General features: G+C 72.4%; 114 protein-coding genes, 6 pseudogenes and 1 riboswitch (2 of these 121 running past the window's edge). Of the genes and pseudogenes, 51 read left to right on the forward strand and 69 right to left on the reverse strand.

What is annotated here, in order from left to right; genetic code table 11:
• Positions 1–117: the final stretch of a uracil-DNA glycosylase gene (ung, locus tag ACX25U_RS30725; RefSeq protein ID WP_454384838.1), read on the forward strand. The gene continues 567 nt to the left of window position 1, outside the view; 117 of the gene's 684 nt are visible here — the last part of the coding sequence; the start codon falls outside the window, past its left edge; it ends in the stop codon at positions 115–117.
• Between the two features lie 82 nt (positions 118–199).
• The gene (locus tag ACX25U_RS30730; protein WP_454384840.1) at positions 200–718 is read left to right on the forward strand and encodes a hypothetical protein; all 519 of its coding nucleotides are present in this window, start codon (positions 200–202) and stop codon (positions 716–718) included.
• 28 nt (positions 719–746) lie between these two features.
• Here ACX25U_RS30730 and ACX25U_RS30735 read toward each other — a convergent pair whose 3' ends face one another.
• The 3 genes from ACX25U_RS30735 to ACX25U_RS30745 form a co-directional block, all read right to left on the reverse strand.
• Positions 747–1214: a hypothetical protein gene (locus tag ACX25U_RS30735; protein ID WP_454384841.1), complete on the reverse strand. Its 468-nt coding sequence runs from the start codon at positions 1212–1214 to the stop codon at positions 747–749.
• A gap of 125 nt (positions 1215–1339) precedes the next feature.
• Complete coding sequence (locus ACX25U_RS30740) at positions 1340–1852, reverse strand: DinB family protein (RefSeq protein ID WP_454384842.1); 513 nt, start codon at positions 1850–1852, stop codon at positions 1340–1342.
• Between the two features lie 29 nt (positions 1853–1881).
• Positions 1882–2490, reverse strand: coding sequence for a TetR/AcrR family transcriptional regulator (locus ACX25U_RS30745; RefSeq protein WP_454384843.1), 609 nt, complete (start codon positions 2488–2490; stop codon positions 1882–1884).
• 107 nt (positions 2491–2597) lie between these two features.
• On the opposite strand from ACX25U_RS30745, the gene ACX25U_RS30750 reads away from it, so the two are divergent.
• Entirely contained in the window at positions 2598–3815 is a 1218-nt protein-coding gene (locus ACX25U_RS30750) for an FAD-dependent oxidoreductase (RefSeq protein ID WP_454384845.1), read from the forward strand.
• A 10-nt stretch (positions 3816–3825) separates the two neighbouring features.
• Positions 3826–4740 carry a Gfo/Idh/MocA family protein gene (locus tag ACX25U_RS30755; RefSeq protein ID WP_454384847.1) on the forward strand — a complete coding sequence of 305 codons (915 nt, stop codon included), beginning with the start codon at positions 3826–3828 and terminating at the stop codon, positions 4738–4740.
• On the opposite strand, the gene lnt is transcribed toward ACX25U_RS30755, so the two are convergent.
• On the reverse strand, positions 4658–6232 hold the full coding sequence (lnt, locus tag ACX25U_RS30760) for an apolipoprotein N-acyltransferase (RefSeq protein WP_454384849.1): 1575 nt from the start codon (positions 6230–6232) through the stop codon (positions 4658–4660). The genes ACX25U_RS30755 and lnt overlap by 83 nt on opposite strands.
• A gap of 160 nt (positions 6233–6392) precedes the next feature.
• On the opposite strand from lnt, the pseudogene ACX25U_RS30765 reads away from it, so the two are divergent.
• The 4 genes and pseudogenes from ACX25U_RS30765 to ACX25U_RS30780 form a co-directional block, all read left to right on the forward strand.
• Positions 6393–6557 (forward strand): annotated as a pseudogene (locus tag ACX25U_RS30765) (DUF4291 family protein); the annotation flags it as partial.
• A gap of 225 nt (positions 6558–6782) precedes the next feature.
• The gene (locus ACX25U_RS30770) at positions 6783–7634 is read left to right on the forward strand and encodes a phosphotransferase enzyme family protein (protein WP_454384851.1); all 852 of its coding nucleotides are present in this window, start codon (positions 6783–6785) and stop codon (positions 7632–7634) included.
• A complete protein-coding gene (locus ACX25U_RS30775; RefSeq protein WP_454394592.1) occupies positions 7631–8245 on the forward strand; it encodes a DUF4291 domain-containing protein in 615 nt (204 codons plus the stop codon). The genes ACX25U_RS30770 and ACX25U_RS30775 overlap by 4 nt, the downstream gene beginning before the upstream one ends.
• 45 nt (positions 8246–8290) lie before the next feature.
• Positions 8291–9031: an SDR family NAD(P)-dependent oxidoreductase gene (locus tag ACX25U_RS30780; RefSeq protein WP_454384853.1), complete on the forward strand. Its 741-nt coding sequence runs from the start codon at positions 8291–8293 to the stop codon at positions 9029–9031.
• Positions 9032–9052: 21 nt separating this feature from the next.
• Here ACX25U_RS30780 and ACX25U_RS30785 read toward each other — a convergent pair whose 3' ends face one another.
• On the reverse strand, positions 9053–9232 hold the full coding sequence (locus ACX25U_RS30785; protein ID WP_454384855.1) for a hypothetical protein: 180 nt from the start codon (positions 9230–9232) through the stop codon (positions 9053–9055).
• A gap of 33 nt (positions 9233–9265) precedes the next feature.
• Complete coding sequence (locus ACX25U_RS30790; RefSeq protein ID WP_454384857.1) at positions 9266–10006, reverse strand: TVP38/TMEM64 family protein; 741 nt, start codon at positions 10004–10006, stop codon at positions 9266–9268.
• Between the two features lie 308 nt (positions 10007–10314).
• On the opposite strand from ACX25U_RS30790, the gene tuf reads away from it, so the two are divergent.
• Complete coding sequence (gene tuf / locus ACX25U_RS30795; protein ID WP_454384858.1) at positions 10315–11496, forward strand: elongation factor Tu; 1182 nt, start codon at positions 10315–10317, stop codon at positions 11494–11496.
• 43 nt (positions 11497–11539) lie between these two features.
• On the forward strand, positions 11540–12385 hold the full coding sequence (locus tag ACX25U_RS30800; protein ID WP_454384859.1) for a spermidine synthase: 846 nt from the start codon (positions 11540–11542) through the stop codon (positions 12383–12385).
• Positions 12386–12433: 48 nt separating this feature from the next.
• Here the strand turns inward: ACX25U_RS30800 and ACX25U_RS30805 are convergent, their stop codons facing one another.
• On the reverse strand, positions 12434–13447 hold the full coding sequence (locus ACX25U_RS30805; protein ID WP_454384860.1) for a hypothetical protein: 1014 nt from the start codon (positions 13445–13447) through the stop codon (positions 12434–12436).
• 130 nt (positions 13448–13577) lie between these two features.
• Between ACX25U_RS30805 and ACX25U_RS30810 the strand changes: the two genes are divergently transcribed.
• The 3 genes from ACX25U_RS30810 to ACX25U_RS30820 all read left to right on the forward strand — a co-directional run bounded on the left by ACX25U_RS30810 (position 13578) and on the right by ACX25U_RS30820 (position 16349).
• Positions 13578–14030 (forward strand): DUF4442 domain-containing protein, encoded by a 453-nt coding sequence (locus ACX25U_RS30810; RefSeq protein WP_454384862.1) that lies wholly within the window; start codon positions 13578–13580, stop codon positions 14028–14030.
• Between the two features lie 278 nt (positions 14031–14308).
• Entirely contained in the window at positions 14309–15622 is a 1314-nt protein-coding gene (locus tag ACX25U_RS30815; RefSeq protein WP_454384863.1) for a hydrolase, read from the forward strand.
• A gap of 67 nt (positions 15623–15689) precedes the next feature.
• Positions 15690–16349, forward strand: coding sequence for a DedA family protein (locus ACX25U_RS30820; RefSeq protein ID WP_454384865.1), 660 nt, complete (start codon positions 15690–15692; stop codon positions 16347–16349).
• A gap of 48 nt (positions 16350–16397) precedes the next feature.
• On the opposite strand, the gene ACX25U_RS30825 is transcribed toward ACX25U_RS30820, so the two are convergent.
• Positions 16398–16925, reverse strand: a complete 528-nt coding sequence (locus ACX25U_RS30825) for a gamma carbonic anhydrase family protein (protein WP_454384867.1) — start codon at positions 16923–16925, stop codon at positions 16398–16400.
• Positions 16926–17005: 80 nt separating this feature from the next.
• On the opposite strand from ACX25U_RS30825, the gene ACX25U_RS30830 reads away from it, so the two are divergent.
• A complete protein-coding gene (locus ACX25U_RS30830) occupies positions 17006–17836 on the forward strand; it encodes a DapH/DapD/GlmU-related protein (protein WP_454394594.1) in 831 nt (276 codons plus the stop codon).
• Positions 17837–17863: 27 nt separating this feature from the next.
• Here the strand turns inward: ACX25U_RS30830 and ACX25U_RS30835 are convergent, their stop codons facing one another.
• Positions 17864–18721: an EamA family transporter gene (locus ACX25U_RS30835; RefSeq protein WP_454384868.1), complete on the reverse strand. Its 858-nt coding sequence runs from the start codon at positions 18719–18721 to the stop codon at positions 17864–17866.
• Positions 18722–18814: 93 nt separating this feature from the next.
• Between ACX25U_RS30835 and ACX25U_RS30840 the strand changes: the two genes are divergently transcribed.
• Positions 18815–19387, forward strand: coding sequence for a helix-turn-helix domain-containing protein (locus tag ACX25U_RS30840; protein WP_454384869.1), 573 nt, complete (start codon positions 18815–18817; stop codon positions 19385–19387).
• Between the two features lie 43 nt (positions 19388–19430).
• Positions 19431–19985, forward strand: coding sequence for a YbaK/EbsC family protein (locus tag ACX25U_RS30845; RefSeq protein ID WP_454384871.1), 555 nt, complete (start codon positions 19431–19433; stop codon positions 19983–19985).
• A 10-nt stretch (positions 19986–19995) separates the two neighbouring features.
• Here ACX25U_RS30845 and ACX25U_RS30850 read toward each other — a convergent pair whose 3' ends face one another.
• Positions 19996–20403: a CoA-binding protein gene (locus ACX25U_RS30850; protein ID WP_454384873.1), complete on the reverse strand. Its 408-nt coding sequence runs from the start codon at positions 20401–20403 to the stop codon at positions 19996–19998.
• Between the two features lie 143 nt (positions 20404–20546).
• On the opposite strand from ACX25U_RS30850, the gene ACX25U_RS30855 reads away from it, so the two are divergent.
• From ACX25U_RS30855 to ACX25U_RS30875, 5 genes are all read left to right on the forward strand, one after another.
• On the forward strand, positions 20547–21317 hold the full coding sequence (locus ACX25U_RS30855; protein WP_454384875.1) for a hypothetical protein: 771 nt from the start codon (positions 20547–20549) through the stop codon (positions 21315–21317).
• Positions 21314–21856 (forward strand): SixA phosphatase family protein, encoded by a 543-nt coding sequence (locus ACX25U_RS30860; protein ID WP_454384877.1) that lies wholly within the window; start codon positions 21314–21316, stop codon positions 21854–21856. Before ACX25U_RS30855 ends, ACX25U_RS30860 begins: the two co-directional genes overlap by 4 nt.
• Positions 21857–21927: 71 nt before the next feature.
• Positions 21928–22554 (forward strand): YigZ family protein, encoded by a 627-nt coding sequence (locus ACX25U_RS30865; RefSeq protein WP_454384878.1) that lies wholly within the window; start codon positions 21928–21930, stop codon positions 22552–22554.
• Between the two features lie 107 nt (positions 22555–22661).
• On the forward strand, positions 22662–23825 hold the full coding sequence (locus ACX25U_RS30870) for an exonuclease SbcCD subunit D (protein ID WP_454384880.1): 1164 nt from the start codon (positions 22662–22664) through the stop codon (positions 23823–23825).
• A complete protein-coding gene (locus tag ACX25U_RS30875) occupies positions 23822–26815 on the forward strand; it encodes an AAA family ATPase (RefSeq protein WP_454384882.1) in 2994 nt (997 codons plus the stop codon). Before ACX25U_RS30870 ends, ACX25U_RS30875 begins: the two co-directional genes overlap by 4 nt.
• Positions 26816–26872: 57 nt before the next feature.
• Here ACX25U_RS30875 and ACX25U_RS30880 read toward each other — a convergent pair whose 3' ends face one another.
• Both ACX25U_RS30880 and ACX25U_RS30885 read right to left on the reverse strand, forming a co-directional pair.
• Positions 26873–28564 (reverse strand): DUF885 domain-containing protein, encoded by a 1692-nt coding sequence (locus tag ACX25U_RS30880; RefSeq protein WP_454384884.1) that lies wholly within the window; start codon positions 28562–28564, stop codon positions 26873–26875.
• A 64-nt stretch (positions 28565–28628) separates the two neighbouring features.
• Entirely contained in the window at positions 28629–29135 is a 507-nt protein-coding gene (locus tag ACX25U_RS30885) for an Lrp/AsnC family transcriptional regulator (RefSeq protein WP_454384886.1), read from the reverse strand.
• Positions 29136–29194: 59 nt separating this feature from the next.
• On the opposite strand from ACX25U_RS30885, the gene ACX25U_RS30890 reads away from it, so the two are divergent.
• Positions 29195–30412 (forward strand): trans-sulfuration enzyme family protein, encoded by a 1218-nt coding sequence (locus ACX25U_RS30890; RefSeq protein WP_454384888.1) that lies wholly within the window; start codon positions 29195–29197, stop codon positions 30410–30412.
• A 67-nt stretch (positions 30413–30479) separates the two neighbouring features.
• Here ACX25U_RS30890 and ACX25U_RS30895 read toward each other — a convergent pair whose 3' ends face one another.
• Both ACX25U_RS30895 and ACX25U_RS30900 read right to left on the reverse strand, forming a co-directional pair.
• Positions 30480–31931 carry an N-acetyltransferase family protein gene (locus tag ACX25U_RS30895; protein ID WP_454384890.1) on the reverse strand — a complete coding sequence of 484 codons (1452 nt, stop codon included), beginning with the start codon at positions 31929–31931 and terminating at the stop codon, positions 30480–30482.
• A 148-nt stretch (positions 31932–32079) separates the two neighbouring features.
• Positions 32080–32631, reverse strand: a complete 552-nt coding sequence (locus ACX25U_RS30900; RefSeq protein ID WP_454384892.1) for a DoxX family protein — start codon at positions 32629–32631, stop codon at positions 32080–32082.
• Between the two features lie 199 nt (positions 32632–32830).
• Between ACX25U_RS30900 and ACX25U_RS30905 the strand changes: the two genes are divergently transcribed.
• Positions 32831–33187 carry a hypothetical protein gene (locus tag ACX25U_RS30905; RefSeq protein WP_454384894.1) on the forward strand — a complete coding sequence of 119 codons (357 nt, stop codon included), beginning with the start codon at positions 32831–32833 and terminating at the stop codon, positions 33185–33187.
• 178 nt (positions 33188–33365) lie between these two features.
• On the opposite strand, the gene ACX25U_RS30910 is transcribed toward ACX25U_RS30905, so the two are convergent.
• Complete coding sequence (locus ACX25U_RS30910; RefSeq protein WP_454384896.1) at positions 33366–34196, reverse strand: alpha/beta fold hydrolase; 831 nt, start codon at positions 34194–34196, stop codon at positions 33366–33368.
• A gap of 171 nt (positions 34197–34367) precedes the next feature.
• Between ACX25U_RS30910 and ACX25U_RS30915 the strand changes: the two genes are divergently transcribed.
• Together ACX25U_RS30915 and ACX25U_RS30920 are read left to right on the forward strand one after the other, a co-directional pair.
• The gene (locus ACX25U_RS30915) at positions 34368–35252 is read left to right on the forward strand and encodes an RNA polymerase sigma-70 factor (RefSeq protein WP_454384898.1); all 885 of its coding nucleotides are present in this window, start codon (positions 34368–34370) and stop codon (positions 35250–35252) included.
• A gap of 259 nt (positions 35253–35511) precedes the next feature.
• Complete coding sequence (locus tag ACX25U_RS30920) at positions 35512–36273, forward strand: GntR family transcriptional regulator (protein ID WP_454384899.1); 762 nt, start codon at positions 35512–35514, stop codon at positions 36271–36273.
• Between the two features lie 16 nt (positions 36274–36289).
• Here the strand turns inward: ACX25U_RS30920 and ACX25U_RS30925 are convergent, their stop codons facing one another.
• The 20 genes and pseudogenes from ACX25U_RS30925 to ACX25U_RS31020 form a co-directional block, all read right to left on the reverse strand.
• Positions 36290–37447: an ROK family transcriptional regulator gene (locus tag ACX25U_RS30925; RefSeq protein WP_454384901.1), complete on the reverse strand. Its 1158-nt coding sequence runs from the start codon at positions 37445–37447 to the stop codon at positions 36290–36292.
• Entirely contained in the window at positions 37435–37608 is a 174-nt protein-coding gene (locus ACX25U_RS30930; RefSeq protein ID WP_454384903.1) for a hypothetical protein, read from the reverse strand. Before ACX25U_RS30930 ends, ACX25U_RS30925 begins: the two co-directional genes overlap by 13 nt.
• Before the next feature lie 54 nt (positions 37609–37662).
• Entirely contained in the window at positions 37663–38163 is a 501-nt protein-coding gene (mug, locus tag ACX25U_RS30935; RefSeq protein WP_454384904.1) for a G/U mismatch-specific DNA glycosylase, read from the reverse strand.
• A gap of 44 nt (positions 38164–38207) precedes the next feature.
• The gene (gene purB / locus ACX25U_RS30940; protein ID WP_454384905.1) at positions 38208–39650 is read right to left on the reverse strand and encodes an adenylosuccinate lyase; all 1443 of its coding nucleotides are present in this window, start codon (positions 39648–39650) and stop codon (positions 38208–38210) included.
• A gap of 69 nt (positions 39651–39719) precedes the next feature.
• Positions 39720–40526 carry an SGNH/GDSL hydrolase family protein gene (locus ACX25U_RS30945; RefSeq protein WP_454384907.1) on the reverse strand — a complete coding sequence of 269 codons (807 nt, stop codon included), beginning with the start codon at positions 40524–40526 and terminating at the stop codon, positions 39720–39722.
• 77 nt (positions 40527–40603) lie between these two features.
• Positions 40604–41617: a hemolysin family protein gene (locus ACX25U_RS30950; protein ID WP_454384909.1), complete on the reverse strand. Its 1014-nt coding sequence runs from the start codon at positions 41615–41617 to the stop codon at positions 40604–40606.
• Positions 41614–42975, reverse strand: a complete 1362-nt coding sequence (locus ACX25U_RS30955; RefSeq protein ID WP_454384911.1) for a hemolysin family protein — start codon at positions 42973–42975, stop codon at positions 41614–41616. Before ACX25U_RS30955 ends, ACX25U_RS30950 begins: the two co-directional genes overlap by 4 nt.
• Positions 42976–43127: 152 nt before the next feature.
• A pseudogene (locus ACX25U_RS30960) lies at positions 43128–43364 on the reverse strand (GNAT family N-acetyltransferase); the annotation flags it as partial.
• Between the two features lie 21 nt (positions 43365–43385).
• Positions 43386–43805 carry a GNAT family N-acetyltransferase gene (locus ACX25U_RS30965; RefSeq protein ID WP_454384912.1) on the reverse strand — a complete coding sequence of 140 codons (420 nt, stop codon included), beginning with the start codon at positions 43803–43805 and terminating at the stop codon, positions 43386–43388.
• 173 nt (positions 43806–43978) lie between these two features.
• Positions 43979–44512: a nucleoside-triphosphatase gene (locus tag ACX25U_RS30970; RefSeq protein WP_454384914.1), complete on the reverse strand. Its 534-nt coding sequence runs from the start codon at positions 44510–44512 to the stop codon at positions 43979–43981.
• A 595-nt stretch (positions 44513–45107) separates the two neighbouring features.
• Entirely contained in the window at positions 45108–45602 is a 495-nt protein-coding gene (locus tag ACX25U_RS30975; RefSeq protein WP_454384916.1) for a hypothetical protein, read from the reverse strand.
• 264 nt (positions 45603–45866) lie between these two features.
• The gene (locus ACX25U_RS30980) at positions 45867–46451 is read right to left on the reverse strand and encodes a hypothetical protein (protein WP_454384918.1); all 585 of its coding nucleotides are present in this window, start codon (positions 46449–46451) and stop codon (positions 45867–45869) included.
• A complete protein-coding gene (locus tag ACX25U_RS30985) occupies positions 46444–46998 on the reverse strand; it encodes a SigE family RNA polymerase sigma factor (RefSeq protein ID WP_454384919.1) in 555 nt (184 codons plus the stop codon). Before ACX25U_RS30985 ends, ACX25U_RS30980 begins: the two co-directional genes overlap by 8 nt.
• Positions 46999–47368: 370 nt before the next feature.
• Positions 47369–47692, reverse strand: coding sequence for a DUF5958 family protein (locus ACX25U_RS30990; protein ID WP_454384921.1), 324 nt, complete (start codon positions 47690–47692; stop codon positions 47369–47371).
• A gap of 63 nt (positions 47693–47755) precedes the next feature.
• Positions 47756–48997 carry a hypothetical protein gene (locus ACX25U_RS30995; protein WP_454384923.1) on the reverse strand — a complete coding sequence of 414 codons (1242 nt, stop codon included), beginning with the start codon at positions 48995–48997 and terminating at the stop codon, positions 47756–47758.
• Entirely contained in the window at positions 48982–49860 is an 879-nt protein-coding gene (locus ACX25U_RS31000) for a YwqG family protein (RefSeq protein ID WP_454384925.1), read from the reverse strand. The genes ACX25U_RS30995 and ACX25U_RS31000 overlap by 16 nt, the downstream gene beginning before the upstream one ends.
• A gap of 190 nt (positions 49861–50050) precedes the next feature.
• Positions 50051–50791, reverse strand: a complete 741-nt coding sequence (locus tag ACX25U_RS31005; protein WP_454384927.1) for a DUF6193 family natural product biosynthesis protein — start codon at positions 50789–50791, stop codon at positions 50051–50053.
• Positions 50792–50992: 201 nt separating this feature from the next.
• Positions 50993–51655, reverse strand: a complete 663-nt coding sequence (locus ACX25U_RS31010; protein ID WP_454384929.1) for a hypothetical protein — start codon at positions 51653–51655, stop codon at positions 50993–50995.
• The gene (locus tag ACX25U_RS31015) at positions 51655–52119 is read right to left on the reverse strand and encodes a DUF2199 domain-containing protein (RefSeq protein ID WP_454394596.1); all 465 of its coding nucleotides are present in this window, start codon (positions 52117–52119) and stop codon (positions 51655–51657) included. The genes ACX25U_RS31010 and ACX25U_RS31015 overlap by 1 nt, the downstream gene beginning before the upstream one ends.
• A 177-nt stretch (positions 52120–52296) precedes the next feature.
• A complete protein-coding gene (locus ACX25U_RS31020) occupies positions 52297–53298 on the reverse strand; it encodes a hypothetical protein (protein WP_454384930.1) in 1002 nt (333 codons plus the stop codon).
• Between the two features lie 642 nt (positions 53299–53940).
• On the opposite strand from ACX25U_RS31020, the gene ACX25U_RS31025 reads away from it, so the two are divergent.
• The 4 genes and pseudogenes from ACX25U_RS31025 (at position 53941) to ACX25U_RS31040 (ending at position 56120) form a co-directional block, all read left to right on the forward strand.
• Positions 53941–54147, forward strand: a complete 207-nt coding sequence (locus ACX25U_RS31025) for a hypothetical protein (RefSeq protein WP_454384931.1) — start codon at positions 53941–53943, stop codon at positions 54145–54147.
• Positions 54144–54979 (forward strand): annotated as a pseudogene (locus ACX25U_RS31030) (LLM class flavin-dependent oxidoreductase). Before ACX25U_RS31025 ends, ACX25U_RS31030 begins: the two are co-directional and overlap by 4 nt.
• A 36-nt stretch (positions 54980–55015) precedes the next feature.
• Complete coding sequence (locus ACX25U_RS31035; RefSeq protein ID WP_454384932.1) at positions 55016–55186, forward strand: hypothetical protein; 171 nt, start codon at positions 55016–55018, stop codon at positions 55184–55186.
• Between the two features lie 157 nt (positions 55187–55343).
• Positions 55344–56120 (forward strand): alpha/beta fold hydrolase, encoded by a 777-nt coding sequence (locus ACX25U_RS31040; RefSeq protein ID WP_454384933.1) that lies wholly within the window; start codon positions 55344–55346, stop codon positions 56118–56120.
• Between the two features lie 128 nt (positions 56121–56248).
• On the opposite strand, the pseudogene ACX25U_RS31045 reads toward ACX25U_RS31040, so the two are convergent.
• The 8 genes and pseudogenes from ACX25U_RS31045 to bioB form a co-directional block, all read right to left on the reverse strand.
• Positions 56249–56464, reverse strand: a pseudogene (locus ACX25U_RS31045) (GNAT family N-acetyltransferase); the annotation flags it as partial.
• Between the two features lie 63 nt (positions 56465–56527).
• A pseudogene (locus ACX25U_RS31050) lies at positions 56528–56980 on the reverse strand (LLM class oxidoreductase); the annotation flags it as partial.
• Positions 56981–57065: 85 nt separating this feature from the next.
• Complete coding sequence (locus ACX25U_RS31055) at positions 57066–59633, reverse strand: ABC transporter permease (RefSeq protein WP_454384934.1); 2568 nt, start codon at positions 59631–59633, stop codon at positions 57066–57068.
• A 5-nt stretch (positions 59634–59638) separates the two neighbouring features.
• On the reverse strand, positions 59639–60478 hold the full coding sequence (locus ACX25U_RS31060) for an ABC transporter ATP-binding protein (protein ID WP_454384935.1): 840 nt from the start codon (positions 60476–60478) through the stop codon (positions 59639–59641).
• Positions 60479–60661: 183 nt separating this feature from the next.
• Complete coding sequence (locus ACX25U_RS31065; protein ID WP_454384936.1) at positions 60662–61336, reverse strand: class I SAM-dependent methyltransferase; 675 nt, start codon at positions 61334–61336, stop codon at positions 60662–60664.
• Positions 61337–62121: 785 nt separating this feature from the next.
• Positions 62122–62850: a dethiobiotin synthase gene (gene bioD, locus ACX25U_RS31070; RefSeq protein WP_454384937.1), complete on the reverse strand. Its 729-nt coding sequence runs from the start codon at positions 62848–62850 to the stop codon at positions 62122–62124.
• Position 62851: 1 nt separating this feature from the next.
• Entirely contained in the window at positions 62852–64141 is a 1290-nt protein-coding gene (locus ACX25U_RS31075; RefSeq protein WP_454384938.1) for an adenosylmethionine--8-amino-7-oxononanoate transaminase, read from the reverse strand.
• A complete protein-coding gene (gene bioB, locus ACX25U_RS31080; protein ID WP_454384939.1) occupies positions 64134–65270 on the reverse strand; it encodes a biotin synthase BioB in 1137 nt (378 codons plus the stop codon). Before bioB ends, ACX25U_RS31075 begins: the two co-directional genes overlap by 8 nt.
• Before the next feature lie 170 nt (positions 65271–65440).
• On the opposite strand from bioB, the gene ACX25U_RS31085 reads away from it, so the two are divergent.
• Positions 65441–66568, forward strand: coding sequence for an 8-amino-7-oxononanoate synthase (locus ACX25U_RS31085; RefSeq protein WP_454384941.1), 1128 nt, complete (start codon positions 65441–65443; stop codon positions 66566–66568).
• Positions 66569–66621: 53 nt separating this feature from the next.
• Here ACX25U_RS31085 and ACX25U_RS31090 read toward each other — a convergent pair whose 3' ends face one another.
• Both ACX25U_RS31090 and ACX25U_RS31095 read right to left on the reverse strand, forming a co-directional pair.
• On the reverse strand, positions 66622–66852 hold the full coding sequence (locus ACX25U_RS31090; RefSeq protein WP_454384943.1) for a DUF397 domain-containing protein: 231 nt from the start codon (positions 66850–66852) through the stop codon (positions 66622–66624).
• Positions 66853–66886: 34 nt separating this feature from the next.
• The gene (locus tag ACX25U_RS31095) at positions 66887–67744 is read right to left on the reverse strand and encodes a helix-turn-helix domain-containing protein (protein ID WP_454384945.1); all 858 of its coding nucleotides are present in this window, start codon (positions 67742–67744) and stop codon (positions 66887–66889) included.
• A 225-nt stretch (positions 67745–67969) separates the two neighbouring features.
• On the opposite strand from ACX25U_RS31095, the gene ACX25U_RS31100 reads away from it, so the two are divergent.
• Positions 67970–68428: an ATP-binding protein gene (locus ACX25U_RS31100; protein ID WP_454384947.1), complete on the forward strand. Its 459-nt coding sequence runs from the start codon at positions 67970–67972 to the stop codon at positions 68426–68428.
• 59 nt (positions 68429–68487) lie between these two features.
• Here ACX25U_RS31100 and ACX25U_RS31105 read toward each other — a convergent pair whose 3' ends face one another.
• Positions 68488–68961 (reverse strand): C40 family peptidase, encoded by a 474-nt coding sequence (locus ACX25U_RS31105; protein ID WP_454384949.1) that lies wholly within the window; start codon positions 68959–68961, stop codon positions 68488–68490.
• A gap of 4 nt (positions 68962–68965) precedes the next feature.
• A riboswitch (cyclic di-AMP (ydaO/yuaA leader) is annotated at positions 68966–69168 on the reverse strand.
• 606 nt (positions 69169–69774) lie between these two features.
• Between ACX25U_RS31105 and ACX25U_RS31110 the strand changes: the two genes are divergently transcribed.
• A complete protein-coding gene (locus tag ACX25U_RS31110; RefSeq protein WP_454384951.1) occupies positions 69775–71373 on the forward strand; it encodes an alpha/beta hydrolase in 1599 nt (532 codons plus the stop codon).
• 72 nt (positions 71374–71445) lie between these two features.
• On the opposite strand, the gene ACX25U_RS31115 is transcribed toward ACX25U_RS31110, so the two are convergent.
• Positions 71446–72171 carry a lysophospholipid acyltransferase family protein gene (locus ACX25U_RS31115; protein WP_454384952.1) on the reverse strand — a complete coding sequence of 242 codons (726 nt, stop codon included), beginning with the start codon at positions 72169–72171 and terminating at the stop codon, positions 71446–71448.
• Positions 72172–72353: 182 nt separating this feature from the next.
• Here ACX25U_RS31115 and ACX25U_RS31120 point away from each other — a divergent pair, with 182 nt between their 5' ends.
• Complete coding sequence (locus ACX25U_RS31120) at positions 72354–72977, forward strand: DedA family protein (RefSeq protein ID WP_454384954.1); 624 nt, start codon at positions 72354–72356, stop codon at positions 72975–72977.
• Between the two features lie 80 nt (positions 72978–73057).
• The gene (locus tag ACX25U_RS31125; protein ID WP_454384956.1) at positions 73058–73561 is read left to right on the forward strand and encodes a DUF4396 domain-containing protein; all 504 of its coding nucleotides are present in this window, start codon (positions 73058–73060) and stop codon (positions 73559–73561) included.
• A 30-nt stretch (positions 73562–73591) separates the two neighbouring features.
• Here ACX25U_RS31125 and ACX25U_RS31130 read toward each other — a convergent pair whose 3' ends face one another.
• Complete coding sequence (locus ACX25U_RS31130; protein WP_454384958.1) at positions 73592–73897, reverse strand: hypothetical protein; 306 nt, start codon at positions 73895–73897, stop codon at positions 73592–73594.
• A gap of 236 nt (positions 73898–74133) precedes the next feature.
• Between ACX25U_RS31130 and ACX25U_RS31135 the strand changes: the two genes are divergently transcribed.
• Positions 74134–74553: a CBS domain-containing protein gene (locus ACX25U_RS31135; protein ID WP_454384960.1), complete on the forward strand. Its 420-nt coding sequence runs from the start codon at positions 74134–74136 to the stop codon at positions 74551–74553.
• A gap of 60 nt (positions 74554–74613) precedes the next feature.
• On the opposite strand, the gene rocD is transcribed toward ACX25U_RS31135, so the two are convergent.
• The 3 genes from rocD to ACX25U_RS31150 all read right to left on the reverse strand — a co-directional run bounded on the left by rocD (position 74614) and on the right by ACX25U_RS31150 (position 77278).
• A complete protein-coding gene (gene rocD, locus ACX25U_RS31140; RefSeq protein ID WP_454384962.1) occupies positions 74614–75834 on the reverse strand; it encodes an ornithine--oxo-acid transaminase in 1221 nt (406 codons plus the stop codon).
• Positions 75831–76652 (reverse strand): dimethylargininase, encoded by an 822-nt coding sequence (ddaH, locus tag ACX25U_RS31145; RefSeq protein WP_454384963.1) that lies wholly within the window; start codon positions 76650–76652, stop codon positions 75831–75833. The genes rocD and ddaH overlap by 4 nt, the downstream gene beginning before the upstream one ends.
• A 122-nt stretch (positions 76653–76774) precedes the next feature.
• Positions 76775–77278: an Lrp/AsnC family transcriptional regulator gene (locus ACX25U_RS31150; protein WP_454384965.1), complete on the reverse strand. Its 504-nt coding sequence runs from the start codon at positions 77276–77278 to the stop codon at positions 76775–76777.
• Between the two features lie 77 nt (positions 77279–77355).
• Here ACX25U_RS31150 and ACX25U_RS31155 point away from each other — a divergent pair, with 77 nt between their 5' ends.
• The 4 genes from ACX25U_RS31155 to ACX25U_RS31170 are packed head-to-tail and all read left to right on the forward strand — an operon-like array spanning position 77356 to position 81398.
• On the forward strand, positions 77356–78111 hold the full coding sequence (locus ACX25U_RS31155) for a LytR/AlgR family response regulator transcription factor (RefSeq protein WP_454384966.1): 756 nt from the start codon (positions 77356–77358) through the stop codon (positions 78109–78111).
• Between the two features lie 13 nt (positions 78112–78124).
• Positions 78125–78484, forward strand: a complete 360-nt coding sequence (locus ACX25U_RS31160) for a hypothetical protein (protein ID WP_454384968.1) — start codon at positions 78125–78127, stop codon at positions 78482–78484.
• Between the two features lie 5 nt (positions 78485–78489).
• Positions 78490–80202: a sodium/solute symporter gene (locus tag ACX25U_RS31165; protein WP_454384970.1), complete on the forward strand. Its 1713-nt coding sequence runs from the start codon at positions 78490–78492 to the stop codon at positions 80200–80202.
• Entirely contained in the window at positions 80199–81398 is a 1200-nt protein-coding gene (locus tag ACX25U_RS31170; protein WP_454384972.1) for a sensor histidine kinase, read from the forward strand. The genes ACX25U_RS31165 and ACX25U_RS31170 overlap by 4 nt, the downstream gene beginning before the upstream one ends.
• Before the next feature lie 4 nt (positions 81399–81402).
• Here ACX25U_RS31170 and ACX25U_RS31175 read toward each other — a convergent pair whose 3' ends face one another.
• The 5 genes from ACX25U_RS31175 to ACX25U_RS31195 form a co-directional block, all read right to left on the reverse strand.
• Positions 81403–81576 carry a hypothetical protein gene (locus ACX25U_RS31175; protein WP_454384973.1) on the reverse strand — a complete coding sequence of 58 codons (174 nt, stop codon included), beginning with the start codon at positions 81574–81576 and terminating at the stop codon, positions 81403–81405.
• 102 nt (positions 81577–81678) lie between these two features.
• A complete protein-coding gene (locus ACX25U_RS31180; protein ID WP_454384975.1) occupies positions 81679–82623 on the reverse strand; it encodes a cytochrome c oxidase assembly protein in 945 nt (314 codons plus the stop codon).
• Positions 82624–82758: 135 nt separating this feature from the next.
• Positions 82759–83784, reverse strand: a complete 1026-nt coding sequence (locus ACX25U_RS31185) for a 6-phosphofructokinase (protein WP_454384976.1) — start codon at positions 83782–83784, stop codon at positions 82759–82761.
• A 247-nt stretch (positions 83785–84031) separates the two neighbouring features.
• Positions 84032–84760: a type 1 glutamine amidotransferase gene (locus tag ACX25U_RS31190; protein WP_454384978.1), complete on the reverse strand. Its 729-nt coding sequence runs from the start codon at positions 84758–84760 to the stop codon at positions 84032–84034.
• 20 nt (positions 84761–84780) lie between these two features.
• Positions 84781–86019, reverse strand: coding sequence for a MurT ligase domain-containing protein (locus tag ACX25U_RS31195; RefSeq protein WP_454384980.1), 1239 nt, complete (start codon positions 86017–86019; stop codon positions 84781–84783).
• A gap of 150 nt (positions 86020–86169) precedes the next feature.
• Between ACX25U_RS31195 and def the strand changes: the two genes are divergently transcribed.
• Entirely contained in the window at positions 86170–86736 is a 567-nt protein-coding gene (gene def, locus ACX25U_RS31200) for a peptide deformylase (RefSeq protein WP_454384982.1), read from the forward strand.
• Here def and ACX25U_RS31205 read toward each other — a convergent pair.
• The gene (locus ACX25U_RS31205) at positions 86733–87377 is read right to left on the reverse strand and encodes a TetR family transcriptional regulator (RefSeq protein ID WP_454384984.1); all 645 of its coding nucleotides are present in this window, start codon (positions 87375–87377) and stop codon (positions 86733–86735) included. The genes def and ACX25U_RS31205 overlap by 4 nt on opposite strands.
• A 177-nt stretch (positions 87378–87554) precedes the next feature.
• Here ACX25U_RS31205 and ACX25U_RS31210 point away from each other — a divergent pair, with 177 nt between their 5' ends.
• The gene (locus tag ACX25U_RS31210) at positions 87555–88781 is read left to right on the forward strand and encodes an acyl-CoA dehydrogenase family protein (RefSeq protein ID WP_454384986.1); all 1227 of its coding nucleotides are present in this window, start codon (positions 87555–87557) and stop codon (positions 88779–88781) included.
• Between the two features lie 109 nt (positions 88782–88890).
• On the opposite strand, the gene ACX25U_RS31215 is transcribed toward ACX25U_RS31210, so the two are convergent.
• The 8 genes and pseudogenes from ACX25U_RS31215 to ACX25U_RS31250 all read right to left on the reverse strand — a co-directional run bounded on the left by ACX25U_RS31215 (position 88891) and on the right by ACX25U_RS31250 (position 96765).
• Positions 88891–89409 (reverse strand): cupin domain-containing protein, encoded by a 519-nt coding sequence (locus tag ACX25U_RS31215; protein ID WP_454384988.1) that lies wholly within the window; start codon positions 89407–89409, stop codon positions 88891–88893.
• Positions 89410–89416: 7 nt separating this feature from the next.
• Positions 89417–90631: a cytochrome P450 gene (locus tag ACX25U_RS31220; RefSeq protein ID WP_454384989.1), complete on the reverse strand. Its 1215-nt coding sequence runs from the start codon at positions 90629–90631 to the stop codon at positions 89417–89419.
• Positions 90628–91695, reverse strand: a pseudogene (locus ACX25U_RS31225) (type III polyketide synthase); the annotation flags it as partial. The pseudogene ACX25U_RS31225 and the gene ACX25U_RS31220, both read right to left, overlap by 4 nt.
• 321 nt (positions 91696–92016) lie before the next feature.
• Complete coding sequence (locus tag ACX25U_RS31230; protein ID WP_112465280.1) at positions 92017–92259, reverse strand: DUF6213 family protein; 243 nt, start codon at positions 92257–92259, stop codon at positions 92017–92019.
• A 25-nt stretch (positions 92260–92284) separates the two neighbouring features.
• Complete coding sequence (locus ACX25U_RS31235; RefSeq protein WP_454384991.1) at positions 92285–93670, reverse strand: NADP-dependent succinic semialdehyde dehydrogenase; 1386 nt, start codon at positions 93668–93670, stop codon at positions 92285–92287.
• Between the two features lie 76 nt (positions 93671–93746).
• Positions 93747–94220 carry an NUDIX domain-containing protein gene (locus ACX25U_RS31240; protein ID WP_454384993.1) on the reverse strand — a complete coding sequence of 158 codons (474 nt, stop codon included), beginning with the start codon at positions 94218–94220 and terminating at the stop codon, positions 93747–93749.
• On the reverse strand, positions 94217–95755 hold the full coding sequence (locus ACX25U_RS31245) for an ATP-dependent DNA ligase (protein WP_454384994.1): 1539 nt from the start codon (positions 95753–95755) through the stop codon (positions 94217–94219). Before ACX25U_RS31245 ends, ACX25U_RS31240 begins: the two co-directional genes overlap by 4 nt.
• Positions 95756–95784: 29 nt before the next feature.
• Positions 95785–96765, reverse strand: a complete 981-nt coding sequence (locus ACX25U_RS31250) for an NAD(P)/FAD-dependent oxidoreductase (RefSeq protein WP_454384996.1) — start codon at positions 96763–96765, stop codon at positions 95785–95787.
• A gap of 62 nt (positions 96766–96827) precedes the next feature.
• On the opposite strand from ACX25U_RS31250, the gene ACX25U_RS31255 reads away from it, so the two are divergent.
• The 5 genes from ACX25U_RS31255 (at position 96828) to ACX25U_RS31275 (ending at position 101121) form a co-directional block, all read left to right on the forward strand.
• On the forward strand, positions 96828–97421 hold the full coding sequence (locus ACX25U_RS31255; protein ID WP_454384998.1) for a helix-turn-helix domain-containing protein: 594 nt from the start codon (positions 96828–96830) through the stop codon (positions 97419–97421).
• 81 nt (positions 97422–97502) lie between these two features.
• Positions 97503–98480 carry an NADPH:quinone oxidoreductase family protein gene (locus ACX25U_RS31260; RefSeq protein ID WP_454385000.1) on the forward strand — a complete coding sequence of 326 codons (978 nt, stop codon included), beginning with the start codon at positions 97503–97505 and terminating at the stop codon, positions 98478–98480.
• Positions 98477–99724 carry an acyl-CoA dehydrogenase family protein gene (locus ACX25U_RS31265; protein WP_454385002.1) on the forward strand — a complete coding sequence of 416 codons (1248 nt, stop codon included), beginning with the start codon at positions 98477–98479 and terminating at the stop codon, positions 99722–99724. The genes ACX25U_RS31260 and ACX25U_RS31265 overlap by 4 nt, the downstream gene beginning before the upstream one ends.
• Positions 99721–100803, forward strand: a complete 1083-nt coding sequence (locus ACX25U_RS31270; protein WP_454385003.1) for an acyl-CoA dehydrogenase family protein — start codon at positions 99721–99723, stop codon at positions 100801–100803. The genes ACX25U_RS31265 and ACX25U_RS31270 overlap by 4 nt, the downstream gene beginning before the upstream one ends.
• Positions 100804–100926: 123 nt before the next feature.
• Positions 100927–101121 carry a hypothetical protein gene (locus ACX25U_RS31275; RefSeq protein ID WP_454385004.1) on the forward strand — a complete coding sequence of 65 codons (195 nt, stop codon included), beginning with the start codon at positions 100927–100929 and terminating at the stop codon, positions 101119–101121.
• Positions 101122–101141: 20 nt separating this feature from the next.
• On the opposite strand, the gene ACX25U_RS31280 is transcribed toward ACX25U_RS31275, so the two are convergent.
• Both ACX25U_RS31280 and ACX25U_RS31285 read right to left on the reverse strand, forming a co-directional pair.
• Complete coding sequence (locus ACX25U_RS31280) at positions 101142–101501, reverse strand: DUF779 domain-containing protein (RefSeq protein WP_454385005.1); 360 nt, start codon at positions 101499–101501, stop codon at positions 101142–101144.
• Positions 101502–101607: 106 nt separating this feature from the next.
• A complete protein-coding gene (locus ACX25U_RS31285; RefSeq protein ID WP_454385006.1) occupies positions 101608–103692 on the reverse strand; it encodes a SpoIIE family protein phosphatase in 2085 nt (694 codons plus the stop codon).
• A 242-nt stretch (positions 103693–103934) separates the two neighbouring features.
• Here ACX25U_RS31285 and ACX25U_RS31290 point away from each other — a divergent pair, with 242 nt between their 5' ends.
• On the forward strand, positions 103935–106610 hold the full coding sequence (locus tag ACX25U_RS31290) for a LuxR C-terminal-related transcriptional regulator (protein WP_454385008.1): 2676 nt from the start codon (positions 103935–103937) through the stop codon (positions 106608–106610).
• Positions 106611–106708: 98 nt separating this feature from the next.
• Complete coding sequence (locus ACX25U_RS31295) at positions 106709–106906, forward strand: hypothetical protein (RefSeq protein ID WP_454385009.1); 198 nt, start codon at positions 106709–106711, stop codon at positions 106904–106906.
• Between the two features lie 104 nt (positions 106907–107010).
• On the opposite strand, the gene ACX25U_RS31300 is transcribed toward ACX25U_RS31295, so the two are convergent.
• Positions 107011–107604, reverse strand: a complete 594-nt coding sequence (locus ACX25U_RS31300) for a potassium channel family protein (protein WP_454385010.1) — start codon at positions 107602–107604, stop codon at positions 107011–107013.
• 200 nt (positions 107605–107804) lie between these two features.
• On the opposite strand from ACX25U_RS31300, the gene ACX25U_RS31305 reads away from it, so the two are divergent.
• The 3 genes from ACX25U_RS31305 to ACX25U_RS31315 all read left to right on the forward strand — a co-directional run bounded on the left by ACX25U_RS31305 (position 107805) and on the right by ACX25U_RS31315 (position 109617).
• A complete protein-coding gene (locus ACX25U_RS31305; protein WP_454385011.1) occupies positions 107805–108467 on the forward strand; it encodes an HdeD family acid-resistance protein in 663 nt (220 codons plus the stop codon).
• A gap of 169 nt (positions 108468–108636) precedes the next feature.
• Complete coding sequence (locus tag ACX25U_RS31310; protein ID WP_454385013.1) at positions 108637–109134, forward strand: SHOCT domain-containing protein; 498 nt, start codon at positions 108637–108639, stop codon at positions 109132–109134.
• Positions 109135–109167: 33 nt separating this feature from the next.
• Positions 109168–109617 (forward strand): DUF7144 family membrane protein, encoded by a 450-nt coding sequence (locus ACX25U_RS31315; protein WP_454385014.1) that lies wholly within the window; start codon positions 109168–109170, stop codon positions 109615–109617.
• A 28-nt stretch (positions 109618–109645) separates the two neighbouring features.
• Here the strand turns inward: ACX25U_RS31315 and ACX25U_RS31320 are convergent, their stop codons facing one another.
• A protein-coding gene (locus ACX25U_RS31320; protein ID WP_454385016.1) for a YqjF family protein crosses the window boundary here: on the reverse strand, positions 109646–109923 show its end. The gene runs 448 nt beyond the window's last position; the window shows 278 of its 726 coding nt (coding positions 449–726); its start codon lies off the right edge, out of view — the gene reads right to left on this strand; its stop codon occupies positions 109646–109648.

Genomic DNA, 109923 nt, shown 5'->3' on the forward strand with positions numbered 1-109923 from the left:
CCGTCGCCGCTGTCGGCGAAGAAGTTCTTCGGTTCCCGCCCGTTCACGCAGATCAACGAGGCGGTGGCACGGCAGGGGCACGAGCCGATCGACTGGCGGATCCCGAACCTGGGGTGACGCGGGCGCGGGGGCGCGGTGATCGCCGGTGGCTGCCGTTAGCGTCGGAGGCGTCGGTCGGCGACAGGCTGGAGGACGCGCGGTGGTGGAGCGACAGGAGCAGGCGGCGTCGGACGCCGTGATGACGCGGATCGGGCAGGGCGTCATGCTGCATCACGCCGGGGACCGGGAGGAGGCCCGGGGCCGTTTCCTCGCCCTGTGGGCGGAGATCGGCGAGGACGGCGACCCGCTGCACCGCTGCACGCTGGCCCACTACATGGCCGACACCCAGGACGACCCCGCGGACGAGCTGGCCTGGGACCTCAGGGCCCTGTCGGCGGCCGAGGAACTCCACGACGACCGGCTCGCCGGGCACGAGGGCGCGCCGGCGGCCCGTGCCCTGTACCCGTCCCTCCACCTGAACCTCGCCGCCGACTACATGAAACTCGGCCACCGCGAGGCGGCCCGCACCCACCTGCGGCGGGCCCGCGGCGCGGCGGACGCCCTCGCCGACGACAGCTACGGCGACGGCGTCCGCGCGGCGATCCACCGGCTGGCGCTGCGGCTGGGGGAGGGCGGTTCGGGCGGGAGGACGGGGGGTCCACCCCGGCAGCGGTCGTAGGCCGGGCCTCTCGGGCCGTACGCCCGCCTCAACGGCCGTACGCCTGGCTGCAGATCCTCGCTTCCGGGCTGTCCGGCTTCCACCCGCCGTACTGCCTGCCGAGGGCGCACAGGTCCGCGGTCCGCGACGCCGGAACCTGGGTGCGCGGTGGCAGCGGCGGGTGCGGGTGACGCGGGGCCGGGTGCGAGGGGACGCGGCGGCCGGGGGAGCGGGGCGTCGGCGGGTTCTGCCGCTTCTCCGTCGGGGACGGTACGGCAGGGGCCCGGGTCCGCTCGGTCGGCTTCGGAGAAGGGGAGGAGCCGACGAGCTCCAGGGCCTCGCGGGCCGGGGCCTGGGCGGCCTGCCGGCCGGCGGTGCCGTCCGGGCGCGGGGCGGGAGGAAGGGCGGAGGCCGCCGACGCGACGGGGGCGGGTGGCCGCTGGACCGTGACACAGCCGGAAAGAGCCGTGACGGCCATGGTGACCAGGAGCGTTGCGGTGGTCGACGTACGATGCACCCGCGCCACTGTGCTGGGTCCGGGCCGCCGATACGCCGAAAACGGGCAAAGGAGGCCACGGACGGGTGATCTTGGGCCCCGTAAGGGGTGGGGACGGCGCCCGCGGCTGACGCCGACGGCCGGTCTCAGCCCCCGGTCGCTCCGTCGATGCGCTCCCGGATCAGATCGGCGTGGCCGTTGTGCCGGGCGTACTCCTCGATCATGTGGGTGTAGATCCACCGCAGGTTGAACGGCTCGTCGGTGAACCTGCTGCTCCCCTTCGACAGGTCGTCCAGGCCGAATCCGGCGGCGTTGCGGCGGGCGGTCTCGATCTCGGCCTGCCAGGTGGCGTACGCCTCCGCCCAGGTGTCGCCCTCGGTGACGTGGAAGTCGCCGTCCGGGTCCTGCTCGCTGTAGTAGATCGGTCCGGGGGCGTCTCCCACGAGCACCTTGCGGAACCAGCCGCGCTCCACCTCGGCCATGTGCCGCACCAGCCCCATCAGGGACAGCTCGGACGGCTCGGCGGACGCGGTCCGCAACTGTTCGTCGGTCAGGCCCTCGCACTTCCACGCCAGCGTCTGCCGGTGATAGTCCAACCAGCCTTCCAGCATGGCGCGTTCACCGGCGTTCTGGGCGGGCTCTCGTCGCTCGGTCGTCATGCCCCCGATCCTGGCCCACACCCTGCCCGTCACGCCATGGGTTTTCCGGCGCCGAACATCCCCTGCAGCAGCTCCCGCAGGTCGGCCCGCACCTCGTCCAGCTCCGGCACGCGCGCGTGGAAGGACCCCGCCACGCAGGAGTACATCAGCCCGTCCGCCCAGGCGACCAGGGACAGTACGTGCCGCTCGGGATCGCTGGAGCCCATCGCCGTGACCAGCGAGCCGAGCTGGTCGTGGAAGCGGGCTCCCGCCGCGTCGAAGTGGGCCCGCAGTTCCGGGCGGCGGGTGGCCTCCAGAGCCAGTTCGTAGCGGGCGAGGGTGAGGGCGCGGTTGAGGGTCAGCGCGCGGTGCGCGGCCAGCGCCAGTCCCTCCACCAGCGAGTCGAGACCGCCGGTGCGCGGGTCCGGCATCTCGTGCAGCGCCAGCACCCGCGCCTCCCGCTCGGCCAGCCGTCGTACCGCCAGCTCCAGCAGGGCCTGGCGGGTGCGGGCGACGTTCGACGTCGAACCCTGCGGCAGCCCGGCCGCCTCGTCGACCGCGCGGTGCGTCAGACCGCGCATCCCGCGCTCGGCGAGCAGGGCGAGGGCGGTGTCGGCGACGAGAACTGCGCGGGGGGCGCTCGCGGGGCGTGCGGACATGGAGATCAACCTACCGGTGGACTGCGTCGTAGTACGGCGCACTACATCCGTAGTATCGTCGAGCCATTGCCTCACTACAGGTGTAGTCTCATCGTGCAGGAGGAGCCATGCCCCAGCAGCCACGCGCCGTCGTCATCGGCGGCGGTATCGCAGGACTCGCCGCGGCCGCGGCCCTGTACCGGGCCGGCCGGCAGGTCACCGTGCTGGAACGGGCCCCCTCCCTGGAACCCGTCGGCGCGGCCATCTCGCTCTCCCCGAACGCCCTGCGCGCCCTGGACGTCCTCGGCATCGGCGACCGGATCCGTGACCTGGCCGCCTGGCAGGGCGACGGCGGACTGCGCACCCCGTCCGGCCGCTGGATCACCAGGACCGACGCCACCGCGGCGGCCGAGCGGTTCGGCGGCCCCCTCGTACTGCTGCACCGCACCACCCTGATCGACAGCCTGGCCGCCCTGCTTCCGCCCGGCGCCGTCCGGACGAGCGCCGCCGCGAGCCTCGTCGACCCCGGCGACGACCGCCGCCCGGCCCGCGTGTCCACTCCCGACGGCGAGCTGGAGGCCGACCTGGTGGTGGCCGCCGACGGCATCCACTCCGCCGCCCGCCGGACGCTGTTCCCCGGCCATCCCGGGCCCGTCTACGCGGGATTCACCACCTGGCGGGTCATGATTCCCGTGCCCGGCGCCGAGTTCGCCTCCCACGAGACCTGGGGCAGGGGGTGCCTGTGGGGCACGCATCCGCTCAAGGACGGTCGGGTCTACGCCTACGCCGCCGCCGTGACGCCCGCCGGACAGCGCGCCGACGACGAGAAGGCCGAACTCCTGCGTCGCTTCGGCGACTGGCACGACCCGATCCCCGCAGTTCTCGCCGCCGCCCGGCCCGAGGACGTGCTGCGCCACGACGTCCACCACATCGCCGAGCCGCTGCCCGCGTACCACCGCGGCCGGGTCGCTCTCCTCGGCGATGCCGCGCACGCCATGCCGCCGAACCTCGGACAGGGCGGCAACCAGGCCATCGAGGACGCCGTCGTCCTGGCCCTCCCCCACTCTCGCCTGCGCTCCAGCGGGGGGACCTCCATCGCGGACGACCTCGCCGCCTACACCGCGGCCCGGCTGCCCCGCACGACCGCGATCGCCCGGCAGGCCGTCCGGGCCGCGCGGCTCAACCTGATGCGCAACCGCGTCGGGATCGCCGTACGCGACACCGCGATCATCGCGCTGTCCAAGGCCTGCCCGGCGCTGTTGCTGCGCGGTTTCGACGGCATCGCCGACTGGCGGCCACCGCAGCGGCCGTATGCTGCCGTGCAGGCAGGCACAGGCGAGCGGTGAAGGAGTCCGTGTGAAGGTCGGCTGCGTCGGACTCGGCGACATCGCGCAGAAGGCGTATCTGCCGGTGCTCGGCACGTTGCCGGGGGTCGATCTGTACCTGCAGACCCGGACGCCCGCGACGCTCCGGCGGGTCGCCGACAGCCTGCACCTGCCCGCCGAGCGGCGCCACGCGGACCTGGACTCCCTCCTCGCCCAGGGACTCGACGCCGCCTTCGTGCACGCCCCCACCGCCGCCCACCCCGAGATCGTCGGCCGGCTGCTCGAGGCCGGCGTACCGACGTACGTCGACAAGCCGCTCGCCTACGAACTCGCCGACTCCGCGCGCCTGGTGGCGCTCGCCGAGGAGCGGAACGTTTCGCTCATGGTCGGGTTCAACCGGCGCCACGCGCCCGGGTACGTGCAGTGCGCCGACCATCCGCGCGAGCTGATCCTGATGCAGAAGAACCGCGTCGGGCTGCCCGAAGAACCCCGCACCATGATCCTCGACGACTTCATCCACGTCGTGGACACACTGCGGTTCCTGGTGCCCGGCCCGGTCGACGACGTGACCGTACGCGCGCGCGTACGGGACGGCCTGCTGCACCACGTCGTGCTTCAACTCGCCGGGGACGGGTTCACCGCGCTCGGCGTGATGAACCGGCTCAGCGGCTCGGCGGAGGAGATCCTCGAGGTCTCCGGGCAGGACACCAAGCGGCAGGTGGTCAACCTCGCCGAGACCGTCGACCACAAGGGCCAGCCGACCGTGCGGCGGCGCGGCGACTGGGTGCCGGTCGCCCGGCAGCGCGGTGTCGAGCAGGCCGTGCTGTCCTTCCTCGACGACGCCGTACGCGCCGGGAAGGTGCTCAGCGCACGTGACGCGCTCGAGACTCACGAACTGTGCGAGCGGGTGGTGCGGACGGTGCTGGAGCGCTCCGGCGCGGCCTGAACGCCCTGACGCCCTCCGTCACGCCCAGCGCGGCCAGCACCAGCAGCGCACCGTGCGCCGGCCAGTCGCCGAAGCGGACGTACAGGGTGATGCCGTGCGCGGTCGGCACGTCGTACACGCGCGTGGTGCTCGCGTCCGTGCCGAGCCAGTCGCCGACGCGCTGCCCGCTCGGGCCGTACACGGCGGACACCCCGGTCAGCGTGGCGTGCACCACGGGCCGGCCGGTCTCCGCGGCGCGCAGCGCGGCCAGCGACGCGTGCTGCTCGGGGGCCCAGCTCTGCTGGAAGGTCGAGGTCGACGACTGGGCGACCAGCACCCCGGCGCCGTCCTGCGCGAGGTGCCGGCTCATGTCCGGGAACGCCGTCTCGAAGCAGATCAACGGGCCGATGCGCAGGCCGTGACCGACGTTCATCACCACCTGCTCGGTGCCCCGCCTGCGGTCCACGCCCGCCGCCCTGCCGACCGAGGTCGCCCAGCCGAGCACGGAGCGGGCCGGTATGTACTCGCCGAAGGGGACGAGCCGCATCTTGTCGTAGCGTTCGCCGGTCGGGCCGTTCGGGCCGACCAGGACCGAGCTCTTGTAGATGCCGGGCCGGTCGGAGCGCCGGGCGTCCACGTTGACCAGGACATCGGCGCCGGTCGCCCGGGACAGGGCCGCGATCCGCCGCGCCAGGTCCGGCCGCTGGGCCAGGTCGAAGCCGACGCTGCTCTCGCCCCAGACGACCAGATCGACGTGCTGCCCCACCAGGCGGCGGGTCAACCGCTCCTCCAGGTCGAAGCGGCGCTGCCCGCTCTCGGTGCCGGCGACCGTGCCGGGCTGTACGACGGCGATGCGGACATGCCCGTCGACGTCCGGGCGGGGCGCCCATACCCACGCGGCGGAGGCCGCCGCGGCCGTGGCCACCAGCCCGGCCACCGCAGGCATCCGCGCCGCGCGCACCGCGACGAGCAGGGCGACCGCGACATTGACGGCCACCACCAGGAAGCTCAGCAGCCACACCCCGCCGACCGAGGCCAGTCGCAGCGCCGGGGCCACCTGCCACTGGCTGGAGCCGAGCATCCCCCACGGGCCGCCCAGCCCCTGCCAGGACCGGACCAGTTCGACCGCCAGCCAGCCCGACGGCAGCACGAGCAGGGCGGCCGCGGCCCGCCCCGGCGAGGGCACCCCCGCCAGGAACCGCCGCACCAGCCACCCCCAGGGCGCCCACAGCAGGCCCAGCAGGGCCGCGAGCACGACGGTGAACACATGCAGGTTGGGCAGCAGCCAGTGGTGCACGGCCAGCATGAACCCCAGCCCGCCGAACCAGCCGTCGTACGCCGCCCGCTTCCCGGTCGGCGCGGAGCGGACCAGCAGGATCCACGGGACCAGGGCGACGTAGGCGAACCACCACAGCGACGGGGCGGGAAAGGCGAACACGGGCTGCGCACCCGCCACCGCGGCCAGCGCCGAACGCCGCCACGGAGAGGCCACCCACCGGCCGAGCGTCTCCATACGGAGCCCTCCTACCCCCGGATGGCTCCAGTGTGCGCGCCGCGAAGGATCTCGCCCAGAGGACCTCGGGACCTGGACGTCGGCCTGCCGTGCGGCACAGCCAGGGGCGAGGCAGGATATTCGGTGGCCCGGACGGGGCATCGCCGCCGACCATGGCCGGGTGAATGATCAGTGCGTCGAGCCGGAGCCCAGGTTCCGGGTAAGAGCCCGCCACACCGAGTCGACGATCACCGTCTACCAGGCATACCGCCCGGAGATCGGCCGCCCCGCCGCCCGCGACGGCCGTTTCCCGTCCTCGTGGAAGCGTGACCGGATGACATGGATCATCAAGCCGCGTTCACAGCCGATTTCCGTGATCTTGTGCCGCGACCGGAATCGTTTGCGTGGTTTGACGGTTGTCGGCTGAGCAGCCGAAGGGGCAGATCGCCGATTCAGTCGCGCCCTGCGCCGTCGCGCCACCACGGCTCTCTATCGACAACTTGGTATGGTGCGCAGGTTGCACCGCTTGGAGAGTCATGGCAGCGCTCAAGGGGAGAGGGGCCAGGCGACGATGCAGGCGCCAGAGGTCCCGCGCGCGGTGGCCGCGGCCATGTCGACCGCCTCATCACTTGGCCTGACAGTCGACGACGCGATCGTTCTTCATGACTCGAACAAGCTCACTCTGCGTCTGCTGCCTTGTGACGTCCTGGCCCGGGTGGCACCCGTAGCGCATCAGGTCGCACAGTTCGAAGTCGAGCTTGCCCAGCGGCTCACCGAGTCCGGGTGCCCTGTGGCTGCTCTCGAGCCTCGAGTGGAACCACGCGTCCATGAGCGTGATGGCTTCGTGGTCACGCTATGGACCTACTACGAACCCGTGACACCTCGAGAGGTCTCACCAGCCGACTACGCCAATGCGCTCGAGCGGCTGCACGCCGGCATGCGCAAGCTCGATGTCCCGACGCCGCACTTCACGGATCGAGTCGAGCAGGCTCAACAACTCGTGGCGAACCGGGACCGCACTCCGGCGCTCGCCGACGCGGACCGGGAGCTGCTCGGCGGCACGTTACGAAGCCTGAGACGAGTGATCGGCGAGCGCGGCGGCGCCGAGCAGCTGCTGCACGGCGAGCCGCACCCGGGCAACGTGCTCACCACGAAGAACGGGCTGCTGTTCATAGACCTTGAGACGTGTTGCCGTGGGCCCGTCGAATTCGACCTCGCCCATGCGCCCGAAGAAGTCAGCGAGCACTATCCGGGTGTCAATCAAGACTTGCTGCACGAGTGCCGGATCCTCGTGCTGGCGATGATCACAACGTGGCGCTGGGATCGAAGCGACCAACTCCCAAATGGGCGCCAGCTGGGCACAGAGTGGCTCAGCCAGATCCGAGCAGCACTCGATCGCAACGGCCTGGATACCCATGGCTGATCGCGGACCTTCGAGTTCGTAGCCGGCTGGCTGTTGATGTGGGGATCTACCGTGATCCTGGTTTTGGCCGGTCGCGGGCGAGAACCAGTCGCACATGTCGACGGCTCGGTTACCGATTCTGCCTCCGTCCAGAAAAGGTTTGTGAGCGCGGCTTGACGTGGATCAAGCCGTCGTTCCTGTGGATGATGTACCGCTGCGGCTGGGGCACCAAGGAGGGGCAGGAGACCGTCCTGGCCGTCGAGATCGCCCGGGACGGCTTCGTGTGGGCGCTGCGCAACGCCTGCCTCTCGCACCATGTGCCGGAGTTGCACGGCTACCGGGCGGCCTGGCGGCGGCAGTTGAAGCGGGCGCCCGCGCGCGTGCAGTGGGACCCGGAGCGCGATCCGCACTTCAATCCCCTGCCGTACCGGTCCCTGCAGCTCGGTCTCGACGGGGAGGCGGCGGTGCGGTACGCGGAGGAGTGGATCGTCGGTATCGAGGACGTCACCCCGCTCGCCGCCGAGGTTCACGCGCTGGTCCGGTCGGGTGAGGTGGAGCGGGCGGCGGCGCTGCTGCCCGAGGAGCGGCCCTTCCCGCTCGACGACGAGGTGCTGGGGCATCTGCGGGCCTAGGGTGATCGCATACGGGTGTCGTCGCTCGGTGCAGCGGAGGTCCGCATGAAACGTCTCGTGACAGTGGTCACCGGCGGCAGCCGGGGGATCGGTGCCGCGGTCTGCCGGCGGCTGGCGACCGAGGGACACGACGTGGTGGTGGGGTACGTCGGTGACACCGAGGCCGCCGAGGCGGTGGCCGACGAGGTGCTGGAGGCCGGGGCGCGTGGGGTCACCGTACGGATGGACACCTCGGTGGAGGCGGACGTCGAGCGGCTGTTCGCCATGGCGGAGGAGCGGCTCGGGCCGGTGACCGGATTGGTGAACAACGCCGGGGTGAGCGGACCGCTGGGCCGGCTCGCCGACACCTGCACCGCCGACCTGCGGCGGGTGGTGGAGGTCAACCTGCTGGGGACACTGCTGTGTTCGCGTCGCGCCGCACAGCTCATGGCGCCCCGGAGGAACGGTGTGATCGTGAACGTGTCCTCCGCGGCCGCCACGCTCGGCAGTCCCGGGGAGTTCGTCCACTACGCCGCGACGAAGGCCGCCGTGGACGCCCTGACGCTGGGCCTGGCCAAGGAGCTCGGCCCGGACGGCATCCGCGTCAACGCGGTCGCGCCCGGCATGATCGACACCGACATGCACGCGGCGATGGGCGACCCGGACCGGGTCCGGCGTGCCGCCGGCACGATCCCGCTGGGCCGCCCCGGCCGGGCCGAGGAGATCGCCGCGGCCGTCGCATGGCTGATGTCACCGGACGCCTCCTACACAACGGGAGCGGTGCTGCGGGTGTCGGGCGGGCGCTAGGTGTATTGATCACGAGCGGCGTCAGGCCGCCTCGATGACCCGGTCGCGGATGGCAGCGGCCCACTCGACCACCAGCAACTCGTACTCCGCGCGCTCCTGGGCCGACAAGGACCCGCCGGAGCGCAACCACAGCGACCGGATCTGCTCGTTCAGCTCGGCAGCAGACCGCACGGAACCAGGGGCCACTGAATCGGGGGACATGGCCCAAGCCTAGGGGTAAGCACTGACTCTGCGCTACCGGACCGCTACAGCGGCCGTATCCCTCGGTGCCCTCGGGCGGCGCCGCAGGTGGTGGCGCTTGCGCCAGGCGATCGCCGTACCCAGCAGGGCCGGTACGGCGATGCAGGCCAGCGCGGCGAGGAAGGCCGGGGAGGTCGGTGCGGAGGCACGGGCGCCGGCGACGGCGTAGGCGGCGGTGTTCGGGACGGAGCCGAGGGCGGTGGCGAGGAGGAACGCGGACCAGCCCATGCGGGAGACGGCGGCGCAGTAGTTCGCCGCCCAGAACGGAACCCCGGGGAAGAGCCGGGCCGCCATCATCGAACGGAAGCCGTGCCGGCTGAGCTGCCCGTCCGCCGCCTTCAGCAGCCGGCCGCGCAGCAGCGGCCGTAGCGCGTCCTGGCCCAGGAGCCGGCCGAGGCCGAAGGCCACCCCGGCCCCCAGCACCGTGCCGCCCAGCGCCGCCGTCAGCCCCAGCTGGGAGCCGAACAGCGCGCCCGCGGCGAGGTTCAGCAGGGGTCGCGGCACGAACGCCACCGTGCACAGCCCGTACGCTACCGCGAACACCACCGCCGCGGCGGTCCCGCCGAGGTGCGGCGGCCAGCCGTGCGCCAGCAGTCTCTGCGGCTGGAAGAGCAGTACGGACACACCGGACGCCGCGAGCAGAACGAGCAGCAGGGACAGCCGCGACCAGGGCGACAGCAGCACTCTCGCGCAGACCGCGGAGGTGGCCCCGGAGCGGGTGGTGGCATCGAGCATCCGGTGACATTAACCGACGGATATGTGTGATCGCCGTATCGTCCGTCTCATGCCCGAACTCGCCCGCCGGGAAAATCATTCGACGCGGGCTGGCGGGTCGTAGAGGATCGACGTCATGTTCCGGCACGCCTTCGTCCTCGCAGCATCCGCGGTCGCGGATGCCCCGAAGGCTGCCGTCCTGGTCCTCCTGGCCACGGTCGACGGCGCCCGAAGCTGACCCTTCCCGGATCGTCCGGCGGACCCCGCAGGGGGAGGGTCGGCAAGTCCTCGGGGTCCCCGCTTCACCTACCAGGCTTTGAGGAACAGCCATGCCCAAGACGGCGTACGTGCGCACCAAACCGCATCTGAACATCGGCACCATGGGCCACGTCGACCACGGCAAGACCACGCTGACCGCCGCCATCACGAAGGTGCTGGCCGAGCGCGGCACCGGCACGTTCGTGCCGTTCGACCGCATCGACCGGGCCCCGGAGGAGGCCGCGCGCGGCATCACCATCAACATCGCGCACGTCGAGTACGAGACCGACACCCGGCATTACGCGCACGTGGACATGCCGGGCCACGCCGACTACGTCAAGAACATGGTCACCGGGGCGGCGCAGCTCGACGGGGCGATCCTCGTCGTGTCCGCGCTCGACGGGATCATGCCGCAGACCGCCGAACACGTGCTGCTCGCCCGGCAGGTGGGCGTCGACCACGTCGTCGTCGCGTTGAACAAGGCCGACGCCGTCGACGACGGTGAGGACGCAGTGCTCGTCGACCTCGTCGAACTGGAGGTCCGCGACCTGCTCACCGAGCACGGCTACGCCGGCGACGCGGTACCCGTCGTACGGGTCTCCGGGCTGAAGGCCCTGGAGGGCGACCCGCGGTGGACGGCGTCGATCGAGGCTCTGCTCGACGCGGTGGACACCTATGTGCCGATGCCCGAGCGGTACCTGGACGCGCCGTTCCTGCTGCCGGTGGAGAACGTGCTCACCATCACCGGCCGGGGAACCGTGGTGACGGGCGCGGTCGAACGCGGCACCGTCCGCGTCGGCGACCGGGTCGAGGTGCTCGGCGCCGACGTGGAGACGGTGGTCACCGGCCTGGAGACCTTCGGCAAGCCGATGGCTCAGGCGCAGGCCGGGGACAACGTGGCGCTGCTGCTGCGCGGTGTGCCGCGCGACGCGGTCCGCCGCGGCCATGTCGTCGCGGCGCCGGGCAGCGTGGCCCCGCGCCGGCGCTTCACCGCGCGGGTGTACGTCCTCTCGGCGCGCGAGGGCGGCCGTACGACACCGGTGTCCACCGGCTACCGGCCGCAGTTCTACATCCGCACGGCGGACGTGGTGGGCGACATCGACCTCGGTGAGGGGGCCGTCGCGCGGCCCGGCGACACGGTCACCATGACCGTGGAGCTCGGGCGCGAGGTGCCTCTGGAGCCGGGGCTCGGGTTCGCCGTCCGTGAGGGCGGGCGGACCGTCGGCGCGGGGACCGTGACCGCCGTCGAGTGAGGGGTGCCGCGCGAGCGGGGTGGCGGACCGGCACAATGGAGCCGTGACCGAGCCGATACCCGTGACCCGAGCCGTCGATCACGGGACCGCCAAGCTGATGCCCGACGTCGACCGCGAACGGGCCTGGCTGCTGACCGTGGACGGCGCGCCGCAGTCGTACGTCGATCTGGACGCGCCCGCCCACCTGGAGTTCGAGTACGCGCGGCGGCTCGGGCACGTCCTGGACACGGTTGCGGAGCCGGGGCGTCCGCTGGACGTGCTGCACCTCGGCGGGGGCGCCCTCACCCTGCCGCGCTACGTGGCCGCGACCCGCCCCGGCTCCCGGCAGGACGTCGTCGAGGCGGACCGCGCCCTGCTGGAACTGGTCGTCGACCGTCTCCCGCTCCCCGACGGCTCCGGCATCGCGCTGCACACCGCCGACGCCCGCGCCTGGCTGGAGGCTGCCCCGGACGACTCGGCGGACGTCCTGATCGCGGACGTCTTCGGGGGCTCCCGGGTCCCCGCCCACCTCACCTCCCTCGCCTACGCCCGCGAGGCGGAGCGCGTGCTGCGGACCGGCGGCGTCTATCTCGCCAACCTCCCCGACGGCGCGCCCTTCGCCTTCCTGCGCTCCCAACTCGCCACCTTCGCGGCGGTCTTCGAGGAGCTCGTGCTGATCGCCGAGCCGGCGATGCTGCGCGGCCGCCGCTTCGGGAACGCGGTGCTGACCGCCGCGCACCGCCCCCTCGACACGGCCGCCCTGACCCGGCTGACCGCCTCCGACGTCTTCCCCGCCCGAGTGGAACACGGCGCCGCCCTACGGGAGTTCATCGGCGCCGCCGAGCCGGTGGGGGACGAGGACGCCGTACCGTCGCCCGAGCCCCCGGACGGCGCGTTCGGCGTCGGCTGATCCGCCGCCCATGTCCACGCCCACGCCCACGTCCAGGTCCACGTCCGGTCAGCCGGTGGGTTTGCCGTGCAGCCGGACCGTGCTGAGGATCTGCATGATGGTCGCGGTGGGAACCTCCTCCTTGACGCCCTTGGCGCCGTAGAAGTTCCAGGAGACGAAGTCGCCGGCGGAGTTCTTGAAGCCGAAGGTGAGTGCCTTGCCGTCGCTCGCGCACTTGCCCTTCTGGGGCGTGTTGGTCGACCGGGCCCAGGCGATGCTGCCCTCGATGCCCGACTTGGTCGTGTACGGCTTGGCCTTCTCGTCGAACGAGAGGCTCTTCTTGTCGGGCTGGGTGTAGCCGCCGTAGACCCACCAGGCCACGGTGTTCACCGCCACCTCGTTGGTGTCCTTGGCGCCGTTGGCCCCCTTGGAGCCCACCGCGGCCAGTGACGTGTCCTCCGTGCGGCCGTCCTTGTCGTCGTCGGACGTGCACCACTTCGACTTGTACTTGGCCACCCCGGACATGATGGCGAGCGGCTTGCCGTCCTTGTCCTCGAAGCCGATGCTCAGACCCGGGGACTCGACCTCCCAGCCGGCCGGCACGTCGAAGGCTATGCCCCGCTTGGGGTTGACGACGACCTTCCAGCCGGGGATCGTCGGCTCCGCCGCCTCCGTGCCGCGGGGGTTGTCGTCCGACGCGGAGCCGGAGGCGCTCGGGTCGGTGGAGGCGCCGGTGGAGGCCGGGGCGGAGGGCGACTGGCCGGCCTTGGCGTCGGCCCTGTCGCTTTTGTCGTCCTTGTCTCCGCCGAGGACCAGGAAACCGGTCACGCCGGCGGTCACCACCACGGCTGTGGCGGCGATGATCGCGACGAGCTTCGTCCGGTTGCCGCCCCCGCCGTCGCCCTTCGGCGGCTGCAACCCGTCCATGGGTGCGGTCGCGCCCCACTGCGGCTGCTGGGCGTACGGGTTGGGCTGCTGGTAGCCGGGCTGCTGGTAAGGGTTCGGCTGTGGGTACCCCGGCTGCTGGTACGGGTTGTTCTGCGGGTTCTGCTCGCCCCCGGGCGGCTGCTGTCCTGGCCACATGGGCAGTAACCCTAGTGCCGCCGGGGACACGATTCGGTCACTGCCTTTTGTCAGGGACGTACCAGTGATGGGTGCGGGCGTCGGCCGCCGGCTCTGGCCAGAATCGGCTACTGGTGGGTAACATCTTTGTATGGGTGCAGACCAGATGTCGATCGGCGAGATGCTCGCCGCCACCGTGCCGATGGCCCGGACCTTGAACCTCGAGTTCCTCGAGGCCACCGCGGAGAAGGCGGTGGTGGCCCTGCCGGACCAGGGCGCCTACCGCAACCACGTGGGCGGGCCGCACGCCGGCGCGATGTTCACGCTCGGGGAGTCCGCCAGCGGCGCGATCGTGCTGGCCGCGTTCGGGGACCTGCTCTCGCGCGCGGTGCCGCTCGCGGTGCGGGCCGAGATCGCCTACAGGAAGCTGGCCATGGGTGCTGTCACCGCCACCGCGACCCTGGGCCGCCCGGCCGCCGACGTCGTCGCGGAACTCGACGCGGGGCAGCGGCCGGAGTTCCCGGTGACCATCGAGATCCGGCGTGCGGACGGGGCCGTCACCGGGGAGATGACGGTCGTCTGGACGCTGTGGCCCAACGGCTGAACGGCTCCAGGGCAAGGGGAGTGGTCCACGAGAAATGTGGGAGCACGCTGTGGGGGAGGAATTGAGGGTTTCTCGTGTTGTTCGGCCACCCATGCGCGCACGTTGACGGCCCTGCAGTCGGCATTCTTCGAATACGGGTGCGGATACTGACGGTAACCACCTTGCATTTCCCGCCTTTTGAGGCTGTGGTCTTTCGAACTGCTTGTTCGCTGTGAGCCGCGTGTGCGAAGGTGACGCCCATTCCATGTGCCGTCATGCGGCTGGAAGGAAATGGTGCAGTGCAGTCCCCCCACCTCCCACGCCCTCCCCACCCACCCCACTCCGGTACGACGCCGGGGGAGTCCGACCGCGGCCTCGTCGCCCGGCTGCGGGACCCCGAAGGCGGCCACCACGCCGTCGCGCCGCTGCTCGCCCGGCACTGGCGGGCGACCTACGACTACGCGGCCATCTGTCTTACCGCTCAGGGAAGTTCGGCCGCCATGGTGGCCACCGCCGCCTTCCGGCAGGTGCTGCGCCGGCCGGAAGGCGGCGCCCTGCGTCCGCAACTCCTCGTCGCCGCCCGCGAGGTGGTCCGGGAGTGGGCCGGCGACGAGACGGCATGCGCCGTACTGCCGGAACTCAGCAGACCCACGGGCGGCCGCGGGCTGCGCGCGGTGGCGTCCATGACGCCCCCGAAGCGGCAACTCGCCGACCGGGCTTTCCAGGCGCTTCCCGGGGCCTTCCAGTGCCTGCTCTGGCATACCGAGGTCGAGGCCGAACCCATAACCGTACCGGCCGGTCTGCTGGCCATTGACGCCGATACCGCGAAAGAAGCGCTGCGGCGGGCCCGGGAACAATTCCGGGCGGGCTGCGTACGCGCCCACCGGGAACTCGCGCCGACCAAGGAATGCCGCTTCTACAACCGTCTCCTCGACGCCCCCGTGCGCCGGGGCGGCGCGCTGCTGTCCGACGCCCAGCCTCATTCGCGGGCGTGCCCCCACTGCCGGCACGCCGCCGAACAGCTCAGTCACTTCGACGGCGGACTCGAGGTCCTGCTCACCGAGACGGTGCTCGGCTGGGGCGCCCGCCGCTATCTCGACTCCCGCCCGGCCCGCGCCCCGCGAAGGGCGTCGCACGAGCCGCCGTACGAGACGCGGCCCGACCCGTTGCACAGGTACCGCACGGCCCTGGCCCTGGGCGTCGGACTCACCACTCTGGCCCTGCTCGCCACCGTGCTCGTCGTCAAGGGCTGGACGGACGACCACGCCGTTCCCGGCCCTCGTGCCAACGGGGGAACGCACAGCACGGGCTCCGCCCGCCCGGGCGTCACCGACGAACCTTCGCCGGCCGTGTCCGCCGCCTTTGGGCCCCGGCCCTCGGAGGTGACCCACGGCCGCCCCGTGCAGGCGGGCGAGGCGGCCCCGGAGGCCGGCGAACCGTGCCGGGACGCCACCTCCCCGCAGCCGAGGTACGAGACGCGGGGCCACCGCGGCGGCTGCCTCACGGCCGGGCCGCACGTGCGGAAGCCCGTGGCGGGGCACATCGTCGGCGCCCTGGCCTCGGGAACGCACGTGCGATCCGTGGGTCCCCGTCCCGGAAGGCCGACCCGGTAGTCTTCCCGGGGGCGCTCTTCGCGGGCGCCCCGGGAAGACATGGACGCGAAACGGGGAGGAACCGGCGGTGCACGTCCAGGAGTGGCTCGAAACGGTACCCGCGGCCGCCGTCTACGCCGTGGTGGGCGTGATCATCGGTCTGGAGAGCCTGGGCATTCCGCTGCCCGGCGAGATCGTCCTGGTCTCCGCCGCCCTGCTGTCCTCCCAGCACTCGGGCATCAACCCCGTGATCCTCGGCATGTGCGCCACCATCGGCGCGGTCGTCGGCGACTCCATCGGCTACGCCATCGGCCGCAGGGGCGGCAGACCGCTGCTCGCCTGGCTGGGGAAGAAGTTCCCCAAGCACTTCGGCGAGGGACACATCGCCACCGCGGAACGGTCCTTCGAGAAGTGGGGCATGTGGGCGGTCTTCTTCGGCCGTTTCGTCGCCCTGCTGCGCATCTTCGCCGGCCCCCTCGCGGGTGTGCTGCGGATGCCGTACTGGAAGTTCTTCATCGCCAACGTCCTCGGCGGCATCTGCTGGGCGGGCGGCACCACGGCGGTCATCTACTACGTCGGTGTGGTGGCCGAGTCCTGGCTGAAGAAGTTCTCGTGGGTGGGCCTGGTGGCGGCCGTGCTCATCGGGCTCGGCTCGATGCTGATGCTCAAGCGCAAGGCGAAGAAGGCACAGGCCGAGCACCGCGCGCGCGAGACCGAGGAACCGGAACCCGTTCCCGCCGGGGAGTGAGCGGCGCGCCCCCAGGGTGTGCGTGGGGGCCGCGCCGGTGCGCAGGTCCTAGTCGTGCACCTCGCGGTGCGCCCTCGCGAGCTCCGCGTACAGGGTGCCGTTCAGCGTGATCCCCTGGCGCTCCTCCTCCGTCAGCTCCCGCCTGACCTTGGCGGGCACCCCCGCGACCAGTGACCCCGGCGGCACCCGCATGCCCTGCGGCACCAGTGCCTGCGCGGCCACCAGGGAACCCGCGCCGATCACCGCGCCGTTCAGCACCGTAGCGCCCATGCCGATCAGGCAGTCGTCCTCGACGGTCGCGCCGTGCACCACCGCGTTGTGCCCGATGGAGACGCGCTCGCCGACGCCGACCGGGAAGCCCGGGTCGGCGTGCAGGGTGCAGTTGTCCTGGACGTTGCTGCTCGCGCCGACGGCGATCCGCTCGACGTCGCCGCGCAGCACCGCGCCGTACCAGACGCTCGCGCCCGCGCCCAGTGACACGTCACCGATCACCGTGGCCGTGGGCGCCACGAACGCCTCCTCGTCCACCCGCGGCTCCCGGCCGCCGATGCCCGCGATCAGCGCCTTGTGCGTCATCCTCGTCCTACCTTTCACGGCATGGGTCCGACGGCACCGTACGTCATCCGGTGGGGCGAAGATCACAGGCGTTGCGGCTCATGGGGGCGGCCGGGCCTGAGTACGGTGAGCGGGTGCCCAAGCGCAAGAACACGTTCTCATCATGGCGGCGCCGCCTCGCCCAGCGTGCCGTCCACGCGGGCTGGGCCTGGGTACAGCGCACGGGCTCCGTCACGGCCGAGCACCCCGGACGCCTCCGCTTCGGCGCGATGGGAACAGGTACCAGGCTGGCCTTCCCGCTCGGCACGGTCTTCGGCGAGCCGTGGATCCACCTGGGCGCGCACTGCATCATCGGCGAGCAGGTCACGCTGACCGCCGGTCTGATGCCCGATCTCGACCTCGGCCCCGAGCCGATCCTGCGCATCGGCGACGGGGTGGTCCTCGGCCGCGGCAGTCACGTCATCGCCGACACCACGGTCACCATCGGCAGCGACTGCTACTTCGGGCCGTACGTCTACGTCACCTCCACCAACCACTCCTACGACGACCCGCACCAGCCCATCGGCAGGCAGTGGCCCCGGATGGAGCCGGTGGAGATCGGCCCGGGCTGTTGGATCGGCACCGGCGCGGTGATCCTGCCGGGGGCGCGGATCGGGCGGAACGTCGTGGTGGCGGCCGGTGCGGTGGTCCGCGGCGAGGTGCCCGACCACGCGGTGGTCGCCGGGGCGCCCGCCCGGGTCGTGCGCCGCTGGACGGCTGCCGAGGGCTGGCAGCCGCCGCTGAGGACTCCGGCTCCGGTGCCGATACCGGAGGGCGTCACTCCGGAGCAGTTGCTGGCACTGGCGGACCTGGACGAGGAGAGCGCGGCCCGCCTGGCCGAGTTGGACAGGGAGGGGGACTCCCGGCTTGCCGGGCTGGAGACCGAGGGCTGACCTGCCCATGGCCGCCCGGCCGCGTGCTCAGCCCGTCGCCAGCAGCAGCGTCCCCACCAGCGCCAGACCCGCTCCCGCCGCCTGCACCGCCCGCAGCCGTTCGCTGAGGAAGCCGCGGGCGGCCAGCGCGGTCACCACCGGGTAGAGGGAGGCGAGGACGGCGGCCACCATGATCGGACCGTGCTGGGCGGCGACCGAGTACGTGCCGTTGGCCGCCACGTCCGCGAGGCCGACGAAGCCCAGCGCGGGCAGCGTGCGCCAGGGGAGGCCGCCCTGCGGCAGTACGGCCCCGCCCCGCCGCGAGGAGACGTAGAGCGCGGTCCCGCCCACCGCCACGTTGGTGGCGCGCTGCACGAAGAGCGCGAGGAACAGACCGGTGACCGTGGTGGAGGCCTCGGCGATCAGCGCGAGCACCGTGCCGAAGCCGAGCGCCGCGATCAGCGTCAGCCAGATCGTCTGCCGCTGTACGGCGGCGCCCCCCAGCCGCGGCCCGCCCGCGAGCACCACACCGGTGACGGCGACCGCGATGCCCGCGACCTGCAGCAGCCCCGGCCGTTCGCCCAGCACCAGGCCGACCGAGAGGGGCACGGCCACGGCCAGTGAGGCGAGCGGCGAGACCACCCCCATCGGGCCCAGGGCGAGCGCCTTGTAGAAGCAGAGCATGGCGGCCGGCCCGATCAGCCCCGCGGCGAACGCGAACCACAGCCGCGGGCCGGCCTCGCTCCAGCCGCCGGTGGCGAGGACGATCACCCCCAGTACGGCCGCCGCGATGCTCTGGGAGACCACGACGACGGTCAGGGCCGGGCTGCGCCGCGTGAGCAGCCCGCCGCCGAAGTCGGCCAGGCCCCACAGGAGGCTGGTGACCAGGGCGAAGAGTGCTGTCACGGCGTACCTCGCAGTACAGTTCGGTGGACGATCGGGTGCAGCCCACCGTAGTACAGCGAAGTGAACTCTGTCATCCAGAATATTGGACGGAATGTGTCGGACCTCGAACTGCTGACCCAGTCCCTGGCGCGCAACGTCAAGCGCTGGCGCACCGAGCGCGGCTTCACCCTGGACACGCTCGCCGCGCGCGCGGGTGTGAGCCGCGGCATGCTCATCCAGATCGAGCAGGCCCGCACCAACCCCAGCCTCGGCACCGTCGTCAAGATCGGTGACGCGCTCGGCGTCAGCATCACCACCCTGCTCGACTACGAGCAGGGCCCGAGGGTCCGGATCGTCTCCGCCGACCAGGCCGTCCGTCTGTGGCACACCGACGCCGGCAGCTACAACCGGCTGCTCGCCGGGGCCGAGGCGCCCGGTCCGCTGGAGATGTGGGAGTGGCGCCTGATGCCCGGCGAGCACAGCCCGTCCGACCCGCATCCCGCCGGCACCGTCGAACTGGTGCACGTCACCGCGGGGGAGCTGACGCTCACGGTCGACACGGTGGAGTACCGGGTGCCGACGGGCGCCAGCGCCTCCTTCGAGGCCGCCACCCCGCACACGTACGCCAACGACGGCGCCGTACCGATGGACATGGTCATGGCGGTCTCGGTGCCGCCCGTGCACTGAGACGTCCGGCCGGGCCGTGCCGCGCGGCTGTTAGCGTGCGGTCATGCGCGCACCCATCGGGAACTTCGGCCAGGCCACCCCCGCCCCCGACTGCCTCGACCGGCTGACCCGCCCGGTCGCCGACGCCGTACGCCACTGGCGCGGCAGCGTCCCGGCCGACCAGATCCTCTACGTCGAGACCGACCCGCAGTGGGCCGACACCGCCGTCTTCGTCGAGCACTACGGCCAGGACCTGCTCGAGACGTCCGCGAACTGCGTGGTCGTGGCGGGCAGGCGCGGCGGAGAGACCCGGCTGGCCGCGTGCCTGGCGCTGTCCACCACGCGTGTCGACGTCAACGGCGTCGTACGCCGCCGGCTGGGCGCCCGCAAGGCCTCCTTCGCGCCGATGGACGTGGCCACGGGGGAGACCGGCATGGAGTACGGCGGCATCACCCCGCTCGGCCTGCCCGACGGCTGGCCCGTCCTGATCGACTCCGCCGTCGTCGACCTGCCGTACGTCCTCGTCGGCAGCGGCCGCCGCCGCGGCAAACTGCTCGTGCCGGGCAAGGCGTTCGCCGAACTGCCGGGAGCCGTGGTGCTGGAGGGGCTGGGGATCTGACCCCCGCGGATCAGCCCAGGCGGGGGATCTCGATGGCCGGGCAGCGGTCCATGACCATGTCGAGGCCCGCCGCCCGGGTGCGCTCGTAGGCGGCCTCGTCGACGACGCCGAGCTGGAACCAGACGGCCTTCGCACCCTTGGCGACCGCCTCGTCCGCGACCGGGCCGGCCAGGTCGCTGTTGACGAACACGTCGACCACGTCCACGTCGAACGGGATGTCCTCGAGGGCGGCGTAGCCCTGCTCGCCGTGCACCGTCTCCGCCTTGGGGTGGACCGGGACGACGCGCTTGCCGAAACGCCGCAGCACCTCGGCGACGCCGTACGCGGCCCGGCCGCGGTTCGACGACAGGCCCACGACGGCCCAGGTGTCACCGAGTTCGGTCAGGATCTTCCGGATCGTCGCCGCGTCGCCGTACACCTGGGGTCTCCTCGTCTGGGGGTGAGTCTCGGGGCAAGGGGTGCCGTCGGGGCAACATCGGCGGTCGCCCGGCGATTCCCGGGCGGGCTCGGGGGCTCGCGGGGGCGGGAATGAGGCCCAGTCCTGTCCGGAACGTGCCCCGCATGCCTGCGCGCGGCCGTCCGGCCGCTTACGCTCGGGCCGTGCTGCGCATCATCGACGCCCGAACCGGCGAGCCCGTGGAGGCCGCCCCCGCCCGCCGCGGCCTGACCCGTGTCGAGGCGCACGCGTCGGGCTTCGACGCCTCGGGCCTGCGCGTGCTGCTGGTCGCCGACGTCCTCGTCCGCGCCCTCGAGCTGAGCGGCACGCCCGTGTGGGCCATGCTGACCGGCGACCGGGAACAGGCGGAACTGCGGGCGGGCGCCACGGCCCTCGGCGTCCGGCCCTTCGAGGACAGCCGCGACCTGGGCGCCGCCCTCGGCGAGGCCCAGGTCCTCCACGTGGCCGCCGAGGGCGGTGCCGAGGCGTCCGGTGGCGTCCGGATCGCCGTCGCGCCCGTCGACGCGGCGGTGCCCGTCGTGCCCGCGGCCGCCGACGACCCCGCCGCCTGGCGCCTGGCCCTGCTCGCCCGTGGCCGCACCGTGCCGGTACGGCTCGACGCCGCCGCGCTGGACGAGGCCCGCCGGGCCCTCGCGCGCTGGCGCCGCGCGGTCGCCGACTGGGCGCGGCGGCCCTCGCGCCCGATCCCCGACGAGGTACGCGGCCGGCTGCGCGGCGCCTGGGAGGACGACCTGGACGTCCCGGCGGTCCTGCGGGTACTGGAGTGGGTGGGGACCCATCCGGACCTGGCGGACGGGGCGCGCTTCGAGACGTACGCGTACGCGGACCGGCTGCTCGGCCTCGACCTCACCCGCGACCTGGGAGGTACGGCGTGAACATCCGCGCGGGAGCCGGCCCGCTGCGCCGCCTGGTGGTCCTGCGCCATGCCAAGTCCGCCCGGCCCGAGGGCGTCGCCGACCACGACCGCCCGCTCGCGCCCCGCGGCCGTAGGGACGCGCCCGCGGCGGGGCGCGCGCTCGCCGAGGCCGACTGCCTGCCGGACCTCGCGCTGTGCTCCACCGCCCTGCGCGCCCGCCAGACCTGGGAGCTGGCCTCGGCCCAGTGGGGCACCCCGCCACCCGTGCGCTACGTCTCCGAGCTGTACGCCGCCGACGTCTTCGACCTGCTGGCGGCCGTGCGCAAGGCGCCGCCCGAGGTCGAGACGCTGCTGCTCGTCGGGCACAACCCGGGCCTGGAGGATCTGGTCCTGGAGCTGGCCGGGGACAGTCTGGACGACACGCTCGACCGGCTCCGCGTGAAGTTCCCGACCTCCGCGATCGCCGTCCTGTCCTGGCACGGCCTCACCTGGCGGTCGCTCACGCCCCGCGCCGCCCTCCTGACCGACTTCATGGTGCCGCGGGGCGCGAAGCACTGAAGGGGGGCGCGCCGGCGCCGGAGCCGTACCTCGGGCGGAGGTGCTCCGGCCGGTCCGCATAGGCTGGGCGAATGCAGGACGAGTACCGCACAGTCGCACGCGCGGGCGTGCACGAGACCGAGATCAACCGCTCCCGCTTCCTGTGCGCGCTCGCCCCGGCGGCCACCGAGCAGGAGGCCCAGGACTTCGTCGCCGCCGTCCGCAAGGAGCACGCGGACGCCACGCACAACTGCTGGGCCTACGTCATCGGCGCCGACGCCGGCGTCCAGAGGGCGAGCGACGACGGCGAACCCGGCGGCACCGCCGGCGTCCCCATGCTCCAGATGCTGCTGCGCCGCGACATGCGGTACGTCGTCGCCGTCGTCACCCGCTACTACGGCGGCATCAAGCTCGGCGCGGGCGGACTCATCCGGGCCTACGGCGGAGCCGTCGGCGAGGCCCTGGACGCGCTCGGCACCCGCACCCGCCGCAGGTTCCGCATCGCCACGGTGACCGTGGACCACCAGCGGGCCGGCAAGGTGCAGAACGACCTCAGGGCCACCGGCCGCGAGGTGCGCGACGTGCGCTACGGCGAGGCGGTCACCATCGAGATCGGCCTGCCGGACGCCGACGTGGACACCTTCCGGAGCTGGCTGGCGGACGCCACGGCCGGAACGGCCGGGTTCGAACTGGGCGGTGAAGCCTACGGAGATGCGTGACAGAACGGGCGTATTGGCGTCAATCAACCTGTACGGCGCCGTGCATGACGGTTGATACGGGAGTAACCGCCCGTGATGTCAGACCTGGCCGTTAGTCTTCGGGGATCATGAGGCTGCTGCACACTTCCGACTGGCATCTGGGCCGGGCGTTCCACCGGGTGAACATGCTCGGGGCCCAGGCCGAGTTCATCGGCCACCTCGTCACGACCGTGCGCGAACGCGACGTCGACGCGGTGGTGGTGTCGGGAGACGTGTACGACCGCGCGGTGCCCCCGCTGGCCGCGGTCGAGTTGTTCGACGACGCCCTGCACCGGCTCGCCGCCCTCGGTGTGCCCACGGTGATGATCTCCGGGAACCACGACTCGGCCCGCCGCCTGGGCGTCGGCGCGGGGCTGATCGACCGCGCGGGCATCCACCTGCGCACCGAGCCGTCGGCGTGCGGGGCCCCGGTGGTACTGGCGGACGCCCATGGCGACGTGGCCTTCTACGGCCTGCCCTACCTCGAACCGGCCCTGGTGAAGGACGAGTTCGGGGTCGACAGGGCGGGCCACGAGGCGGTGCTCGCCGCCGCCATGGACCGGGTCCGCGCCGACCTCGCCACACGTGCGCGTGGCACCCGTTCGGTCGTCCTCGCGCACGCCTTCGTCACCGGCGGCGAGGCCAGTGACAGCGAACGGGACATCACCGTCGGCGGGGTTGCGGCCGTCCCCGCGGGTGTCTTCGACGGCGTCGACTACGTCGCCCTGGGGCATCTGCACGGCTGCCAGGCCATCACCGAGCGTGTGCGCTACTCCGGATCCCCGCTGCCGTACTCCTTCTCGGAGGCCGGCCACCGCAAGAGCATGTGGCTCGTCGACCTCGGCGCCGACGGCCTCGCCGGCGCCGAACGGGTCGACTGCCCGGTCCCGCGCCCGCTGGCCCGGATCCGGGGCACGCTGGAGGACCTGCTCGCCGACCCGGACCTCGCCCGCCACTGCGACGCGTGGGTCGAGGCGACGCTCACCGACCCGGTCCGCCCGGCCGACCCCATGGCCCGCCTCACCGAGCGCTTCCCGCACACCCTCAGCCTCGTCTTCGACCCCGAACGCGCCCCCGACGACCCGGACGTCTCCTACGCCCGCCGCCTCGCCGGCCGCGACGACCGGCAGATCGCGGAGGACTTCGTGGCCCATGTGCGCGGCGCGGAACCCGACGAGCACGAACGGGCCGTGCTGCGCGAGGCGTTCGACGCGGTGCGCGCCGACGAGGCGGTGCGGGAGGTGGCGCGGTGAGGCTGCACCGGCTCGACATCACCGCCTTCGGGCCCTTCGGCGGCTCCCAGACCGTCGACTTCGACGCGCTGTCGGCCGCCGGGCTGTTCCTGCTGCACGGCCCGACCGGCGCCGGCAAGACCTCCGTGCTGGACGCCGTGTGCTACGCCCTGTACGGCTCGGTGCCCGGCGCCCGGCAGAGCGGGCAGGGAATCACCCTGCGCAGCGACCACGCCGCCGCGGACACCCGCACCCAGGTCACCCTCGACCTCACCGTCGCCGGACGCCGGCTGGAGATCACCCGGCAGCCGCCCTGGGAGCGCCCGAAGAAGCGCGGCACGGGCACGACGCTCGACAAGGCCCAGAGCCGGCTTCGCGAGTACGACGCGGCAGCCGGTGCCTGGAAGGACCTCAGCCGCTCCCACCAGGAGATCGGCGAGGAGATCACGCAGCTGCTCGGGATGAGCCGCGAGCAGTTCTGCCAGGTCGTGCTGTTGCCGCAGGGCGACTTCGCGCGCTTCCTGCGCGCCGACGCCGAGGCCCGCGGCAAGCTGCTCGGCCGGCTGTTCGACACCCGCCGTTTCGCCGAGGTCGAAAAGCGCCTCGCCGAGCGCAGACGGGCCACCGAGGCACAGGTGCGCGAGGGCGACGCCGCTCTGCTGGCGGACGCCCACCGCATGCAGCAGGCGGCGGGCGGGGCCATGGAGCTGCCGGAGCTCGCACCGGGCGATCCCGGGCTGACGCAGGCCGTCCTGACCGCGGCCGCCGTCGCCCGCAGCACCGCCCGTGAGCAGCTGACCGTCGCCCACTGCCGGCTCACGGCCGCCGAGTCCGCCCACGCCGCCGCCGAGCGGGCCCTGGACGAAGTACGCGAAGTGGCCCGGCTGCAGCGGCGGTTCGCCGAGGCACGGGAGCGCGCCGCGCGCCTGGAGGAGCGGGCCGACGTCCACCGGGAGACGCGGACACGGGTGGAGCGGGGACGCAAGGCCGAGACGGTGGCGCCGGCCCTGGAACTGCGCGAGGCCGCCGACGCCGAGCACCGCGGAGCGGCCGCCGCCGAGGCACGCGCGCGTGCGCTGCTCCCGGAGGACTTCGCCGACGCCGGCGCGGCCGGGCTCGCCGCCGCGGCCCGCCGGGCCGCCGAGGAGCTGGGCGGCCTGGAGTCGGCCCGCCGCGCCGAGCAGCGCCTGGCCGAGGTCGTCGCCGAACGCGCCGAGGTGGACCGGCGGGAGCGCGCCGACGACGACGTACTGCAGGACGCCGAAGGCTGGCTCGCCGGGTGGGAGACCACCCGGCCGGAGCTGCTCTCCCGTATCGACACCGCCCAGGAGGCCGCCACCCGGGCCGAGCAGCTCGCCGTACGGCGCGAACCCGCACGGCAGCGGCTCGCCGCCGCCCGGACGCGGGACGAGCTGACCGGGGCCACCGAGGAGGCGCGGCGGCGCGCGCTCGCCTCCGCCCAAGGCGCCGTGCACGCCAAGGACCACTGGCTGGAGTTGAAGGAACAGCGGCTCGACGGCATCGCCGCCGAACTCGCCGCGAACCTCACCGACGGCGAGCCCTGCGCCGTCTGCGGCGCCACCGAGCACCCCGCACCCGCGCGCAAGGTCGCCGGACACGTCGACCGCGAGGCGGAGGAGCGCGCCCTGGCCGCCTACCAGGCCGCCGACGAACAGCGCGCCGAGGACGAGCGCCGTCTCGGTGCCCTGCGCGAGGCCCTGGCCGCCGCCACCGCCGAGGCGGGCGACACATCCACCGCACAACTCGCCGAGGAAGAAGAGGAGTTGGAGGCGCTGCTCGAAAGGGCACGCCGGGACGCCTCCGCGCTGCACGCGGCACAGCAGGAGCTGCGCGCCGCCGAGGAGGAGCGCGAGCGGCGGCTCGCCGACCGCCGCCGGGCCGAGGTCCGCGCGGCCTCCCGGCTGACCCGCAGGGAGAGCCTGGACCGCGAGGAGGCCTCCCTGGAAGCGGAGTTGGCCGAGGCCAGGGGTGCCGCCGGCAGCGTTGCCGCGCGGGCCGCCCAACTGGAGCGCCGGGCCGCGCTGCTCACCGACGCCGCCGACGCCGCGCGCGCCGCCGAGGAGAGCGCCGAGCGGCTCAAGGAAGCCGACGGACGGCTCGCCGAGGCCGCCTTCCGGGCCGGCTTCGACACCCCGCAGGCCGCGGCCGCCGCCCTCCTCGGCGACGCCGCCCACCAGGAGCTGCGACGGCGCCTGGACGCCTGGCACACGGAGGAGGCCGCCGTACGGGCGGTCCTCGCCGAGGCCGACACCGCGGCCGCCGCCCAGCAGCCGCCCCCCGACCTCACCGCCGCGGAGACAGCCGCGGCCACCGCGGACCGGCGGCTGCGCGAGGCCGCCTCCGCGCGGGACGCCGCCGCCCGCCGCTGCGCCGAACTCGACCTGCTCTCCGCACGCGCCGCCACCGGCGTACGCCGGCTCGCGCCGCTGCGCGCGGAGTACGACCGCGTGGCCCGCCTCGCCGCTCTGACCGCGGGCACCTCCGCCGACAACGAGCGCAGGATGCGCCTGGAGTCCTACGTCCTCGCCGCCCGCCTGGAACAGGTGGCCGCCGCCGCGACCGTACGCCTGCGGCGCATGTCCTCCGGCCGCTACACCCTGGTCCACTCCGACGATCGGGCCGGACGCGGCCGCAGCGGCCTGGGACTGCACGTCGTCGACGCCTGGACGGGCCGCGAGCGGGACACGGCGACCCTGTCGGGCGGCGAGACGTTCTTCGCCTCGCTCGCGCTCGCCCTCGGTCTCGCGGACGTCGTCACGGACGAGGCCGGCGGCGTGCGCCTCGACACGCTCTTCATCGACGAGGGCTTCGGCAGCCTCGACGACCAGACCCTCGACGAGGTCCTCGACGTCCTCGACTCCCTGCGCGAACGCGACCGCAGCGTCGGCATCGTCAGCCACGTCCCCGACCTGCGGCGGCGCATCCACGCCCAGCTGGAGGTCGTCAAGGGCAGATCGGGGTCGGCCGTGCGGCAGCGCGGGGTGGGCTGACCCCTCGGGTGCGTGGAGGGCGGCCTGAGCGGCCCGGAAGCGGCCGCCCTCCGGGGCTCACAGCCGCGAGAGCTCGTCCACCAGGTCGTCCAGGCCCAGCGAACCCTGGGAGAGGGCCGCCATGTGCCAGGCCTTCGCGTCGAACGCGTCACCGTGGCGCTCCCGGGCCTTCTCACGGCCCAGCAGCCAGGCCCGCTCGCCCAGCTTGTAGCCGATCGCCTGCCCGGGCATCGACAGATAGCGGATCAGCTCGCTCTCCACGAAGTCCCGCGGGCGGCTGCTGTGCGCGGCGAAGAACTCCAGCGCCAGCCCCGGCGTCCAGCGCTCGCCCGGGTGGAACGGCGAGTCCGCCGGGATCTCCAGCTCCAGGTGCATGCCGATGTCGATGATCACGCGGACCGCCCGCATCATCTGTGCGTCCAGGTAGCCGAGCCGCCGCTCCGGGTCCGTGAGGAAGCCGAGCTCGTCCATCAGCCGCTCCGCGTACAGCGCCCAGCCCTCGGCGTTGGCGCTGACCCCGCCGACGGTGGCCTGGTAGCGCGAGAGGTCGTCCGCCACGTGCGCCCACTGGGCGAGCTGGAGGTGGTGGCCGGGGACGCCCTCGTGGTACCAGGTGGACACCAGGTCGTACACCGGGAAGCGGGTCTGTCCCATGGTCGGCAGCCAGGTCCGGCCCGGCCGCGAGAAGTCGGCGGACGGCGCCGTGTAGTACGGGGCCGCGGCGCCGCCGGGCGGCGCGATGCACGACTCCACCTTCCGCACCCGCTCGGCGAGTTCGAAGTGCGTGCCGTCCAGCGCCTCGATCGCCTCGTCCATCAGGCCCTGCAGCCAGGCGCGGACCTCCTCCACGCCCTCGATGTGCGTGCCGTTCTCATCGAGGTGCGCGAGTGCCGCCCACGGGGTCTCGGCGCCGGGCAGGATCTTCTCGGCCTCCTTCTTCATCTCGCCGAGCAGACGGTGGAACTCCGACCAGCCGTACGCGTACGCCTCGTCCAGGTCCAGGTCCGTGCCGTTGAAGTAGCGGGAGAAGCGGGCGTAGCGCTCGCGGCCGACCGTGTCCGGCGCGTCGCCGATCGTCGGCGCGTACGCGTCGCGCATCCAGTCCCGCAGCTCCACCACCGCCGCGGTCGCCGCGCGGGCGGCCTCGTCCAGCTCCGTGCGCAGGGCCTCGGGGCCCCCGGAGGCGAAGTCCTCGAACCAGCCGCGCCCCTGGCCGTCGGTGTCCGACCACTCGGTCAGCTGCTCGATGAAGGTGGCCGTCGGCTGCGGGCCGCCGTAGAGCTTGCGCTCCAGGCCGAGGGCGAGGGACTCGCGGTAGCCGCGCAGCGCGGCCGGCACGGCCCGCAGCCGCTCGGCGATCGCCGCCCAGTCCTCGTCCGTCCCGGTGGGGGTGAGCGTGAAGACCTCGCGCACCGAGTGCACCGGGCTGTGGATGTTGCTCACCACTCGCAGGCCCTCGTCGGCCTCGTGCACGGCGAGTTCGGCGGTGAGACGCTCGCGCAGCAGGCGCGCGCACCGGCGCTCGATGTCACTGTCCGCGCCGGGCTGCCGCTCGGCCTCCTCCAGCCGGGTCAGGGTGGTGCGCGCGAGGTCCGCGAGCGCCTGCTGCCCGGCGGGCGAGGTGTCAGGCAGCCTGCTGGAGCTCTCCTTCACGCCGAGATACGTACCAGTGATCGGGTCGAGGGCGATGAGTTCGTCGACGTAGGCGTCGGCGACCTGACGGGGCAGCGGGCTCTTGGTCTGTGACATGCGGACCATCCTCATACGGACAGGCGGCTCCCGTCAGCCCGGTATCGCGGGCTCCGGGCCGAATTCAGTCCGATTTCGCGGAGGGCGTGGCCGTCGCCGCGCCGGGTGGCAGCAGGGGGCCGCAGTCCCACTGCTGGAAGATCAGCCGGGTCTCCACCCGGGCCACCTCCCGCCGGGCGGTGAACTCGTCCAGGACCAGCCGCTGCAGATCGGCCATGTCGGCGACCGCGACATGGACCAGGTAGTCGTCCGGGCCGGTCAGGTGGAACACGGTCAGCGACTCCGGCAGGGCCCGGATCCGCTCCACGAACGGCCCCACCAGCTCCCGTCGGTGCGGCCTGACCTGTACCGACAGCAGGGCCTGCAGACCCCGGCCCAGCTTGGCGGGGTCGAGCCGCAGCCGATGGCCGAGGACCACCCCCGAGCGGCGCAGCCGGGTCACCCGGTCCAGGCAGGTCGACGGAGCGATGCCGACCTGCGCGGCGAGGTCGCGGTAGGTGGTCCGGGCGTCGTTCTGCAACAGCCGCAGCAGATGGAGATCCACCGGATCCAGTACGACAGATTCGGCCATGTGGCGAACGTAACACGGCAATCGGCCCCATGGCCCCGGCCCATGTTCACTCTTCCGACATGGACACGCCCCTGGATACCGCGAGCACGCCCGCGTACGGCGACGTACGCACCGCACCCAGAGCACTGGCCACCGAGGCCGTGCACGCCGGCCGTGACGACCTCGCCCGGCAGGGACTGCACGCCCCGCCGATCGACCTGTCCACCACCTACCCCTCCTACGACAGCCGCGCCGAGGCCGCCCGCATCGACGCCTTCGCCACCGACGGCGCCGAACTCGACGGCACTCCGGTCTACGGACGGCTCGGCAACCCGACCGTCGCCCGCTTCGAGACCGCGCTGGCCCGGCTGGAGGGCACCGAGGCCGCGGTCGCGTTCGCCAGCGGCATGGCCGCGCTCAGCGCGGTCCTCCTCGTCCGGTCCGCGATGGGCCTGCGGCACGTGGTCGCCGTACGCCCCCTGTACGGCTGCAGCGACCACCTGCTCACCGCCGGACTGCTCGGCACCGAGGTGACCTGGACCGACCCGGCCGGGGTCGCCGACGCGCTGCGCCCGGACACCGGCCTGGTCATGGTCGAGACGCCGGCGAACCCGACGCTGGCCGAGGTGGACCTGCGGGCCGTCGCCCATGCCTGCGGTTCCGTCCCGCTCCTCGTCGACAACACCTTCGCCACACCCGTGCTGCAGCGCCCGGCCGGGCAGGGCGCGCGCCTGGTGCTGCACAGCGCCACCAAGTACCTGGGCGGGCACGGTGACGTGATGGCCGGCGTGGTGGCCTGCGACGAGGAGCTGGCCGGGCGGCTGCGGCAGGTGCGGTTCGCCACCGGCGGGGTGCTGCATCCGCTGGCCGGATACCTGCTGCTGCGCGGCCTGTCCACGCTGCCGGTCCGGGTGCGGGCCGCCTCCGCCACCGCCGCGGAACTCGCCGCCCGCCTCGCGGACGACCCGCGTGTCGCCCGCGTGCACTACCCGTCGATCGGCGGCGCGATGGTCTCCTTCGAGGTGCACGGCGACCCGCACGCCGTCATCGGCGGCGTCGGTCTGATCACGCCGGCCGTGAGCCTCGGCAGCGTCGACACGCTGATCCAGCACCCTGCGTCCATCAGCCACCGCATCGTCGACTCGGACGACCGGCGGGGTGCCGGGGTCGGTGACCGGCTGCTGCGGATGTCGGTGGGCCTGGAGGACGTCGAGGACCTGTGGGCCGACCTGGACCGGGCGCTGGGGGAGCGGCCGGGGCCGTCGCCGGTGAAGGGCCTGCACGAGGCGATGAGCTGAGCGGAGCCGGAGAAGGGTGTGCGGCCCGGGGGAGCCGGGCCGCACACCCTTGGCACGGTCCCGTGGCTCAGTCCCGCAGGCGGGGCCCCTCGTACTCCTCGTGCCTGCCGGTGCCGTACGGCAGTCGGGAGGCCACCGGGGTGGCGTCCAGGCGGGCCGTGATGACCAGGGTGCCCTCCTCGATCTGGAAGTCGAGCGGGAGGTTGAGGCCGTGCATGGCGGCGACCATGCCGGTGTTGGACGACTGCGTCACGGCGTACACGCTCGCGCAGCCGGCCTCGACGGCCATGGTCACCAGCCGGCCCAGCAGTTCGGCGCCGATGCCGCGCCGCTGCCACTCGTCCTCGACGAGCAGCGCGACCTCCGTCTCGTCGCCGTCCCAGAGCAGATGGCCGAGGCCGATGATCCGTCCGGAGGCGGTCTGTGCGGCGAGGGTCCGTCCGAACCGCGGGCTGAGCAGGTGGTTGAGGTAGCGGTCGGCGTCGCCGACCGGCCCGTGGTAGCGCATGGCGAGGGTGCGCGGCGAGCAGCGCTCGTGCATCGCCCTGGCCGCCGCGAGGTCGTCCGTGTCGGCCCTGCGCACGGTGATCGCGTCGCCCTCGGGCAGCGTCAGCACGTCCTGGCCGCGCGGGATGCGCGCTCCGAGCCGGGCATCCAGCTCCACCAGCGCCCGAGCCCGTGCGAACTCGGTGGGTGTGAACGGCAGATACGGCCGCTCCGCGGTGATCGTTCCGCCTTCCGGCGCCCGCAGCCGCATCACCGTGTCCTCGAGGACGCCCTCGGCCGGCACCTCCTCGGGGCCACGGCCGCCGCCGACCGGCCTGGCCGGCAGCGAGCGGATGGTGCACCGCCCGAGCAACTGCCGCAGCGCCAGCGGAAGTTCCGCCGCGTCCAGCGCCGTGCGCGTGGCCAGGCCCAGGACTCGCGTCGGCGCGTCGACCAGGTCGTGCGCATCGGCCCGTTCGATCCACGTGTCGGTTCCGCCGGCCAGCGAGACCGCCCGGGTGATGCCGGACGCCTCGATCCCGCCGGGCGCGCGCAGCAGGAACTCGTCCACCGTGCCCTCGGCCAGCGGATGCGTCTGCAGGCTGAGGATGTCCACGTGGCGGGCGGCCAGCGCCGCGCACAGCGCGGCCAGTGAACCGGGCGTGTCCCGCACGGTCGTCCGCATCCGCCACAGCGCGCTGTCTCCCGGCGCCTCCCCGGGCGCCGCGGGGGCGGCGGACGGCCCGGCCTGCCGCCGCTCGGCGGCGGGCGGCCGGGCAACGGTATCGCCCCCGGGCGGTGCGTGACCGTGGCGCCGTGCCCACCAGATGTGGAAGGCCGCCGTCGCGACCAGCGCGAACGCCGCGATCACCAGCAGGGCCGGACCGTCCGGTCCGTGCCCGATCAGGTTCGCCACTCCGTCGGCCACGGCGACCGCCGTGAAGAGCGCGGCCAGTTCGACGACGTCCCGCCGCCAGTGGCGCACCGGACGACCGTGCCTCGCCCGCGTCATGTTCGACATGTCTCGAGTCATGCAATCACTGTGAAGGAACGGTGTTGCCTGACCGCGAACGCTTTGTGACTGATCGGTAAAGTGGCGTTCTGTCCTCTTTGGCGCGGAGTCGGACCGGTCGACGGCTCCCCGGCCCGAACGTGCGGCGCGGGGTGACGGGAGTTCCGCGTCAGTGTCGCAGCAGCAGCGTGACGCCGGCCACGACGGCACCGAGCGCGATCGCGGCCACGCCGTGGGCGACGCGGTGCGAGCGCAGCCGGGGCAGCAGCCGGTCCACGGCGATCCGGCCGGGGCCGGTCAGGGCGAGAGCCACCGCGGACAGGGCGATGAGGAGCTCGTACTCGACGCCCTCCGGGGCGAAGAAGCCGCCGCCCCACTTGACGGCGATGGCGTTGACCAGCGTGCCGGCGACGGCCGCGGCGGCGAGCGGGGTGAGCAGGCCGAGCGCGAGGCCGAGTCCGCCGAGGGTCTCGGTGAGCCCGGCCACGACGGCGAACGTCCTGGGTGAGGGGTAACCGACGGCGGCGAAGAACTGGCCGGTGCCGTCGATGCCGCCCCCGCCGAACCAGCCGAACAGCTTCTGGGTGCCGTGCGCGGCCATGGCCAGGCCGAGTGCGAGGCGCAGGACGAGCAGGCCGATGTCATAGGTGTGGGTGGGGGTGGCCGGAGCCTTCTCGGGCGCGGCGGCGGGGCGGGACAGGGTGGTGGCGGGGGTGGTCAAGGGGAGGACTCCTCGTGGGTTGGGTGGCAGGGGCCGTGCGACGCCGATGCCTGAACTTGAAGGTTCAAGTTAACTCACCACCCGCCATTGCTTCAACTTTCAAGTAGCCTGCCAAGGTCGACCGTGCGGTCCCGGGGCCACGGTGCCGCCCCGGCTCCCCGCCGATGCACAGGGGTCGGCTGCCGCCAAGTCACGGCCCATGTACCAGGAGTCGTCGCTCTGCGGGGGCGGGAGCGAGGGCGAGGTGTCGTTCGCCCGGCTCGTGGCGCATCTGCCGCAGGGCGCCACGGCGGCCTTCGTACGCGCTCCGCCGGCCGAGGGCGCCGGACGCACGTGGTTCGCCGACCGGGGCAACGGGCGCCCGCTGCCCGGTTCCGTCGCCGCGATCGTTCGGTGGCTGTCCGGCCGGCTCCACGCCGAGGCCGCGGAACGGCCTCGGTCCCGCTCCTCGGTCTCTCGCGCGGCACGGCCACGGCGGGCGGTCTGCCGCTCGCACTGGTTCGGTGCGGCGCGCGCGGAAACCGCGAGTGGCCGACTCGTCCCGGACTCCGGGTAACCGGCACACGTGTACGCCGACAGGGTGCGCACCGCGGCACGGGTCTTGGTCACGCGCGGGAGGAACCGCTCCTCGGGCCCGTGCCGCCCGGGCGGCGGGGTGATGAGGTGCCGGCCCGCGGCGATCCCGGGCGGCCGGGCGCCGGGGACCGCTGGTCCGGGCCGGAGGCAGGCGGCGGTCAGCGGCTGCCGTCGAGGATCACGCGGGCGACCAGCGCTGGGTCGTCGTTCATCGGGACGTGGCCGCAGCCGGGCAGCCGTACCAGGCGGGCCCGGGGGATGATCTGCTTGGCGCGCACTCCCTGACGGCGCACCAGCAGCCAGTCCTTGGTGCCCCAGGCCACCGTGACGGGGATGCCGGGGACGTCGTCGGTGAACTGGACGTCGACACCTGCCCGCAGGGTGTCCTCGAAGCTGGTGGCCCGCGCCAGGGCGAGTGTCTCGGCGACCACGGCCTCGGGTGAACGGCGGGTGGGCCGGGCGTAGATGGTGCTGGTCAGGGCGGCGCGGCCGGCCGCCGTGCGGGAGAGCCGCTCGACCAGCGGCAGCGGCATCCGCCGCGCGATGCCGCGCATCGTCTGCAGCACGCCGAACGCGTAACGCCGCTCGGCCTGGGTCCAGAACCCGGCCGGCGACAGGGCCGTGACGGACCGTACGAGCTTCTCGCGGCCCAGTTCCAGGGCCAGCAGGCCGCCCAGGGAGTTGCCCGCCGCATGGGGTCGTTCGATCTCCAGCGCCTCGCACAGGGCGCTCAGCGTGGCGTTCATCGTGGGCAGGTCGTGCCGCAGCCCGTCGGGCAGCGCGGGGGAGACACCGAAGCCCGGCAGGTCCACGGCGATCACCTCGCGCTCGGCGGCGAGCAGGTGGACCACCGGGTCCCAGGCCTGACGGTGATGCCCGATGCCGTGCAGCAGGAGCAGTGGCTCGCCGCTGCCCACGCGCGTGTAGGAGAGGGTCACGGTCCGCGGGCCGCGCGCAGAGGGGACCTTGAAGGAGGCGGTGGCGGACATGGGTGCTCCTCGTCGGGAATCGCTGGCGAACGACGGGTAGACAGCTTGTCAGCAATTGCTACCCGTGGGTAGCCCCTGAGGGGGTCCGGTCGGCCGTACCGTCCGCTTCGGCCGCCGCGACACAAGGCCGGGCGTCTGGACACGGCCGCAGGCGTCGGCTGGGATGGGGCCGTGACCACCGAAACGGGGACCGACGTATTCGAAGAACACCGGCCCGTCCTCATGGGCGTCGCCTACCGCATGCTCGGCCGGGTGGCCGACGCCGAGGACGTCCTCCAGGAGGCCTGGCTGCGCTGGTCCGGTGCCGACCGGAGCGCCGTGCGCGAGCCCCGCGGGTACCTGGTGCGCGTCACCACCCGCCTCGCCCTCGACCGGCTCCGCCAGATCAAGGCGCGCGGCGAGTCGTACGTCGGCCCCTGGCTGCCGGAACCGCTGGTCACCGACTTTGCCGAGACCGTCCCGGACGCGGCGGAGCGGGCCGTGCTCGCCGACTCCGTGTCGCTGGCCGTGCTGGTCGTCCTGGAGACGCTGTCGCCGCTGGAGCGCGCGGTGTTCGTCCTCAGGGAGGCCTTCGGCCACCCGTACGCGGAGATCGCCGCCCTGCTCGACCGCGGCGAGCCCGCGGTGCGCCAACTGGCAGGGCGGGCCCGCAGGCACGTGGAGGAACGGCGGCCCCGTTACGAGGCCGATCCCGCCCAGCGGCGCGACCTGACCGAGCGGTTCCTGGCCGCGGCGGCGGGCGGCGACCTGGAGGGGCTGATGTCGCTGCTCGCGCCGGACGCCCGGCTGGTGGGCGACAGCGGCGGCAAGTCCAAGGCGCCGCTGCGGGTCCTTCGGAGCGCCGGCAAGGTCGGCCGCTTCCTCGTCGGCGTGGCACGGACGGGCATCCCGGACCTGTCCGTGCGCTTCCTGGAAGTCAACGGAGGGCCCGCGGTGCTGGCCCTGTCCGGCGGCAAGCCCGACAGCGTCTTCCAGCTGGACGTCGCCGACGGGCGCGTCCAGGCCGTCTATATCATCCGAAACCCCGACAAACTGCAGACTCTGGCCGACGCCTGAGCCACCCGCCCCGGACCGTCCGTCCGACTGCCGCAGGCCCCCGCCCCCGCGACGGGGGTTTTGCCGTGACATCACGGACACACCCTGGCGCGAACGGCTTGTGAACGCCGTGCGACACGCGCCCGCGCGCCGCCCGAGGGATCGATGATTGGTCTTGACCAAGGGTGGGGGCCGTCCTAAGGTCGCAGATAAGTACAACAACCTTTAATAAACAAGGGCGCTAAAACGTCGGCGAACCACGGCGATCGCGGAGGACAGGGTGGGGACCACGCAGCTGGGATCGGTGCCGGAGCCGAAGTACTGGCATCTCAAGACCGTGCTCAGTGAGGCACTGGACTCCGAGTTCTCGGTGGGCGAGATCCTGCCCAACGAGCGGGAGCTCGCCGCCCGCTTCGGGGTGGCCCGCGCCACGCTCCGCCAGGCCCTGGAGCAGCTGGAGCTGGAGGGGCGGCTGCAGCGCCGCCGCGGCGTCGGTACGACCGTCGCGCCCCCACGCGTGGGCGTGGCCGTCGGCACCGAGCAGCACGACTGGCCCGGGACGGCCGGTGACGCCTGGCAGAGCGTGGACTGTGCGCACGCGGTCCCGCCCGCCGCGATCGCCGACGCCCTGGAGAGCGGCCGCGAGGAGGCCGTGCACGTCGTGCGCCGGTCGCGGACGAGCCACGGCCAGCAGGTCGCCGCCGAACTGCTCTACATTCCGGCCGCGTCCGTACCCGACCTGACCGCGATCGACGCACCGTCCGGACCCGCACGCGCGCGTGCCGTACTGCGCGAGCTGCAGCGCCTCGAGCTGGAGAACCAGGAGCGCTCCGTCGAGCTGGGCTCGGCCCGCGCGGAGGACGCCAAGGAGCTCGACCGGCTGCCCGGCGCGCCCGTCCTCGTCGTCACCACCCGCTTCGTCGCCCAGGGGCGCACCGCCGCGATCTCCGTCGCCACCTACCGCGCGGACACCTGCCGGCTGACCTTCGGGGACTCGGGCGGCGTGGAGATCCACCACGGGCCGGAGCGCCAGGCCTCCTGACGCCCCGGCACCGCTCTCAGCGGCGGGCCGTCACCGTGCCCTCCACCGCGAACAGCTGCTCCTCGACGTGGTCGAGGGCCAGCCGCAGCGCGCCCGTCGCCACGGCCGCCTCGCCGAGCACCGAGAGGGTCACCCGGGGCGGCCGCAGGCAGTAGCGGGCCAGCTCGCGCCGCAGCGGCTCCAGTACGCCGTCCAGACCGGCCGCCCAGCCGCCGACGACGACCAGTTCGGGGTCCAGGGCCAGCACGAGCGCCGCCACGTCGTGGACGAGCCGCTGGATGAAGCGGTCCACGGCCGCGCGGGCCCGCCGGTGGCCCTCGCGGGCCAGCGCGAAGACCCCGGCCACCGCCTGCTCGTCCAGGGGGTGCAGCGGCTGGTCCGTGGTGGACAGCAGCGTCTCGGGCGTCTCCCCCCGGCCCAGCAGGTGCAGCGCGCCGATCTCGCCGGCGGCCCCGCCGTACCCGCGGTGCAGCCGCCCGCCGATCAGCGAACCGGCGCCCGGGCTCAGCCCCGCCAGCACGAAGACCACGTCGTCGGACTCGGTGGCGGCGCCCTTCCAGTGCTCGGCGACCGCCGCGGCGTTCGCGTCGTTCTCCACGAGCACCGGGCACTTGAAGGAACGGCTGAGCCGTTCGCCCAGGTGCAGGCCCGTCCACCCGGGCAGCGCGGTGCCCAGCCGTACGGTGCCGTCCGCCTCCACGATGCCGGGCGTGCCGACCCCGACGGCCCGCAGCGAGCTGCGCGGGACGCCGGCCCGGCGCAGCAGTTCGGCGACCGCGCCGCGCAGCCGCTCAAGTCGCTCGTCCGCCTCGGCCGTCTCCTCCACGTCCTTGGCCTGGGCGCCCACCACGCGCCCGTCCAGGTCCGCCAGCAGCGCGGCCACCCGGTGCGCGCCGATCTCCAGACCCAGCAGATGTCCGGCCTCGGCCCGGAACCGGAACCGCCGCGCGGGCCGCCCCTGCCGCCGGGCGGCACCCTCCTCGGCGGCCTTCTCGACGACCAGCCCCGCCGCGATGAGGTCCTCCACGACGCCCTCGACCGTCGGCCGGGACAGTCCGGTCACCCGGGTGATCTCCGTGAGCGTCGCACAGTCCGTGGCACGCAGCGCGTGCAGCACCACCGCGGAGTTGATCCTTCGCAGCAGCGAGGGATCCCCGCCGGTCAGCCGCCCCACCGTCCGTCCTCCCAGCTCGTGCGCGTGTTGGGCGGATCGTACTCGGCACGGGCCGGGGCAGCGAGCGCCGGGACGGCCAGGCGCCCCCGGACCGGCGCCCGGTGGGCGGGCGGGTTTCTGACGCGCCGCCAGTTGTCGGTGGTGGCCGGTTCACTGGACACCGTGTCACGGACCGGGGGAGCGGCTCATCGAGCGCCGGGGCCCGCCGTGAGCCGCTACGACGCCTGAGCGGCCACCCTCAGCCGTGCGAACTCCTCCGCCATCGTCTCGGCCGTCCAGTGCGCGTTCAACCCGCTCGGATTGGGCAGCACCCACACGCGCGTGTCGCCGATCGTCCGTTCCTGCGGCCCCACTTGGGCCCTGCGGTCGCCGAACGCCGCCCGGTACGCGGTGACGCCGACCACGGCCAGCCACCCCGGCCGCAGCCGCGCCACCTTCAGCGCCAGCAGCCGCCCGCCCTCGCGGTACTCCTCGGGCGTCAGCTCCTCGGCCCGGGCCGTCGGCCGCGCCACGACGTTCGTGATGCCCAGCCCGTACGACAGCAACTCGCCCTGCTCCGACGGTTTCAGCAGCCTCGGGGTGAACCCCGACCGGTGCAGCACCGGCCAGAACCGGTTGCCCGGCCGGGCGAAGTGGTGGCCGGTCGCGGCCGACATCAGACCGGGGTTGATCCCGCAGAACAGCACGCGAAGGCCGTCCGCGACGACGTCCGGCACCGGACGGTCGCGAGCGGCCTCCAGTTCCGCCGGGGTGAAGCGGGTCAGAGGATCGCCCCCGGGGTGTAGGACGCGGCCTCCGGGCGCTGCTTCACGATCTCCTCGATCCGGCCCACGACCACGCCGACCTGGTCGGCCGCCGCTCCGGTGAAGGACAGCTTGTCCGCCATGAGCGCCTCCAGCCGCGCGCGGTCGAGCGGAAGGCGCTCGTCGGCGGCGAGCTTGTCGAGCAGGTCGTTGCGCTCGGCACCCTGCTCACGCATCGCCAGCGCGGTGGCCACCGCGTTCTCCTTGATCGCCTCGTGGGCGACCTCGCGGCCGACCCCGGCCCGCACCGCGCCCATGAGCACCTTGGTCGTGGCCAGGAACGGCAGATAGCGGTCCAGCTCGCGGGCGATCACCGCGGGGAAGGCACCGAACTCGTCGAGCACCGTCAGGAACGTCTCCAGCAGGCCGTCCAGCGCGAAGAACGCGTCCGGCAGCGCGACCCGGCGCACCACCGAGCAGGACACGTCGCCCTCGTTCCACTGGTCGCCGGCCAGCTCGCCGGTCATCGAGGCGTAGCCGCGCAGGATCACCATCAGGCCGTTGACGCGCTCGCAGGAGCGGGTGTTCATCTTGTGCGGCATCGCCGAGGAGCCGACCTGGCCCGGCTTGAAGCCCTCGGTGACCAGCTCGTGCCCGGCCATCAGCCGGATCGTCTTCGCCAGCGAGGAGGGCGCCGCCGCCAGCTGCACCAGCGCGGTGACGACCTCGTAGTCCAGCGACCGCGGGTAGACCTGGCCGACCGAGGTGAACGCCCGCGAGAAACCGAGGTGGTGGGCGATGCGCCGCTCCAGCTCCGCGAGCTTGGCCGCGTCGCCGCCGAGCAGGTCCAGCATGTCCTGGGCCGTGCCGACCGGGCCCTTGATGCCGCGCAGCGGGTAGCGGCCCAGCAGCTCCTCGACCCGCCCGTGGGCCACCAGCAGCTCGTCCGCCGCGGTCGCGAAACGCTTGCCGAGGGTGGTGGCCTGCGCGGCGACGTTGTGCGAGCGTCCGGCCATGACCAGCTCGCCGTACTCGGCGGCCAGCCTGCCCAGCCGGGCCAGGACGGCCACCGTGCGGTCCCGCATCAGCTCCAGCGAGAGCCGGATCTGCAGCTGCTCGACGTTCTCCGTCAGGTCGCGGGAGGTCATGCCCTTGTGCACGTGCTCGTGCCCGGCGAGGTCGTTGAACTCCTCGATCCGCGCCTTCACATCGTGCCGCGTGACCTTCTCGCGCTCCGCGATCGAGGCCAGGTCCACCTGGTCGAGGACCCGCTCGTAGTCGGCGATCGCCTCGTCCGGGACCTCGATGCCGAGGTCTTTCTGGGCCCGCAGCACGGCGAGCCAGAGCTGCCGCTCCAGCCTCACCTTCTGCTCGGGCGACCAGAGCGTGGCGAGCTCGGCGGAGGCGTAGCGTCCGGCGAGGACGTTCGGGATGCGGGGCTTGGCGGGCGCTGAAGTCACGTGTGTGGATTCTACTGGCGATTCGTGCAGGCCGGCGCAGTGGGGGTGTTTGTCGGAAGCTACGAGAGGCTATGACAGCTCCGCGTCGGCCGGTGGCCGCGCCACCTCCTCGTAGGGCAGCAGCTCGGGCCGCTTCGGCGGGCGGCCGTCGCCGGAGGAGCGGCCGGTCAGCCGCCGGCCCATCCAGGGCAGCAGGTGCTGCCGGGCGAAGCGGGCGTCCGCGACCCGGCGGGTGAGCCAGCCCGGCGGCACGGTCGCCGGCATGGGCGTACGCCACTCGGTGTCCTCCGGCTCGTGGCCGAGCGTCTGCCACACCGCCTCCGCGACCCGGCGGTGGCCCTCCGCCGTCAGGTGCAGCCGGTCCACGTCCCACAGCCGCGGGTCGCCCAGCGACGGCGCCCCGTACAGGTCGACGACGAGGGCGCCGTGCCGCTCGGCGAGCTCGTCGACGCAGGCGAACAGCTCCTCCATGCGCGGCCGGAAGCGCTCAAGGACGGGACCCTGCCGGCCGGGACTGCGCATCAGCACGAGCCGCTCGCACGACGGCGCCAGCCGCTCCACCGCCTCGGTCAGCAGACCCTTCACCCTGCCCATGTCGCACTTGGGTCGCAGTGTGTCGTTCAGGCCGCCCACCAGCGTCACCACGTCGGCCCGCATGGCCGCCGCCGCCTCCACCTGCTCGTCGACGATCTGCCCGATGAGCTTGCCCCGTACGGCGAGGTTGGCGTAGCGGAAACCGGGCGTGCGGGCGGCCATCCGCGCCGCGAGGAGGTCGGCCCAGCCCCGGTAGGAACCGTCGGGCAGCAGGTCCGACATGCCCTCGGTGAAGGAGTCGCCGACCGCGACCAGGCTGGAGTATGCGGGATTCGTCTGCATGGCGTGAGCGATCGTATCCCGGCACCCCACCGCCATACCAAGCGGTCGGTCGGCTCAGGGGCGTCCGGGCGTCCCGCTCAGACCGGCTGGCCGAACAGCTCCCGCAGCACGTCCTCCATCGTCACCAGGCCGGCCAGCCGTCCGTCCGCCCCCAGCACCGCCGCCAGGTGCGTACGGCTGCCCCGCATCGCGGTGAGCACGTCGTCCAGCGGTGTGCCCTCCCGTACCCGCGCGATGGGGCGCATGTCCCGCAGCCGGAACGGCACTTCGCGCGGCGAGGCGTCCAGGGCGTCCTTCACATGCAGGTAGCCGACGATCCGGCGCCCCTCGTCGACCACGGGGAAGCGGGAGAAGCCGGACTCGACCGACAGCTGCTCCAGCTGCTCCGGCGTGACGCCCAGGCTCGCGTACACCACGCGCTCCAGCGGAAGGACGACATCGCGCACCGGCCGGCTGCCCAGCTCCAGCGCGTCGTGCAGCCGCTCCTGCGCCCGGTCGTCGATGAGGCCGGCCTCACTGGCGTCCTTGACGATCTCGGCCAGCTCCGTGTCCGTGAAGGTCGCCGAGATCTCGTTCTTCGCCTCCACCCGCAACAGCTTGAGCAGGGTGTTCGCGAACGTGTTCACCGTGAAGATCACCGGACGCAGCGCCCGCGACAGCGCGACCAGCGGCGGCCCGAGCAGCAGCGCGCTGCGCACCGGCTCCGCGAGCGCGATGTTCTTCGGCACCATCTCGCCGAACAGCATGTGCAGATACGTCGCCAGGGTCAGCGCGATCACGAACGACACCGCGTGGCCCGCGCCCGCCGGCACGCCGACCGCGTGGAACACCGGCTCCAGCAGGTGCGCGATCGCGGGCTCGGCGACCACACCGAGGACCAGCGTGCACAGGGTGATGCCGAGCTGGGCGGCCGCCAGCAGCGCGGACACGTGCTCCAGGCCCCACAGCACGCTCTTGGCGCGCCGGTCGCCCTCCTCGGCGTACGGCTCGACCTGGCTGCGGCGCACCGAGATCAGCGCGAACTCGGCGCCCACGAAGAAGGCGTTGACGACCAGGGTCGCCAGACCGATCAGAATCTGTACGGTGGTCACCGGCCGGCCCTCTTCTCGTCGTGCCGCTGCGCGTGCTCCTCGCTCCGCCCGTCGTCGAGCGGAGCGTGCAGCAGCACGCGCGCGGCCCGGCGGCCGCTCGCGTCCACCACGTCCAGCCGCCACCCGCCGACCTGAACGACGTCGCCGGTCTCGGGGATCCGGCCGAGCTCGGTGGCGACGAGGCCGGCGAGCGTCTCGTACGGCCCCTCCGGCACCCGCAGCCCCACTCGCGCGAGCTGGTCCATGCGCGCGGAGCCGTCCGCCGAGTACAGGCCGCGTCCCTCCTCGTCGGCCCCGGCCGGGGCGAGGTCGGGCGTCTCGTGCGGGTCGTGCTCGTCGCGGACCTCGCCGACGACCTCCTCGACGATGTCCTCCAGCGTCGCCACCCCCGCGGTGCCGCCGTACTCGTCGATGACGACCGCCATCGTGCGCGTGCCGGACAGCCGGTCCAGCAGCCGGTCGACGGTCAGCGACTCGGGGACCAGCAGCGGCTCGCGCATGATCTCGGAGACACGCACGCGTGCGCGGCGCTCCGCGGGCAGCGCCAGCACGTCCTTGACGTGGGCGGTGCCGACGACCGAGTCGAGGCCGCCGCGGTAGACGGGGAAGCGGGACAGTCCGGTCGCCCGGGTCGCGTTCGCCACGTCCTCGCAGGTCGCCTGGGCGTCGAGGGCGACGACCTGGACGCGCGGGGTCATCACGTTCTCCGCGGTCAGGTCGGCGAGGTTGAGCGTCCGTACGAACAGCTCGGCGGTGTCCGCCTCCAGGGCGCCCTCCTTGGCGGAGTGCCGGGCCAGGGCGACGAGCTCCTGGGGGCCGCGCGCGGAGGCGAGCTCCTCGGCGGGCTCCACTCCGAGCCGGCGCACCACGTGGTTCGCCGTGTTGTTCAGGTGGGTGATGAAGGGGCGGAAGGCGGCGCTGAACCAGCGCTGCGGGTTGCCCACCCGCCGGGCCACCGCCAGCGGCGAGGAGATCGCCCAGTTCTTGGGCACCAGCTCGCCCACCACCATCAGGAACACCGTGGACAGGGCCGTGCCCAGGATCAGCGCCACCGAGGTCGCGGCGGACCGGGAGATGCCGAGCGCCTGGAGCGGACCCGCGATCAGCCGGGCGATCGACGGCTCGGCGAGCATACCGACCACCAGGTTGGTGACGGTGATCCCGAGCTGTGCCCCGGAGAGCTGGAACGTCAGATTCCGCACGGCTTTCAGGGCGCCCGCCGCGCCGCGCTCGCCGCGCTCGGCCGCCCGCTCCAGGGCGCCGCGACCGACGGTGGTCAGTGAGAACTCGGCCGCGACGAAGGCGCCGCAGGCGAGGCAGAGCGCCACCGCCACCAGCAGCAGGAGCACTTCGGTCATCGGGCCACCCCCGTCCCATGGTCGGACAGGGCAGGGACGGGCGCGCTGTGTCGCGCGCGGGGAGGCTCGCCCATGGGCGGACGCTCACAACCTTTCATACGGGACCGAGTGCTCCTCCAAGAGTAAAGGATGGGCAAAGAAGCGTTCGGGGGTCAGTCCGCGAGGGGCTTCACCCAGCGCCGCCAGCGCTCCTCGGGCGCGTAACCCGCCGCGCGCCAGGCGTGGTGCGCGGTCTCGTTGCGGGTGAGCACCATGGCGTCGCCGCGCCGCCCGCCGAGCCGTACGAACCTCTCCTCGGCCGCCGCCGGCAGGGCCGAGCCGATGCCCTGCCGCCGCCGGTCCGGGTGGACCGCCAGCCGGTACAGGTGACAGCGCCAGCCGTCGAATCCTGGCTGCTCACAAACGTCCGCCTACAGCGGTTTGACCCAGCGCCGCCAGTGGTCCTCGCGCTGGTAGCCGGCCGCGGCCCACGTGTGGTGGGCCTGTTCGTTGGCTTCCAGGACCATGGCGTCGACGCGTCGTCCGCCCAGGGCGGCGAAGCGTTGTTCCGCGGCTTCCAGCAGGGCGGTGGCGATGCCCTGCCGGCGGTGGTCGGGGTGTACGGCCAGTCGGTAGGCGGAGCATCGCCATCCGTCGAAGCCGGCTATGACGGTTCCGGTGAGCAGACCGTCGCGCTCTGCGAGGAGCAGGGCTTCGGGGTCTCGTGTGATGAGGCGGGCCACCCCGTCGTGGTCATCGCTGATGCTCGTTCCTTCCGCGGCGTCGCGCCAGAACCGCAGCACGGTATCGATGTCCGAGAGGGCGGCGCAGCGGATGCGAAGATCACTCATGGGGTGAGCCAAGCAGAGCGCCGCTCTGTCTGGCGAACGGTTTCCGTGCGAAGAATCGAGGGGCGGGCCTGGTCTCGGGTCTCCACAAGCCGCGAGCCCGCGGCCGAATCCTCATGTGCGTCTGCCCGGGCCCAGCTCCGACCCGCCCCGGGATCATGGGGCAGCGCTCTTGTTCATGGCCCTTCAAGCCGGGCTGCCAGATCCTCGGGCAGGGCATCCCGATTGGTACGGGTCACTTGGACGAGCGTGATGTCAGGGCGCTGCTTCAGGGCGTCGGTGCACGGGTCGCTGTGGGCGTGGACTGTTGCAACGACGTCGATGTCGGACTCGAACAGGCACCGGACCGTGTCCTGGAACGCGGTGCACGCCAGCTCCATACGCCCGAGCTCGTCGATGAGCACGAGATCTCCAGGAGCAGGATCCGCTGCAGCCGACCTGAGCGGCGGCAGCGCGAGCCGCTCCATGACGTCCAGATCGACGCCGTACCGGCCCACCCTTGGTGGACCCGGGAAGTCGACATGGGCGAGCACGGCTCGCAGACCGCCCTCCAGTGTCTCCAGCGCGAAACCGCTCCGGGTGCCGCCGTGCCGGATCTCCTCCGTGGTGAAGCCGACAGCCCTACGGGTGCGCAGGAGCGCGGCCAATCGGCGGACAATGGTCGTTTTGCCCGCGCCCGGGCGTCCCTCGAGCAGGATTCTCGTCGGCATCTCGTGCTCCATGTGGCCCTCGTACTGGTGGGCTCTCGTATTCGACTGTCGCCAGTTCCTCGTGGTGTCCAGCCTGTTGGTGACTGTGTGTGGTCTCCTGCGGCGTATCGGGCCCGGTGCCCTTCGGCCTGGCCGGCAAGTCGAGTCGTGGTGACGTGGTGCTCATGTTGTTCCTCTGATCGGCCACCCCACCTTGCCGCGCTGTGAGGATGAGCACCAGGACCACCACGCGGACGAGGGAGCGTCACAGGTGGAGTGGCCGTGTGAGGCATGCGGGCGCCCTGTGGCGCAGGCCGAGGGGATGACGACGGCTTCGGTGGTGCGGGCCCACGCCCGGCAGGCGAGGCACGACGAAGCGAGTGTGCGGCGTGTGATGCCCTCGGGCACAGTGCCGCGCTGGCGTACCGAAACCGAAAAGCCCGACCCTGCCAGCGGCCCCGTCTTCACCGCCCGCGCCGACTGCTCGTGTAGGCGATCCGGGCGGGCCCCGCTCGTCCGTCCCCCGCGTGGCGGATGGGCGGGGCCCCACGATACTGGCCAGCCGCCGCACATGCCCCCAGGCAGCAGCGGCTCGGTCAAAGCGCTCCCGGCTCACTCAGGAGGTGTACAGCGACTGCAACCTGGTCACCCGGCCCTTCCCGTCGAAGCTGAGGTCGTACCCCAGCCCCGAGCGGGAGGAGCTCGGCTCGGCCATCAGCCGGTTGACGAACTCGGTCTGGGAGTAGGGGTAGGGGTGGGAGTTGTCGCCCAGCGGGACCGACAGCAGCACCCGGGCGTCTGTGGCCATGAGCACCGTGGTGTAGGGCCCTTCACCGGGGATGATCAACCACGCCTCGTGCGGGCCCGTGGCGGCCACCTTCCGGGCCGTCCGCACTGACAGGTAGGTCCGTCCGCCGCTGATCCAGCCCTCGCGTATCTGCATGAACTGCTTGGTACCGGCCCAGCGTGTCGTGCCGGCCGGGGCGCTGCCCTCGCCGGGCGCGGCGGGCGCGGTCGTCGCGGTGGGCGGGGTCGTCGCAGTAGCCGGGTGCGTCGCGGTGGGCGGGGTCGTCGCAGTAGCCGGGACCGTCGCGGTGGGCGGGGTCGGCACGGCGGCCTGTCCGGACGCCGACGCTGAAGCCGTCACCGGTGTTGCCGGGGCAGCAACGTCCGCCTGCCCGCCGCCTCCCTTGCCGGTGCATGCGGTCAGGGCGAGAGCGGTCAGGGCGAGAGAGGTCAGGGAAAGGGTGCCGGTTCGGCGGCGAGAAGTGAGCACGGCAAGGTCCCATCGGATCAGATGCAGTCGGGATACATGAGCTCTACGCTCTGGCCCGCCTCTGGGTTGCACTTCGATGCCGTGAATGCGGCGGCGGCCTCAGTCGGTCTCCCGCAAGGATTCCACCCGGCCCTCGCTGTTGTAGTCGATCGCGAACATCCACCGCGGCCCGGCAGCCAGCCGGCTCACCAACTGGTCCAGCTGCATATCTGCAGGGGACCCGCCGGAGAGCCGCCGTGCTTCCACCAGCGTCCCCCGCGGCAGGGTCAGCGTGTGCACCACCCCCGTGGGCACCGCGGTCCCCCGGACGGTACGGAGTTGCTCGACGGTGACCCGCACCATGTCGCCCTGCGCCACCGCGCCGTACACGTAGCCCAGTTCACTGGTGTACTCCTCGCCCGGCGCGGGCGACGGCGGCACGAAGCCTGAAACGGTCGGCGCCGGCGCGATCGCGGCCGGCTCCGGCACCCGGGCGGCTCGGACCAGCGACAGACCGCCCACCACCAGAGCGGCGGCCAGCAGCGCGCCGCCGAACGCCACGGCCGCCCGTCGGCGGCGCATGCGCTGCTCACCACGGGCCCGCACCCGGTGCGCGGCGAGCGGCATCACCTGCTGCCGGCCCGACTCGGCGAGCCCGGCCAGGTTCCGCTCCAGACGCCGCTCCAGTTCTGTCCTGTCAGCCATGCCTCACCTCCGGCAGCCGGGTCGTCCGCAGATCGAGGTCCGTATCGGCCAGCAGGCGTGCCAGCGCGGCCCGACCGCGGTGCAGGTGCGCCTTGACCGTGCCGACGGGGCAACCGGTCTCGGCAGCCACCTGCTCCACCGGCAGGTCACACAGATGATGCAGCACCACGGCCCGCCGCTGCGCCTCGGGGATCCGCCGCAGTGCCTGGACCAGCAGCACGTGGTGCGGTTCCGGCGGCGGTACGGCGGCGGGTGGACCCTGCCGCCGGGCGAAGGCCAGCGCGGTGCGCGCCCGCCGCCACCGACTGACCGCCAGCCGCCAGGCCACCGTGCGCACCCACGCTTCGGGGGCACCGTTCAGGTCCAACTCGGACCAGCGTTCCCAGGCCCGGGCGAAGGCCTCCTGCACCACGTCCTGAGACTCAGCCAGGTCACCTGTCATCGCGTACAACTGGCCGACGAGCCGGCCGACGCTCGCGGTGTAGAAGGCGTCAAAATCACGCTCGTCCACACCACCGTCCGGCAAATTCTGTGGTGGTGGTCGCATACCCCTTCTCACGCTGAACGGTGGCTGCGCGGCTCCAGTGGAGTTTCCCCGTGATCCTGGACGACGGCCGGACTGTGGACGTTGCCGCTCGGTCGGCGCGGCGGCGCCGGACGCGATCGGCCCCCGCGGCCTGACGCAACTCCAACACGCCGCCGCCCTGTACGACGGCAAGCACTCCGGCCACGCGCACCCCGCCACTGCTGCGCACGCCGGCACGCCGTCCATCAACGGCCACAGGGCTGATAGGTCGGGCACGGCCGTGTGGGGGCGAGCATCATGAGCACTGCCAACCTGCCCGAGAGCGACTGGATCCGCTCCCCCAGAAAGCGCTCAACCGGGAAGTGGCCTTCAGGGGTGCGGTGCTGGGTTGTCAGGCGACGGACAGTCTGTGCCACCAGTGACTGCAGCCGCCGGAGCAGAAGCGCTCGCGGCGCCGCGCGTCGGCAATCGTGAGCACCGCGATCAGCAGCCTGAAAGCCTTGCGGCGTTCGTCGAGGGGCGCGAGACCGGCGATCTTTCCCAGTTGCTCGTCGATCCGTCCTCGTGAGATCAGCACTGCGGGCGTATGCGTCGGGCGCAGCCCGGCACGGCGGATGCTCTCCGGTGCGTCCTCGGCGACGGCTTCGCCTCCCTGTTCCTCGGGCGGCGCCGACCGGTGGTCGGGGTCCAGCTGTTTCGCTGCGTGCATGGGCATGGGCATGGGGTAGCGGGAGCGGTCGGACCAGGCGATGGTCTGGTGACACACGATTACGATGGATCACGCCTCCGCTGTGATACCTGGCCCCACGTCTTCGAGGACGAGGACTGGAAGGGTGGTCAGTCCCAGATTCTGAAGATCCACGTTCGGGCTGGCGGCCTTCTCGGCAACGCTGGGCAGCCAGGCGGCCAGCCGGTCCAGTGTCGATACCAAGCCTTCCCGGTCGTCACTGAGAAGTGCTGCCATAAGCGACACGACGTCGGCGCGGGAGCTGCCTGCCGGAGCCGGGAGCGTGGCCAACATCGACGGTGCGTGCTGGTCACGAGCCTTACAGACCGCCGTGAGGGCGGCGAGAGCGAATCGGACGGCATCGCTCTCGTCTTCCCAGCGGGACAGCAGCCTCGGCAGCTCGCTGACGATGGCACGCCGTGTCAGGTACTCAGCTGCGGATTCCTCCCAGGCGCCCCCGAGTGCTGTGACGCGGTCGGCCAAGGAGACTGCTGCCGCCGGCCCCGAGGCACCGAGCCGCAACAGGTCGCAGAGCAGAACCAAGCGGCTGCCGGGAGCGACGCTGTCGTCACAGACCAGCTCCGTGAGGAAGGGGACAGCCTCGACCGTGGTGTCGGTGCAGGTGCCTTGGTGGGCTACGGCATCCGCGAGATCGCCGAGGAACTCGCCAGTCGTCCCATAGGGCTCCCCGAACGCGAACTCCTCATCGAGCAACCACCCCACGGCATCCGGCGCATTCTCCGCACTGCCGTACAGGCGCTCTGCGGCCGCCACCACGGCCTGGACCACCGCTGCGGGCTCGCCGACTCCGTCACAGTTCCACGGCGGACCAGCCGGAGGTCGCGCGGGATTCTCGGGCAGAGGAACGGGAAGGGCGACCTCGGCGCCGAGCTGGTCATGGACCAGGCCATCCCTGGTGAAGACTGCTTCGAGAGTCGCAGCATGCCCCTCGCTGTGCCCCTGCTGAAAGCCGCCGTGGGCGCGGGCCACAGCGGCCACCCGAATTCGTTCGCCGCGGAAGAACGGCTCGAGAGCCAGGCGTTCGTACCCGCTGTAGACGGCCAGCGAGAAGACCTGCCACCACCCCTCCAGCTCCGGGTCCATCGACGGCTTGCCGTACCAGAAGCTCGCCGGAACGAACCGGAAGTGATCACAGACGCGCACTGCCGTCAGACGGTGCCTCATCCCGGCAAGCTCGGCCGCAGCAGCACGGGCAGCATCCTCACTCGGCAGGCTCAGCGTGTACTGGACTCCCCAGGCGGGAGGTGCGGCCGTCATCAGCCGCACTGCCACGTGAACATCACCCGCTCGAAGCGCCGCTCGGCCAAGTCCTCCGGGCGGATCAGCCAGTACAGCGCTCCGGCATCGCCCCACATCATGTCAGCGGCGTCCTCGCTGTCGAACTGGGCCAGAAGCACCCAGCGGCCCGCTTCCTCGGACAGCCGTGGGTCGCTCCAGGACACCTCGCCGTCCAGGACCGCCTGCGCGATTTCGATCTCCACCGGGTTCTGCACAGAGTGAGCATGGCCGCCGATCTGGTGCCCCACCTCGTGGTCGAACTCCCACAGCGCGTCCAGGAACTCCTGCGAGCAGACAGGGTGGTCGTACCGGTTCCCAAGCGGGGCACCTGGAGCGAAGGCGTCCCGCACGCGCGGATGCCAGGGCTCGGTCGCCGTCATCTCCACCCGGGCGGTCAACGGCACCACCGGGTACGGCTCGACTCCGGCAGGGGTCCCGCGCTCAGCCACCTTCTCGTCGGCGGCCACGTAGAGCACGCGGGCGCCCGCCCAGCTCTCCCGGTCCTCGGCCAGAACGAGAGCTTCCCCGTCGTCCAACTGTCCGTCGAAGTAGAAGAACAGCAGTGTTCCCGCATCGGGCAGATCGATGTCCAGCGCATCCGTCGGCAGGCGCGCGCAGTCGATTGAGGCGACGAAAGAGAGCGGCCCGTGCCCATCCCATACCGGCCACTCCGTGGTGAGCGGCAACGACGGGAGGCCGCCGAGCCGGCCGACGCCATCGTCAGGGCCGGCCGATGCCTCCAGACGCACACCAGGGCGAAGCAGAACGACCCACTTCTCGGCAATCTCCAGTGAAAGATGCTGCAAGGCGAGAGCCCGAAGGGCATCTCGAGAACCATGTGTCATGAGCCCGATCATCCACGGCGCCACCGACAGAGACCTCGGCAGCCCTCTCGCGGCACGCTCACCGGCTCAGCCCGCGGTCGTGGACCTCGAGACGACGGCCACACCCCCTCCCTCCCAGTGCCACCGCTCGGCATCCTGCCCACCAGAAGCAATGCCAGGTCTGTGCGGACGGCGGACGGCACGGCTCCGGTGCTGGGTGGAGTCATCCGCCGAATGCGATGGGGTCGAGGCCGGACGGCAGCCGGCGCACGGCCAGTGCAACGGCCTCGTGCGCTGTGGCGAACCGGCTGAGGTCTTCGCCGATGATGCCCTTGCCCACTCCGTATGTGCCGTCGCTGTTCGCGGTAAGGCACGGTCCCACGATGGTCAGGCGAGGGCGAGTGGTGGTCGAGAAGCGCAGCGCCCAGTGGCTCGTGAACGGATAAAGGGCGCGCAGGGCCGGCTCGGCGTGAGCCGCCTCGATCAGGTCTTGGTACGTCTCCTGCCAGGCGTACTCCAGTTCGCCTGCCTCCTGGCGCATGCTCTGCCACTCGGATTCCGTCAGGCGCGCGGGATCGTGGTCTGGTACCTCGAACCGGCCGGTCAGGTGCACGAAGGGCGCCGCCCGGCGGATGTCGCCCAGGGACGCCCCGTCGTGCCACGCCCGAACTGCCCTGGCAACCTCCGCCAGGTCGTCCGTCCTGCCATCGATCAGAGCCATGCGTTGGAACGGTTCCTCGCCACGGATCGACCACCGCCGTTCGTGCAACCATGCGCTGATATGCAGCGGCCCACGGTGCGGCAGAGTGCTCGCGACGGTCGCGTGGAGCAGCGGAGCGGAGCCGGGGGACGTGACGGGCACGGCGCCGAGACAGGCTTCCGCCTCGGCCCGGAGCGCTGTGGCGAGGCTGCCGCAGGCTGCAACGTCGGGGTACAGGACAGCGGGATCAGGAGAGGTTGGCACGGCTCCCGATTGTGCCCGGGCCACTGATGACCGGGGGCGAGCGGCCTCGATGGATCCGCCAGTCACAACAACGGCCCGCGGCCCCGCCGTGACTGGGTACCGTAGATGGCCCGTCTGGCCGACTGAACGCTCGCTTCCGTCCTTGCGCTGTAGTTGGCCCGTCCGGCCGAGCAGGTGCCGGGCGGCGGCGTCAGCAAGCGGTCAGCCGTCGCGAAGGCCCCACTCGTCGAGGCCGCCGTACACGTGAGCTTCAAGGCATCGAGGTGCGTCAAGGCCAACGGCCTCGCCGCGGTAGATGGCGATGAGCGAGTTCTGGCCGCGCCACCAGGTGTCGGTGATGCCCCGCACTTCAGGTATCGGCTCGCACCCATTCAGATCCAGGGACTCGACAGCATTTCCGGTGATCTTTGTGACTGTCTTTGCCCAGCGTCCCGCGTGGAAGGCCAGCGCCAACGATTCCACCCATCCGTCTGTGCCGGCATGCAAGGGTGTCCAGCGGTAGGCATCGATCCCGAACTCGCCTTCAGGCCCGATCATGAATCTGTAGGCCATGGACACCCGGCAGCTCCCAGCCGGGAACGACCAGCCCTCCGCGGCCGAGCCCTCGGGACAGCCGGCGCCCAGGATGCGCGGGCCGCCCTCGTAGAACGGGGCCGGCGGCAGGGCTAGGCCGCCCCAGCGGTCCTGGAAGGCCGAGGCCCGGTCGATCTCTGCAGCGGGGATCCCGTGCCCGAGCCATGCATCGCGGTGGTGCCGGATGCCCTGCCGGGGGGCACAGATACCGTGCACCTCGACGAAATTCCGGGCTCGTCGGCTCAGGCCAACTGGTGCGACGGGAATCGGCGATACGGAGGTGCCTGCCATCACCGCTGCTTGCTGCCGCCGGAGCGGAGCACGGCCGCGGCAATCTCCCGCACGCGGTCCAGGTCGATCCCCTTGCACTGCTCGAGTGCGAGGGGATGGCCGGTGGGCTCGAGCTCGACGTAGGGTCGCTCGCCGACCGGGCGGGTGTGGACGTTGGTCTTAAGGTTGAGGGTCGTGGGCGAATAGATCGGCAGGTCGGTGGTGAGCCAGCCGAAGTACGGCTTCTCGGACTCGCGGCCAGGGGTGTCCCACAGGTCCGCCGCGCGGGAGAAGTTCTCACGGCTGAGCGAGACCCAGACTCCCCAGGAGAACACTTCGTCGCTGCCGATGACCGGTATCTCGATCAAGCCCTTGACGAAGTAGTGCTGCCCGCGCACCACGCACTGGTCCGACGAGAGCAGGCAGTCGTCGGCGTCGGCGAAGGCCGGATCCCACATCGCCGGCGCCTCGGCTGTGTAGTTCATCGGCAACTCGTGGTGGTGCGCGCCGCAGCAAGAGCAGGTGAATCCGTGATCACTGATCATGCCGCCGAGCCCAGTGACGGGCTCGAGGCCACCGCGGCCGGGAGCCCATCAGCGCGATGAGGAGATTGCGCGGCTCGTGACTGGCCAACAAGAACGCTCAGGGGCCGCCTACAGCGCTCAGTCACAGGAGGGAGCGTCCATCAGGCTTTCCGGGTGCGGCGGTGAGGACGGCAGCGGGGCGCGCGACCAGCGGACGGGGTGGCCGTCGGGGCCGTCGGTGAGCCAGGAACCGTCGCCCAGGGGCACCAAATCGTACGGGTTGGCCGTCTCGACGGCGATCTCGCCGCTGAGCGTGCCCGTGCGTACGTCGATCAGGTGGTGGCGGAACCACTCCTCCTCGTCCTGGCCCTCACCGCCCAGAGTGACAACGGCCAGGTCCGGTGCCAGGTAGCCGCCGCTCCATTCGACGAAGGTCGCCTCCGGGTCGAACCCGAAGGCTTCGACGGGCAGGGTGAAGAGTACGTCCCCGCTGGGGTGGTGGTGGAAGGCGACGTCCGTCTGCCCGTGGTCGACGGTCATGAACTGCTGCCCGTCCGGCGCCAGGTCGATCAGACAGCGGTCCCACCACGGGTACGTCGCGAACTGCGCCTCGCCGTCGGCCCCGGCCGTACCCCGAAGAATGACGGAGCCGTCCTGGCCCTCACCGATGTCGAGGTAGATGCTGCCGTCCACGGCGTGCACGTGGTGGCTGGCGCCGTGCCCGACGGTCTCCAGCTCCCGGCGTGCGAGTACCGCCCCGCTGTCGGCGTCGTGCACGACCCACTGGTCTCCGCCCCCGCGTCCCGCCATCGCGTCCGGCCGGTAGACCCACACGGTCCGGCCGTCCTGAGACAGCGCGCAGCCAGGTCGGTGGCCATGGGGCCGGTCGGAGTGCGGCTCGAAGTTCGATGTCCACACCAGGTCACCGGCGCGCGTGAGGCAGACGACACGGTTCAGCGTCGTATACACGACTCGCTCCAGATCGGGCCGGACCGCCGATTCCACGACCTCGTCCCCGGGCCGCGGCCGGAACACCGCAGCGGGCTCCAGCACTCCGAGAACGCCAGAGTCCACCACGTAGGCACGGATCCACCCGTCGCGGTGGCGTGTGATCACCTTTGCATGCCGCACAGAAAGCATCCGCCGAGGCTAACGCCCAGACCAGGCCGGCTGAGAGCCGGTATCGGCGGGCGCGAAGCCCCCCAAGGCGGCCGCATCCAACGGAAAGGACCGATCCGCTTCCGAATGCGTTTGCTGAACGAAGCGCGCGCAGACCAACGGCGTTGACCCCATCAGCGGGAAGCGATCTTCAAGCACCTCTGTGCTGCCTGGTCAGCGCCGCTCGTGAACAGCCCCCGCTCGAAGTACAGCAACCGCATCTTTTGCTCCGGTCCGCCCCCGCCGCAGAGCAGTGGGAAGGTGCCGCCTTCACCCGTCGAGACTTGGCGGCTCACAAACATCCGGGAGTCCTGTCCGTGCTCACAGCGGCTTGACCCAGCGTCGCCAGTGGTCCTCGCGATGGTAACCAGACGCACGCCACGTGTGATTTCGAACGCGAGATCAACATGACCTGGAGCTGACCGAGGCGCGGGGGCTCCCACAACGGTGCCCCCGCCCGCTCGTCCGCAGATCGGCAAAGTGAACTGCATCACATCAGGCAAGGTTGGAATGCAACACACCACCCTTATCGTCGCGAACGTGGCGCCGCCGAAACACGCCTGCCCAATCACCAGGCGACGCCGGCCACACACGGTCTCTGCGGACACAAGGCACACCTTCGCGGTGGTCACCCTGGAGCAGCTTCAGCGCGCTCATATCGCCCAGCTCGGCCAGCTGCGGGAGGAGCCGCGCGGCCACTACGTGAGGATCTTCCGTGGCCCGCTGGACTGGGTGCGTCGGCGGCTGGGACACCGTTCGGTGCTGACCGCGCTGATCTGTCTGAACCCTCGGGAATTGAGCGGCGCCCAGGAGGCGGCGCGGGGTCGATGACGTCGACCAGGTTCTCGCCCGCATCGCCCCCGGACCGGCCGCCGGCAAACCGGGCGTTGGCGGCCTCACACGAACGGTCTCGGCCTCTCCCAACCGCGGGCCGCGGTCCGCGAGGGCTCGATCAGGTCGACGGTCTCACTTCGCCGTTCGGGTTTTCGCGGCGGCGTGCACGTGAGTCCGTCTCCACGACGAAGTGTTCGGGAGGGCCAAAGCTGATAGGCGTCAGGTTCCCCTCGCAGAAGCATCGGCTCGGATCGCGCAATGGTTCGCGATTAGGCCCTGCAGGCCTCCGACGCTGGCTTCTCCTACATCGTGGTGAACGACCACGTAGTGGGTGTGGACCCGGATTCGCGGCCCAACCACGGCGCCGGATTCCCGGACGGCGCACAACGGACCGCGGCAGCCTACTCGGTGAACACCGCGTTCCACGAGCCGCTGACGACCATATCGCCCACGTCTCGGCCCTCTGCCCGGAACTCGGCTTTTCGACCTGCGTACTGGTCTGTCCACAGCGGCAGACGACACTCGTCGCGAAGCAGGCCGCACAGGTCGACATCCTCACCGGTGGACGGTTGCGACTCGGGATCGGCGTGGGCTGGAACCCAGTCACGAGGCGATGGGGGCCGACTTCCGGACGCGCGGACGACGGATCGAGGAACAGGTGTCGATCTTCCGCGCGTTGTGGACCCGTCAGGTCGTCCACGGCGAGTTCGACCGTGTGGTCGGCGTGGTCCTCGTGCCACGGCCACCGCAGCAGCCGATCCCCGTGTGGATGGGCGGGTCGAGCGACATCGTGTTGGACCGCGTCGGCCGGATCGCCGACGGCTGGTAACACGGCCGCGAATTTGAGCCGGACGTCCCCAAGAAGATGGAGGCGATCGCCGCCGCAGCCGAGCGAGCCGGCCGCTCGGCCTCCGACATCGGACTGGCCCGGATCGCCAAGCTCGTGCGCCGCCGGTTCGGCGTCGACTACACCCAGGCCGGGCGGTTCTGCACACCCGTTGACTCCGACATTCACTCCGATAGCCCACTTTTGTGACCCGGTTGGAGTGCGTGGCCGTGCCTGCCGGTGCGGATGGATGAACACTCAGGTGCCGTAGGTCTCACGGAAAGCGAAAAACGGCATGGCAGCATTTCCAGTCCCCGCCTCACGGCGCCGAATACGTCGCGCACACCTCATGGCGGCCGGGTGCGCCATGACACTGTGCACGGCCCTGGCGGCACCTGTCACCGCCGACGGCGGCACGACCACGGCCAAACCCGCCATCGTGCTGGTGCACGGCGCGTTCGCGGACGCCTCCAGCTGGAACGGGGTCGTCGAACGGCTCGAACGCCGCGGCTACACCGTCATCGCCCCCGCCAACCCGCTGCGCGGGCTGTACAGCGACTCCGCCTACATCGCCTCCGCGCTGGACAGCATCAAGGGCCCGATCGTGCTGGCGGGTCACTCATACGGCGGCGCCGTGATCAGCTCGGCCGCCGAGGGCAACCCCCGGGTGAAGTCGCTGGTGTACGTGTCGGCACTGATGCCCGACGTGGGCGAGAGCGGAATGTCCCTGGGCGCCAGGTTCCCCAGCGAACTCGGCACCGCCACGAAGTCCATTCCCTACCGGGCCGGCGGCGTCAGCGGGACCGACCTCTACCTCAAGCCCGATAGGCTCCGTCAAGTCTTCGCCGCCGACCTGCCGGAAAGCACCACAAGGGTCATGGCGGTAACCCAACGGCCGGCGGCAACGACCGCGTTCTCGGAAAAGGCCAAGGTGGCCGCCTGGAAGCACATCCCGTCGTGGTTCCTCGTCGCGAAGCAGGACAAGACCATCAACCCCGAGCAGGAACGCTTCGAGGCGAAGCGAGCGGGTTCACACACGGTGGAGATCAATTCCTCCCACGTGGCCATGATCTCCCATCCCGAAGCGGTCACCGATCTCGTCCTTGAAGCCGCGACGGCGGCCGAGTCTTCGCCAGTGCGGTGAGGGGGCTTGACCCCGGGCCTTCCGCGCCCTGCTGCTGAAGCGGCCCGTCGATGCGTCGGCCCACTTCGGGTCGGCGCTCGCCCTCTGCCCGGATGGCTACGGTCTTCCGGGGGTCATCCTCGGGGAAGCAGGTGGCCCATCGACCCGTCGAAGCCCGCGATCACCGTGCCGGCCAGCTCGCCGTCCTGCTCCGCCAGCAACAGGGCCTCCGGATCACGGGCCACCAGCCGCGCCACCCCCTCCCGGTCGTCGCTGATGCTCGTGCCCTCCGCGGCCGTCTTCCATAAGGCCAGCACGATGTCGACAACGGCGGCGGTCGCTGGGCGTATGCGCAGATCGGTCATGTGGTGACCAGATCAGCGCACGGCCGCGCCCGCGGCGGAATTCCAGCATCCGGACGCCGGTGGCTACGCGCCCCGCAGTGCCCGCATCACCGGCGCGAACGCCTCCATGCACGGCTCCAGGACGGCCAGGTACGAGAAACCGGACCGCTCGCGCTGCGCGCGCACCCGCTCGACGATCTCCTCCAGAGTGCCGACCAGCACGACGGGCAGTACCAGCGCCTGGTCCAGGGTCAGTCGGGGCTGCCGCTCGCGCAGGGGCTGGAGCACGCGCGCGGGGTCGTCCGTGACGGTCACGACCTGGATGAGCAGGTTCAGCTCCGCGGGCTCCGCGCGATCCGCCGCGTACTCGCGGTACAGGGCGACCCGCTCATCCAGCTCCTCGGCGGTGAGCGGCACGAGCTGCCCCGTCGTGCTGTCCGGCACCGACCGGGCACCCGTGAACGCCGCGATGTCCGCGTGCTCGGCGGTCAGACGCAGCATCCGGTCGCCGCCCGCGCCACTCACCGGCGGGCGCGGGATTCATCATGTTGATCCCGAAGCGGAACGGGCGCGGCATGAACTCTCCTCGGCGGCAAGCGACTTGAGCACTGCCGCGATTCCATCACTCGTGCGCGATCGCCGCCAGCACATTCATGCGGGAGGCGCGCAGCGCGGGCAGCAGGGCGGCCACGACGCCCACGACCGCCGCGCCGATCACCACCGCGACGATCGTGCCCCAGGGGATCGCCAGCGTCCTGATGCCCTGCAGGGCCAGCACCCGCTGGGTGCACACCCCCCACACCAGCCCCAGCGCCAGCCCGAGGACCGCGCCGAAGACCGCGATCACCACGGACTCCAGCCGGATCATCCGCCGCAGCTGGCGCCGGGCCAGCCCGATGGCCCGCAGCAGGCCGATCTCCCGTGTCCGCTCCACCACCGACAGGGCGAGGGTGTTGACCACGCCGAGCACGGCGATGACGATGGCGAGCCCGAGCAGCGCGTACACGAGGTGGAGCAGCACCGCGATCTGGTCGTGGACCAGCTTCTTGTAGTCCGCCTGGTCGCGCACCTGCACATTGGGGTACGCGGCGAGGGCCTTCTCCAGGTGGGAGCGCAACTGGCCGGCGCCCGTGCCCGGGACCGCGTTCACGTACAGCGCCACGTCCGGGGTGCCGGGCACGTACTTCTCCACGGTGCCGATGCCGAAGTACATGCCGCCCTCGATGCCGAACCCCTCGGCCGCGTCCTGGTTGGTCAGCGCGCCCACGGTCAGCCGTGCCTGCCGTCCGCCCTGGAACTCGACGGGCAGTACGCTGCCGGGCCGCACCCCGTGCTTGTCGGCGAAGCCGACGTCCATGGCGATGTGCCCGTCGGCGAGCGCCGCCGCCGTGTCGCCGTGGACGTAGTTGACGTGGCCGACGGAGTCCAGCGCCTGGTCGTATCCGGAGGCGGTGGTCTCGACGCGCTTGCCGTCCGGCAGGGACACCGCGACCGCCGCGAACCGCTGCCGTACGACGGTGCCGACGCCGGGCGTGTCACGGACCTTGTCCGTGACCTCCGGTGGGAACGGCTGGAAGTTACGATTCTGCACGACGAAGTCGGCACCGAGCGTCTTCTCGATCTGGCGGTCGATGGACCGGTTCATGGAGGCGCTGGCCACCGACATCCCGCCGACCAGGGCCAGGCCCACCATCAGGGCGGCCGCGGTGGCACCGGTGCGGCGCGGGTTGCGCAAGGCGTTGCGCTGGCTCATCCGCCCGACGGGGCCGAACAGGGCCGGGAAGGCTCCGCCCAGCACCCGGATCAGCGGGCGCACCAGCAGCGGTCCCGCGAGGACGGTCGCGACCAGGGTGAGGACGACGCCGGCGCCCAGCAGCGAGACGGCGGTCGCGGTGCGGTGCGCGGCGGCGCAGCCCGCGAGCGCGGCCACGCCCGCCGCCCCCACCAGCGCACCCGCCACCGCGCGCACCCGCATCGGCCGCCCCACACCGGCGACCTCGGCGTCCGCCAGGGCCGCCATGGGCGACACGGCCGCGGCGCGGCGGGCCGGCAGGTAGGCCGCCGCGAAGGTGACGCCGACGCCCACGACGTACGCGGCGACGGGCGTGACCCAGCCGATGGCCATCTCCGTGGTGCTCAGGTTCATGCCGAAGGCGCTCAGGAGCCGGATCAGTCCGGCCGCCATGCCGATCCCGGCCGCCAGGCCCAGCGTGGAGCCGAACAGGCCGAGCAGCACCGCCTCGGTGAGCACCGAGCGGCGTACCTGCCGCCGGTCGGCGCCCAGGGCACGCAGCAGGCCCAGCTCACGGGTGCGCTGGGCGATCAGCATGGCGAAGGTGTTGACGATCAGGAAGACGCCGACGAGGACCGCGATCCCGGCGAATCCGAGCATGACGTACTTGATGATCCTGAGGAATCCGCCGAGGCTCGCGGCGGCGGACTCGGCCTGCTCGCCGGCGGTCTTCAGGTCGTAGGTGCCGGTGCCGATCGCCCGGCCGATACGGTGCTTGAGCTGGGCGTCGGTCACGCCCTTGGCCGCGTCGACCGAGACGCTCGTCGCACGGTCCGCGGAGCCGAGCAGCCTGGTCTGCGCGGTCGGCGTGTCCAGGAAGAGCAGGGCAGCGCCCGGGTTGGTGGTGGTGAACGTGGCGATGCCGACGACGCGCACCCGGAAGGTGCCCGGCTGGGCGTGCACGGTCAGCGTGTCGCCGATCCCCATGTCCGCGTGCCGGGCCGTGTCGGCGTCCAGCACGGCCTCGCCGTCGCCGTGCGGGGCGTGGCCCGAGGTCAGCCGGACCGGGCTGTGGTCGGTGACTTCCCAGTTGCGAACGGTGGTGGGGGCGTCGGTGGTCGGGCCGACCGGTTGATCGCGGCTGTTGACGACCACGGCGTTCTGGACGGCCACGTCCACGTGGGCCGCGGCCACGCCGTCGACCCCGGCCACTCGCTGGGCGAGAGAGGCGGGCACCGTCCGCACCACGCCGGTGGGCACGGCGGACTTCAGGTCCCGCCTGGGCCCCACCGTCACATCGGCGGAGGTGGAGGCGAAGAGCCGGTCGTAGGTGCGGGCGACGGTGTCGGAGAAGATCAGGCTGCCCGTGACGAAGGCCACGGACAGAATGACGGCCAGGGCGGAGAGCAGCAGCCGCCCCTTGTGGGCGAGGAAGCTGCGCAGGGTCGCCTTGAGCACTCCGGTCAGGCCTCCTCGACGGTGACGCCGTCCCCGTCGAATCCGTCGCGGACCACCTCCATGCCGAGGGGCTGCGGGCCTCCCCCGGCGAACAGGCGCATGCGCCCGAGCACCGCCTCCGCGGTCGGGTGCTCCATTTCGTCCACGATCCGCCCGTCGGCGAGGTAGAGCACCAGGTCGGAGTGGGCGGCGGCGCCCGGGTCGTGGGTCACCATGACGACGGTCTGCCCGAGACTGTCGACGGCGTCGCGCAGGAAGCCGAGCACCTCCAGGCCGGCCCGGGAGTCCAGGTTGCCGGTCGGTTCGTCGGCGAAGATCAGCTCGGGCCGGGAGGCCAGTGCCCGTGCGCAGGCCACGCGCTGCTGCTGGCCGCCGGAGAGCTGGGACGGCCGGTGCTCGAGCCGGTCCCTCAGCCCTAGCGTGTCGATGACCTCGTCCAGCCACTTCTCGTCGGGTTTCCGGCCGGCGATGTCCATGGGGAGGGTGATGTTCTCCAGCGCGTTGAGGGTGGGGATGAGGTTGAACGACTGGAACATGAAGCCGATCCGGTCCCGCCGCAGCCGGGTCAGCTCGCGGTCCTTCAGACCCGTGATCTCGGTGTCGCCGATCCAGACCTGACCGGCCGAGACGGTGTCGAGGCCCGCCAGGCAGTGCATGAGCGTGGACTTGCCGGAACCGGAGGGGCCCATGACCGCGGTGAAACGGCCGCGCGCGATGTCGACGTCCACCGAGTCCAGCGCGAGCACGGCGGTCTCGCCCGACCCGTACGCCTTGGTCAGCCCACGGGCGCGGGCCGCGATCCCGTCGGCCGACGCCTGGCCCGGCGCCGCAGCAGCTGTGGACACGACGGCCTCCCTGAGGGTACTTCGTCCGATACGTCCCGACTCGTGACTGCTTTGTGTCCCCCGCCGAGCGTAGTGTGAGCGGGCCCACAGCCGGTATCCCCCGTCGGGCCGAGCGCGGGCTCCACCCGGAGGTCGGGCTCCGGGCATCGGTGTAAGGGGCACCCTCCGGCACCCTCCGCCTGATCAGCCGCGGTCGGCGGAGACCGGACGCCAGGCGGTGCCCAGCGCGCAGTACGAGCTGGGCAGGACCGGTCCCTTCTCCGGCATCAGCATCCGGCGGTAGGGGCCGAGTTCGAAGCCGGCGTCCCGCAGGGCGGCGACCGGGTCGCGGGCCAGATGGCAGCCGCCGGCCAGCAGCGGCCACACCGTGCGGTCCAGGGCGCGCTGGGTGAGCGTCATCGCCCGGCCGCCGCCCCTGCCGTGCTCGAAGAACCGCACCTCGCCGCCCGGCCGCAGCACCCGCCGTGCCTCGGCGAGCGCGCGCGGCAGGTCGCGCACGCTGCACAGCACCAGCGAGAACACCACGGCGTCGAACGCCTCGCTCTTCACCGGCAGCGCCTCCGCACAGCCCGGCACCACGTCGACCGGGACCTCGGCGCGCAGGGCGGCCTCCACGGCCCGCCGCCGCAGCAGCCGCTCCGGCTCGATCGCGACGACCTCCGCGACGGTGCCCGGATAGTGCGCGAAGTTCAGCCCGTTCCCCGCGCCGATCTCGATCACCCGCCCGGACAGCCCGCCCAGCAGCCGCCGACGCACCCCGGCCATGCCCATCCTGCTCTCCGCGGCCACGCTGACCCGGGCGTAGTAACGGGCGAACAGCGGATGACGAACGGCGTCCCGCGCGGACCGCAACACCATGGCAACCTCCCGAACGGACAGGCTTACGGAGAGTGTCCCCCGCGTAAACCCCCGGCACGCACACGCGTGCCGGGCACCGTGCCGTCCTGGCTCGTCACCCGTACGCCGGACCGGGTGCCGCCCTGCCTTTCCTTGAGCCCGCTGGACTCGACGAGGGTCCGCCCGCCGCGGCCGGACGTTGTCCGGCTCGCCGAGCCGCCGGTCTGCCGCGGGTCCGTAGGCCGCGTGCGGGCCCGTGCGGACCGTTGCACGCGCGTCCGTGCCGGGCGCGATCCGGCCTCGCGCCCGGCCGGGACCTGCCGCCCGCGCGTGGGGCTGCGCACCGCCCCGGTCTGTCCGAGCCCGCGGAGGCTGTGTCCGGTCCCGGTCTGCCGCGGTCGTACCGGGGCTCGGCGAGCCACCGGTCCTGCAGCGGGTCGGTCCGCGCTGTGGGCCGCACGCGCGACGCACGTCCGCTCGGGGCGGGGCCTGTTCCGCCGACCGCGCAAATTGCGCGTGGGCACACAGTGGCCCTGGTGTGCGGGGTCGCCGGGGGCGACGCCTGTCACTCCGGCCGGGTGGGCCGTGTGCCTGTGCCTGGGTCGCCGGCAGCCCCCGGCGTGCATGCCTGTCGGGGCAGGCCCCGCCCTCCCGGCCGGCTCAGGCGCGCGCCCGCGCGTGGGGGACGCCGAGTACGGCGAGGGAACGGACCTCGCCCTCCAGACGGCGCGCGCCCGCGTGTGCGGACGCCGAGGGCCGGTGCCTCGCATGCCTGCCGGGAGCGGGCCCGGCAGGCGGTCCGCTGCCTATGCGAACGGTGGAGGTGCCTCCCGCGTCGTGAAGGACTCCGCGTCCCATCTGCCGTTCAGGCGAGGGGCCAGCCAGTCGGGGGCCGTTGCCCGGAAGGCGGCCGGGGGGAGGGTGCCGGCGCCCGTGGGGAGGGCGCCGAGGAGGGGGGCGGTGGCTGCCTCGGGGAGGTCGGTGACATTGCAGCGGGAGGCCAGGTCCGGGTGGGCCGGCCAGCTGCCGATCACCACGCCGAGCAGGTCCACGTCGCGGGAACGCAGTTCACGGGCCGTCAGTTCCGTTGTGTTCAGCGTGCCCAGGCCGGCCGAGGCCACCAGCAGGACCGGGGCGCGCAACAGCCGCGCCGCGTCCGCCAGTGTGCCGCCCGACTCGTCGAAGCGGACCAGCAGCCCGCCCGCGCCCTCCACCAGCACCAGGTCGTGCTCGGTGGCCAGCTTGGCGGCGGCCTCGGCCACCTCGTGCGGGCGCACCGGCGCCCGCCCCGCCCGCCGGGCCGCCGTGGCGGGCGCCAACGGCTCGGGGTAACGGGCCAGTTCACGTGCCGTCACCGGACCGGCCAGCCGCGCGACCTCCTCGGCGTCCCCGCGCTCGTCCGGCCGTACGCCCGTCTGCGCGGCCTTCAGCACGGCCACCGACCGTCCCGCCGCGACGGCCGCCGCGGCGACGGCGGCCGTGGTGACCGTCTTGCCGACCTCCGTGCCCGTGCCCGTGATCACCAGTACCGGCATCTCAACCCTCCCGCGCCGCCGCGCACACCGCGCGCGCGATCCGTGCCACATCCGCGTCACCGGTGACGTACGGCGGCATGGTGTACACCAGGTCCCGGAACGGCCGCAGCCACACGCCCTCGCGCACGGCCGCCCGCGTCGCCGCCGCCATGTCCACCGGATGGTCGAGCTGGACCACGCCGATGGCGCCCAGGACCCGTACGTCCCGCACCCCGGGCAGCTCCGCCGCCGGCGCCAGCCCGTCCCGCAGACCCGCCTCGATCCGCTTGACCTCCGCGAGCCAGTCCTGGCCGAGCAGCAGCCCGATCGACGCGCACGCCACGGCCGCCGCCAGCGGATTGCCCATGAACGTCGGCCCGTGCGCCAGCACCGGCACCTCGCCCCGCGAGATCCCGTCCGCCACCCGCGCCGTGCACAGCGTCGCCGCCATCGTCAGATAGCCGCCGGTCAGCGCCTTGCCCACGCACATCACATCCGGCGTCACGGCGGCGTGCTCCGCCGCGAACAGCGCGCCGGTGCGCCCGAACCCGGTCGCGATCTCGTCGAACACCAGCAGTACGTCGTGCTCGTCGCACACCTCGCGCAGCACCCGCAGATAGGCGGGGGAGTGGAACCGCATCCCGCCCGCGCCCTGCACCACCGGTTCCACGATCACGGCGGCCAGTTCGCCGGCGTGCCGTTCGACCATCTCCCGCAGATGCTCGGCGTACGACTCCTCGTACTCGGCCGGCGGCGCGTCCGCGAACACCTGGCGCGGCAGTACGCCGGTCCACAGCTCGTGCATCCCGCCCTCGGGGTCGCACACGGACATCGGCTGCCAGGTGTCGCCGTGGTAGCCGCCCCGCCAGGTCAGCAGCCGCCGCTTGTCCGGGCGGCCGAGCGAGCGCCAGTACTGCAGGCACATCTTGACCGCGACCTCGACCGACACCGAACCGGAGTCGGCGAGGAACACGTGCTCCAGGCCGTCCGGCGACATGTCGACAAGGAGCTTCGCGAGCCGGACGGCGGGCTCGTGCGTGAGCCCGCCGAACATCACGTGGCTCATCCGCGCCAGCTGCTCCCGCGCGGCCTCGTTGAGCACCGGGTGGTTGTAGCCGTGGATCGCCGCCCACCACGACGACATGCCGTCCACCAGTTCGCCCGAGCCGTCCGCGAGCCTGAGCCGCACCCCGCTCGCCGACTCCACGACGAGCGGGTCCTGACGGCCGGGCATGGGCCCGTACGGGTGCCACACGTGCCGCCGGTCGAGCTCCAACAGCTCGGCCACGCCCGGGCCGGACAGGTCAGGCATTGGGTGCGACGTCCGTTCCGGCGCCCCGGCGGCGTACGGCGACGAGGTCCGTGCGCGGCTCGTTCACCGAAGGGGCGGAGCCCGCGGAGGTTCCGCACACGCCACCCTCGTGACAGCCACCGGAGGTCCGGTGCTCCGGCAGCGTCACCTGGTCCGTGCCCTCCACCTCGAACCCGGCGTCCGCGATCATCTCCAGGTCGGCCCTGCCGGCCTGGCCCTCGCTGGTCAGGTAGTCGCCGAGGAAGATCGAGTTGGCCAGGTGCAGGGCGAGCGGCTGCATCGTACGCAGGTGCACCTCGCGGCCGCCCGCGATCCGCACCTCCACGTCCGGGCAGACGAACCGCACCATCGCCAGGATCCGCAGGCAGCGCTGCGGGGTCAGGTGCCACTCCTTGGCGAGCGGCGTTCCCTCGAACGGGATCAGGAAGTTCACCGGAACGGAGTCGGGGTCCAGCTCGCGCAGCGAGAAGACCACGTCGACCAGGTCCTCGTCGCTCTCGCCCATCCCCGCGATGAGCCCGGAGCAGGCGGACAGCCCGGCGGCGTGCGCCTTGTTCACCGTGTCCACCCGGTCGGCGTAGGTGTGGGTGGTGGTGATGTCGCCGTACGTCGACTCGGAGGTGTTGAGGTTGTGGTTGTAGGCGTCGGCCCCGGCCTCGCGCAGCCGCTCGGCCTGGCCGTCGGAGAGCAGCCCGAGACAGGCGCACACCTCGACGCCCTCGTTCTGCTCCTTGATGGCCTTGATGGTCTGAGAGACCCGGTCCACGTCACGGTCCGTCGGACCGCGCCCGCTCGCCACCAGGCAGACGCGCTTGGCGCCGCCGGCCAGCCCGGCCGCCGCGGCCTTGGAGGCGTCGTCGGGCCCCAGCCAGGTGTACTTGAGGATGTCGGCCTTCGAGCCGAGCCGCTGGGAGCAGTAGGAGCAGTCCTCGGGGCACAGACCGGACTTGAGGTTGACGAGATAGTTGAGTTTCACCCGCCGGCCGAACCAGTGGCGGCGCACCTTTCCGGCCGCGGCCACCACATCGAGCAGGTCGTCGTCGGAGGTGGCCAGCACGGCCAGAGCTTCCTCCCGGGTCGGCGACTCGCGCCGAAGCCCCTTCTCCACCAGCGTGTTCAGCAGGTCCATGGGAGTCGATCCTGTCCTACGTGTCCGTCCTGGGCCAAGGAGAGTCTGCACAAATGCGCAGGCGTTGACGTGTGGGTATTGCCACACCATGGACGGATGGTCCTGCGGATAGGGTCTTCGCACCGCCCGCTAGGGTCTGTGCACTGCCTACAAAAGCCCCCGGAGGACCCATGGCGTTCGGCTGGATCGAGGAGCAGGCTCAGGCGCGCCGGCGGGCCGGGCTCGTACGGACGCTGCGGCCCCGCCCGGCCGAGTCGCCGCTGCTGGACCTCGCGAGCAACGACTACCTGGGGCTGGCCCGCCACCCGGAGGTCACGGCGGGGGCCGCGGACGCGGCGCGCACCTGGGGCGGCGGCTCGACCGGCTCCCGGCTGGTCACCGGCACCACCGAGCTGCACGCCGAACTGGAGCGCGAGCTGGCCGGCTTCTGCGGATTCGAGGCGGCGCTGGTCTTCTCCTCCGGATACGCCGCCAACCTCGCCGCGGTCACCGCGCTCGCCCCGCACGGCTCGCTCGTCGTCTCCGACGCGGGCAACCACGCCTCGCTCATCGACGGCTGCCGGCTGGCCCGGGGCACCACGCAGGTCGTCGGGCACGCCGATCCGGAGGCCGTGCGCAAGGCGCTCGGCACCCACGAGGGCCCGGCGGTCCTCGTCTCCGACACGGTGTTCTCGGTCGACGGCGACGCCGCCCCGCTGGCGGAGCTCGCCGAGGCCTGCCGGGAGCACGGTGCCGGTCTCGTCGTCGACGACGCCCACGGGCTGGGCGTGCTGGGTGCCGGCGGCCGCGGCGCCGCGCACGCGGCGGGGCTGGCGGGCGCCGGCGACGTGGTCGTCACCGCCACGCTGTCGAAGTCGCTCGGCAGCCAGGGCGGAGCCGTCCTCGGGCCCGCACGGGTGGTCGACCACCTGGTCAACGCGGCCCGGACGTTCATCTTCGACACGGGCCTCGCCCCGGCGGCCGCGGGCGCGGCCCTGGCGGCGCTGAGGCTGCTGCGCCGCGAACCGGAGCGGGCGGCACGCGCGCGCGAGGTGGCGGACGAACTCCACGCGCGCCTGACCGCCGCGGGGCTGCACGCGGTACGCCCCGACGCCGCGGTGGTCTCGGTGCGCGCGCCGTCCCCGGAGGGGGCCGTGCGCTGGGCGGCCGACTGCCGTGCGGCCGGGCTGGCCGTGGGCTGCTTCCGTCCTCCTTCCGTGCCCGACGGCGTCTCACGGCTGCGGCTGACCGCCCGCGCGGACCTCTCCGGGGCGCAGATCGAACGCGCTGTACGGGTGATCGGCGAAACGCGACCATGAGTCGGCGTGACACGGCCGTGCGTCGCCGGATGCGGAATTGACCGGATCGTGCGTCAGAGGCCGTGCGCCGCGGCCGTGAAGCCCGCCCAGCTTTCGGGGGAGAAGAGCAGCGCCGGCCCGGCCGGGTCCTTGGAGTCGCGTACGGCGAGCAGCCCGGCCCAGGGCCCCGCGGCCGGCCGGGCCGTCTCGACGCAGTTGTTGGCTCCGGTGCTGTGGCTGCTGCGCAGCCAGCGCACGCCGTGCAGATCGGTGCTGGAAGGTACGTGCCGAGGCAGAGCGGACATGGTGCCTCCTTACGCGGTGAACGGTGGTGCGCCGTCAGGTGTCCCGGCGCATCCGGGCGATGAAGTCCAACGAGTCCTCGGGCGGAAGAGCGCGGCTCCGAAGAGTGTCGAAGGCCTCGGTGTAGGCCTCCAGGTCTTCTTTCCGTTCGAGGTGGAGGCTACTCGTCAAGTGGTCGATGACCACCACGTCAAGATCAGAAGTGTTCGAAAATGAGAAGATGACGAAAGACCCGGTCACGCCGATGTGCTCCCCGGCGGCGAACGGCATTACCTGGAGTCGTACTTGGGGCAGCCGCGCCGCCTCCGCCAGCCGCTCGAGCTGCCGTGTCATCACCTCGGGCCCGCCGACCTCCCGGCGCAGCACGGCCTCGTCCAGCACCGCGTCCAGCTCCAGCGGCGGGTGCGCGCGCAGCACGTCCTGGCGGGCCAGCCGCACCTCCACCAGCGCGTCCAGCCGGTCGCCGTCGAGCCCGTCCACGGCGGCCCGGGTGACTGCGCGCGCGTACTCGGGGGTCTGCAGCAGCCCGGGGACGACCGAGGTCTCCAGCGTGCGCATTCCGCTCGCCTGCGACTCCAGGCTGATGAAGTCCCGGTAGGCCGGTGGCAGTACGCCGCGGTAGGCGTGCCACCAGTGGTGCCGGCCGCCGTCGTCCGGTTCCGCCAACGCCAGCAGCAACTCGCGCAGTTGGGAGTCCCGGACGGCGTACGCGTCCAGGAGTAACCGCACATCGGCCGGTTTCACCCCGCTGGCGCCGGTCTCGATCCGGCTGACCTTCGACTGGTGCCAGCCCACCAGCCGGGCCGCCTGACCGCTGGTGAGACCCGCACCGGTGCGCAGCGCGCGCAGTTCGGCGCCCAGTTTCCGGCGGCGTACCGCGGGACCGTGCTGCATGGACTGCTCCTCACTCCTCCGAACGCTCCACCTGACCCGCTTCACATACGGTCTGCCGTCGCAGAGTTCACCGCATCGAGCGACAGATATATGCATATCTGGTGGATCGCCACGCGGGACCGGTGTGGTGATGGCAGTCTGGCGGCGAAGCACCAGTCCGGGACCGTACTCGAACCATCCGCTCCGTGTCGGACTGCGATCCCCTGGGAAAGGGCCGGCGTCGTCATGGCAGACCATCTGGAAGCATCCGTCACTCTGCCGAGCGATCCCGCCTCGGTCTCCGCGGCCCGCGGTTATGTGGTGAGCACCCTCGAGGAGTGGGGCCTGCCGCCGGACACGGACACCGCCGAGACCGTCCGGCTCATCGTCTCCGAGCTCGCCACCAACGCCGTACAGCACACCCTCGGGCAGTCCCCCACCTTCACGGTGGACCTCGCTCTCGTGCGTGACGAACACCTGCGGATCGGGGTGACCGACAGCCATCCGAGATTCCCGAAACGACTGCCGGCCGCCGTCCAGCAGGACAACGGCCGGGGCATGGTGATCATCCGGTGGCTCACCGCCGAGTGCGGCGGCAGGCTGACCGTGCGGCCGACCCGGGAGGGCGGCAAGACGGTCTGCATCGAGCTTCCGTGGACGGTCCCGGCCCGGCCGGTCACGGCCGCGGGGCGGCAGGAGCCGTAGCTCGTGCGGAGCCCGGGGCGGTGACGGCGCCTCAGGGCGCCGCCACCGCCCCGGGCGGGTCAGCGGACCCGGCCGTACCAGACGCTCTTCGTCCAGATCTTCTGCAGCTTCACCACGTCCCCGGTCTTCGGGGCGTGCCAGATCTTGCCCCCGCCGGCGTAGATGCCGACGTGGTAGACGTACGAGCCCGAGTGGAAGAACACCAGGTCCCCGGCCCTGCGGCTCTTCGCGGAGATGTGGCGGGTCTTGTTGTACTGCTGGTCCGCCGTGCGGGGCAGCCTCTTGCCCGCCTTCTTGAACGAGTACAGCGTGAGGCCGGAGCAGTCGAAGCTCCGCGGCCCGGTGGCGCCCCATCGGTAGGGGGAGCCCTTCTTGGACGCCGCGATATGAAGCGCCTTCGTGGCCGGTGTCGCGGCCGAGGCCTCGGAGGCCATGCCGGGAACCGCGATCGAGCCGCCCACGGCGGCCAGGGTCAGGGCCGAGGCCGTGCCGGCCCGGGCCATCAGTGACGGGACACGATTGAGCGTGGTCATGCGCAACCCTTCGTCAGCCGCCTGTGAAGGATGACCTGTCGGATTCGGGCTGGCGAAGTTGCCCGGCCGCGTTGTCGCGGCTTCACCCCAAGGGCTGCTCGGACCGGTCATGGCGTGACCGTTCCGGCGACCCGTCGTGCTTGGGTCCTCCACTCCTGCCGATCCACTTCCGTCGACCGGTCGTCCGGGCGGCGGCAGGATTCGGCGTCCGCCCGGACCGCCCCGCCGCGGTGGCGGGGGCTTGTCGTCGACACGGATCTTCACCTACGCATGTCCGAAAATCCCAACGGAATCGGGGATTTGTGTTGTTACTCACCACTCAGCCGTTCGGGTGGGCGCCCTTGCGCTCGAACGGCTGTCTCCCCCCACGGCGACTCCCGGACCAGCGCCGGAACAGCCCGTTCCGCCATCCGGGGAGGCAGGGCCGCGCAACCGGAAGGACCTCGGAAAAGGAGGGGAACCAACCCGAAAGGAGGTACGTCGTTTGGTCCGTTTCGACTCACGCCCACAGGGCTCGTTCTCACCGGCGGCGCGCGCCTGTGGGTGCGTCAGTTCACAGCATGAAGCGGCGAGCTGACGATCAGTAGGCCGACCGTGTCGAGGTGACGGGCGGTCATTTCCACCTCGGCCGGCAGCGGTGATGGCCCGGGTGACGGCATCGGGCGGCTCGCCTCGCGTCGGAATCCGCTCAGCGGGACTCGCCGCGCCGGTTATCGGATTGGCAAAGAAGGCCAGTGCCCCCTGTTCTCAAGGACCTCGCAGCCGCAAGGATCCCCCGTACCCAATTCGCAACGATGTACGGGGAGGTCCCACTTGAGGGACATGAGACCGAAGAACCGGGCGACGGCGCTCGGTTCGGCCGGCGCGCTGGTCACGGCGACCCTGATAGCCGGCGCCATGGCGACGCCCGCCGCCGCTGCGGAGAACCGCCACGGCCAGGACCGCGAGGCACGCGGCGCCGCGATCGCCGCCGAGCGCGCCGCCGAGGCCGGGATCGACTGGCAGGACTGCCCCGCCGACTGGGGGCTGGCCAAGCCCATCCAGTGCGGCTGGGTCTCGGTGCCGGTCGACTACGCCAAGCCGTACGGCAAGCAGATCAAGCTCGCCGTCGACCGCATCGGCAACACCGGCACCAAGCAGGAGCGCCAGGGCGCCCTCGTCTACAACCCGGGCGGACCGGGCGGCTCGGGCCTGCGCTTCCCGGCCCGGGTCACCTCCAAGAACCCCATCTGGGCCAACGTGGCGAAGGCCTACGACTTCGTCGGCTTCGACCCGCGCGGTGTCGGCCACTCGGCGCCCATCTCCTGCGTGGACCCGCAGGAGTTCGTCAAGGCGCCCAAGATGGACCCGGTGCCGGACTCCGAGGCCGACAAGCGCGTCCAGCGCAAGCTGGCCCGCGAGTACGCCGAGGGCTGCTACGAGCGCACCGGCCGTACGATGCTGCAGCAGATGACCACCGCGAACACCGTCCGCGACCTGGACGTCATCCGCGCCGCGCTCGGCGAGAAGAAGCTCAACTTCCTCGGCGTCTCCTACGGCACCTACCTCGGCGCCGTCTACGGCACGATGTACCCGGGCCACCTGCGCCGGATGGTCGTCGACAGCGTCGTCAACCCGGCGCGTGAGAACATCTGGTACCAGGCCAACCTGAACCAGGACACCGCCTTCGAGATCCGCTGGAAGGACTGGCAGGACTGGGTCGCCAAGAACGACGCCACCTTCCACCTGGGCACCACCCGCGCCGAGGTCCAGGACAAGTGGCTGACACTGCGCGCCACCGCCAAGAAGAACCCCGTCGGCGGGGTCGTCGGCCCGGCCGAGCTGATCTCCTTCTTCCAGAGCGCCCCGTACTACGACTCCGCGTGGGTGCCGGTGGCGACGGTGTTCAGCAAGTACGTCGCCGGTGACACCCAGGCGCTCATCGACGCGGCCGCCCCGGACATGTCCGACACCGCGGGCAACATCTCCTCGGAGAACGGCAACGCCGTCTACACGGCCGTGGAGTGCACCGACGCCAAGTGGCCCACCAGCTGGAAGAAGTGGGACCGGGACAACACGCGGCTGCACAGGACCGCGCCGTTCATGACCTGGGCCAACGCATGGATGAACCTGCCGTGCGCCACGTGGCCGGTCAAGCAGCAGACCCCGGTGAACGTCAAGACCGGCAAGGGCCTGCCGGAGGTGCTGATCGTGCAGTCCGCGCGGGACGCCGCCACCCCGTACGCCGGCGCCGTCGAACTGCACAAGCGCTTCAAGGGCTCCCGCCTGATCACCGAGAAGGACGCGGGCTCCCACGGAGTCACCGGCCTGGCCAACCCGTGCATCAACGACCGGGTGGACGCCTACCTGCTCACCGGCAAGCTGGACCGGGCGGACGTGACCTGCGCTCCGCACGCCACGCCGAAGCCGTAGTGGACGGTCGTACGTGACGAGGGGCGGCCGGGATTCCCGGCCGCCCCTTCTCCGCGTGCGGTGCCGTGGCGGTCAGCCGAGCGGTGAGCGCGGGAACCTGCGCTCCCTCTCACCCTTCGCCTCGGCCTGCTCCGCCTTGACCACCGCCGCGTACTGGTCGACGTACTCCTGCCCGGACAGCGACAGAATGGCGTACATGATCTCGTCCGTGACGGCGCGCAGGACCGCCTTCTCGTTCTCCAGCCCGGCGTAGCGGGAGAAGTCCAGGGGCTTGCCGAAGCGGATCGTGACCGGGTACATGTGCGGGACGACCCGGCCCGGCGGCTGGGCCTCGAAGGTGCCGATCATCGCGCACGGCACGACCGGCACCCCGGCCTCGAGCGCCATGACCGCGACACCGACCTTGCCCTTGTACAGACGGCCGTCGTGCGACCGGGTGCCCTCCGGGTAGATGCCGAGGAGCTCACCCTTGCGCAGCACCCCGAGCCCTTCCCGGATCGCGGCCTGCCCGGCCTCCTTGCCGGAGCGGTCGACCGGGATCTGCCCGGCGCTGCGGAAGAAGGCGGCGGTGAGCCGGCCCTTGAGGCCCGGTCCCGTGAAGTACTCGGCCTTCGCCAGGAAGGTGATACGCCGTTTGAGCATCGCGGGCATCAGGAAGTGGTCCGAGAACGACAGGTGGTTGCCCGCGACGATGGCCGGACCGGACGCCGGCACGTGCTCCAGCCCCTCCATCCGGGGCCGGAAGACCATTCTGAGCAGCGGTCCCAGCAGGACGTATTTGAGCAGGTAGTAGAACAAGGGGGCGCTCCTCACTCGTGCGGAACTGCTCAACCGCCGTGTTCTCGCAGGTCAGGGTGTATGCCGTGGGGGTGCCAGTGTAAGTGCGCACACCGTGGCGGGGAACTGCTTCCGGCCGTACGGCGGTGGCGCGATGCCGCGCCTGCCGAAAGCCGCCCACCCGGCGACGTACCGTGGTGGGCATGGCCCCTCCGCTTCCGGGTCCGCTGGCGCACCTGGCCCCGCTGCTGAGCCACTACGGCTACTGGGCCGTCGGCGGTGTGGTCCTGGTGGAGGACTTCGGGGTTCCCGCCCCGGGTGAGACGATCCTGATCGCGGCCGGGGTGTATGCCGGGGCCGGGCAGCTCAACGTGGTGGCCGTCGGCCTGATCGCGTTCCTCGCGGCGATCGTCGGGGACAACATCGGCTACCTCGTCGGCCGGTTCGGCGGACGGGCGTTCGTCCACCGCTGGGGGCGGTACGTCTTCCTGACGCCGAAGCGGTTCGAGGCGGCCGAGCGGTTCTTCTCCCGGCACGGCGGCAAGATCGTCACGGTGGCCCGCTTCATCGAGGGCCTGCGCCAGGCCAACGGCATCATCGCCGGCACCACGGGCATGCACTGGCTCCGCTTCCTCGCCTTCAACGCGCTCGGCGCCGCGCTGTGGGTGGGCCTGTGGGTGACCCTGGCCTACTTCGCGGGCGCACACATCAGCACGGTCTACGACGAGATCCGCCGCTACGAGGTCTACGTGCTCGTCGCACTCGGCCTCCTGGTCGCCGCCCTGATCGCCCGTCACCTGCTGCGCCGCAGGCACCGCGAGGACTGATGTCCGCGGAACCCGGGAATACCCCTAGGGGGTATTAATGTTCTGGTGCGTGAGGTCTTCATCCGCAGGGGAGAGCGACGATGACACACCCGGCACACGGACACGAGCACCACACGCACCACGCGCACCGGCATGAGCACCCTTCGCCGGGCGCCTCCTGGCGCGTGGCCGCACAGGCCACGCTGCACTGCCTCACCGGATGCGCCGTCGGTGAGGTGCTCGGCATGGTCGTCGGCACCGCGGCCGGCCTGCACAACGCGGCCACGGTCCTCATCTCCGTCGCGCTGGCCTTCGTCTTCGGCTACGCGCTGACCATGCGCGGGGTCCTGCGCGCCGGAGTCCCCGTCCGCCGGGCGGTCGGGGTCGCCCTGGCCGCCGACACCGTGTCCATCGCGGTGATGGAACTGATCGACAACACCGTGATGGTCGGCGTGCCCGGCGCCATGGACGCCGGCCTGTCCGACGCGCTGTTCTGGGTGTCGCTGGTTCTCTCCCTCGTGCTCGCCTTCGTGGTCACCGTCCCTGTCAACCGGTGGATGATCGACCGTGGCAAGGGGCACGCGGTCGTGCACATGTACCACTGACGCCGGTCGCGCGTGGTGCGGCCGTACCGGTCAGGGGCGGCCGTCCCGGCCCATGGGCTCGTTCAGCGGGCCGGTGTCCGGCCGGCCGCCGTAGCCGCGCGCGGTCCGGTGCGCGTGCCGGTGGCGTGTCGCGGCACCGGCCAGGAGGGCCGCGCCCAGACAGAAGATCAGGGCGAGGGCGAGACCGGCGCTGAAGGCCTCGAGCGTGTTCATCCTGGCGATGCCGTTGCCGAGCACCGACACCGTGTGCTCGGGGCCGCCGGACAGGTTGCCGGCGATGGCCAGAGCGGTGAAGGCGGCGGTCGCCGCGAGAAGGAGCAGACCGATGAGCAGCATGGAAGTCATCTCCTCAAGGAGTCCCGTCACCCGGCGGGTACCCCGCTCGTCACCGGGCAGGCGGGCAGGCGGGCAGGCGGGCAGGCGGGCGTCTCCTGGGGCGCGGGCGGAGGTCGCACGCGGACCGGATCGCGGCGCCGGTCACCAGGTGCGCCGCCGCTCCCATCGGGTACCCGGCGAGGGCGGCGCGGTGAACGGCACCGCGCAGACCGCAGGACCTGACGAAGGGAGGCGTCATGGCTCAGCACGTACGCGACATCATGACCAGCCGACTGGTGACGGTGGAGCCGCAGACCTCGGTGACGGCGGTCGCCCAGAAGATGCGCGACGAGGACATCGGCATCGTGCTGGTGACCGAGGGCGACGAGCTGCGCGGCCTGGTCAGCGACCGCGACCTGGTGATCCGCGCGCTGGCCGAAGGCGGTGACCAGGAGCAGCGGACCGTCGCCTCGGCGTGCAGCGGCGACATCTACACCGTGACCCCCGACGACGACCTGGACCGCGCGGTGCAGTTGATGCGGGAGCACTCCGTGCGCCGGGTGCCGGTCGTCGACCACGGTCACGCCGTGGGCATCGTCTCCCTCGGCGACCTGGCCATCGAGCGTGACCCGGGATCCGCCCTCGGTGACATCAGCGGGGCGGAGCCCAACCAGTAGGGCCGCGACGGCACCGACCGCTGGGGGCGCCCGCGCCGGCGCCCCCAGCCGTGCCGGCCGTCAGGCGGCCAGCACCTTCTCCAGGGAGGCCAGCGCGGAGCGCAGTTCGTCCTCGGTGATGGTCAGCGGCGGCGCCAGCCGGATCGTGGAGCCGTGGGTGTCCTTGACCAGGACGCCCTCCCGCATCAGACGCTCGCCGATCTCCCGCCCGGTGCCGATCGCCGGATCCACGTCGACGCCCGCCCACAGGCCGCGCGAGCGGAAGCCGACCACGCCCCGGCCGGCCAGCTCGGCCAGACCCTCGCGCAGCACCGCGCCCAGCTCCGCCGCCCGGCGCTGGAACTCGCCGGTCTCCAGCAGGCCGACCACCGCCGTGCCGACCGCGGCGGACAGCGGGTTGCCGCCGAACGTCGACCCGTGCTCACCCGGCCGCAGCACCCCGAGTACCTCCCGGCGCCCGACGACCGCGGACACCGGCACGATCCCGCCGCCCAGTGCCTTGCCCAGCAGCACGACGTCCGGCACCACGTCCTCGTGCTCGACGGCGAGCGTGCGCCCGGTGCGGCCGAGGCCCGACTGGATCTCGTCCGCCAGGAACAGACAGCCCGCGCGGCGGGTCAGCTCCCGCACCCCGGCGAGGTAGCCGTCATCCGGGATGATCACACCGGCCTCGCCCTGGATCGGCTCGATCAGCACCGCGGCCGTCGTCTCGTCGACCGCCGCCTGAAGCGCCGCCAGATCGTTGTACGGGACGATCCTGAAGCCCGGCGTGAACGGCCCGAAGCCCGAGCGTGCCGTCTCGTCCGTGGAGAAGCCGACGATCGTCGTCGTACGGCCGTGGAAGTTGTCCGCCGCGACCACGATCGTCGCCCGGCCGGCCGGGACGCCCTTGACCTCGTACGCCCACTTGCGGGCCACCTTGATGCCGCTCTCCACCGCCTCGGCGCCGGTGTTCATCGGCAGCACCATGTCCTGACCGGTCAGGGACGCCAGCCGCTCGGCGAACTCGGCGAGCCGGTCGTTGTGGAAGGCCCGCGAGGTCAGCGTCAGCCGGTCGAGCTGGCGGTGCGCGGCCTCGATCAGCGCGGGGTGGCGGTGGCCGAAGTTCAGGGCCGAGTAGCCGGCCAGCATGTCCAGGTAGCGGCGGCCCTCGACGTCCTCCACCCAGGTGCCCTCGGCGCGGGCGACGACCACGGGCAGCGGGTGGTAGTTGTGCGCGAGGACCGGCTCCTCGGCCCGGATCAGCTCGTCGGAGGTGCGGGTCCGTGCGGGTGCGGTCATGAGCGGATCTCCTGGGTGCAGCACTTGATGCCGCCGCCGGCCCTGTGGAACTCGGACAGGTCGACGGGGACGGGGACGTAGCCGCGGTCGGCGAGCTGTTCGGCGAGCGCCGTCGCTCCGGGCGAGATGAAGACGTGACGGCCGTCGCAGACGGAGTTCAGGCCGAAGGCCGTCGCGTCCTCGCGGGTGGCGAGCACCGCGTCCGGGTACAGCCGGGCGAGCACCTCGCGGCTGCCGGGCGAGAACGCCTCCGGGTAGTACGCGATGTTTCCCTCGCCCTCGTCGTCGAGGACGAACAGCGCGGTGTCCAGGTGGTAGAAGTACGGGTCCACCAGGGTCAGGCCGATCACCGGCACGCCCAGGTACTCCTGCGCCTCGCGGTGGGCCTCGCGGGTGGTGCGGAAACCGGCGCCGGCCAGGATCCAGCGGCCGGCCGGCACGAAGTCGCCCTCGCCTTCGCACACCGACTCGGGACGGTAGACGTCGTAGCCGGCCGACTTGAACCACGTGTCGTAGGGGAGGGACTCCGGGCGGCGCTCGGGCGCCTTGAACAGGGAGCCGAAGACGCGGCCGCCCACGACGACCGCCGCGTTGGCGGCGAAGACCATGTCCGGCAGGCCGGGCACGGGCTCCACGGTGTCGACGGTGTGGTCGTGGGCGCGGTAGACGCCGATCAGTTCATGCCACTGCGCCTGGGCCAGGGACACGTCCACGGGGACGTCCGGATGCATCCAGGGGTTGATCGCGTACTGCACGGCGAAGTGTCTGGGTTCGCAGACGAGGAAGCGCCGCCGGCGCGGCACACGGGATTCGGGCACAGAGGGGTCCCTCCGCTTCCTGGGTGTCGACTGGGGGTGACACAAAGGTAGGAAGCGGTGACGGCGGGCGACAAGAAACGAAAGCTGCGCGCATGAGCAGGAACGCTGCGTCTTTCCGCCGCTCAGCGCACGTCTGCTGCGTCCTGCGGGGCGGGCTGGCTGGCACCCGCCTCCGGGGCGTCCGGCAGCAGGTGCGAGAGGACCATCACGCTGATCGTCTTCCGGATGAACGGCTCGGTGCGGATCCGCTCCAGCACTTCCTCGAAGTGCTCCACGTCCCGCGCCCGCACGTGCAGCAGCGCGTCCGCTCCGCCGGTCACCGTCATCGCCGCCGTGATCTCCGGATGGTTGCGGACCACCTCGGCCAGCCGCCGCGGCGGGGCCGCGCCCTCGCAGTACACCTCGACGTACGCCTCCGTACGCCAGCCCAGCGCCGACGGCTTGACCGTGGCCGTGAACCCGGTGATCACACCCGTCTCGCGCAGCCGGTCCACACGGCGCTTGACGGCCGTCGCGGACAGGCCGACGGCCGCGCCGATCTCGGCGAAACTGCTGCGGGCGTTCGCCATCAGCGCGGTGAGGATCTTCCGGTCGAGTTCGTCGAACGGTGTCGGCCTGCTGTTCATGTCGGCACTGTATCCAGCGCAAACGTCCGCGCCCGGCCCGTGTCCAGGCATGCGGATCCCCCCTACACTCCACCTTCATGCTGCGTGCCCTGGCCGTCGACGACGAACGCCCCTCGCTCGAGGAACTGCTGTACCTGCTGAGCGCCGACCCCCGGATCGCCGGCGTGGAGGGCGCCGGCGACGCGACCGAGGCGCTGCGCCGCATCAACCGGGCCCTGCAGTCCGGCCCGGACGGGCCCGACGCGATCGACGTCGTCTTCCTCGACATCCACATGCCGGGCCTGGACGGCCTCGACCTGGCCCGGCTGCTCACCGGGTTCGCCGAGCCGCCGCTGATCGTGTTCGTCACCGCCCACGAGGACTTCGCCGTGCAGGCCTTCGATCTCAAGGCCGTCGACTACGTGCTCAAACCGGTCCGCAAGGAACGCCTCGCCGAGGCCGTCCGCCGCGCCGCCCAGCTGCGCGACGCCGCCCCGCGGATCCCCGTGAGCGAGCCCGACCCCGACCACCTGCCCGTCGAACTCGGCGGCGTCACCCGCTTCGTGGCCGTCGACGACATCACCCACGTCGAGGCGCAAGGAGACTACGCCCGGCTGCACACCGGCAAGGGCAGCCACCTCGTGCGCATCCCGTTGTCCACCCTGGAGGAGCGCTGGCGTGCCCGCGGCTTCGTCCGCATCCACCGCCGCCACCTGGTCGCCCTGCGCCACATCGGCGAACTCCGCCTGGACGCCGGCTCGGTGAGCGTCCTGGTCGGCACCGAGGAGCTCCAGGTCAGCCGTCGGCACGCGCGCGAACTGCGGGAGCTGCTGATGCGCCGGACCGCGCGCTAGGGGGACGTACGTCATGCCCCACGATCCCACCGAACGCCGTGTCGTCGTCACCGGCCCGCCCCGCCGCACCCGCAGGGCCCCGGGCCACTACCGCCCGCGCACCGAGATCGACGAGCAGACCACCCTCGGCCACACCTACGTCCGCTCCCTGATGCGCAGCCAACTGCGCGCCGGCCTCACGGTGTTCGCGGTGCTGGTGCTGCTCGTCGGCCCGCTGCCGCTGGTGTTCGCCGCCGCCCCCGACGCCCGCCGCCTGAAGTGGGCGGTGCTCGGCTTCGGCCTCTACGTCCCGCTGGTGCTGCTCGCCCGCTGGTACGTGCGCCGCGCCGAGCGCAACGAACGCGACTTCGTCCGCCTGGTGGGGGACCGCTGAACACCGTGAACTCCGCCTACACCGTCCCCGCCGTCGCCCTCGTCGTGGTGGCCACCGTGTTCGTCGGCGCGTTCGGCCTGCGCATCTCCCGCACCACCTCAGACTTCTACGTCGCCTCCCGCACCGTCGGACCGCGCCTGAACGCCGCCGCGATCAGCGGGGAGTACCTCTCCGCCGCCTCGTTCCTCGGCATAGCCGGCCTGGTGCTCGTCCAGGGCCCGGACATGCTGTGGTACCCGGTCGGCTACACGGCCGGCTATCTGGTCCTGCTGCTGTTCGTCGCCGCCCCGCTGCGCCGCTCCGGCGCCTACACGCTGCCCGACTTCGCCGAGGCCCGGCTCGCCTCCCAGGGCGTGCGGCGGCTCGCGGGCGCCTTCGTCGTCGGCGTCGGCTGGCTGTACCTGCTGCCCCAGCTGCAGGGTGCGGGGCTCACCCTGGCGGTGCTCACCGGGGCGCCCGACGCGCTCGGCGGAGTGATCGTCGCCGTCGTCGTGGTGGCCACGGTCGCCGCGGGCGGGATGCGCAGCATCACCTTCGTCCAGGCCTTCCAGTACTGGCTGAAGCTGACCGCGCTGCTCGTCCCCGCCCTCTTCCTCGTCCTCGCCTGGCAGCACGACGGCGCGCCCCGCCGTGCCTTCGACGAACCGGCCGCCTTCCGCGAGCAGCGCACCGTCCGCGTCGCCGACACCCTCGACCTCCGGCTGGAGCGCCCGCTCACCGTCACCGTGACCGGCACCGTCGACGGCCGCGCCCACCAGGAGAAGCAGGTGCGTCTGAGCGCGGGCACCCACCGCGTCGAACAGGACACCCGGCTCACCTTCGCGCGGGGCGCCCACGTCCCCGAGGCCACTCGCGGCAGCAACGGCGGCATGTCCACCTCACTCGCCTCCGGCCGCGAGGAACGCCCGCTGTACGCCACGTACGGGCTGATCCTCGCCACCTTCCTCGGCACCATGGGCCTGCCGCACGTCGTCGTCCGCTTCTACACCAGCCCGCACGGCGTCGCCGCCCGCCGCACCACCGTGGCCGTGCTCGGCCTGATCGGCGGCTTCTACCTGCTGCCGCCGGTGTACGGCGCCCTCGGCCGCCTCTACGCCCCCGAGCTCGCCCTCACCCGGAGCGCCGACGCCGCGGTGCTGCTGCTGCCCGACCGGGTGATCGGCGGCCTCGGCGGCGACCTGCTGGGCGCACTGGTCGCGGGCGGCGCCTTCGCCGCGTTCCTGTCCACCGCCTCCGGACTGACCATGGCGGTGGCCGGGGTGCTCACCCAGGACGTGCTGCCCTCGCGCGGGGTGCGGCACTTCCGGCTCGGCACGGTGCTCTCCATGGCCCCGCCGCTCGCCGCGAGCGTCCTGGTCGGCGGACTGCCGGTCGCCGACGCCGTCGGGCTCGCCTTCGCGGTGTCCGCGTCCTCCTTCTGCCCGCTGCTCGTCCTCGGCATATGGTGGCGGCGGCTCACCCCGCCCGGCGCGGCCGCCGGGATGCTGGCGGGCGGCGGCGGCGCGCTCGTCGCCGTCGCCGTGACCATGGCCGGCTTCCCCGGCACCGGACCGCTGCACGCACTGCTCGCCTGGCCCGCCCTGTGGTCGGTGCCGCTGGGCTTCCTCACCATGATGCTGGTGTCCCTGGCCACACCGGGCCGGGTACCGGCCGGCACCGCGGGCGTCCTGGCCCGCTTCCACCTGCCCGAGCAGCTGCACACGGAGGTGAAGGCATGAGCGGGTTCCTCGCCGGGTTCTGCGCCGCCGCGCTGCCGCTGCTCGCCGCCGGCTACTGGCTCGGCCGGCGCACCGCCCGGCCGCAGAGCCTCGGCGGGCTCGGCACCCCCGTCGAGCACGCCACCTTCCAGACCCTGCACGCCGCCTCGCTCGCCGCGCCTCCGCTGCGGGCCGGGCTGACGGAGGAGACCGCCCGCAAGTCGGCCCGCCGGCTGCGCTCCCTGCTCGGCACCGACGCCCTGTGCCTCACGGACGACACCCGGGTCCTCGCCTGGGACGGCGTCGGCGCACACCACCGCGGCGAGATCATGGAACGCCTCACCGGCCCCCTGGAGACCGGCCGCGGCGAGGCGTTCCGGCTCACCTGCCGGCTTCCGGACTGCCCGGTGCGCTGGGCCGTCGTCGCCCCGCTCACCGTCGACGACCGGGTGCACGGCGCCCTCGTCGCCTGCGCGCCCCGCGAGTCCGCCGTCCTGGTCCGCGCCGCGGCCGAGGTCGCCCGCTTCGTCTCCGTACAGCTGGAACTCGCGGACCTCGACCGCTCCCGCACCCGGCTCATCGAGGCCGAGATCAAGGCCCTGCGCGCCCAGATCTCCCCGCACTTCATCTTCAACTCGCTCGCGGTCATCGCCTCCTTCGTCCGCACCGACCCCGAGCGGGCCCGCGAGCTGCTGCTGGAGTTCGCCGACTTCACCCGCTACTCGTTCCGCAGGCACGGCGACTTCACCACGCTCGCCGACGAACTGCACGCCATGGAGCACTACCTGGCGCTGGTGCGGGCCCGCTTCGGCGACCGTCTCGCGGTCACCCTGCAGATCGCGCCCGAGGTGCTGCCCATCGCCCTGCCGTTCCTGTGCCTGCAGCCGCTGGTGGAGAACGCCGTCAAGCACGGTCTGGAGGGCAAGACCGGCACCTGCCACATCCGGATCACCGCACAGGACGCCGGAGCCGAGGCCCTGGTCGTCATCGAGGACGACGGTGCCGGCATGGACCCCGACCTGCTGCGCCGCATCCTGGCCGGCGAGGACAGCCCCTCCGGCGGCATCGGGCTGTCCAACGTCGACGACCGGCTCCGCCAGGTCTACGGCGACGACCACGGCCTGGTCATCGAGACCGCCCCGGGCGCGGGCATGAAGATCACCGCCCGGCTGCCGAAGTACCAGCCGGGCGTGCACTCGGCGGCACGGCTCACCTAGTGCCTCAGAGCCTGTCGCGGGTGACGATCATGCCCAGGGTGATCAGGCCCAGCACGACCCAGCCGAACCACAGCCAGCCGTTGCCGCCGAGCGCCACCGTGTAGGCCGTCACCGCGACGAGGGCGCCCACGGTGAGCACCCCCATCGCTCTCGTGGAACCGTCCGTGGAACCGGGCATCGCGGCACCCTCCTCGTGGTCGGCTGCCTCCATGGTGCCCCGGACCGCGGCGAAGCAGTACGGGGCAGCACGGGGCAGGGGTGCCGAGTGCGGGATGCCCGTTCAGTTTCCCTGGGCGTTCAGGGAGGCCAGATAGGCGTTGTAGGCCTCGAGCTCCTTGTCGCCGTCACGCTCCGCGGCGCGGTCCTTGCGCCGGGCCTGGCGCTGTTCGGAGCCGTACCACTGGAAGAGCAGGGCGAGCAGCACCAGTACGGAGGGGATCTCACTGAACGCCCAGGCGATGCCGCCGGCCGCGTTCTGGTCGGCCAGGGCGTCGATGCCGAGGGAGGCGGGCGGGTGCATGAAGGTCTCCACCATGGGCGCGGACGCCATCATCAGCGCGATGCCGAAGAACGCGTGGAACGGCATGCCCGCGAACAGCTGCAGCATCCGCATGAGGTAACCCGACCGGTTCGGGCCCGGGTCGACGCCCATGATCGGCCAGAAGAAGACCAGGCCCACCGCGAGGAAGTGCACCATCATCGCGACGTGCCCGACCTTCGACCCCATCAGGAAGTCGAAGAGCGGCGTGAAGTACAGCGCGTACAGGCTCGCGATGAACATCGGGATGGTGAAGAGGGGATGGGTGATGACCCGCATGTAGTGGCTGTGCAGCAGCATCAGCAGCAGCTCGCGCGGCCCCTTGCGGCCCTTGACCACCGGCAGCGCGCGCAGCGCCAGTGTGACCGGGGCGCCGAGCAGGATCAGGATCGGCGAGAGCATGCTGATGATCATGTGCTGGACCATGTGCACGCTGAACATGACCATGCCGTAGTCGTTCAGCCCGGTGCACATCACCAGACCCACGGTCAGCACACCGACGACGTACGCCACCGTCCGGCCCACCGGCCAGGAGTCGCCGCGCCGCCGCAGCCGCACCACGCCCCAGCCGTACAGCGCGAGCCCGAGCAGGCAGGCGACGAGAAAGAAGAGGTCCGCGGACCACTGAAGGCCGCGTTCCAGCGTGAACGGCGGCAGATCCATCATGCCGTGCCCGCTGTGATCCATCAGCCGGCTCCTGTTTCGTGGGGGTTGTGCGCTGTCTGTCCACAGCTGTCTGTCCGCACCCAGACTAGAGCCGCCCCCGGCCGCTCTTGCGGCCGGGGGCGGTTTGTGCTTACGCGTGTGTTCCGCGGGTGTGTCCTACAGGACATACTCCGCCTCGGCGTACCGCTCCGCCGGTACCGTCTTCAGGGACGCGACCGCCTCGGCGAGCGGCACCGTCACGATGTCCGTGCCGCGCAGCGCCGTCATCCGGCCGAACTCCCCGCGGTGCACGGCCTCCACGGCGTGCCAGCCGAACCGGGTGGCGAGCACGCGGTCGTACGCCGTCGGGGTGCCGCCGCGCTGGACGTGCCCGAGGATGACGGGCCGGGCCTCCTTGCCGAGCCGCTGCTCCAGCTCGACCGAGAGCTGCCGGGCGACGCCGGCGAACCGCTCGTGGCCGTAGATGTCCTTGCCGCCCTCGTCGAAGTCCATGGTGCCCGGCCTGGGCTTGGCGCCCTCCGCGGCCACCACGATCGCGAACCGCTTGCCCGCCGCGAAGCGCGCGCCGACCTTCTCCGACAGCTCCTCGATGTCGAAGGGGCGTTCGGGGACGACGATGGCGTGGGCGCCGGCCGCCATGCCGGACTGCAGCGCGATCCAGCCGGTGTGGCGGCCCATGACCTCCACGATCAGCACGCGTTGGTGGGACTCGGCGGTGGTCTTCAGCCGGTCCAGGGCCTCGGTGGCGACGGTCACGGCCGTGTCGAAGCCGAAGGTGACGTCCGTGACCGCGATGTCGTTGTCGATGGTCTTCGGCACGCCGACGATGGGCAGGCCGTTGTCCGACAGCAGCCGGGCCGCCTTGAGCGTGCCCTCGCCGCCGATCGGGATGATCGCGTCGAGTCCGAGCTCCTCGACGTGGCCCCTGGCCCGTTCCACCCCGTCCCGCAGGTGCTCGGGGCGGACCCGGGAGGACCCGAGGATGGTGCCGCCGCGGGCGAGGATGCCGCCCACCGCGTCGAGGTCGAGCTTGAGGTAGTCGCACTCCAGGAGGCCCTTCCAGCCGTCGCGGAAGCCGATGACCTCGTCGCCGTGGTCGACCACGGCACGGTGCACGACGGACCGGATGACGGCGTTCAGGCCGGGGCAGTCGCCGCCGGACGTGAGGACACCAATGCGCATAGCCCGAACAACCTTCTCCACGTGGGCACGGGACCGGACCGCGCTGTCCGGCTCGGTCCCCGCCACCCTAGCGGCACACGGGGGTGGGGCCGAACCGTCCGTCCGCCTGCTGGACGGGGCCGCTCACCTGTGCGGACGGCCCGTCAGACGGGCTGGTCGCGCCGTGCTGACGGGCCGGTGGACGCGCGGTGCGCCGGGGTGGCGGAAGAACCGTTCCCGCATGGGCGGACGCGCGAGCGCGGCAGGCCTACGCGGGCTGCTGCGCCGCCGCGATGCGCTCGTTGCGCAGGGCCTCGTACCAGTGGTCGTCGACCGGCGGGAGCGCGTTGACGTCGAGTGCCAGCTTCAGCAGCAGGTCCGCGATCAGCGGGTTGCGGGCCAGCACCGGACCGTGCATGTACGTGCCGAAGACGGTGTCGTTGTACGCGCCCTCCGTGCCGTCGCCGGTGCCGTTGCCCTTGCCGATCCGGACCTGGGCGAACGGGCGGGCGGTGGGGCCGAGGTGGGTGACGCCCTGGTGGTTCTCGAACCCGGTCAGCGAGGGCAGGCCGAGCCGCGGGTCGATGTCACCCAGCACGTCGCCGACGCACCGCTCGCCCTCGCCGCGCACCGACACCACGTCGAGCAGGCCCAGTCCCGGCTCGCGCTGCCCGAGGTCGTTGATGAACTCGTGGCCGAGGATCTGGTAGCCGGCGCAGACAGAGAAGACGATCGCGCCGTTCTCCACGGCCCGGGTCAGACCGCCGTCACGGCGCAGCCGCTCCGCCGCGAGCCGCTGCGGCCGGTCCTCGCCGCCACCGATCAGATAGATGTCGCCGGAGGTCGGGATCGGCTGGTCGCTGCGCACGTCCAGGCGGGCCACGTCCAGGCCGCGCTGCCGGGCCCGGCGCTCCACGACGAGCACGTTGCCCTGGTCGCCGTAGGTGCTCAGCAGGTCCGGGTAGATCCACACCAGCCGCAGTTGGTTGTCGCTCATGAAGTGCTCGTCCTCCGTGGTCAGTTGCCGACGCGGCGGCGCAGGTCCTGGAACGCGGTGTAGTTGGCGATGACCTCGATCCGGCCGGGCGGCGCCTGCTGGATGGCCTGGTCGAGGTCATCGCAGACCTGGAACTGCTGGTTCGCCACCTCCAGACGCACCGCGAGGTCCAGCTTCCGGTCGCCGAGCACGAAGAGCGGGTGGCCGGTCAGGCGGGTGTAGTCGACGTCCCACAGCCAGGAGGTGTCGGTGCCGTCGGCGCTGCGCGCGTTCACCGACAGGATGACGGGCGTGGGCGGCGGGTCGATCAGGGAGAAGGTCTCCAGCCAGCCGGCCGGGTTCTTCGCCAGCAGCAGCCGCAGGTCGCGGCCCTGGAACTGGACGACGTCGTAGCGGCCGGCGACCGCCTGCACCTGGTACATCCGCTCCAGGGCGACCTGCGGCGGCACCCCGAAGACGGCGGCGACGGCCGCGGAGGAGGCGGCGTTGGCCTTGTTGGCGCGGCCCGGCAGCTGCAGGTGGATCGGCCAGGCGGAGCCGTGCGGGTCGAGGACGTGGTCGCCGTTCAGCGCCCAGCTGGGGGCGGGCCGGCGGAAACCGCACTCGCCGCAGAACCAGTCGTCACCGGGGCGCTGCATCACACCGCCGCAGGACGGGCAGGACCAGGCGTCGTCCTTCCACATCTGCCCGGCGGCCACCCAGATCACATTGGGGGAGGAGGACGCGGCCCACACCACCAGCGGATCGTCGCAGTTGGCGACGATCACGGCCTTGGACCCGCTCAGGGCCTCGCGCCAGTTCTCGGCGAGCATCCGGGTCTCGCCGGCGCGGTCGAGCTGGTCGCGGGAGAGGTTGAGCAGCGCGATGCACTTGGGGGCGGTGTCCCGGGCCACGCCCGCCAGGTACTTCTCGTCGACCTCTATCACACCGAACTTGGCGTCCGAGCCGCCCGCCAGCGCCGAGGTGATGCCCGCGGGCATGTTGGCGCCGAGGGCGTTGGACACGACCGGGCCCGCGGCCCGCAGGGCCTCGGCGATGAGCCGGGTGGTCGTGGTCTTGCCGTTGGTCGCCGAGACCAGGATCACGTCCAGGTGCTGGGCGAGCCGGCCGAGCAGGTCGGGGTCGAGTTTGAGGGCCACCCGACCCCCGATCACCGAACCGCTGCCGCGACCCGCGGCACGCGATGCCGCGGCGACCGCCTTGCCCGCGGTCACGGCCAGCTTGGCCCGCGGCGTGAGCGGGTCCGAGTTGCCTGCCATCAGTCCTCGATCCTCCTTGCGTACGCGCCGCGCCTGAGTCATCCGGCAACGTGGTGGGGGCCTCAGCCTATCGAGACCCACCGGCGCTCCCGAATCCCGGCCCGCGCCTGCGCGGCGGGCACGGGCCGAGGGAACCGTACCCTTGCCGCCATGCGACACGGCTCGATACCCGGCGCCCGCGGACGCGTCCGGCCCCTCACCCTGCTCGGCGACCCCGTCCTCGACGCGCCCTGCGCCGAGGTCACCGACTTCGGCGCAGGGCTGTCCCGGCTGGTGGAGGACCTGTTCGCCACGATGTACGACGCACGGGGCGTGGGCCTGGCCGCCAATCAGGTGGGGGAGTCCCTGCGCGTTTTCGTGTACGACTGCCCGGACGACGAGGACGTGCGCCACCTGGGCCATGTGGTGAACCCGCGGCTGGTGGAGACGGACGGCGTGCGGGTCCGCGGCCCGGAGGGCTGTCTCTCCCTGCCGGGCCTGGAGGCGGGGACGGAGCGCTACGACCACGCGGTCGTCGAGGGTTTCACGGTGACCGGGGAGCCGGTCACCGTGCACGGGACGGGGTTCTTCGCCCGGTGCCTGCAGCACGAGTACGACCACCTTCAGGGGCGCCTGTACGTGGACCACCTCACGGGGTGGCGCAGACGCAAGGTGCTGAGACAGGCGGCGAGGGCGCCCTGGAGCCGTACGGACCGGAAAGGTACCGGGGAGTCCTAGAAGCCCGGGCCGCCCACCTTGTCCCCGGCCGCCGCCAGCCGGCCCCACAGCAGGTCCGCCAGGCTGCGTACCAGCTCCGCGCGGGAGCAGGGACGCTCGCCCAGCCACCAGTCACCGGCCGCGTGCATCATGCCGACGATGCCGTGCCCCCACACGCGGGCCAGCTGCTGGCTGCCCGGGCCGAGGTCCAGCCGCTCCTCTATGACCTGGGCCAGTTCCTCGCCCATGCGGCGCAGCAGCGGGGCGGAGTGCTTGCCGACGTCGAAGCCCTGGTCGCCGCCTTGACTGCCCTCCGACGGGTGCATCAGGAACCGGTAGACCTGCGGGCGCGCCTCGATGGCCGCGAGGTAGGTGTCCAGCGTGGCCTCCACCCGCTCGCGCCGGTCCGCGGGGGCGTCCACCGCGGCCCGCAGCGAGTCGAGCAGGGCGTCGGTGTGCCGCTTGGCGAGGGCGGCGTACAGCCCTCCCTTGTCGCCGAAGTGGCGGTAGAGGATCGGCTTGGTGATGCCGGCCTCGGCGGCGATGGCGTTCATCGACGCCTGCGGGCCGTCGCGCAGCACCACCCGGTCGGCGGCCTCCAGCAGTTCGCGCCGTCGGCGGTCGGCGGACCGTTGCTGATCGGTCCGCTGCGTGGTGTCCATGAGCTCTCCCCACCCGTGCTGGTTCGGTGACGCCTGCGCAAACTAACACTGACTTGTGCCCGATACATCGAACGGGCTGCCGAGGAGTCGTCGGAAGTCGGAAGTTGACTTCCTCTACTGATCGGTAACACAGTAGGGTTACCGTAAGTAACATGCATGTGCGCTGCTGGAGGGGACATGGCCGAGTTCACCATGGAGCTCAACGACGAACAGAAGGAGGTCCGGGACTGGCTGCACGGCTTCGCGGCCGACGTGATCCGGCCCGCGGCCGCCGAATGGGACGAGCGCGAGGAGACTCCCTGGCCGGTCATCCAGGAGGCAGCGAAGGTCGGCATCTACTCCCTCGACTTCTACGCCCAGCAGTACTTCGACTCCACCGGCCTCGGCATCCCCGTGGCCATGGAGGAGCTGTTCTGGGGCGACGCCGGTATCGCCCTGTCCATCGTCGGCACCGGACTGGCCGCGGTCGGCGTCCTCGCCAACGGCACCGAGGAGCAGATCGGCACCTGGATCCCGCAGATGTACGGCGACGCCGGCGACGTCAAGGTCGCCGCGTTCTGCTCCTCCGAGCCCGACGCCGGCTCCGACGTGGCCTCCATGCGCACCCGCGCGGTGTACGACGAGGCCAAGGACGAGTGGGTGATCAACGGCACCAAGACCTGGGCGACCAACGGCGGGATCGCCAACGTCCACGTGGTCGTCGCCTCCGTCGACCCCGAGCTGGGCTCCAAGGGCCACGCCTCCTTCATCGTCCCGCCGAACACGCCGGGGCTGTCCCAGGGCCAGAAGTTCAAGAAGCACGGCATCCGCGCCTCGCACACCGCCGAGGTGATCCTGGACAGCGTGCGCGTCCCCGGCTCCTGCCTGCTCGGTGGCAAGGAGAAGCTGGACGAGCGGCTGGCCCGGGCCCGGGAGAAGGCGAAGAGGAGCGGCGAGAGGGTGAAGAACGCGGCGATGGCCACGTTCGAGGCGTCCCGTCCCGCCGTCGGCGCCATGGCGGTGGGCACCGCCCGGGCCGCGTACGAGGTCGCCCTCGACTACGCGAAGACCCGCGAGCAGTTCGGCCGGCCGATCATCGACAACCAGGGCGTCGCCTTCCAGCTCGCCGACATGCGCACCCGGATCGACGCCGCCCGCCTGCTGGTCTGGCGCGCCTCCTGGATGGCGGTCAACGGCAGGCCGTTCACCGCCGCCGAGGGCTCGATGTCCAAGCTGTTCGCCAGCGAGACCGCGAAGAAGGTCACCGCCCAGGCGATCCAGATCCTGGGCGGCAACGGCTACACCCGGGAGTACCCGGTGGAGCGGATGCACCGCGACGCGGCGATCTACACCATTTTTGAGGGGACGAGTGAGATTCAGCGGTTGGTGATCTCGCGCACGATTTCGGGGATGCCGATCCGGTGAGCGCCGTAGGGATGTGGTTCGCCGCGGGCTGCGGGCCGTCTGCGGCTGGTCGCGCCCACACGGCGGAGCCGCATGTCGACAGGGCCCCGCGCCCCTTGGGCGGGGTCGCTCATCGGTGTTTCAGAGGTGTGAGTTGCTCGATGTCGTAGCGCTTGCGTAGTGCTTCTATCGCCTCGTGGTCCGGGGGGCCTGCGGTGCCCAGGATGTCGAGCAGTTCCTCGAAGTAGCGCTCGTGGTCCGGGGGCGGGGAGGCCTGGAAGAACATCTTCGCCGGGATGTCGGTCGGGTTGGCGAACGCGTGCGGGCAGCCCGGGGGTACGACGATGACCGTACCCGGGGTCGCCCGCACCACGCGGTTGCCGGAGCTGGACTCCCACCTCTGCCAGTGGTCGGGGGTCCGGATCCGCGGCTCGAAGGCGAGCACGTCCAGCTCGCCCTCGAGCACGTAGAACAACTCCTCGCTGCGCGTGTGCACATGGGCGCCCACGTCGAAGCCCGGCGGGACCTCCACCTCGAAGGTGGAGGTCACCCGCGAGTGCGAGCCGGTGACCTTGAACGTCACACGCTGGGCCGGCGTTTCGACGGTGCGCCCGTGGCCCGGCGGCACGAGCAGTCCCTCCGTGGTCATGGCGGGCTCACCACGTCACGGGCAGGGCCTCGGGCCCGCGGATCAACGCGCCCTTCCTGAAGGGCACCTGGTCCGCCGGCACCGCGAGCCTCAGCCCCGGCACCCGGTCCAGCAGGGCGTCGACCAGCAGCTCCGACTCCAGCCGGGCCAACTGGCCGCCCGGGCAGTGGTGCGGGCCGAAGCCGAACGCCACATGCGGGTTCGGGCTGCGCGAGAAGTCGATCGACTCGGGGTCCGGGAAGACGTCCGGGTCGCGGTTGGCGGCGAGGTACGACACGTGGACGGCGTCGCCGGCGCGAATCCGTACGCCCTTGATCTCCACATCCTCCAAGGCGATCCGGGACAGCCCGACCGCGTTGCGGTGCGGGATGCAGCGCAGCAGTTCGTCGATGGCCTGCGGGCGGATCTCCGGCTCGCGGCGCAGCCGTTCGGCCAGCTCGGGGCGGGTGAGCAGGATGTAGAACATCTGCCCGCTGTTGTGGGTGACCGCCTCGCCGCCGATCTGCAGGAGCACCGCGAGAGCCACGGCCTCCCGCAGGGTGATCTCCCGGCGCCCCACGGCCGCGCCGAGGAGTGAGGCGACGTCCTCACCGGTGCTCTCCACGCGCGCGTCGATGAGCTCGGTGAAGTACGCGCCCATCTCCTCCTTGGCCTGCTCGCTGACATCGGCACCGTGCGAGGAGGACAGGATCAGCCGGGTCCAGGTGTGCATGCCGTGCCGGTCGGCGGGCGGCACCCCCATCAGCTCGCAGATCACCGCGATCGGGAACGGGCCGAGCACCGTCCTTGTGAGGTCGGCGGGCGGGCCGTCCCGGAGGAGTTCGTCGACCAGTTCGTCCAGCATCCGCCGGGAATTCTCCCGTACCCGCTCGACACCGCGCGCGGTGAAGGCGGGAACGACCGAGCGGCGCAGCCGGGTGTGATCGGGCGGGTCCAGGAAGCCGACCGCGTCGCGGGTCGGCACGAAGTGCGGGGCCAGCCAGGTGACCTGACGGTCCATGACCGCCTCGCGGCTGAACCGGGGGTCGTCGGTGACCATCCGCACGTCGTCCATGCGGGTCACCAGCCATGCCCAGCCCTCGCCGTCGGGCATCTCGATGCGGGTGACCGGGCTCTCCTCCATCAGGCCGGCCAGGACCGGGTCGAAGTCGACGCCGGCCAGGTCGGGCGTGGGCCAGTGCCGCACCGGGGGCAGTGTCCCGGTGAGCGTCTCCTCGGTCATGCCCCGGCTCCGATCTGCCAGCTGCCGAGCGACATCTCGGCGGTGATGCCGGGGCCGAACCCGGCGAGCAGCCCGCGTGCCCGGTCCTCGGGGACGCCCTCGTCGAACAGCCGGCGCAGCGCGTCCAGGACGACGGCGCTGGCGATGTTGCCGTACTCGGTGAGCGTGGCCCGGCTGAACCGGAACGCGTGCGGCTCGACGTTCAGGAACTTGCTGAGGTCGTCCAGAATGCGGGGGCCGCCCGCGTGGATGACGTAGAAGTCCAGGTCGGACGCGTTCCAGCCGTGCAGCCCGGCCAGGTCCCGCAGGGCCGGGGCGAGCGGCTCCATGGTGGTGGGCACCCGTTTGTCCAGCAGGAAGTGGAAGCCGGTCTCCCGGACGTCGTACGCGATCCACTCCTCGGTCTTGGGTATCAGGTACGAGCCGTTGCGTTCCAGCCGGACGCCGGTGCCGCCGGTGCCGCGGACCACGGCGGCGGCGATGCCGTCGCCGAACAGGCCGTTGGAGAGCAGGGAGCCGACGCCGAGGTCGGTGGGCTGGTAGCACAGCGAGCAGAACTCGCAGGCCACGATGAGCGCGTTGGCGTCCGGGTAGGCCGTGCAGAAGTCGTGGGCCCGGTTGATCGCCGCGCCGCCGGCCGCACAGCCCAGCTGGGCTATGGGCAGCTGGCGGGTGGTCGAGTCGAAGTCCATCTCGTTGATCAGCCACGCCGTGAGCGAGGGCATCATGAAGCCCGTGCACGAGACGTAGATGATGACATCGATATCGGAGGGCAGGAGTTCGGCGTCGTCGAGCGCGCGCTGGATGACCGTGGGGACCCTGGCTTTGGCCTCCTGCTCGTAGAGCTTGTTGCGCTGCTCGAAGCCGGGATGCTTGAGGGTCTCCTCGATGGGTTGCACGATGTGCCGGGTACGCACGCCGGTGTTCTCGATCAGCCGGAGGGCCAGCGGGAGTTGCGGGTGGTCCGCGTGGCGGGAGCGTGCGAGCTCCAGCGTTTCCTCCATGGTGATCACGTGCTCTGGAACGGACACCGAAGGTCTGCACAAAGTCGCCATGAGCCGTGCCTGCTTTCGCCTTCCGGAAGGCCGGTAGCCCCCCGGTCAGAGGGTGGTGCACCCAGAAGGGTGGTCCATCCACGATCGCCCGAGAGGGCGATGATCTCTCGGTGGACTACTCCAATCCGGCGACGGCGAGTGAGCCCCACAAGCCCCTTGCACCACCGGCGAAGCGACGGCGGCGCCGCCCCGTCCAACCGGAAAACCGCTGGTCAGCCAGCACTTCATGGGTTGATCGGCCCGGCCTTCGGGCGGGCGCCCGACCGTGTGCGCCGCGTGACCTGCCCGCGCAACGGACCGGCAGCGCGTCCCGGGGGTGAGTTCCTCCGGTCAACCGGAAGGTGCCGCGCCGCTGCTGTGGGCGATGCAGGCCACGTCGATGCGGTCGGCCAGCTTGGCCAGTTCGATGGTCAGGGCGGCGACCGTGTCCTCGTCGAGACCCTCCTGGCCGGCCTCCACCAGACGCAGCCACCGGCCGCCGACCGTCCGCAGCAGCTTGCTCACGTCGGCCGCGGCCACCTGCAACGTGCCGCGGTCGTCGACGATCAGAGGCAGAGTCACTTCGCGGTTCACAAAGGGGATCGTAGCCGCGGAAGCCTCACGCTCCGTGCCATACGGTGGTGATGTTGCAGAACTCGCGGATTCCGTGCCCGGACAGCTCACGCCCGTACCCCGACCGCTTCACCCCGCCGAAGGGGAACGCCGGGTGCGAGGCGGTCATCCCGTTGATGTACACCCCGCCCGCCTCCAGGTCCCGAACGAGCCGGTCGACCTCGCTCTCGTCCCGCGTCCAGACGTTCGAACTCAGCCCGAACGGCGAGTCGTTGGCGATCAGCACGGCCTCGTCCAGGTCGTCCGCCCGGTACAGCGTGGCCACTGGTCCGAACGCCTCCTCGCGGTGGATGCGCATCTCGCGGGTGATGCCCGCCAGCACGGTCGGCGGGTAGTACCAGCCGGGCCGGTCGGGCCGTTCGCCACCGCACAGCACCTGCGCCCCGCTCCGCCTCGCGTCGTCGACCAGCTCCTCCAGATCCGCCCGGCCGCGCTCGCTGGACAGCGGCCCGACCTCGGTGTCCTCCTGCATCGGGTCGCCGATCCTCAGCGCCTTCATGCCGGCCACGAAACGCTCGGCGAAGGCGTCGTAGACGTCCGTGTGCACGATGAACCGCTTGGCGGCGATGCACGACTGCCCGGTGTTCTGCACCCGCGCGGTCACCGCGACCTCGGCGGCCCGGTCGAGGTCGGCCGACGGCATCACGATGAACGGGTCGCTGCCGCCCAGCTCCAGCACCGTCTTCTTGACCATCTCCCCGGCGGTGGACGCCACCGCCCGCCCCGCCGGCTCGCTGCCGGTCAGCGTGGCCGCCTTCACGCGCTCGTCGCGCAGGATGTCGTCGACCGCGCCGGAGCCGATGAGCAGGGTCTGGAAGCAGCCCTCGGTGAAGCCCGCCCGGTGGAACAGGTCCTCCAGGTACAGGGCGGTCTGCGGCACGTTGGAGGCGTGCTTGAGCAGGCCGACGTTGCCGGCCATCAGCGCGGGCGCCGCGAACCGGATCACCTGCCACAGCGGGAAGTTCCAGGGCATCACCGCCAGCACCGGGCCGAGCGGCCGGTAGCGCACCAGGGCGCGGGAGGCCCCGGAGTCCTTCACGTCGTCGGCGGCGGGCTCCTCGTCCGCGAGCAGTTCCTCGGCGTGCTCGGCGTACCAGCGCATCGCCTTGGCGCACTTCGCGGCCTCCGCGCGGGCCTGCTTGACCGGCTTGCCCATCTCCGTGGTCATGACGCGGCCGATCTCCTGCTGGTCCTCGTCGAGGAGGTCGGCGGCCTTGTTCATCAGCCGGGCCCGCTCCGCGAAGGTCGTCGTCCGGTACGTGCGGAACGTGGCCTGGGCGAGCTGGAGCCGGCGCTCGATCTCCTCCTCGCCCATGGCCTCGTACGTCTTGATCGTCTCGCCGTTGGCCGGGTTCACCGTGGCGATGGACATGGCTGACCTCCCCTGTGACGGGCTGTGCTTCGACCTTCGCGCGCCGCGGTGCCCGCCGCAACGCGTGAGGGCCTTCTCAGAGCGAGTGCTCAGCCAGTCGGTCGAGAAACGCGGTCTGGGCCTTGACGATCACCTCGCGTGCCCGGTCCAGGCCGAGCCACGCCACACGGTCGAGCTCCGGGAACTCCTGTGTCCGCCCGGACCGCGGCGGCCACTCCATCAGGAACGTGCCGGGGCTGATCGTCGCCGGGTCGAGGTCGGCCTCCACCGCCCAGGCGGTGACGGTCTTGCCGCTCGACTGCCGGACCTCGCCCAGCGGCACCGCCTCGCCGTCGGGCGGCTCCAGCCCCAGCTCCTCCCGGAACTCACGGCGGGCGGCCTCCCAGGCGGGCTCCCCGGGGTCGTACTCGCCCTTGGGCACGGTCCAGGCCCCCGCGTCGCGCCGGGCCCACAAGGGGCCGCCCATATGACCGAGCAGCACCTCCAGACCGTCGCCGGCGCGCCGGAACAGCAGCAGACCGGCGCTCCGCCTGCCCCGCCGGTCCGTCACGGCCCGACCTCCGGATGCGCGGCCAGCAGCGTCTCCACGGTGTCCGCCTCCTCGGGGCGCTTGTCCTCGCGGTACCGCACGACCCGGGCGAAGCGGAGGGTGACGCCCGCCGGGTAGCGGGTGGAGCGCTGCAGGCCGTCGTAGGCGATCTCGACGACGAGCTCCGGGCGTACGGTCACTCCCCACCCCTTCTCCTCGACGGCCAGCCGGCGCAGCCGCTCGGTCTGCCAGGCCAGCATCGCGTCCGTCATGCCCTTGAACGTCTTGCCCAGCATGGCGAAGCCGCCGTCGGCGGTGCGGGCGCCCAGGTGCAGGTTGGACAGCCTGCCGGCGCGGCGGCCGTGGCCCCACTCGGCGGCCAGGACCACCAGGTCCAGGGTGCGCACGGGCTTGACCTTCAGCCAGGACGCGCCGCGCCGGCCCGCGCTGTAGGGCGCGTCGAGGGCTTTGACGACGACACCCTCGTGGCCGCGTTCCAGCGTCCGGGCGAGGAACCGCTCCGCCTCGGCCACGTCGTCCGGCCCGGACACCACGGTGCGCCTGACCCGCATCGGCTCCGGGACCAGCCGGGCCAGCTCGGCGTGCCGCCCGGTCAGCGGCAGGTCGAGCAGATCGCGGTCGTCGACCGACAGCGCGTCGAAGAAGACGGGACAGACGGGGACCGCCTCGGCGGCCGTGGCCACGTCCACCCGTGAGCCGACGCGCCCGGCGGTCTCCTGGAACGACCGCGGCCGTCCGTCCGCCCCGAAGGAGATGACCTCGCCGTCCAGGACGAACCGCTCACCCGCCAACCCCAGGGCGGCCGCGATCACTTCGGGCAGCCGGTCGGTGATGTCGTCGAGCGTGCGGGTGTGGATCCGTACGGTGTCGCCGTCCCGGTGGAGCTGGACGCGGATGCCGTCCAGCTTCTCCTCGACGGCGCAGGCGCCCAGCTTGTCGACCGCCTCGGCCACCGAGGAGGCGCTGTGCGCCAGCATCGGAAGCACCGGGCGGCCGACGGTGAGCCGGAAGCGCTCCAGCGCCGGCGGGCCGTCCGCGAGCAGCGCCCGTGCCACCGTCCGCAGCGACCCGGCCAGCATCACCGCCCGCCGCACGTCCGCCGGCGGCGCGCCCGTCGCCCGGGCCAGTCCCTCCACGGCGATGGCGTCCAGCGCGCCCTGCCGGACCTCCCCGGTGAGCAGCCCCAGCAGGAACCGCTGCTCGCCCTCGGTGGCCGCGCCCATCAACTCGCCGACGATCCGCGACCGCTCCGCCTGCGATCCGGGCCCGGACACCTTGCCGAGCTCGCTCAGCCGGAGGTCCACCTCGCGCACGGTCAGGGAGGGCTCGGCGGCGGGCGGGACCCTGCGGCCCAGGACCTTCCACCCCACGCCCAGCCGCCCCTGCGGCGGCCTTCCCGCGAGATACGGGATGACGACCGGAACGTCGTCCGCCTCCGCCTCCCGGAACAACTCCGCGAGCAGGGCGATCTTCTTCGACCGCGCCGAGGTGGCCGCGACCTCCCGCGACACCTGAGCCAACCGGGCAAGCAGCATGCAGTCATGGTGCACCGGAGGACGGCGCCCTACACCCGGGTGGCGCTCCGCGCCGCGACGGCCGCGTCGAGGTCCGCGAACAGCAGCTCGCCGTTGATCGCCGCACCGGCCCGGTAGCCGCGGCTCGCCGCGTTGATCACCTGCTCGGCGAAGCCGCTCGCGTTCCCGGCGGCCCACAGGCCGGGCACGGTCGTCAGGCCGCGCTCGTCGGTCACCGGGTACGCTCCGAACGGTGTCTCGCGCAGCTCGGCGCCCAGCCGCCGCAGGAGACCGGTCCGCGGGACGGCGCGGGGCGAGACGAACAGCGCCTCGCGGGCGTGTGCCGTGCTGTCCGCGAGCCGGACCCCGGTCAGCCGGTCGGCCTCGACGAGCAGTTCCGCCACCCGGCCGGGCACCACGCGGACGCCGGCCGCCGCGAGCCTGCACAGGTCGTCGTCGGACAGCTCCGCCTCGGCGAGCTCGTGCAGGAAGAAGGTCACGTCCTTGGACCACTGGGTCACCATCAGCGCCTGGTGGACACTCAGTGGGCCGGTGGCGAGCACACCGAAGGCCTGGTCGCGGACCTCCCAGCCGTGGCAGTACGGGCAGTGCAGCACGTCCCGGCCGAAGCGCTCGGCCAGGCCCGGAACCGGTGGCAGCTCGTCCTTCAGCCCGGTGGCGACGACCACCTGCCGGGCGTGGACGGTGCGCCCTTCCGCCAAGGTCACGTCGAACTCCCCTCCGGCGTCCCGGACGGCGTCCACCGCCCGGTCCCGGACCAGCTCCACCCCGTACCGTGCGATCTCCTCGCGGCCGGCGGCGAGGAACGCGGCCGGCGGCATCCCGTCCCGCGTGAGAAATCCCTGCATGTGCGCGGCGGGCGCGTTGCGCGGCTCGCCCGCGTCGACGACCAGTGTGCGTCGCCGGGCCCGGCCGAGGACCAGCGCGGCGGACAGCCCGGCCGCGCCGCCGCCGATGACGACGGCCTCGTACCTCTCGCTCTTCTGCTCGGTCACGGTGACCACCTCCATCGTGAAGGTCGTCCATGCGGTGCCGTATTGACAAATGCTTTTGCCGATTCTGCAATGAGCGCATGACTACCGAGGACGTTCTGGCCGACGTGGGCCCGCGGCTCCGGCGGATCAGGAAGGAGCGGGAGGTGACCCTCGCCGCGCTCTCCGAGGCGACCGGGATCTCCGTCAGCACCCTCTCGCGGCTGGAGTCGGGCCTGCGCAGACCCAGCCTGGAGCTGCTGCTGCCGATCGCGCAGGCCCATCAGGTGCCCCTGGACGAGCTGGTCGGGGCGCCGCCGGTCGGCGACCCGCGGGTGCGCGCGAAGCCGATCGTGCGCGGCGGGCGCACCCACTGGCCGCTCACCCGCCGGCCGGGCGGCCTGCAGGCGTTCAAGGTGCTCGAACCGCGGCGCAGGCTCGAACCGGACCAGCGGACCCACGAGGGGTACGAGTGGCTGTACGTGCTGTCCGGCAGGCTCCGGCTGGTGCTGGGTGAGCACGACCTCGTGCTGACGGCGGGCGAGGCGGCCGAGTTCGACACGCGGGTGCCGCACTGGTTCGGGTCGACGGGGGAGGGGCCGGTGGAGTTCCTGAGTCTGTTCGGGCCGCAGGGCGAGCGGATGCACGTACGGGCGCGGCCGTCACGGCCGTCGCGCCGTGGTGAAGCCGACTGACTTCCGGTGTTCCCCGATCGGCAAGCGACCGCTTAGTATGCGATCGACCCGGTCCGACGACGCAGTCCCTGGAGGCGGCGCATGCAGGCATGGCGAGTGCACGAGAACGGCGAGCCGAACGAGGTGATGCGCCTGGAGGAGACCGAGCCGCCCACCCCCGGCGACGGCCAGGTCCTGCTCAGGGTGCGTGCCGCCAACATCAACTTCCCCGACGCGCTGCTGTGCCGGGGCCAGTACCAGGTCCGGCCGCCGCTGCCCTTCACACCGGGCGTGGAGATCTGCGGCGAGACCGAGGACGGGCGCCGGGTGATCGCCAACCCGGCGCTGCCGTACGGCGGTTTCGCCGAGTACGCCGTCGCCGACGCCGCCGCCCTCCTGCCCGCCCCGGACGCGCTGGACGACGCCGAGGCCGCGGCCCTGCACATCGGCTACCAGACGGGCTGGTTCGGCCTGCACCGCAGGGCCCGCCTCGAGGCCGGCGAGACGTTGCTCGTGCACGCCGCCGCCGGCGGGGTCGGCAGCGCGGCCGTGCAGCTCGGCAAGGCGGCCGGCGCCAGGGTCATCGGTGTCGTCGGCGGCGTGGAGAAGGCCGCCGTGGCCCGGGAGCTGGGCTGCGACGTCGTCGTGGACCGGCGCGGCGAGGACGTCATCGCCGCCGTCAAGGAGGCCACCGGCGGCCGGGGCGCCGACGTGATCTACGACCCGGTCGGCGGCGAGGCGTACGCCCAGTCCGCCAAGGTCGTCGCCTTCGAGGGCCGGATCGTCGTCGTGGGCTTCGCGAGCGGGTCCATCCCGAGCCCGGCGCTCAACCACGCCCTCGTCAAGAACTACGCGATCCTCGGCCTGCACTGGGGCCTGTACAACACCAGGAACCCCAAGCTGGTCCAGCACTGCCACGAGCAGCTCACCGAGCTGGCCGCCCGGGGCGCGATCAAGCCGCTGGTGAGCGAACGGGTGCCGCTGGACGGGGCGGCGGCCGCCGTGCAGCGGGTCGTCGACGGTGTCACCACGGGCCGTATCGCCGTGGTGCCTTCGCTGGAGAACGGAGCCGTCGCATGACCGACAGCCCCATCGACGCGGCCGAACTGCGCCGCCGCACCCGCGAGTTGCTGGCCGCGCATCATCCCACCCGTCTCCCACCACCCTCGACCGAGGGCCCTGCGGGCCCGCCCTCCTCATCCGCCACCACGGATCGCCTCGACTTCCTCAGGGCCCGCTTCGACGCCGGGCTCGCCTGGGTGCACTACCCGGAGGGCCTCGGCGGCCTCGGCGCCCCCCGCTCCCTCCAGGCCGTCGTGGACGCGGAGCTGGAGGCCGCGGGCGCCCCGGACAACGACCCGCGCCGCATCGGCATCGGCCTCGGCATGGCCGCCCCGACCATCCTGCGCTACGGCACCGAGGAGCAGAAGCGGCGCTTCCTGAAGCCCCTGTGGACCGGCGAGGAGGTGTGGTGCCAGCTGTTCAGCGAGCCCGGCGCCGGATCGGACCTCGCCGCCCTCGGCACCCGCGCCGTCCGAGAGGGCGACGACTGGGTGGTCGACGGGCAGAAGGTGTGGACCTCCAGCGCCCACCTCGCCCGCTGGGCCATCCTCATCGCCCGCACCGACCCGGACGTGCCCAAGCATCAGGGCATCACCTACTTCCTGTGCGACATGACCGACCCCGGCGTCGAGGTCCGGCCGCTGCGCCAGATCACCGGAGAGGCCGAGTTCAACGAGGTCTTCCTGACCGGCGTCCGCATCCCCGACTCCCGCCGCCTGGGCGAGACCGGCGACGGCTGGCGGGTCGCGCAGACCACCCTCATGAACGAGCGCGTGTCCATCGGCGGTATGCGGCTGCCCCGGGAGGGCGGCATGATCGGTCCGGTCGCGAAGACCTGGCGCGAACGCCCGGAACTGCGCACCCACGACCTGCACCAGCGGCTGCTGAAGCTGTGGGTGGAGGCCGAGGTCGCCCGCCTCACCGGCGAACGCCTGCGCCAGCAGCTCGTCGCCGGCCAGCCCGGCCCCGAGGGCTCCGGCATGAAGCTCGCCTTCGCCCGCCTCAACCAGGAGATCAGCGGCTTGGAGGTCGAACTGCGCGGCGAAGAAGGGCTGTTGTACGACGACTGGACCATGCGCCGCCCCGAACTGGTCGACTTCACCGGCCGCGACGCCGGCTACCGCTACCTGCGCTCCAAGGGCAACAGCATCGAGGGCGGGACCAGCGAGGTCCTGCTGAACATCGTCGCCGAGCGCGTCCTGGGCCTGCCCGCCGAGCCGCGCACCGACAAGGACGTCGCGTGGAAGGACCTGGCCAAATGACAGATCTTCTCTACTCGGAGGAGGAAGAGGCGCTGCGCGCCGCCGTCCGGGACCTGCTCACCGACCACTGCGACCCGGCGGACGTGATCGCGCGCATGGAGTCGGACGCGCCGCACGACCTCGCGCTGTGGAAGTCGCTCGCCGAGGGCATGGGCCTGGCGGGCCTGCTGGTGCCCGAGGAGGGGGGCGGCCAGGGTGCCACGCACCGCGAGGCGGCCGTGGTCCTGGAGGAGTTGGGCCGGGCCGTGGCCCCCGTCCCGTATCTCACGAGCGCCGTGGTCGCCACCGAGGCGCTGCTGGCCTGCGCGGGCGAGGAGGCCGCGGGGCTGCTGGCCGACCTGGCGTCCGGCCGGAGGATCGGCGCCCTGGCCGTCGGGCTGCACACCGCACCGGGCGGCGCCTTCAGGGCCGTACGCGCCGAAGACGGGTGTCTGCACGGGGAGTTGACCGGTATCGCGGACGCCGCCGTGGCCGATGTCCTGCTGGTGCCGGCCGAGGACGGCGGGCTGTACGCCGTGAGGGCGGACGCGGTGACGGTCACGCCGCAGGTGTCCCTGGACCTGACCCGGCCCGTGACGACGGTCGTCTTCGAGGGCGCTGCGGGACGCCGGCTGGGCGATGCCGAGCCCGCCGTACGCCGGGCCCTGCGCGCCGGGGCGGGGCTGCTCGCCTCCGAGCAACTAGGCATCGCCGACCGGGCCTTGACCGAGACCGTGCGCTACCTGAAGGAGCGCAAGCAGTTCAACCGGCCCGTGGGCGGTTTCCAGGGGCTCAAGCACCGGCTCGCCCAGCTGTGGCTCGAGATCGTCGGCCTCCGCGCCGCCGCCCGGAGCGCGGCCGACGCACTGGCCCGGGGCGAGGACGCCGACGTGGCGGTCGCCGTCGCCCAGGCCTACGCGGTCCCCGTCGCCGTCCACGCGGCCGAGGAGGCGCTGCAGCTGCACGGCGGCATCGGCATGACCTGGGAGCACCCGGTCCACCTCCACCTCAAGCGGGCCAAGGCCGACTCCATCGCCTACGGCACGGCGGGCGCCCATCGCGAGGAGCTGGCCGGACTGGTCGACCTCCAGGCCCCCTGACACACCCGGGGCCAGCGTCAGAACCACACGTTCGGGGGACACGTCTGCCGCCCGGCCGAACCCTCCGCTGCGCCACACTTGCGGCCGAAAGCCGCGATGTGGGCGTGGCGGAGGAGGTTGACGATGGCGATTTCCATCTCTGTGGTGCTGCTGCTCCTGATCATCGCGGTGATCTTCGTGCGCAACGGCGCCCTGAAGTTCTCGCACGCCCTGGTCTGTGTGCTGCTCGGCTTCTTCCTGGCCGGCACGAGCATGGCGCCCACCATCCACGAGGGCCTGGCGGCCACGGCACAGATCGTCGGCAGCCTGCGCCCTTGACGCGGTGTCCCGCGCGGGGCTCAGGCGCCGACCACGCGGGAACGGATGAGGAAACGCACTCCTTCGGGCGCCTCCAGGGAGAAACCGCTGCCCCGGCCGGGCACCACGTCGACGATCAGCCGGGTGTGGCTCCACACCGCGTACTGGCTGCGCGACATCCAGAACGCCACCGGCCGGTCCACCCCCTCCACCTCCAGCTCCGCGAGCAGCACGTCCGAACCGCCGGTACGGAACTCGCCCGCCGGGTAGCACATGGGCGCGCTGCCGTCGCAGCAGCCGTCCGACTGGTGGAACATCAGCGGTCCGTGCGCCTCGCTCAGCCGCCGCACCAGATCGGCCGCCGCGGGCGTGAGCTCGACGCGCGGGGTCTCCTCGTACATCGTCGCCGTCCTTCGCCGCACAGGAAGCAGAAGCCGGGGCCCGTGGCCCGGGATCCAGACAAGCAGCGCCGAGGTTGCGACAAGGTTGCACCGGCCGCGGCGGTGGTCAGCTCTCCTCCCCGGGCAGGGACTGCTCGGTCCAGACCGTCTTGCCCGAGGGGGTGAAGCGGGTGCCCCAGGCCTGGGCCAGCTGGGCGACGATGAACAGGCCGCGGCCGCCCTCGTCGACGACCCGGGCGTGGCGCAGGTGCGGAGCGGCAGGGCCGGAGTCCCGCACCTCGCAGGTGAGGGTGCGGTCGTTGATCAGGCGGAGTTCGATCGGCGGGGCTCCGTACCTGAGGGCGTTGGTGACGAGTTCGCTGACGATGAGCTGCGCGTTGTAAGCCGTTTCGGCGTTCACGCGCCAGGCGGTGAGCTGTTCGCGGGCATGGCCGCGTGCGGTGGCCACCGAGGAGGCGTCCGCGTCGAGCCGCCAGGAGGCGAACCCGTCCGGCGAGAAGGAGCGGACGCGTGCGACGATCACCGCCGCGTCACCCGCGCCCAGGCTGTCCGGAAGGGCGTAGACGAGGGCGTCGCACAGGTCCCGCAGCGGACGCTCGACGTAGTCGGGCGCCATACGCAGCGGCCCGGAGGACTGCGCGAGATGGGCGGTGATGCGCGGATCGCTGGCGAAGACCAGCACGCTGCCCTCCGGCACCTCGAACTCGACGGTCGCGAAGGGCGCGTCCTCCCCTGTGGCCAGAGACGGTCCGGCCGGGCAGTCGGGAACGGTGACGGTGCGGTCCGGGAGGATCACGACGGGGGCCAGGGAGCCGGCCGCCGCCATCACGCACGTGCCGACCAGGGGATCGTGGACGGCGTACACGCAGTCGGCGGTGAGCGCCTCGCGGCGCAGCGGGTCGCCCAGCGGCAGGTCCGCCTGCTCGGACGCCAGCTCGGCCGCCGTGTCGTGCAGCCGGGCCATGAGTTCGTCGGGAGCGAGGTCGAAGGCCGACAGGGACCGTACGACGGTGCGTAGCCGGCCCATGGTCGTGGCCGCGTTCAGGCCCTGCCCGAACACCTTGCCGACCACGAGCGCGGTGCGGACGCCGGACAGGGCGATTGTGTCGTACCAGGCGCCGGGATCGGCACCGGTGACCGACAGAAAGGCGGCCTGAAGGGATGTGTGGCTCTCCGGGCGCCGGGGCAGCAGCCGGCGCTGGACCAGGGCGGCCACGGCGTGCTCACGGACGTAGCGCCGGGCGTTGTCGATGCCCAGGGCGGCGTGCGCGGCCAGCTCGACGGCGAGCTGCCGGTCGTCCGCGTCGAACGGCGGGGACGACCCCGCTCGGTAGAGGCTGACCAGCCCGAGCGCCGCGTCGCGCAGGGCCAGGGGCACCACCAGCAGCGTATGGCACTGCGCCGCGTGCATCGCCTCCGCGCGCGCGGGGTCGACGGGCAGCCACGGGTCGGACGGGTGCAGCGAAACCACCCGGGGCCGCAGATCGGCCAGCGCTTGGGTGAAGGGCGTGGGAGCCGGCAGACGGCGTACGTCACCCACGGGATGCGCCTGCAGCGGGCTGCTGTGGCTGCTGCGGAAGGCGGTGCGCATCAGGGGCGTGCCCGGCGGCAGCGGGGCGAGGGGCGGGTCGTCGCCGCGGAGCACGGAGTCCACCACCTCCACGATGGCCACGTCGGTGAACTCGGGGACCACGGCTCCGACGAGCTCCTCGCCGCTCACCGATGGATCCAGGGTCCGGCCCACGCGCCGCCGGACCGCATCCAGCACCCTGATGCGGGAGCGTCCACGTTCCCGTTCGGTGACGTCGACCGCGGTCACCGCCAGGCCCAGCACCCGCCCGCGCGGACTTTGCAGGCGCAGGGCGGTGATCTCGAAGTACCGCTCCTCGGGCGGGTCCCCCTGGACGTGTGCCCGCACGATGCGCTCGCGCAGGGCGTCCCCGCTCTCCAGCACGTCCCGCAGCAGGACCTCCACCTCGTTGCCCTCGACGATGTGGTACGCGTCGCGGAAAGGACGCCCGACCAGATCGTCCGCGGACCGGCTCCGCATGGCGGGCGTGGTGGTGTTGAGCCGGACCACCCGCAGATCGGTGTCCAGCAGATGGAGACCGATCGGCGAACTGCTGAACAGCGCCTCCAGCAGGGAGGCCGACATCTCGTCCACGAACCTGTCGGCATCGCCGTACGCCAATGGGACCTCCTCCGGGCTCCACCTCCACGCCCAGCCGGGCGCGCGGCTGCCGACGCGCACTCGAGGGCGCTTTTCCAGCGTGCTCCGCCCCCGCGGCGCCCGCACTCGCAGGACGCGCGGTGCGGGGAGCGGTTCGCGCTGACGGGACCGGTGATCCCTCCCGTGTGACGCGCGCGCGTGCGTGGACACTGGGATCCTGAAACGGCAAGGAGCGCTGCCAGATGACCTGACGGACAGTGGTGGTGAGCGCGGTGTCCGAACGTGGAGGCAACAGGCCCCGGCCGCCGGCCGCGGGCGTCGATCCGCTGGGGGACCCGTTCCTGCGGACCCGCTTCGCCGTGCCGGTGCGGCCGGCCACCTTCCTGCGCCGGCAGCGCCTGGTCGAGGTGCTCGACCAGGCGCCGGACCCGCTGCTGACGATGGTCAACGGATGCGCGGGCGCCGGCAAGACGCTCCTGGTCGCCGACTGGGCCGCCCACCTGGGACGACCGGTGGCCTGGCTCACCGTCGACGCCTGCGACCAGGCGCCCGGCGTCTTCTGGGCCTACCTGCTGGAGGCCCTGCGCGCCTCGGGGGCCGACGAGATCCGGGACGTCGGCTGCCCGGCCGACGCCGGCGCGGTGGACCACGGCCTGCTCGCCCGGCTCGCCGCACAGCTGAACGGCCGCGACCGGCCCCTGACCGTCGTCCTCGACGAGTACGACCGCGTGACCGCCCCGGAGATCGCCGACCAGCTCGGCTTCGTCCTGCACCACGCCGGCCGGGGCATGCGCCTGGTCCTCGTCACCCGCACCGAACCGACCCTGCCCCTGCACCGCTACCGCGCGGACGGCACCCTGACCGAGATCAGGGACGCGGAGCTGGCCTTCACCCCCGAGGAGGCGGCGACACTGCTGGAACTGCACGGGCTGCGTCTGGGCCCCGACGCGGCCCGCGCGCTCGTCGAGCGCACCCGGGGCTGGGCGGCGGGCCTGCGGCTGTGCGCCCTGGCCGCGCAGCAGAGCAGCGACCCCGAGACGTACCTCAAGGAGTTCGAGGCCGGACAGAGCACGATCGCCGACTTCCTGCTGGCCGAGGTGCTCAAGAGACAGCCGGCCCCGACCCAGGACCTGCTGCTGCGGGTCAGCGTCCTCGACCGGTTCTGCCCCGACCTGGCCAACGCGCTCGCCGGCCGCCGGGACGCCGAACCCATCCTGGCCGAACTGCACCGGGCCAACGCGTTCGTCGAACACCTCGGCCACTCCTGGTACCGCCTCCACCCGCTCTTCGCGGAGATCCTCGGAGCCCATCTCAGAGTGCGGTTCCCCAGCCTGGAGACCGAACTGCACCGCAGGGCCGCCGAGTGGCTGCGGCACCGCGGGCCGCTGCCCGACACGCTCGCCCACGGCGCCGCGGCCGGCGACTGGGAGTTCACCGCCCGCGTCCTCGTCGACGACCTGGCGATCGGCCAGTTCTTCACCGGCCTGCGCTCCGACGGCCTGGGCGAGCTGTTCGCACGGATGCCCCCCGGCGCCACCGGCCCCGAGGCCGACCTCGTCCGCGCGGCGCGCGAACTGTCCGACCGCGACCTGGACCACGCGCACGTGCACCTGGAACACGCCCGCCGCGAACTCGCCCGGGCCGGCCCCGGCAGGGCGGCGGCCCGGCTCAGCTGCGCGCTCCTGGACGCCCTCGCCGCCCGGCTGACCGGAGCCCCGGGCCGCGCCGAACACGCGGCCCGGGCGGCGCGGGAACTGCGGCAGGACATCCCGGCCGAGCTCCTGGACAGACACCCCGAACTCCCCGCCCTGCTGCAGACCCACCTGGGCGCGGCCCGTCTGTGGGCAGGGTGCTTCGACGATGCCCGGGCCGCGCTGTCCGCGGCGGCCGCCGGATCCGGCGGGGCGACGGCGCTGCCCCGGGAGGAGTCCCTGGGCCAGCTCGCGCTCATCGACTACCTGACCGGCTGGCCCACCCGCGCCGAACGCGGGGCCCTGGCGGCACTCACCGACGCCGAACGCTTCAGCCTGGCCGAGCCGACCGGTCTGGGTCTGGTCCACCTGGTGCTGGCCGCGGTGGCCGTGGACCGTGACGAACTGGACGACGCCCAGGCCCTCCTGGACCGGGCGGCGGCCGTGCAACCGGTGCCGCCGGACCCCGTGACCGCCGCGAGCCGCGTCATCGCACAGGCCCGCCTCCAACTGGCCCGCGGACAGCCCGGGGCCGCCCTGGAGACCGCCGAGTCCGCCGTCCCGGCCGCCGTGGCCTCCCCGTGGGCCGAGAACCACACGGCGCTCGTCGTCTCCGCCGCCCACCTCGCCGAGGGCCGCCCCGAGACGGCCGTGAAGGTGCTGGAGGACGCGGTGGGCCAGGAGGCCGCGTGCACGGTGGCGGCCGCCCGGGCCCACCTGGCCGCGGGAGACCCGGACATCGCCCTGGACCTGCTCGACCACCTGCCCGCCGACGAGCACAGGGGTCCCGCGGTGACGGTCCGGGCCCTGCTGGCGCGCGCCGAGGCCGCCGGCCGGCAGGGCGACCCCACCACCGCGCGCCGGCTCGCCACCAGGGCACTGGCGGAGGCCCGGCGCGAGCGGCTGCGACGCCCGCTCCTGGAGGCCGGCCCGTGGCTGCGCCGCCTGCTGCGCACGGACGCGCTCCGGGAACCGGCCCGGGGCGGCCCGGCGGCCCGCCCGGAGTCCCGCCTGCGGACCCTGCCGCACACGGCCCGGCAGACCGCCCTGGTCGTCGAGGAACTGAGCGGTCGCGAGCGCGACGTACTCCGGCGGCTCGCCCAGATGATGTCGACCGAGGAGATCGCCGCGGACCTCTTCGTGTCCGTCAACACGGTGAAGACCCACCTCAAGAGCGTCTACCGGAAGCTCGGCGTCAACAGACGGGGCGACGCGGTCCACCGCGCGCGCGAACTCCGTCTCCTGTGAGGGTCACCTGCATCGGGTGAGGTCCCGCGGCCGGCCGGGGCGGACCCTCGGACAGGGGGCGTGGTACGCCCGTCCCCAGGCCACCGCGGGAGCAGCTGATGCGCTACGAGATCCGTGTCGACGGGCACATGTCGGAGACGCTGGCCAAGGCGTTCCCGGAGCTGGACCACGTGGTGATGTCCGGCCAGACGGTCCTGTTCGGCCCCGTGGTGGACGAGGCGCACCTGTACGGGCTGCTGGCCCGCTGCCAGTCGCTGGGCCTGCGGGTCCTGGAGATGCGGCGTGTCCCGGAGTGAGCCGATCCCGGAGTGAGCCGATCCCGGAGTGAGCCGATCCCGGAGTGAGCCGATCCCGGAGTGAGCCGATCCCGGAGTGAGCCGATCCCGGAGTGCGCCACTCGCTACTCGGGCGGCCGTTCCCGGTGCTGCTGCCGCAGACCCGCCTGGATGGCGCTCGTCAGCACGCGCGCGGCGACCCCCACGAGCAGCAGACCGCCCGCCATCTGGAACATGGTCAGCACGCGGGCCGTCTGCGACCGTGCGGTGATGTCGCCGTACCCGACGGTGGTGAACGTGGTCAGGGTGAAGTACAGGGAGTCCGTCCTGGTCAGCGGTTCGCTGAAGGACCTTGGGGCGGTGCGCTCCAGCAGGTAGTAGGCGGTGGCGAAGAGCAGCAGGAAGAACGGCAGCGTGGATGCCAGGGCCTCCACGGCCTTCAGCCGGGGGTACGGCGAGCGTGTGATGACCACGACCTCCCAGGCGAAGACCAGCGCGACACCCACCAGCCCGAGCGCGAGCAGGGCGGCCGCCGCGTTCGTGCGGCCGCCGTCCAGGGGCAGCAGGTAGTACGCGGCGACGAGTCCGGCCGTGACGAGCGCGGAGCGGGCGAGCATCACGGCGGCCGCCCACCGGGGCGCGCGCTGCCCCCGGTTCCTCCCCGGCGGACACCTGCCCGCGGCGGCGTCCGGGGGGCGAGGAACTGCTGGATCGCCCATCTGGTGTCCCTCCCGTTCCGCTGTCCGGCAAGCGGGCGTGCGGGTCCGGTCCCAGATCATCCTGGCAGGGATCCGGCCGGATCACCCCCCATGGGTGACCCGGCGGGCGAGGCCCCGCGGGACGCTGGCCTTCGGGTCCTCGCACACCGTCCCGTCGGCGGTCCGGCAGCGACCTGCACCCGATCCCGCGAGGAGGAGCCATGACCGTATCGCGTGGTTCGGCACCACGTGCCGGAACCGAACACGGGCCCGACGGGACGGATCCCGGCCCGGCAGGCGGTCCCGCGGACGCCCTGGCGGGACTCGGCACCTCGTGGACCTGGCTGCTGGCCTCGGCGCTGGCGACACTGGTGCCGGGGATCGTCCTGCTCGCCTGGCCCGGCGGGACACTGCACGTCCTGGCGGTCGTCGTCGGGCTGTACCTGTTGGTGACCGGCGCGTTCCGGTTCGTCACCGCGTTCTCCCGGGAGGAGCACGGCGAGCGGCTGCCGCGGCTGCTCGTGGCGGTGCTGTTCGTCCTCGCCGGCGTGCTGTGCCTGCGGCACCCTCTGCAGACCGTCGCCGCGCTCTCGCTGATCGTCGGCGTCGTCTGGCTGCTGTCCGGCATGCTCACCGCCTACGCGGCCCTCGCCGTCAAGGACCTGGCCCACCGCGGCGTCGTCCTCGGCGCGGCGGCACTCGGCATCGTCGCGGGCATCGTCGTACTCGCCCTGCCCACCCAGTCGGCCGTCGTCCTGACCCGGCTGCTCGGCCTGTGGCTCGTCCTGCTCGGCCTGGTCGAACTGGGCGTCGCCTTCGCCTGGCGCTCGGCACTGCGCAAGGCACGAACCGGAGTCCGGTCGGGGCCGACGGCCACGGCGTGAGCTCCTCGGCCATGGAGCAGGCGCCGTCACCGCCGCGGAGCCCGCGCAGCAGCGCGGTGGAGGCGCCCACGGTCACCCGGCTCGGGTGAGGCGCCCGGGTCTTGCCGTGCGGACGCTGAGAGACGGCAGATCGCGGCAGCCGGGCGCGGGCCCGGGACGGAGGAGAGAAATGAGCACGCAGACATACCTCGCGTACGACTATCCGCTGCTGAGCGCCTTCTGGACGATGCTGTGGTTCTTCCTGTGGATCATGTGGTTCATCCTGCTCTTCCGGGTCGTCCTAGACATCTTCCGCGACGACGGCCTGAACGGCTGGGCCAAGGCGGGCTGGCTGGTGTTCTGCATCGTGCTGCCGTTCCTCGGCGTCCTCGTCTACGTCATCGCCCGCGGCAGGGGCATGGGCCGGCGGGAGATCGCCCAGGCGCGGGAGCAGCAGGAGGCCTTCAACGCCCACGTCCGCGAGGCCGCGGGCGGCGGCAGGTCCGGCGTCGACGAACTCGCCCGCCTGTCCGACCTGCGCTCCCGGGGCGACATCACGGACGAGGAGTTCGCCCGGGCCAAGGAGACGGTCCTGTCCGGCGGCGTCCCCGAGGGCCGCGCCACCTCCGTCACCTCCGCCCCCGACACGCCCGGCTCCTCCGTCACCTCCCCTCCCGGCCGCCGCTGAGGCCCGGCCGGACGAGACGGAACGAGGCAGCAGATGACCGCGACCCGCACCGCACGCCCGGGCACGGCGAGGATGGCATGGGCCACCGGCCTGACGGCCTTCGCCGCGGTCATGCTGACGATCACCGGAGTGCTCGGCGTCTTCCGCGGGATCATGGGCATCGCCCGGGACGCCGTCTTCGTCACCACGCGCGGCTACGTCTTCCGATTCGACCTCACCGGCTGGGGCTGGACCCACCTGGTCCTCGGGGCGCTCGCCGTGATCGTCGGCATCGGGCTGTTCCGGACGGCGATGTGGGCCCGCGTGGCCGGTGCGACCATCGCCGGGTTCATCATCCTGGCCAACTTCCTGTCCCTGCCGTACTACCCGCTCTGGTCGGTCGTGATGATCGCCTTCTCCGGCTTCATCATCTGGGCGCTGTGCGTGGCACGCCCCGAGGAACCCCCCACCCCCGCCAGGACCGCCGCCCCGCCGAGCCCCTGACAACCGTCCCCGCTCGGCCAGGACTCGGTCAGGACCCTCCCGCCCCTCGGACACAGGGCCGGGAGGGCCCGAGCCGTACGTGCCGGACTCCTTCCGAGAAGTGCACCACGGGTTCACCGAGAGGGGCGGGCAGGCCCGCCGCGGTGGTCAGCGTCTCCTCCAGTACGTCGACGACGGCGCCGGCCAGCGGCCACGGCTCGTGCTCGACGGGCGTCTCCCAGAGCATCCCCAGCCGGCGTGTGTACGCCCGCCAGCGCGAGATCAGCCACACGTCCCGCTCCGTCGGCTCGATCGGGGCACCGGGGC

Source organism: Streptomyces sp. JNUCC 63 (assembly GCF_054366325.1).

Excerpts from the sequence above, each read along its gene's own strand:
- ACX25U_RS31245 (WP_454384994.1), bottom strand. The coding sequence starts at position 95,755 with ATGCTGCTTGCCCGGTTGGCTCAGGTGTCGCGGGAGGTCGCGGCCACC.
- ACX25U_RS31305 (WP_454385011.1), top strand. The coding sequence starts at position 107,805 with ATGACCGTATCGCGTGGTTCGGCACCACGTGCCGGAACCGAACACGGG.
- ACX25U_RS30905 (WP_454384894.1), top strand. The coding sequence starts at position 32,831 with ATGTACCAGGAGTCGTCGCTCTGCGGGGGCGGGAGCGAGGGCGAGGTG.
- ACX25U_RS31175 (WP_454384973.1), bottom strand. The coding sequence starts at position 81,576 with ATGCCCGGTTCCACGGACGGTTCCACGAGAGCGATGGGGGTGCTCACC.
- ACX25U_RS31310 (WP_454385013.1), top strand. The coding sequence starts at position 108,637 with ATGAGCACGCAGACATACCTCGCGTACGACTATCCGCTGCTGAGCGCC.
- ACX25U_RS31260 (WP_454385000.1), top strand. The coding sequence starts at position 97,503 with ATGCAGGCATGGCGAGTGCACGAGAACGGCGAGCCGAACGAGGTGATG.
- ACX25U_RS31220 (WP_454384989.1), bottom strand. The coding sequence starts at position 90,631 with ATGACCGAGGAGACGCTCACCGGGACACTGCCCCCGGTGCGGCACTGG.
- ACX25U_RS31020 (WP_454384930.1), bottom strand. The coding sequence starts at position 53,298 with ATGCTTTCTGTGCGGCATGCAAAGGTGATCACACGCCACCGCGACGGG.
- bioD (WP_454384937.1), bottom strand. The coding sequence starts at position 62,850 with ATGCCGGTACTGGTGATCACGGGCACGGGCACGGAGGTCGGCAAGACG.
- ACX25U_RS31100 (WP_454384947.1), top strand. The coding sequence starts at position 67,970 with ATGGCAGACCATCTGGAAGCATCCGTCACTCTGCCGAGCGATCCCGCC.
- ACX25U_RS31040 (WP_454384933.1), top strand. The coding sequence starts at position 55,344 with ATGACACTGTGCACGGCCCTGGCGGCACCTGTCACCGCCGACGGCGGC.
- ACX25U_RS30955 (WP_454384911.1), bottom strand. The coding sequence starts at position 42,975 with ATGACCGAAGTGCTCCTGCTGCTGGTGGCGGTGGCGCTCTGCCTCGCC.
- ACX25U_RS30750 (WP_454384845.1), top strand. The coding sequence starts at position 2,598 with ATGCCCCAGCAGCCACGCGCCGTCGTCATCGGCGGCGGTATCGCAGGA.
- ACX25U_RS31295 (WP_454385009.1), top strand. The coding sequence starts at position 106,709 with ATGCGCTACGAGATCCGTGTCGACGGGCACATGTCGGAGACGCTGGCC.
- ACX25U_RS30965 (WP_454384912.1), bottom strand. The coding sequence starts at position 43,805 with ATGAGTGATCTTCGCATCCGCTGCGCCGCCCTCTCGGACATCGATACC.
- ACX25U_RS30885 (WP_454384886.1), bottom strand. The coding sequence starts at position 29,135 with ATGGCCGAATCTGTCGTACTGGATCCGGTGGATCTCCATCTGCTGCGG.
- ACX25U_RS31035 (WP_454384932.1), top strand. The coding sequence starts at position 55,016 with ATGGAGGCGATCGCCGCCGCAGCCGAGCGAGCCGGCCGCTCGGCCTCC.
- ACX25U_RS31265 (WP_454385002.1), top strand. The coding sequence starts at position 98,477 with ATGACCGACAGCCCCATCGACGCGGCCGAACTGCGCCGCCGCACCCGC.
- ACX25U_RS31150 (WP_454384965.1), bottom strand. The coding sequence starts at position 77,278 with ATGAACAGCAGGCCGACACCGTTCGACGAACTCGACCGGAAGATCCTC.
- def (WP_454384982.1), top strand. The coding sequence starts at position 86,170 with ATGCGACACGGCTCGATACCCGGCGCCCGCGGACGCGTCCGGCCCCTC.
- ACX25U_RS31085 (WP_454384941.1), top strand. The coding sequence starts at position 65,441 with ATGGCGTTCGGCTGGATCGAGGAGCAGGCTCAGGCGCGCCGGCGGGCC.
- ACX25U_RS31195 (WP_454384980.1), bottom strand. The coding sequence starts at position 86,019 with ATGGCAGGCAACTCGGACCCGCTCACGCCGCGGGCCAAGCTGGCCGTG.
- ACX25U_RS31170 (WP_454384972.1), top strand. The coding sequence starts at position 80,199 with ATGAGCGGGTTCCTCGCCGGGTTCTGCGCCGCCGCGCTGCCGCTGCTC.
- ACX25U_RS30825 (WP_454384867.1), bottom strand. The coding sequence starts at position 16,925 with ATGACGCACAAGGCGCTGATCGCGGGCATCGGCGGCCGGGAGCCGCGG.
- bioB (WP_454384939.1), bottom strand. The coding sequence starts at position 65,270 with ATGGACCTGCTGAACACGCTGGTGGAGAAGGGGCTTCGGCGCGAGTCG.
- ACX25U_RS30740 (WP_454384842.1), bottom strand. The coding sequence starts at position 1,852 with ATGACGACCGAGCGACGAGAGCCCGCCCAGAACGCCGGTGAACGCGCC.
- ACX25U_RS30970 (WP_454384914.1), bottom strand. The coding sequence starts at position 44,512 with ATGCCGACGAGAATCCTGCTCGAGGGACGCCCGGGCGCGGGCAAAACG.
- ACX25U_RS30785 (WP_454384855.1), bottom strand. The coding sequence starts at position 9,232 with ATGTCCCCCGATTCAGTGGCCCCTGGTTCCGTGCGGTCTGCTGCCGAG.
- ACX25U_RS30990 (WP_454384921.1), bottom strand. The coding sequence starts at position 47,692 with ATGCCCATGCACGCAGCGAAACAGCTGGACCCCGACCACCGGTCGGCG.
- ACX25U_RS31235 (WP_454384991.1), bottom strand. The coding sequence starts at position 93,670 with ATGTCCATCGCCACGGTGAACCCGGCCAACGGCGAGACGATCAAGACG.
- ACX25U_RS31275 (WP_454385004.1), top strand. The coding sequence starts at position 100,927 with ATGGCGATTTCCATCTCTGTGGTGCTGCTGCTCCTGATCATCGCGGTG.
- ACX25U_RS31125 (WP_454384956.1), top strand. The coding sequence starts at position 73,058 with ATGACACACCCGGCACACGGACACGAGCACCACACGCACCACGCGCAC.
- ACX25U_RS30980 (WP_454384918.1), bottom strand. The coding sequence starts at position 46,451 with ATGGCTGACAGGACAGAACTGGAGCGGCGTCTGGAGCGGAACCTGGCC.
- ACX25U_RS30845 (WP_454384871.1), top strand. The coding sequence starts at position 19,431 with ATGCGCGCACCCATCGGGAACTTCGGCCAGGCCACCCCCGCCCCCGAC.
- ACX25U_RS30880 (WP_454384884.1), bottom strand. The coding sequence starts at position 28,564 with ATGTCACAGACCAAGAGCCCGCTGCCCCGTCAGGTCGCCGACGCCTAC.
- ACX25U_RS31215 (WP_454384988.1), bottom strand. The coding sequence starts at position 89,409 with ATGACCACGGAGGGACTGCTCGTGCCGCCGGGCCACGGGCGCACCGTC.
- ACX25U_RS31000 (WP_454384925.1), bottom strand. The coding sequence starts at position 49,860 with ATGATCGGGCTCATGACACATGGTTCTCGAGATGCCCTTCGGGCTCTC.
- ACX25U_RS30780 (WP_454384853.1), top strand. The coding sequence starts at position 8,291 with ATGAAACGTCTCGTGACAGTGGTCACCGGCGGCAGCCGGGGGATCGGT.
- ACX25U_RS31205 (WP_454384984.1), bottom strand. The coding sequence starts at position 87,377 with ATGGACACCACGCAGCGGACCGATCAGCAACGGTCCGCCGACCGCCGA.
- ACX25U_RS31015 (WP_454394596.1), bottom strand. The coding sequence starts at position 52,119 with ATGAACTACACAGCCGAGGCGCCGGCGATGTGGGATCCGGCCTTCGCC.
- rocD (WP_454384962.1), bottom strand. The coding sequence starts at position 75,834 with ATGACCGCACCCGCACGGACCCGCACCTCCGACGAGCTGATCCGGGCC.
- ACX25U_RS31210 (WP_454384986.1), top strand. The coding sequence starts at position 87,555 with ATGGCCGAGTTCACCATGGAGCTCAACGACGAACAGAAGGAGGTCCGG.
- ACX25U_RS31105 (WP_454384949.1), bottom strand. The coding sequence starts at position 68,961 with ATGACCACGCTCAATCGTGTCCCGTCACTGATGGCCCGGGCCGGCACG.
- ACX25U_RS31160 (WP_454384968.1), top strand. The coding sequence starts at position 78,125 with ATGCCCCACGATCCCACCGAACGCCGTGTCGTCGTCACCGGCCCGCCC.
- ACX25U_RS31270 (WP_454385003.1), top strand. The coding sequence starts at position 99,721 with ATGACAGATCTTCTCTACTCGGAGGAGGAAGAGGCGCTGCGCGCCGCC.
- ACX25U_RS31135 (WP_454384960.1), top strand. The coding sequence starts at position 74,134 with ATGGCTCAGCACGTACGCGACATCATGACCAGCCGACTGGTGACGGTG.
- ACX25U_RS30890 (WP_454384888.1), top strand. The coding sequence starts at position 29,195 with ATGGACACGCCCCTGGATACCGCGAGCACGCCCGCGTACGGCGACGTA.
- tuf (WP_454384858.1), top strand. The coding sequence starts at position 10,315 with ATGCCCAAGACGGCGTACGTGCGCACCAAACCGCATCTGAACATCGGC.
- ACX25U_RS30865 (WP_454384878.1), top strand. The coding sequence starts at position 21,928 with ATGCAGGACGAGTACCGCACAGTCGCACGCGCGGGCGTGCACGAGACC.
- ACX25U_RS30770 (WP_454384851.1), top strand. The coding sequence starts at position 6,783 with ATGCAGGCGCCAGAGGTCCCGCGCGCGGTGGCCGCGGCCATGTCGACC.
- ACX25U_RS31010 (WP_454384929.1), bottom strand. The coding sequence starts at position 51,655 with ATGGCAGGCACCTCCGTATCGCCGATTCCCGTCGCACCAGTTGGCCTG.
- ACX25U_RS30855 (WP_454384875.1), top strand. The coding sequence starts at position 20,547 with ATGCCTGCGCGCGGCCGTCCGGCCGCTTACGCTCGGGCCGTGCTGCGC.
- ACX25U_RS30810 (WP_454384862.1), top strand. The coding sequence starts at position 13,578 with ATGGGTGCAGACCAGATGTCGATCGGCGAGATGCTCGCCGCCACCGTG.
- ACX25U_RS31065 (WP_454384936.1), bottom strand. The coding sequence starts at position 61,336 with ATGGTGTTGCGGTCCGCGCGGGACGCCGTTCGTCATCCGCTGTTCGCC.
- ACX25U_RS30830 (WP_454394594.1), top strand. The coding sequence starts at position 17,006 with ATGGGGGCGGCCGGGCCTGAGTACGGTGAGCGGGTGCCCAAGCGCAAG.
- ACX25U_RS31300 (WP_454385010.1), bottom strand. The coding sequence starts at position 107,604 with ATGGGCGATCCAGCAGTTCCTCGCCCCCCGGACGCCGCCGCGGGCAGG.
- ACX25U_RS30790 (WP_454384857.1), bottom strand. The coding sequence starts at position 10,006 with ATGCTCGATGCCACCACCCGCTCCGGGGCCACCTCCGCGGTCTGCGCG.
- ACX25U_RS31090 (WP_454384943.1), bottom strand. The coding sequence starts at position 66,852 with ATGTCCGCTCTGCCTCGGCACGTACCTTCCAGCACCGATCTGCACGGC.
- ACX25U_RS30945 (WP_454384907.1), bottom strand. The coding sequence starts at position 40,526 with ATGCAGACGAATCCCGCATACTCCAGCCTGGTCGCGGTCGGCGACTCC.
- ACX25U_RS31255 (WP_454384998.1), top strand. The coding sequence starts at position 96,828 with ATGACTACCGAGGACGTTCTGGCCGACGTGGGCCCGCGGCTCCGGCGG.
- ACX25U_RS31155 (WP_454384966.1), top strand. The coding sequence starts at position 77,356 with ATGCTGCGTGCCCTGGCCGTCGACGACGAACGCCCCTCGCTCGAGGAA.
- ACX25U_RS31280 (WP_454385005.1), bottom strand. The coding sequence starts at position 101,501 with ATGTACGAGGAGACCCCGCGCGTCGAGCTCACGCCCGCGGCGGCCGAT.
- ACX25U_RS30745 (WP_454384843.1), bottom strand. The coding sequence starts at position 2,490 with ATGTCCGCACGCCCCGCGAGCGCCCCCCGCGCAGTTCTCGTCGCCGAC.
- ACX25U_RS31190 (WP_454384978.1), bottom strand. The coding sequence starts at position 84,760 with ATGAGCGACAACCAACTGCGGCTGGTGTGGATCTACCCGGACCTGCTG.
- ACX25U_RS30895 (WP_454384890.1), bottom strand. The coding sequence starts at position 31,931 with ATGACTCGAGACATGTCGAACATGACGCGGGCGAGGCACGGTCGTCCG.
- ACX25U_RS31130 (WP_454384958.1), bottom strand. The coding sequence starts at position 73,897 with ATGCTGCTCATCGGTCTGCTCCTTCTCGCGGCGACCGCCGCCTTCACC.
- ACX25U_RS31075 (WP_454384938.1), bottom strand. The coding sequence starts at position 64,141 with ATGCCTGACCTGTCCGGCCCGGGCGTGGCCGAGCTGTTGGAGCTCGAC.
- ACX25U_RS31250 (WP_454384996.1), bottom strand. The coding sequence starts at position 96,765 with ATGGAGGTGGTCACCGTGACCGAGCAGAAGAGCGAGAGGTACGAGGCC.
- ACX25U_RS31315 (WP_454385014.1), top strand. The coding sequence starts at position 109,168 with ATGACCGCGACCCGCACCGCACGCCCGGGCACGGCGAGGATGGCATGG.
- ACX25U_RS30805 (WP_454384860.1), bottom strand. The coding sequence starts at position 13,447 with ATGTGGCCAGGACAGCAGCCGCCCGGGGGCGAGCAGAACCCGCAGAAC.
- ACX25U_RS31120 (WP_454384954.1), top strand. The coding sequence starts at position 72,354 with ATGGCCCCTCCGCTTCCGGGTCCGCTGGCGCACCTGGCCCCGCTGCTG.
- ACX25U_RS31095 (WP_454384945.1), bottom strand. The coding sequence starts at position 67,744 with ATGCAGCACGGTCCCGCGGTACGCCGCCGGAAACTGGGCGCCGAACTG.
- lnt (WP_454384849.1), bottom strand. The coding sequence starts at position 6,232 with ATGGAGACGCTCGGCCGGTGGGTGGCCTCTCCGTGGCGGCGTTCGGCG.
- ACX25U_RS31180 (WP_454384975.1), bottom strand. The coding sequence starts at position 82,623 with ATGGATCACAGCGGGCACGGCATGATGGATCTGCCGCCGTTCACGCTG.
- ACX25U_RS30985 (WP_454384919.1), bottom strand. The coding sequence starts at position 46,998 with ATGCGACCACCACCACAGAATTTGCCGGACGGTGGTGTGGACGAGCGT.
- ACX25U_RS30910 (WP_454384896.1), bottom strand. The coding sequence starts at position 34,196 with ATGTCCGCCACCGCCTCCTTCAAGGTCCCCTCTGCGCGCGGCCCGCGG.
- ACX25U_RS30870 (WP_454384880.1), top strand. The coding sequence starts at position 22,662 with ATGAGGCTGCTGCACACTTCCGACTGGCATCTGGGCCGGGCGTTCCAC.
- ACX25U_RS31185 (WP_454384976.1), bottom strand. The coding sequence starts at position 83,784 with ATGCGCATTGGTGTCCTCACGTCCGGCGGCGACTGCCCCGGCCTGAAC.